Origin of the sequence: Vibrio sp. Vb1166 (assembly GCF_033338695.1) — a bacterium.
GTDB classification, from domain to species: Bacteria; Pseudomonadota; Gammaproteobacteria; order Enterobacterales; family Vibrionaceae; genus Vibrio; species Vibrio alginolyticus.
Genome location: NZ_JAWOTE010000002.1, coordinates 173,015 through 288,357 on the forward strand (window position 1 = coordinate 173,015; position 115,343 = coordinate 288,357).

Annotated in this window: 102 protein-coding genes (2 of these 102 running past the window's edge); 54 read left to right on the forward strand and 48 right to left on the reverse strand. The window is 44.6% G+C overall.

Annotated elements, in window-relative coordinates; translation table 11 throughout:
- Positions 1 to 667: the 3' portion of a SanA/YdcF family protein gene (locus R7E51_RS03220; RefSeq protein WP_005388862.1), read on the forward strand. It extends 68 nt beyond the left edge of the window; the window shows 667 of its 735 coding nt (coding positions 69–735); its start codon lies beyond the left edge, outside the window; it ends in the stop codon at positions 665 to 667.
- A gap of 219 nt (positions 668 to 886) precedes the next feature.
- Positions 887 to 2,257, forward strand: coding sequence for an SLC13 family permease (locus tag R7E51_RS03225; RefSeq protein ID WP_017634863.1), 1,371 nt, complete (start codon positions 887 to 889; stop codon positions 2,255 to 2,257).
- 142 nt (positions 2,258 to 2,399) lie between these two features.
- Here the strand turns inward: R7E51_RS03225 and R7E51_RS03230 are convergent, their stop codons facing one another.
- Positions 2,400 to 3,737, reverse strand: a complete 1,338-nt coding sequence (locus tag R7E51_RS03230; protein ID WP_206957337.1) for a GGDEF domain-containing protein — start codon at positions 3,735 to 3,737, stop codon at positions 2,400 to 2,402.
- Positions 3,738 to 4,071: 334 nt separating this feature from the next.
- Here R7E51_RS03230 and R7E51_RS03235 point away from each other — a divergent pair, with 334 nt between their 5' ends.
- A complete protein-coding gene (locus tag R7E51_RS03235) occupies positions 4,072 to 4,896 on the forward strand; it encodes a DUF2797 domain-containing protein (protein WP_033905129.1) in 825 nt (274 codons plus the stop codon).
- 90 nt (positions 4,897 to 4,986) lie between these two features.
- On the opposite strand, the gene R7E51_RS03240 is transcribed toward R7E51_RS03235, so the two are convergent.
- Together R7E51_RS03240 and R7E51_RS03245 are read right to left on the reverse strand one after the other, a co-directional pair.
- Positions 4,987 to 6,222, reverse strand: coding sequence for a cysteine desulfurase-like protein (locus R7E51_RS03240; RefSeq protein WP_206957339.1), 1,236 nt, complete (start codon positions 6,220 to 6,222; stop codon positions 4,987 to 4,989).
- Positions 6,206 to 6,862: a 2OG-Fe dioxygenase family protein gene (locus R7E51_RS03245; protein ID WP_005377989.1), complete on the reverse strand. Its 657-nt coding sequence runs from the start codon at positions 6,860 to 6,862 to the stop codon at positions 6,206 to 6,208. The genes R7E51_RS03240 and R7E51_RS03245 overlap by 17 nt, the downstream gene beginning before the upstream one ends.
- A gap of 359 nt (positions 6,863 to 7,221) precedes the next feature.
- Here R7E51_RS03245 and trxB point away from each other — a divergent pair, with 359 nt between their 5' ends.
- The 3 genes from trxB to cydC all read left to right on the forward strand — a co-directional run bounded on the left by trxB (position 7,222) and on the right by cydC (position 11,786).
- A complete protein-coding gene (trxB, locus tag R7E51_RS03250) occupies positions 7,222 to 8,181 on the forward strand; it encodes a thioredoxin-disulfide reductase (RefSeq protein ID WP_005377991.1) in 960 nt (319 codons plus the stop codon).
- Positions 8,182 to 8,284: 103 nt separating this feature from the next.
- Entirely contained in the window at positions 8,285 to 10,072 is a 1,788-nt protein-coding gene (cydD, locus tag R7E51_RS03255) for a heme ABC transporter permease/ATP-binding protein CydD (protein WP_017634866.1), read from the forward strand.
- Positions 10,065 to 11,786 (forward strand): heme ABC transporter ATP-binding protein/permease CydC, encoded by a 1,722-nt coding sequence (gene cydC, locus R7E51_RS03260; RefSeq protein WP_158173807.1) that lies wholly within the window; start codon positions 10,065 to 10,067, stop codon positions 11,784 to 11,786. The genes cydD and cydC overlap by 8 nt, the downstream gene beginning before the upstream one ends.
- A 97-nt stretch (positions 11,787 to 11,883) precedes the next feature.
- Here cydC and R7E51_RS03265 read toward each other — a convergent pair whose 3' ends face one another.
- The 3 genes from R7E51_RS03265 to R7E51_RS03275 form a co-directional block, all read right to left on the reverse strand.
- Positions 11,884 to 13,215, reverse strand: coding sequence for a D-serine ammonia-lyase (locus R7E51_RS03265; RefSeq protein ID WP_206957341.1), 1,332 nt, complete (start codon positions 13,213 to 13,215; stop codon positions 11,884 to 11,886).
- A gap of 83 nt (positions 13,216 to 13,298) precedes the next feature.
- Positions 13,299 to 14,393, reverse strand: a complete 1,095-nt coding sequence (gene serC / locus R7E51_RS03270; RefSeq protein ID WP_017820836.1) for a 3-phosphoserine/phosphohydroxythreonine transaminase — start codon at positions 14,391 to 14,393, stop codon at positions 13,299 to 13,301.
- Positions 14,394 to 14,531: 138 nt separating this feature from the next.
- The gene (locus R7E51_RS03275; RefSeq protein ID WP_005389614.1) at positions 14,532 to 15,800 is read right to left on the reverse strand and encodes a DUF945 family protein; all 1,269 of its coding nucleotides are present in this window, start codon (positions 15,798 to 15,800) and stop codon (positions 14,532 to 14,534) included.
- A gap of 186 nt (positions 15,801 to 15,986) precedes the next feature.
- Here R7E51_RS03275 and R7E51_RS03280 point away from each other — a divergent pair, with 186 nt between their 5' ends.
- From R7E51_RS03280 to R7E51_RS03290, 3 genes are all read left to right on the forward strand, one after another.
- Positions 15,987 to 17,927: an ATP-binding protein gene (locus R7E51_RS03280; protein WP_206957344.1), complete on the forward strand. Its 1,941-nt coding sequence runs from the start codon at positions 15,987 to 15,989 to the stop codon at positions 17,925 to 17,927.
- Complete coding sequence (locus R7E51_RS03285; RefSeq protein ID WP_017820839.1) at positions 17,924 to 18,421, forward strand: response regulator; 498 nt, start codon at positions 17,924 to 17,926, stop codon at positions 18,419 to 18,421. The genes R7E51_RS03280 and R7E51_RS03285 overlap by 4 nt, the downstream gene beginning before the upstream one ends.
- A 291-nt stretch (positions 18,422 to 18,712) precedes the next feature.
- Complete coding sequence (locus tag R7E51_RS03290; protein WP_005378006.1) at positions 18,713 to 19,261, forward strand: hypothetical protein; 549 nt, start codon at positions 18,713 to 18,715, stop codon at positions 19,259 to 19,261.
- Between the two features lie 193 nt (positions 19,262 to 19,454).
- Here R7E51_RS03290 and R7E51_RS03295 read toward each other — a convergent pair whose 3' ends face one another.
- On the reverse strand, positions 19,455 to 20,042 hold the full coding sequence (locus R7E51_RS03295; protein WP_005378007.1) for a TfoX/Sxy family DNA transformation protein: 588 nt from the start codon (positions 20,040 to 20,042) through the stop codon (positions 19,455 to 19,457).
- Between the two features lie 369 nt (positions 20,043 to 20,411).
- Here R7E51_RS03295 and R7E51_RS03300 point away from each other — a divergent pair, with 369 nt between their 5' ends.
- The 5 genes from R7E51_RS03300 to R7E51_RS03320 all read left to right on the forward strand — a co-directional run bounded on the left by R7E51_RS03300 (position 20,412) and on the right by R7E51_RS03320 (position 26,129).
- Entirely contained in the window at positions 20,412 to 21,332 is a 921-nt protein-coding gene (locus tag R7E51_RS03300; RefSeq protein ID WP_025766846.1) for an HDOD domain-containing protein, read from the forward strand.
- 146 nt (positions 21,333 to 21,478) lie between these two features.
- Positions 21,479 to 22,384 (forward strand): lysine exporter LysO family protein, encoded by a 906-nt coding sequence (locus R7E51_RS03305; protein ID WP_005378011.1) that lies wholly within the window; start codon positions 21,479 to 21,481, stop codon positions 22,382 to 22,384.
- Between the two features lie 208 nt (positions 22,385 to 22,592).
- Positions 22,593 to 23,105: a hypothetical protein gene (locus R7E51_RS03310; RefSeq protein WP_017634875.1), complete on the forward strand. Its 513-nt coding sequence runs from the start codon at positions 22,593 to 22,595 to the stop codon at positions 23,103 to 23,105.
- Positions 23,106 to 23,316: 211 nt separating this feature from the next.
- Positions 23,317 to 24,963, forward strand: coding sequence for a pyridoxal-dependent aspartate 1-decarboxylase PanP (panP, locus tag R7E51_RS03315; protein ID WP_206957346.1), 1,647 nt, complete (start codon positions 23,317 to 23,319; stop codon positions 24,961 to 24,963).
- 311 nt (positions 24,964 to 25,274) lie between these two features.
- Complete coding sequence (locus R7E51_RS03320; protein ID WP_005378021.1) at positions 25,275 to 26,129, forward strand: MurR/RpiR family transcriptional regulator; 855 nt, start codon at positions 25,275 to 25,277, stop codon at positions 26,127 to 26,129.
- A 76-nt stretch (positions 26,130 to 26,205) separates the two neighbouring features.
- Here the strand turns inward: R7E51_RS03320 and R7E51_RS03325 are convergent, their stop codons facing one another.
- A complete protein-coding gene (locus tag R7E51_RS03325; protein ID WP_017820842.1) occupies positions 26,206 to 27,450 on the reverse strand; it encodes an iron-containing alcohol dehydrogenase in 1,245 nt (414 codons plus the stop codon).
- 377 nt (positions 27,451 to 27,827) lie between these two features.
- Between R7E51_RS03325 and R7E51_RS03330 the strand changes: the two genes are divergently transcribed.
- Both R7E51_RS03330 and R7E51_RS03335 read left to right on the forward strand, forming a co-directional pair.
- Positions 27,828 to 28,094: a GrxA family glutaredoxin gene (locus tag R7E51_RS03330; RefSeq protein ID WP_005378026.1), complete on the forward strand. Its 267-nt coding sequence runs from the start codon at positions 27,828 to 27,830 to the stop codon at positions 28,092 to 28,094.
- Positions 28,095 to 28,269: 175 nt separating this feature from the next.
- The gene (locus tag R7E51_RS03335) at positions 28,270 to 29,952 is read left to right on the forward strand and encodes an aspartate:alanine antiporter (protein WP_005378028.1); all 1,683 of its coding nucleotides are present in this window, start codon (positions 28,270 to 28,272) and stop codon (positions 29,950 to 29,952) included.
- Positions 29,953 to 30,030: 78 nt separating this feature from the next.
- Here the strand turns inward: R7E51_RS03335 and fabV are convergent, their stop codons facing one another.
- The 8 genes from fabV to R7E51_RS03375 all read right to left on the reverse strand — a co-directional run bounded on the left by fabV (position 30,031) and on the right by R7E51_RS03375 (position 42,390).
- Complete coding sequence (gene fabV / locus R7E51_RS03340) at positions 30,031 to 31,233, reverse strand: enoyl-ACP reductase FabV (protein ID WP_005388648.1); 1,203 nt, start codon at positions 31,231 to 31,233, stop codon at positions 30,031 to 30,033.
- 174 nt (positions 31,234 to 31,407) lie between these two features.
- Positions 31,408 to 33,690, reverse strand: coding sequence for an acyl-CoA dehydrogenase (locus R7E51_RS03345; protein ID WP_017634878.1), 2,283 nt, complete (start codon positions 33,688 to 33,690; stop codon positions 31,408 to 31,410).
- Positions 33,691 to 33,761: 71 nt separating this feature from the next.
- Positions 33,762 to 34,397, reverse strand: a complete 636-nt coding sequence (locus R7E51_RS03350) for a TetR/AcrR family transcriptional regulator (protein WP_005378033.1) — start codon at positions 34,395 to 34,397, stop codon at positions 33,762 to 33,764.
- Between the two features lie 717 nt (positions 34,398 to 35,114).
- A complete protein-coding gene (gene nhaA / locus R7E51_RS03355) occupies positions 35,115 to 36,266 on the reverse strand; it encodes a Na+/H+ antiporter NhaA (protein ID WP_005378034.1) in 1,152 nt (383 codons plus the stop codon).
- Between the two features lie 330 nt (positions 36,267 to 36,596).
- Positions 36,597 to 37,721 (reverse strand): lipocalin-like domain-containing protein, encoded by a 1,125-nt coding sequence (locus R7E51_RS03360; protein WP_042521997.1) that lies wholly within the window; start codon positions 37,719 to 37,721, stop codon positions 36,597 to 36,599.
- Positions 37,721 to 40,174: an ABC transporter permease gene (locus tag R7E51_RS03365; protein ID WP_017820845.1), complete on the reverse strand. Its 2,454-nt coding sequence runs from the start codon at positions 40,172 to 40,174 to the stop codon at positions 37,721 to 37,723. The genes R7E51_RS03360 and R7E51_RS03365 overlap by 1 nt, the downstream gene beginning before the upstream one ends.
- The gene (locus tag R7E51_RS03370) at positions 40,155 to 40,826 is read right to left on the reverse strand and encodes an ABC transporter ATP-binding protein (protein ID WP_005378040.1); all 672 of its coding nucleotides are present in this window, start codon (positions 40,824 to 40,826) and stop codon (positions 40,155 to 40,157) included. Before R7E51_RS03370 ends, R7E51_RS03365 begins: the two co-directional genes overlap by 20 nt.
- A 187-nt stretch (positions 40,827 to 41,013) precedes the next feature.
- Positions 41,014 to 42,390 (reverse strand): MATE family efflux transporter, encoded by a 1,377-nt coding sequence (locus tag R7E51_RS03375; protein WP_017820846.1) that lies wholly within the window; start codon positions 42,388 to 42,390, stop codon positions 41,014 to 41,016.
- Positions 42,391 to 42,484: 94 nt separating this feature from the next.
- Between R7E51_RS03375 and R7E51_RS03380 the strand changes: the two genes are divergently transcribed.
- Positions 42,485 to 43,936: a DUF2867 domain-containing protein gene (locus R7E51_RS03380; RefSeq protein ID WP_206957349.1), complete on the forward strand. Its 1,452-nt coding sequence runs from the start codon at positions 42,485 to 42,487 to the stop codon at positions 43,934 to 43,936.
- 30 nt (positions 43,937 to 43,966) lie between these two features.
- Here R7E51_RS03380 and R7E51_RS03385 read toward each other — a convergent pair whose 3' ends face one another.
- The 3 genes from R7E51_RS03385 to rsuA all read right to left on the reverse strand — a co-directional run bounded on the left by R7E51_RS03385 (position 43,967) and on the right by rsuA (position 46,969).
- Positions 43,967 to 44,629, reverse strand: a complete 663-nt coding sequence (locus tag R7E51_RS03385; protein WP_017820847.1) for a DUF2913 family protein — start codon at positions 44,627 to 44,629, stop codon at positions 43,967 to 43,969.
- The gene (locus R7E51_RS03390) at positions 44,629 to 45,831 is read right to left on the reverse strand and encodes a Bcr/CflA family multidrug efflux MFS transporter (protein WP_017820848.1); all 1,203 of its coding nucleotides are present in this window, start codon (positions 45,829 to 45,831) and stop codon (positions 44,629 to 44,631) included. Before R7E51_RS03390 ends, R7E51_RS03385 begins: the two co-directional genes overlap by 1 nt.
- Before the next feature lie 436 nt (positions 45,832 to 46,267).
- The gene (gene rsuA, locus R7E51_RS03395) at positions 46,268 to 46,969 is read right to left on the reverse strand and encodes a 16S rRNA pseudouridine(516) synthase RsuA (protein WP_017820850.1); all 702 of its coding nucleotides are present in this window, start codon (positions 46,967 to 46,969) and stop codon (positions 46,268 to 46,270) included.
- Positions 46,970 to 47,090: 121 nt separating this feature from the next.
- Between rsuA and R7E51_RS03400 the strand changes: the two genes are divergently transcribed.
- The 5 genes from R7E51_RS03400 to rplY all read left to right on the forward strand — a co-directional run bounded on the left by R7E51_RS03400 (position 47,091) and on the right by rplY (position 52,001).
- A complete protein-coding gene (locus tag R7E51_RS03400) occupies positions 47,091 to 48,842 on the forward strand; it encodes a DEAD/DEAH box helicase (RefSeq protein WP_206957351.1) in 1,752 nt (583 codons plus the stop codon).
- Positions 48,843 to 48,997: 155 nt separating this feature from the next.
- The gene (locus R7E51_RS03405) at positions 48,998 to 49,363 is read left to right on the forward strand and encodes a PepSY domain-containing protein (protein ID WP_372008595.1); all 366 of its coding nucleotides are present in this window, start codon (positions 48,998 to 49,000) and stop codon (positions 49,361 to 49,363) included.
- A gap of 76 nt (positions 49,364 to 49,439) precedes the next feature.
- Positions 49,440 to 50,099 carry a response regulator transcription factor gene (locus R7E51_RS03410; RefSeq protein ID WP_005378073.1) on the forward strand — a complete coding sequence of 220 codons (660 nt, stop codon included), beginning with the start codon at positions 49,440 to 49,442 and terminating at the stop codon, positions 50,097 to 50,099.
- The gene (locus R7E51_RS03415) at positions 50,089 to 51,438 is read left to right on the forward strand and encodes an ATP-binding protein (protein ID WP_005378071.1); all 1,350 of its coding nucleotides are present in this window, start codon (positions 50,089 to 50,091) and stop codon (positions 51,436 to 51,438) included. The genes R7E51_RS03410 and R7E51_RS03415 overlap by 11 nt, the downstream gene beginning before the upstream one ends.
- A gap of 284 nt (positions 51,439 to 51,722) precedes the next feature.
- Entirely contained in the window at positions 51,723 to 52,001 is a 279-nt protein-coding gene (gene rplY / locus R7E51_RS03420; RefSeq protein ID WP_005378066.1) for a 50S ribosomal protein L25, read from the forward strand.
- Between the two features lie 147 nt (positions 52,002 to 52,148).
- Here rplY and R7E51_RS03425 read toward each other — a convergent pair whose 3' ends face one another.
- Complete coding sequence (locus tag R7E51_RS03425) at positions 52,149 to 52,664, reverse strand: GNAT family N-acetyltransferase (protein ID WP_206957353.1); 516 nt, start codon at positions 52,662 to 52,664, stop codon at positions 52,149 to 52,151.
- A 750-nt stretch (positions 52,665 to 53,414) separates the two neighbouring features.
- Between R7E51_RS03425 and ushA the strand changes: the two genes are divergently transcribed.
- The gene (gene ushA / locus R7E51_RS03430; RefSeq protein ID WP_005378064.1) at positions 53,415 to 55,103 is read left to right on the forward strand and encodes a bifunctional UDP-sugar hydrolase/5'-nucleotidase UshA; all 1,689 of its coding nucleotides are present in this window, start codon (positions 53,415 to 53,417) and stop codon (positions 55,101 to 55,103) included.
- 415 nt (positions 55,104 to 55,518) lie between these two features.
- On the forward strand, positions 55,519 to 55,740 hold the full coding sequence (locus tag R7E51_RS03435; RefSeq protein ID WP_005386686.1) for a hypothetical protein: 222 nt from the start codon (positions 55,519 to 55,521) through the stop codon (positions 55,738 to 55,740).
- A gap of 135 nt (positions 55,741 to 55,875) precedes the next feature.
- On the opposite strand, the gene R7E51_RS03440 is transcribed toward R7E51_RS03435, so the two are convergent.
- The gene (locus R7E51_RS03440) at positions 55,876 to 56,124 is read right to left on the reverse strand and encodes a DUF1289 domain-containing protein (protein ID WP_005378062.1); all 249 of its coding nucleotides are present in this window, start codon (positions 56,122 to 56,124) and stop codon (positions 55,876 to 55,878) included.
- Positions 56,125 to 56,308: 184 nt separating this feature from the next.
- On the opposite strand from R7E51_RS03440, the gene R7E51_RS03445 reads away from it, so the two are divergent.
- The 9 genes from R7E51_RS03445 to R7E51_RS03485 all read left to right on the forward strand — a co-directional run bounded on the left by R7E51_RS03445 (position 56,309) and on the right by R7E51_RS03485 (position 66,595).
- Entirely contained in the window at positions 56,309 to 56,755 is a 447-nt protein-coding gene (locus R7E51_RS03445; protein ID WP_005378077.1) for an META domain-containing protein, read from the forward strand.
- 435 nt (positions 56,756 to 57,190) lie between these two features.
- Positions 57,191 to 58,351 carry an ABC transporter substrate-binding protein gene (locus R7E51_RS03450; RefSeq protein ID WP_042522009.1) on the forward strand — a complete coding sequence of 387 codons (1,161 nt, stop codon included), beginning with the start codon at positions 57,191 to 57,193 and terminating at the stop codon, positions 58,349 to 58,351.
- Between the two features lie 9 nt (positions 58,352 to 58,360).
- The gene (locus R7E51_RS03455; protein ID WP_064376432.1) at positions 58,361 to 60,070 is read left to right on the forward strand and encodes an ABC transporter permease; all 1,710 of its coding nucleotides are present in this window, start codon (positions 58,361 to 58,363) and stop codon (positions 60,068 to 60,070) included.
- Positions 60,036 to 60,683 (forward strand): ATP-binding cassette domain-containing protein, encoded by a 648-nt coding sequence (locus R7E51_RS03460; RefSeq protein ID WP_042522013.1) that lies wholly within the window; start codon positions 60,036 to 60,038, stop codon positions 60,681 to 60,683. Before R7E51_RS03455 ends, R7E51_RS03460 begins: the two co-directional genes overlap by 35 nt.
- Entirely contained in the window at positions 60,676 to 61,287 is a 612-nt protein-coding gene (locus R7E51_RS03465) for a CDP-alcohol phosphatidyltransferase family protein (protein WP_047100743.1), read from the forward strand. The genes R7E51_RS03460 and R7E51_RS03465 overlap by 8 nt, the downstream gene beginning before the upstream one ends.
- Positions 61,288 to 61,410: 123 nt before the next feature.
- Complete coding sequence (locus R7E51_RS03470) at positions 61,411 to 61,890, forward strand: glycine zipper 2TM domain-containing protein (protein ID WP_005386695.1); 480 nt, start codon at positions 61,411 to 61,413, stop codon at positions 61,888 to 61,890.
- Between the two features lie 202 nt (positions 61,891 to 62,092).
- A complete protein-coding gene (norR, locus tag R7E51_RS03475) occupies positions 62,093 to 63,622 on the forward strand; it encodes a nitric oxide reductase transcriptional regulator NorR (RefSeq protein ID WP_206957355.1) in 1,530 nt (509 codons plus the stop codon).
- A 174-nt stretch (positions 63,623 to 63,796) separates the two neighbouring features.
- Positions 63,797 to 65,458 carry a hydroxylamine reductase gene (hcp, locus tag R7E51_RS03480; protein WP_170890561.1) on the forward strand — a complete coding sequence of 554 codons (1,662 nt, stop codon included), beginning with the start codon at positions 63,797 to 63,799 and terminating at the stop codon, positions 65,456 to 65,458.
- Between the two features lie 81 nt (positions 65,459 to 65,539).
- Positions 65,540 to 66,595 (forward strand): hybrid-cluster NAD(P)-dependent oxidoreductase, encoded by a 1,056-nt coding sequence (locus R7E51_RS03485; protein WP_005386701.1) that lies wholly within the window; start codon positions 65,540 to 65,542, stop codon positions 66,593 to 66,595.
- 93 nt (positions 66,596 to 66,688) lie between these two features.
- On the opposite strand, the gene R7E51_RS03490 is transcribed toward R7E51_RS03485, so the two are convergent.
- The 3 genes from R7E51_RS03490 to R7E51_RS03500 all read right to left on the reverse strand — a co-directional run bounded on the left by R7E51_RS03490 (position 66,689) and on the right by R7E51_RS03500 (position 69,798).
- Positions 66,689 to 67,621: a class I SAM-dependent methyltransferase gene (locus tag R7E51_RS03490; protein WP_206957357.1), complete on the reverse strand. Its 933-nt coding sequence runs from the start codon at positions 67,619 to 67,621 to the stop codon at positions 66,689 to 66,691.
- Between the two features lie 31 nt (positions 67,622 to 67,652).
- A complete protein-coding gene (locus R7E51_RS03495; protein WP_206957359.1) occupies positions 67,653 to 68,345 on the reverse strand; it encodes a TIGR01621 family pseudouridine synthase in 693 nt (230 codons plus the stop codon).
- Positions 68,346 to 68,427: 82 nt separating this feature from the next.
- Complete coding sequence (locus R7E51_RS03500; protein WP_042522154.1) at positions 68,428 to 69,798, reverse strand: sodium-dependent transporter; 1,371 nt, start codon at positions 69,796 to 69,798, stop codon at positions 68,428 to 68,430.
- A 430-nt stretch (positions 69,799 to 70,228) separates the two neighbouring features.
- Between R7E51_RS03500 and cls the strand changes: the two genes are divergently transcribed.
- The 4 genes from cls to R7E51_RS03520 all read left to right on the forward strand — a co-directional run bounded on the left by cls (position 70,229) and on the right by R7E51_RS03520 (position 75,127).
- Positions 70,229 to 71,683, forward strand: coding sequence for a cardiolipin synthase (cls, locus tag R7E51_RS03505; protein ID WP_017820861.1), 1,455 nt, complete (start codon positions 70,229 to 70,231; stop codon positions 71,681 to 71,683).
- 211 nt (positions 71,684 to 71,894) lie between these two features.
- Positions 71,895 to 73,100 carry a cystathionine beta-lyase gene (locus tag R7E51_RS03510; RefSeq protein WP_042522027.1) on the forward strand — a complete coding sequence of 402 codons (1,206 nt, stop codon included), beginning with the start codon at positions 71,895 to 71,897 and terminating at the stop codon, positions 73,098 to 73,100.
- 224 nt (positions 73,101 to 73,324) lie between these two features.
- On the forward strand, positions 73,325 to 74,254 hold the full coding sequence (locus tag R7E51_RS03515) for an esterase/lipase family protein (RefSeq protein WP_086013868.1): 930 nt from the start codon (positions 73,325 to 73,327) through the stop codon (positions 74,252 to 74,254).
- 12 nt (positions 74,255 to 74,266) lie between these two features.
- Positions 74,267 to 75,127 (forward strand): lipase secretion chaperone, encoded by an 861-nt coding sequence (locus R7E51_RS03520; protein ID WP_132936572.1) that lies wholly within the window; start codon positions 74,267 to 74,269, stop codon positions 75,125 to 75,127.
- A 24-nt stretch (positions 75,128 to 75,151) separates the two neighbouring features.
- Here R7E51_RS03520 and R7E51_RS03525 read toward each other — a convergent pair whose 3' ends face one another.
- The 7 genes from R7E51_RS03525 to pspA form a co-directional block, all read right to left on the reverse strand.
- Positions 75,152 to 75,718 (reverse strand): DNA-3-methyladenine glycosylase I, encoded by a 567-nt coding sequence (locus R7E51_RS03525; RefSeq protein ID WP_132936571.1) that lies wholly within the window; start codon positions 75,716 to 75,718, stop codon positions 75,152 to 75,154.
- Positions 75,719 to 75,790: 72 nt separating this feature from the next.
- The gene (vmeI, locus tag R7E51_RS03530; RefSeq protein ID WP_132936570.1) at positions 75,791 to 78,901 is read right to left on the reverse strand and encodes an efflux RND transporter permease subunit VmeI; all 3,111 of its coding nucleotides are present in this window, start codon (positions 78,899 to 78,901) and stop codon (positions 75,791 to 75,793) included.
- Complete coding sequence (locus R7E51_RS03535) at positions 78,898 to 79,995, reverse strand: efflux RND transporter periplasmic adaptor subunit (protein WP_005378112.1); 1,098 nt, start codon at positions 79,993 to 79,995, stop codon at positions 78,898 to 78,900. The genes vmeI and R7E51_RS03535 overlap by 4 nt, the downstream gene beginning before the upstream one ends.
- A 1-nt stretch (position 79,996) precedes the next feature.
- Positions 79,997 to 81,028 (reverse strand): efflux RND transporter periplasmic adaptor subunit, encoded by a 1,032-nt coding sequence (locus tag R7E51_RS03540; protein ID WP_005378114.1) that lies wholly within the window; start codon positions 81,026 to 81,028, stop codon positions 79,997 to 79,999.
- Positions 81,029 to 81,189: 161 nt separating this feature from the next.
- On the reverse strand, positions 81,190 to 81,579 hold the full coding sequence (gene pspC, locus R7E51_RS03545) for an envelope stress response membrane protein PspC (RefSeq protein WP_017634673.1): 390 nt from the start codon (positions 81,577 to 81,579) through the stop codon (positions 81,190 to 81,192).
- Positions 81,572 to 81,805: an envelope stress response membrane protein PspB gene (pspB, locus tag R7E51_RS03550; RefSeq protein WP_005378117.1), complete on the reverse strand. Its 234-nt coding sequence runs from the start codon at positions 81,803 to 81,805 to the stop codon at positions 81,572 to 81,574. Before pspB ends, pspC begins: the two co-directional genes overlap by 8 nt.
- 14 nt (positions 81,806 to 81,819) lie before the next feature.
- Positions 81,820 to 82,491, reverse strand: coding sequence for a phage shock protein PspA (gene pspA / locus R7E51_RS03555; protein ID WP_005378119.1), 672 nt, complete (start codon positions 82,489 to 82,491; stop codon positions 81,820 to 81,822).
- Positions 82,492 to 82,723: 232 nt separating this feature from the next.
- Between pspA and pspF the strand changes: the two genes are divergently transcribed.
- The 6 genes from pspF to R7E51_RS03585 all read left to right on the forward strand — a co-directional run bounded on the left by pspF (position 82,724) and on the right by R7E51_RS03585 (position 89,175).
- Complete coding sequence (pspF, locus tag R7E51_RS03560; protein ID WP_017820869.1) at positions 82,724 to 83,731, forward strand: phage shock protein operon transcriptional activator; 1,008 nt, start codon at positions 82,724 to 82,726, stop codon at positions 83,729 to 83,731.
- A 205-nt stretch (positions 83,732 to 83,936) separates the two neighbouring features.
- Complete coding sequence (sapA, locus tag R7E51_RS03565; protein WP_033905101.1) at positions 83,937 to 85,556, forward strand: ABC transporter substrate-binding protein SapA; 1,620 nt, start codon at positions 83,937 to 83,939, stop codon at positions 85,554 to 85,556.
- Entirely contained in the window at positions 85,556 to 86,518 is a 963-nt protein-coding gene (locus R7E51_RS03570) for an ABC transporter permease (protein ID WP_005378122.1), read from the forward strand. Before sapA ends, R7E51_RS03570 begins: the two co-directional genes overlap by 1 nt.
- Entirely contained in the window at positions 86,505 to 87,392 is an 888-nt protein-coding gene (locus R7E51_RS03575) for an ABC transporter permease subunit (protein ID WP_005378123.1), read from the forward strand. Before R7E51_RS03570 ends, R7E51_RS03575 begins: the two co-directional genes overlap by 14 nt.
- Positions 87,392 to 88,387, forward strand: a complete 996-nt coding sequence (locus R7E51_RS03580; protein WP_005378126.1) for a peptide ABC transporter ATP-binding protein — start codon at positions 87,392 to 87,394, stop codon at positions 88,385 to 88,387. The genes R7E51_RS03575 and R7E51_RS03580 overlap by 1 nt, the downstream gene beginning before the upstream one ends.
- Entirely contained in the window at positions 88,384 to 89,175 is a 792-nt protein-coding gene (locus R7E51_RS03585; RefSeq protein ID WP_005393308.1) for a peptide ABC transporter ATP-binding protein, read from the forward strand. Before R7E51_RS03580 ends, R7E51_RS03585 begins: the two co-directional genes overlap by 4 nt.
- A gap of 79 nt (positions 89,176 to 89,254) precedes the next feature.
- Here R7E51_RS03585 and R7E51_RS03590 read toward each other — a convergent pair whose 3' ends face one another.
- Positions 89,255 to 89,644, reverse strand: coding sequence for a DUF2750 domain-containing protein (locus R7E51_RS03590; RefSeq protein ID WP_005378129.1), 390 nt, complete (start codon positions 89,642 to 89,644; stop codon positions 89,255 to 89,257).
- 68 nt (positions 89,645 to 89,712) lie between these two features.
- Complete coding sequence (locus tag R7E51_RS03595; RefSeq protein ID WP_206957361.1) at positions 89,713 to 90,618, reverse strand: manganese-dependent inorganic pyrophosphatase; 906 nt, start codon at positions 90,616 to 90,618, stop codon at positions 89,713 to 89,715.
- Between the two features lie 186 nt (positions 90,619 to 90,804).
- Between R7E51_RS03595 and R7E51_RS03600 the strand changes: the two genes are divergently transcribed.
- Positions 90,805 to 92,019 (forward strand): putative manganese transporter, encoded by a 1,215-nt coding sequence (locus R7E51_RS03600; RefSeq protein ID WP_132936568.1) that lies wholly within the window; start codon positions 90,805 to 90,807, stop codon positions 92,017 to 92,019.
- A 76-nt stretch (positions 92,020 to 92,095) separates the two neighbouring features.
- Here R7E51_RS03600 and R7E51_RS03605 read toward each other — a convergent pair whose 3' ends face one another.
- From R7E51_RS03605 to torE, 4 genes are all read right to left on the reverse strand, one after another.
- The gene (locus R7E51_RS03605) at positions 92,096 to 93,835 is read right to left on the reverse strand and encodes a glycoside hydrolase family 36 protein (protein ID WP_206957363.1); all 1,740 of its coding nucleotides are present in this window, start codon (positions 93,833 to 93,835) and stop codon (positions 92,096 to 92,098) included.
- Between the two features lie 198 nt (positions 93,836 to 94,033).
- On the reverse strand, positions 94,034 to 96,496 hold the full coding sequence (torA, locus tag R7E51_RS03610; RefSeq protein WP_206957364.1) for a trimethylamine-N-oxide reductase TorA: 2,463 nt from the start codon (positions 96,494 to 96,496) through the stop codon (positions 94,034 to 94,036).
- A gap of 26 nt (positions 96,497 to 96,522) precedes the next feature.
- A complete protein-coding gene (gene torC / locus R7E51_RS03615; RefSeq protein WP_206957366.1) occupies positions 96,523 to 97,707 on the reverse strand; it encodes a pentaheme c-type cytochrome TorC in 1,185 nt (394 codons plus the stop codon).
- Positions 97,708 to 97,757: 50 nt separating this feature from the next.
- Complete coding sequence (gene torE, locus R7E51_RS03620) at positions 97,758 to 97,937, reverse strand: trimethylamine N-oxide reductase system protein TorE (RefSeq protein WP_005378141.1); 180 nt, start codon at positions 97,935 to 97,937, stop codon at positions 97,758 to 97,760.
- A 462-nt stretch (positions 97,938 to 98,399) separates the two neighbouring features.
- On the opposite strand from torE, the gene R7E51_RS03625 reads away from it, so the two are divergent.
- Complete coding sequence (locus R7E51_RS03625) at positions 98,400 to 99,212, forward strand: ABC transporter permease (protein WP_047100766.1); 813 nt, start codon at positions 98,400 to 98,402, stop codon at positions 99,210 to 99,212.
- A 354-nt stretch (positions 99,213 to 99,566) separates the two neighbouring features.
- Entirely contained in the window at positions 99,567 to 99,704 is a 138-nt protein-coding gene (locus R7E51_RS03630; protein ID WP_005378145.1) for a hypothetical protein, read from the forward strand.
- A gap of 85 nt (positions 99,705 to 99,789) precedes the next feature.
- On the opposite strand, the gene focA is transcribed toward R7E51_RS03630, so the two are convergent.
- Positions 99,790 to 100,650, reverse strand: coding sequence for a formate transporter FocA (gene focA, locus R7E51_RS03635; protein ID WP_005378146.1), 861 nt, complete (start codon positions 100,648 to 100,650; stop codon positions 99,790 to 99,792).
- Between the two features lie 299 nt (positions 100,651 to 100,949).
- Here focA and R7E51_RS03640 point away from each other — a divergent pair, with 299 nt between their 5' ends.
- A complete protein-coding gene (locus tag R7E51_RS03640) occupies positions 100,950 to 101,183 on the forward strand; it encodes a TIGR02647 family protein (RefSeq protein ID WP_005387662.1) in 234 nt (77 codons plus the stop codon).
- Positions 101,184 to 101,226: 43 nt separating this feature from the next.
- Here the strand turns inward: R7E51_RS03640 and R7E51_RS03645 are convergent, their stop codons facing one another.
- Positions 101,227 to 101,673, reverse strand: a complete 447-nt coding sequence (locus R7E51_RS03645; RefSeq protein ID WP_042522041.1) for a PACE efflux transporter — start codon at positions 101,671 to 101,673, stop codon at positions 101,227 to 101,229.
- Between the two features lie 89 nt (positions 101,674 to 101,762).
- Here R7E51_RS03645 and R7E51_RS03650 point away from each other — a divergent pair, with 89 nt between their 5' ends.
- The 3 genes from R7E51_RS03650 to R7E51_RS03660 are packed head-to-tail and all read left to right on the forward strand — an operon-like array spanning position 101,763 to position 104,122.
- Positions 101,763 to 102,641, forward strand: coding sequence for a LysR family transcriptional regulator (locus tag R7E51_RS03650; protein WP_005378151.1), 879 nt, complete (start codon positions 101,763 to 101,765; stop codon positions 102,639 to 102,641).
- An 18-nt stretch (positions 102,642 to 102,659) separates the two neighbouring features.
- A complete protein-coding gene (locus R7E51_RS03655) occupies positions 102,660 to 103,487 on the forward strand; it encodes an NAD-dependent epimerase/dehydratase family protein (RefSeq protein WP_064353801.1) in 828 nt (275 codons plus the stop codon).
- Complete coding sequence (locus tag R7E51_RS03660; protein WP_064353800.1) at positions 103,484 to 104,122, forward strand: YdcF family protein; 639 nt, start codon at positions 103,484 to 103,486, stop codon at positions 104,120 to 104,122. Before R7E51_RS03655 ends, R7E51_RS03660 begins: the two co-directional genes overlap by 4 nt.
- Positions 104,123 to 104,182: 60 nt before the next feature.
- Here R7E51_RS03660 and R7E51_RS03665 read toward each other — a convergent pair whose 3' ends face one another.
- Both R7E51_RS03665 and cysS read right to left on the reverse strand, forming a co-directional pair.
- Entirely contained in the window at positions 104,183 to 104,761 is a 579-nt protein-coding gene (locus tag R7E51_RS03665) for a thymidine kinase (protein ID WP_064353799.1), read from the reverse strand.
- Between the two features lie 87 nt (positions 104,762 to 104,848).
- Positions 104,849 to 106,231 (reverse strand): cysteine--tRNA ligase, encoded by a 1,383-nt coding sequence (gene cysS / locus R7E51_RS03670; RefSeq protein WP_005378155.1) that lies wholly within the window; start codon positions 106,229 to 106,231, stop codon positions 104,849 to 104,851.
- 202 nt (positions 106,232 to 106,433) lie between these two features.
- Here cysS and R7E51_RS03675 point away from each other — a divergent pair, with 202 nt between their 5' ends.
- The 4 genes from R7E51_RS03675 (at position 106,434) to R7E51_RS03690 (ending at position 109,642) form a co-directional block, all read left to right on the forward strand.
- Positions 106,434 to 106,928, forward strand: a complete 495-nt coding sequence (locus tag R7E51_RS03675) for a peptidylprolyl isomerase (protein ID WP_005378156.1) — start codon at positions 106,434 to 106,436, stop codon at positions 106,926 to 106,928.
- A gap of 60 nt (positions 106,929 to 106,988) precedes the next feature.
- Positions 106,989 to 107,726, forward strand: coding sequence for a UDP-2,3-diacylglucosamine diphosphatase (gene lpxH, locus R7E51_RS03680; protein WP_005389817.1), 738 nt, complete (start codon positions 106,989 to 106,991; stop codon positions 107,724 to 107,726).
- Positions 107,727 to 107,824: 98 nt separating this feature from the next.
- Entirely contained in the window at positions 107,825 to 109,039 is a 1,215-nt protein-coding gene (locus tag R7E51_RS03685; RefSeq protein WP_005378158.1) for an EAL and HDOD domain-containing protein, read from the forward strand.
- Positions 109,040 to 109,126: 87 nt separating this feature from the next.
- Positions 109,127 to 109,642, forward strand: a complete 516-nt coding sequence (locus tag R7E51_RS03690) for a YchJ family protein (RefSeq protein ID WP_206957368.1) — start codon at positions 109,127 to 109,129, stop codon at positions 109,640 to 109,642.
- Positions 109,643 to 109,917: 275 nt separating this feature from the next.
- Here R7E51_RS03690 and hisIE read toward each other — a convergent pair whose 3' ends face one another.
- From hisIE to hisD, 7 genes are all read right to left on the reverse strand, one after another.
- A complete protein-coding gene (hisIE, locus tag R7E51_RS03695) occupies positions 109,918 to 110,553 on the reverse strand; it encodes a bifunctional phosphoribosyl-AMP cyclohydrolase/phosphoribosyl-ATP diphosphatase HisIE (RefSeq protein ID WP_005378160.1) in 636 nt (211 codons plus the stop codon).
- Positions 110,550 to 111,323 (reverse strand): imidazole glycerol phosphate synthase subunit HisF, encoded by a 774-nt coding sequence (hisF, locus tag R7E51_RS03700; RefSeq protein ID WP_004749837.1) that lies wholly within the window; start codon positions 111,321 to 111,323, stop codon positions 110,550 to 110,552. Before hisF ends, hisIE begins: the two co-directional genes overlap by 4 nt.
- Positions 111,305 to 112,042 carry a 1-(5-phosphoribosyl)-5-[(5-phosphoribosylamino)methylideneamino]imidazole-4-carboxamide isomerase gene (hisA, locus tag R7E51_RS03705; protein WP_005390889.1) on the reverse strand — a complete coding sequence of 246 codons (738 nt, stop codon included), beginning with the start codon at positions 112,040 to 112,042 and terminating at the stop codon, positions 111,305 to 111,307. Before hisA ends, hisF begins: the two co-directional genes overlap by 19 nt.
- 12 nt (positions 112,043 to 112,054) lie before the next feature.
- Complete coding sequence (gene hisH, locus R7E51_RS03710; protein ID WP_017821716.1) at positions 112,055 to 112,669, reverse strand: imidazole glycerol phosphate synthase subunit HisH; 615 nt, start codon at positions 112,667 to 112,669, stop codon at positions 112,055 to 112,057.
- Between the two features lie 26 nt (positions 112,670 to 112,695).
- Positions 112,696 to 113,769 carry a bifunctional histidinol-phosphatase/imidazoleglycerol-phosphate dehydratase HisB gene (gene hisB / locus R7E51_RS03715; protein ID WP_182038184.1) on the reverse strand — a complete coding sequence of 358 codons (1,074 nt, stop codon included), beginning with the start codon at positions 113,767 to 113,769 and terminating at the stop codon, positions 112,696 to 112,698.
- Positions 113,770 to 113,838: 69 nt separating this feature from the next.
- Positions 113,839 to 114,879 carry a histidinol-phosphate transaminase gene (gene hisC / locus R7E51_RS03720; protein ID WP_017634689.1) on the reverse strand — a complete coding sequence of 347 codons (1,041 nt, stop codon included), beginning with the start codon at positions 114,877 to 114,879 and terminating at the stop codon, positions 113,839 to 113,841.
- A gap of 18 nt (positions 114,880 to 114,897) precedes the next feature.
- A protein-coding gene (hisD, locus tag R7E51_RS03725; RefSeq protein ID WP_054577956.1) for a histidinol dehydrogenase crosses the window boundary here: on the reverse strand, positions 114,898 to 115,343 show its final stretch. It continues 847 nt past the right edge of the window; only the last 446 of its 1,293 coding nucleotides appear in the window; the start codon falls outside the window, past its right edge; the stop codon is at positions 114,898 to 114,900.

Below are 115,343 nucleotides of genomic sequence, written 5' to 3' on the forward strand. Positions count from 1 at the left end.
GTCGATCTCTGCACTTAGTCTGCTTGTTTCTGTTATTGCCATCGACCGATGGGTGGTTTTACAAGCCAAAGAGAGCATTTTCACTGAATACGAGCAAATCCCTCAACATGAGGTTGCCGTAGTTCTTGGTACCAGTAAGTACATCGGAAAGATCCTCAACACTTACTACACTCATCGCATTAATGCGGCGATTGAGCTTTACAACCAAGGCAAAGTAAAACAGTTTTTATTGAGTGGCGATAACGCCCACCGTTCATACAACGAACCGTGGACAATGAAACGCGACTTACTTAAAGCAGGCGTGCCTGAAGAAGTGATTCACCTTGATTATGCTGGCTTTCGTACCTTAGATTCGATTGTACGAGCGAAAAAAATTTTTGCTTCGGAGCGATTTCTGATTGTGACTCAGCGCTTTCACTGTGAACGCGCACTGTTCATCGCTGATGCTTACAGCATTGATGCGCAGTGTCTCGCGGTAGCAGGGCCGACGGCCAACAAGCAAAAAACATCGATGCGTGTTCGAGAACTGCTAGCCCGTGTGAAAGCGTTTTTAGACCTGTATATTATCAATACGCAGCCTAAGTTCCTTGGCCCTCAAGAACCTATCGTTGCAGTAAAAGAGCCAAATAAAGCAGCTAACGAGCCTCTTCAAGTCCCCGTCGAATAGAGGAATAACGTGGCTCACAAGCCTAGTAACATTTCTATAAAACAAATGGGTAGTTTTCTACCCATTTCCAATTCTCAACATCACACTTTCTAATTTGCTCTACGATTCAGGCAAAACTCTTTTTCGCATTCAAAGTAACATTTCATCAATAAATAACTACAAGTCAGTTACTTTGCCATAAAAAAACCGACAAAAGGCAATGCAAAAGGAGCACTACCCATGACCGCACTCGCTGTGACATTGAAGAATTGGTTCTTCACTCGCAACAGCATGATTTTGAACGCGAATATCCTATTGTTCATTATCTTGTTTAATACCTTACCCTTTGAACCACAAGTAGTAACCGGCCTGAGCATCTTAGTTTTTGTTGCTATTCTGTGGCTAACCGAAGCGATTCACGTCAGCATTACTGCGCTGCTCATACCACTACTTGCGGTATTTTTGGGTGTGTTCAACACTCAAGCCGCACTGAATAACTTTTCCAACTCCATCATTTTTCTATTTTTGGGTGGTTTTGCACTAGCTGCGGCTCTACATAAACAAAAGTTAGATCAAGCGATTGCAGATAAAGTACTATTGCTGGCAAGAGGAAAAATGTCTGTCGCTGTATTCATGCTATTTGGTGTGAGTGCTGGCCTGTCAATGTGGATTTCAAACACCGCCACCGCCGCGATGATGTTACCGCTTGTGCTGGGTGTGATGACAAAGCTAGACGCCAAGAAAAACCACAACACCTTTTTGTTTGTTCTACTCGGTATCGCTTACAGTGCTTCAATTGGTGGTATTGCAACACTGGTTGGTAGCCCACCAAACGCAATTGCAGCCGCTGAAGTTGGCCTAAGCTTCACTGAATGGATGAAGTTTGGTGTACCTATTTCCCTAGTATTAATGCCAATCGCTATCCTCGTATTGTACACGATGACTAAGCCTGACCTTAGCCACAAGTTTGACCTTGACCATCAACCAGTCGAATGGACAAACGGCAAAATGATTACGTTGGCGATTTTCTTACTGACCGTGACGTTGTGGATATTCAGTAAGCCTATTAACGCTATGCTGGGTGGCTTCGCGAAGTTCGATACTCTTGTAGCTATTGGCGCCATCCTTCTACTTGGTGCTTCTCGCGCCGTCGAGTGGAAAGATATCGAGAAAACAACCGACTGGGGTGTGTTAATCCTATTTGGTGGTGGTATCTGTTTGAGTAACGTCCTAAAAGCAACCGGAACAAGCGTATTTTTGGCTCATAGCTTGTCAGGCTTTCTTGAGCAAGCTGGTATTCTCTTAACGATTCTTGCAGTGGTTGCTTTTGTTGTCTTCTTAACTGAGTTTGCGAGTAACACCGCCAGTGCTGCACTACTTGTCCCTGTATTTGCGACCATTGCAGAAGCCTTAGGCATGTCTCCGGTTATTCTTTCTGCACTGATTGCCGTCGCTGCATCTTGTGCATTTATGTTACCAGTTGCAACACCTCCAAACGCGATTGTGTTCGGTACGGGTCATATCAAGCAAAAAGAAATGATGCGAATTGGTTTCGTATTAAACATTGCCTGTATTGCTGCACTAACGCTTTTCGCTTGGTTGTTCTGGTAAAAATAGCAAGTTCGATTAGCACTACACTGCTGCTCACGGTAATCGTATCGATAACCCAAACTTCCCCCCTAAGTGGTGTTCAGCAGTTTCCCTCTTGGTGGCCAGTTGGCCACCTTTTTTCTTTCCTTTAAGTGAACGGCTATCAGGCTTGCTTCTTTTCGCAAGCAAGTAAACCATAATGAGCTTCCACTCGGTTGCGACCATTGCGCTTCGCCTGATACAACACTTCGTCAGCTCTCGCCATGGTTTCTGAGACGCGTTCATTCTGCATTTGGGCAACGCCAATACTGCAAGTTAATGATTCACCGTGCACCCACAAATGATCCTCCACATTTTTGCGAATCATTTCTGCCTTCTCTAACGCTTGTTCAATATTGGTATCAGGGCAAAATACGACAAACTCTTCGCCGCCCCAACGAACGAGTCGATCGTCTGAGTAAATAGAAGTCGCTACCACCATGACAAATTCGCGCAATATGTCATCCCCCATTTGGTGCCCAAACTTGTCGTTCACCTTTTTAAACTTATCCAAGTCCAAATAGAGAATACTGAAGGTGTTATGCCCCCAGCGAACCTGACGAGATTGTTGTTCCAGCCAGTGTTGCACAGCATATCGGTTCATCGCGCCCGTCAAAGCATCTCGATGCGCTAACTCTGCAAACTCATAGTTTTGAGCTCGCAAAGTATTATTCACCTTTTCCAAATGACGGTGACGCTTTTGCGCTTTTTCATAAGCCACTCTATTTTTTCGTAACTCATGCAGAGAAAAAGCCAGTCCAAGCGCCATCCAAGAGATTAATAATGCATACAACAATGTTTCTTGCGCAAGGTAAGCGCCTTCAAACTCAATTTTATCAATCACAATTCTATGTTTACCAAGTGCCGCACCAGACCCAGTTGCAATATCAATACGTGTGATGTTTGAAAATTCAGGTGCGGAGTGTTCAATCGCGACTCCGTTATCTACTAACCACCAGGTCATCACCTGAAGATTTTTAATCGGAATTTCGACAATATCGCTCGAACCCGATGGAGAAAACTGCATGCCATTATATTTAATGGTGTACTCGTCGTCCGGCTTGGAATACTCAGAATTATAATTGCGAAGATACAAACGTAGGTCGTGGCTAGGGTTAGCCCCTATTCCTGCCTCTTCATATCGCACCTTCAATCGAATCGTATGGTAGTTGGAAAGGTCAATACCCTGTGTTGGCGTTGCTGAATCGGTATAAACCGAGATTCCGCAATAAGGCCAAGCATACGAGCTCTGCTTTAGTTCACAGCTAAGAACTAGGCTTTGCCGATCGTATGTGATATCTGCCTCACTCACACCTCCTTCACTGGCATCTTTAGTTGCATAGATATTGAAATGCTCAGGTGTAATGGTCAGCTTTCGCGTATCGCCAAGCACACTATAAAGGGCAACCAAACTGATAGTGCAAATAGAAAGAGCAAAGATAAAGTTATGGATCCACTTCATGGGCAAGTGACCTGCTGAGATTATACAATACGTGGGGTTCAATAATTTCAAAAAATGAAATCAAGGTAATTTATCAAGAAATAAAATCGCTTTTTCATTCAATTCTTATTTTCGACACATAGTAACGGATTTTGAACCGTTATCACGTTTTAAAATTTCTAAAAAGTGCAGCCCAACTTCTATTTGCGAAGCATTTCACAGCCATAATTTTTAGAAAATAAAACACGATGCATAATAATTTAGTGCAAGACATTTACTTTAAAGCTCCTGTCAACCCTGCATCTCTTCTCCACTTCAGTATATACTGTGCAAAAACACAATAATGAGTAATGTCATGTCATTAATTGCAACTGGCACGCTAAACAAGATGCGTGCTTCTCTGGACGGTGCCGTCAACTACCGTCTTCCTGTCGGTGAGGAAGAGATCGACTTAACTCCGTTTCTGGGTAAAACGCTCACACTGACTCACACTGGCAATATTTTTTGTTGCTCATGTGGAAAGAAAACGAAAAAGAGTTATTCGCAAGGCCACTGTTTTGTATGCATGAAAAAGCTAGCAAGCTGCGACATGTGTATCATGAAGCCAGAGACCTGCCACTACGATCAAGGGACTTGTCGCGAACCACAATGGGGTGAAGAGAATTGCATGGTGGATCACTTTGTCTACCTGTCCAACACATCCAGCTTAAAAGTTGGTATCACTCGTCATACTCAAATCCCGACTCGTTGGATTGACCAAGGCGCGACTCAGGGCTTGCCAATTTTTAAAGTAAAAACTCGCCATATCTCCGGTTTAATTGAAGTTGAACTGGCGAAACATATCGCAGACAAGACCAATTGGCGCACACTGCTTAAAGGTGACGGTGAACCTATGGCATTGCAGGACCGTTTTGCTGAGCTATTGCCTTTAGTCGAAGAGAAAATTGCCGAGATAAAACAGCAATTCGGCGAAGATGCCATTGAAGTATTAAACGAAAGCATTACCGACCTTAGCTACCCGGTACAACAGCACCCAACGAAGATCATTTCGCATAACTTCGATAAAAACCCGGTTGTTACTGGCACTTTGCAAGGCATTAAAGGTCAATACCTCATCTTTGATACTGGCGTTATTAATGTAAGAAAATTCACTTCCTATGAAGTTGAAGTTAGTGAGTAATCGCTTGTAAAACGCGTTGATTCAAATAAAAACGAAAAAAGCTCGAGTTTGACTCGAGCTTTTGTTTTTCTATCAGGAAGAAATCGTTAATTATGCGTCAAGGATGCTTTCTAGCACATCGAATAACATATCGACTTCTTCTATTGTGTTGTAATGCATACAACCAATTCGCACTACACCACCCGATTCTTCTAAACCAAGTTGACGAACTAAGCCCAACGCATAAAAGTGACCATTCCATACACAAATGTTATGTTCACCCAGTGTTTTCGCGATGAACTCTGGAGAATATCGGTCAAACGTTAGCGCAAAAGTTGGCGTGCGGAGTTGGCTATCTTCCTTTGCGATACCGAATAGATTGACACCATCTAATGCATTCAAACGCTGTAAGAAACGCTCACTCAAGCGCTGCTCATGTTGTTCATACAGTTGGTAGCTTTGCTCCAACCGTTGGCGAAGAGGTAAACCGACTTCACCAAATTGAGCCAGATACTCAACCGCAGAAACGACACCAGCAAGACCTTCAAAACTTTGCGTTCCTGTTTCAAATCGACCTGGACCTATATTAGTGGCAGGCTCGACTTTGTAAGGGCGAATACTGTGGAGCCACTGATCGGCTATGTAAGCAATACCAACGTGTGGTCCGAAAAACTTGTAAGCTGAGCAAGCTAAAAAGTCACAACCTAACGCTTGAACATCAACCAAATGATGAGGCGCATAATGGACGGCATCCACATAAACTTGTGCCCCAACATTGTGCGCCATGCTGACTACTTGCTGTACATCCACAATAGAGCCCGTCGTGTTCGATGCATAAGTCACAGCGACAAGGCGCGTTTTATCAGAAAGAAGGCGGCTTAAATGCTCCATATCAAGCGTACAATCTTCTTCGTTGATACGAACTTGATGAACCGTAACGCCTTTATCTTCTGCCGCTTGCTGCCAGCTGGATACATTTGAATAGTGATCCAAAGCGGAGACAATGATCTCATCTCCTGCTTGCCAATCTCGACTAATCGCGCGACTAAGCTGAAAGGTTAGTGAGGTCATATTGGAACCGAAGACAATATTGCCAGATGAAGGGGCATTAAGTAGAGCCTGAGCCGACTCACGCGCATTTTGCATTACGTCAACGGTCACTTGGCTAGAAAAATAATGCCCGCCTAAGTTAGCGTTGAAACGACCTAAATACCCAACCATGCTGTCTAGTACTGATTGAGGCACTTGTGAGCCACCTGGACCATCAAAAAACGTCACGGGCTTGTCGTTGTGGTATTGAGCCAACGCCGGAAATTGCTCTCTGATCTGATTAAGATTGAAGTTCATTACGCTTATCCGTAGCCGTGAGTACAAATACATCCATATGGCCCGCTTCGTCATCAATAACAGAGCGGATTGGGCACGCGTTATGCCACAGCTTGCTATCAGCCAAGATTGCGACCTCTCCGGTTTCTAGCACTTTACGGAAAAATGGGGCTTGGTTATGGCTGCTGTACAGCATGATGTCGCCACCGATGATGTTATGGCGTCCCACACCAACCATTGCAATGTGATCAAAACCGTCTTGGTGCACACCTTCAGGTGCTACTTGGGTTTCTTCTTCCAGTGCCCTGATACGGATTTGGTGAATTTCTATTTCTTGACCGTTTGGCAGATGATTCGCATTGACAAACAATTCACACATTTCTCGAAATCCATCGCTGGTAAGAATATCCTTCTCAATTGGCTCGAATTGTCTTACTACATCACCTTGAAATCGGTTGATATCAGAGGATTGAACAAAGCTATTTTTATTTAAGTCGATGACTTTGCCGTTATCAAAACCAACCACAGAATAACGTCGTAGTCGATACTGACCATCTGCATGTTCGGTACGAGGCAGTTCTTCAAACGATGGGGAAAGCTGCTCAATTGCTGCCATGCTGAGCTGTGTTAAATGTAGAGTATTCTCACGTGAATGTAACATCATTTGCTCCTTTAATGAGGCACATTAATTAACATTTAATTTACACACTAGGTTACGCAAATATTCTGCAATTACCAGCTTTTAACGTTGATAGCTTCAACAAAACGACGAAAACAACATAACAAACCAAATCAAACCACAAAAACAGAGCCATGTTTCAGTTTTACGCTTTGACAATATTTGAAACTAGACTTCTCTACTACGAATAGAATTTTATGCTAGAAGTCAACGTTCTCTATCAATATTTAGTGGGTTCTAATCTATAACCAATTATTCGATCACAATCGTTGTTTATGCTTTTAAAGCACTAAGAATTTCCATACAATCGAGGGAAATGTTACGCCCTTTTTGGAGCCATAATGAGCGACGTAAAACACTGTAAATTATTAATTCTTGGTTCTGGTCCTGCAGGATACACAGCTGCCGTCTACGCAGCGCGTGCAAACTTAAACCCTGTGCTTGTGACGGGAATGCAACAAGGTGGTCAGCTAACCACCACAACTGAAGTTGAAAACTGGCCAGGCGATGCTGAGGGACTGACAGGTCCAGCATTGATGGATCGCATGAAAGAACACGCCGAGCGTTTTGAAACTGAAATCGTATTTGATCACATCAATGAAGTAGAGCTATCACAACGCCCATTTCGTTTAAAAGGCGACTCAGGTGAGTACACTTGTGATGCCTTAATCATATCTACCGGCGCATCAGCAAAATACCTTGGCCTTGAGTCTGAAGAAGCATTTAAAGGTCGCGGCGTTTCTGCTTGTGCAACCTGTGACGGTTTCTTCTACCGTAATCAGAAAGTTGCAGTTGTGGGCGGTGGTAACACGGCTGTTGAAGAAGCGCTATACCTATCTAACATTGCGTCAGAAGTTCACCTGATCCACCGCCGCGATTCATTCCGCGCAGAGAAGATCCTTGTGAAACGTCTGATGGATAAAGTTGAAAGCGGTAATATCGTTCTTCATACCGATCGCACTCTCGATGAAGTACTGGGTGACGATATGGGCGTAACGGGCGTCCGCATTAAAGACGTGAACAGCGGTGCGACAGAAGATATCGATGTAATGGGTGCATTCATCGCAATTGGCCACCAGCCAAACACACAAATCTTTGAAGGCCAAGTAGACATGAAAGATGGCTACATCATCGTTCAATCAGGTCTTGAAGGCAACGCAACACAAACTAGTATCGAAGGTGTATTTGCAGCTGGCGACGTAATGGACCACAACTACCGTCAAGCGATCACCTCTGCAGGTACAGGTTGTATGGCTGCATTAGATGCTGAACGTTTCTTAGACTCACTTGGTGACAAATAACTTTTCACATTTGTGTCATATCCTTAAAGCCCAGCGGTATTCCCGCTGGGTTTTCTTTTGTATACTACCGCCTCATTAAAACAATTATCATTAAGCCTTCACGATGGATAAGAAAAAGCAAAGCAGCTTGAATAAGTGGCTGAAGCAACAAAGTAAGTTAGCCAAGCGCTGGCTTATGATTGCGATAGGCCTAGGCGTACTTTCAAGCGTGTTTTTATTGGCTCAAGCAGCCCTGCTCGCCTCCATTCTGCACCAGTTAATCATTGACCAAGTCGACAAAGCCGACCTCATTTGGCATTTTGTTGGGCTCGGTGGCACGGTTATCGGTCGAGCTGCTTGTACCTGGGGTCGAGAGCTTGCCGGTTACCGTTGCGGGGAGCAAATTCGAGTTTATATTCGCCAACTCATTTTAGATAAAGTTCATAAACTTGGGCCAGCTTACATCAAAGGCAAACCTGCTGGCAGTTGGGCAACGCTCATCTTAGAGCAAGTAGAAGATATGCAAGATTTCTTCTCACGCTACTTGCCTCAAATGTCATTATCGGTACTAGTGCCTTTCATCATTTTGGTTGTCGTATTCCCAGTAAACTGGGCAGCAGGCTTGATCTTCCTGGTCACTGCACCACTAGTGCCTATTTTCATGGCACTGGTTGGGATGAAAGCCGCAGAAGCAAACCGTAAAAACTTTAAAGCGATGCAGCGTTTGTCGGGTCACTTTTATGACCGCTTGCAAGCAATGACAACCATTCGCTTATTCGATAGAACAAAATCTGAAACTGAGACGCTAAAGGGTGCTTCAGAAGTCTTTCGTACTCGTACCATGGACGTTCTGAAAATCGCGTTTCTGTCTTCTGCGGTGTTAGAGTTTTTCACTTCTATTTCTATCGCAATTACCGCTGTCTACTTTGGCTTTAGTTATATCGGGGAGCTCGATTTCGGCTACTACGGCACAGGTGTTACGCTCTTTGCTGGTTTGTTCATTCTGATTCTTGCTCCAGAGTTTTATCAGCCATTACGTGATTTGGGCACGTTCTATCATGCGAAACAGCAAGCGGTTGGCGCAGCAGAAAGCATTGTCGAGTTTCTGGATTTGGAAGTCGATCAAATCAAAGATGGTACCCAAGCGTTAGATAAAAACAGCCCTATCCACATTGAAGCGGACCAGTTAACCATTTTTAGTCCGGAAGGTAAGCAGCTCGCAGGTCCCCTATCCTTCTCTCTTGAAGCCAACAAAAGTACAGCGTTGGTTGGACCAAGTGGCGCAGGCAAAACAAGTTTGGTAAACACAATCCTCGGTTTCATGCCTTATCAAGGTAGCTTAAAAATTAATGGCTGCGAATTGTCGCAACTGGATCTAGCCACATGGCGAGAGGCAGTAAGCTGGATTGGTCAAAACCCGATGCTATTACACGGTAGCATTCGAGATAACATCACACTAGGTAAGCAAAATATTCAGGATGCAGACGTACATTCTGTGTTGAATGACTCTCACGCTGCTGAATTTGTTGAAATGCATGGGTTGGATTATCCGATATCTGATCGTTCTGGTGGTTTATCTGTCGGCCAAGCGCAGCGTTTAGCACTGGCTCGCGCCATGCTACAAAATGGTCGTTTTTGGTTATTAGATGAACCAACCGCAAGCTTAGATGCTCGCAGTGAAAAACTCGTGATGGAAGGCATTAACAAGTATGCGCATGCCACAACAAATTTGATGATTACTCACCAACTTGCGCCTTTACAAAACGTATCGCAAATTCTTGTTATGCAGGACGGCCAGATTGTTCAACGTGGTGATTACGCCACACTGTCGACAGAAGATGGCTTATTTAAAGACATGTTGGAAGCGAACCTCGCACAACGTGAAACAGACAAGGGGAACTTAGATGCGTGATTTACTCCCTTATCTAAAACTCTATAAAAAACACTGGTTTGGTCTTTCGCTAGGTATGCTACTGGCATTTCTGACCTTAGCGGCGTCTATTGGCTTATTAACGCTATCAGGTTGGTTTATTTCAGCCGCAGCGGTGGCAGGCTTGACGGTTGCTCGTGAGACCTTCAACTACATGTTACCAGGTGCCGGGGTACGCGGCGCTGCAATGGCTCGAACCGCAGGTCGATGGGGAGAACGTGTCGTTAGCCACAATGCAACGTTCAAGCTGCTTACCGATCTACGTATCTTCTTCTTTAAGAAACTTGCACCACTGATTCCGGGTCGTGTTTCTACGATGCGTGATGCCGATCTGCTCAACCGCTTAGTAGCGGACGTAGATGCGATGGATCACGTATACCTTCGACTTATCAGCCCTGTCGTGATTGGTGTTTTTGGCATATTGAGTTTAACGGCTGTCCTGGCGTTCTTTGATTGGCATCTCGCCCTACTGCTTGGCTCGATTCTTACCGTCATGTTGTTTGTATGGCCAGTACTGTTCTATAAACTGGGTAAAAACAATGGCGAGAAGCTCACTCATCATAAAGCGCAATTGCGAGTGGCGACACTGGACTGGCTTCAAGGCTACAGCGAACTGAGTATCTTTGGAGCAGAAGAACGTTATCGTAATCTCATTCTAGAGAAGCAGAAGCAGTTGCTGTCTAACCAATTTGTGAACGCGAATTTAACGGGCATGGCTTCAGGCCTGCTTATGCTGGTGAACGGCATTACACTGGTTGTGATGCTTTGGTTTGCTGCAGACGGCGTAGGTGGTCGTGCTCCTGATCCTTGGATTGCGCTGTTCGCGTTTGCAACCATGGCTAGCTTTGAGATTCTGATGCCTATCGCGGGCGCATTCCAGTATCTCGGTCAAACGTTGACTTCTGCTCGTCGTTTAAATGAAGTAATTTTGGCTGAACCTGACGTCGTCTTCCCTGAGCAGTCGAAACATAAAGACACAACGTTAGACATTGAATTCGACAACATAGATTTTACTTACCCTGACGGTCAGCAAAAGGTGCTGAAAGACTTGTCACTCTCACTACCGTTGGGCACTAAAACTGCAATTGTAGGTCAAACAGGTTCAGGTAAATCAACACTGATTCAGCTTCTTTGCCGCTACTGGGATGTTAACCAAGGTGAAGTTCGAATCGGTGGTACAAAACTGCAAGATTGGAGCGAGTCGGACCTGCGAGCAGCAATGACTGTGGTCAGTCAACGCGTAGATGTACTAAACGGGACACTACGTGACAACTTACTCATGGCCGCTCCGGATGCAAGTGATGAGCAACTGTCTACTATTTTACGAAAAGTCGAGCTTGGCGGACTTCTTGAAGAGCCAGGTTTAGACGCTTGGTTAGGCGACGGCGGTCGTCAGTTATCTGGTGGTGAGAAACGCCGAATCGGTATTGCTCGAGCATTGCTACGTGATGCCCCAATCCTACTCTTAGATGAGCCGACTGAAGGCCTCGATAAGCGTACGGAACAAAAAGTGATGGCGCTTTTCAATGAACACTTTGCTAATAAGACAGTAGTATTCATTACACACCGACTGATAGAGTTAGAAAGTATGGATAGCATCTGTTTGATGGAACAAGGTGAGATCATCGAACAAGGCGACCATCCAACGCTACTCGCTCAAAAAGGTCGTTACTACCAGCTATTACAATCTCTATAATTCGATTTTCAGTGACGAGAAGGGCTCATCAAACGATGAGCCCTTTTGTTATTCCTGTATTATTAGTTACCTAATTAAGCACGTATACAGTGCTGATTTACCGACCAGATTTTTTGAGATAAGCCGCCATTTCATCTTCCGGAACCATGCCCCCACCTGTTGCCCAAACAAGATGTGTTGCGTTTTTGAGTTTTTCTTCGTCAAATTTCATTCGAGACTGATAAGCATGGTTATTCGAGACGTGCACTGCCCCAATCATACCGGCTAATGCAGAAGGCTCTAGATTAATACCTTCCAGTTCACTTAACTCACCCAAGTGGTGATACATACGAGCGTCATCAATGGTGTAAAAACCATCAAGTAGCCTTTCCATCGCTCTTCCGACAAATCCCGAGGCACGACCTACTGCCAAACCATCAGCGGCGGTAATGTTATCGATACCCAAATCTTGCACCGAAATATCGTCATGCAAGCCTGTATGTACGCCCAACAGCATGCACGGTGAGTGCGTTGGCTCTGCGAAAATACAGTGGACATGCTCGCCAAATGCTACCTTCAAGCCAAATGCCACCCCACCAGGTCCACCGCCAACACCACAAGGAAGATAAACAAACAATGGATGATGCTCATCAACCACGATTCCCAAGTCATCAAATTGCTGCTTAAGACGCTCACCCGCAACAGAGTAACCTAGAAACAGCGTCCGTGAGTTTTCATCATCGATAAAGAAACAGTTGGGATCTTTTTCTGCCTCTTTACGACCTTGCTCGACAGCAATACCATAATCTTCTTGGTGCTCTACGACATTAACACCATGTGACCGGAGCTTATTTTTCTTCCATTCCCGCGCATCCGCAGACATGTGGACTGAAACTGAAAAACCCAGCTTCGCACTCATGATGCCGATGGACATACCAAGATTGCCGGTTGAGCCAACCGCAATACTGTACTGCTTAAAAAACTGCCGAAACTCATTGCTGAACAATTTGCTGTAATCATCGCTTTCACAGAGCAAGCCGGCATCAAACGCCAACTTTTCTGCATGAGTGAGCACTTCATAAATACCACCTCTCGCTTTGATCGAACCAGAAATTGGCAAATGACTGTCTTTTTTGAGCATTAAATGGCCCAATATTGGCGTGCCGTATTGCTGCTCCAAACGCACTTTCATATTGGGAATATCCACCACTGCGGACTCAATAACGCCACGCGACGTTTCCGTTTCGGGAAACGCTTTCATCAAATAAGGCGCAAATCGTGTTAGCCGTTCACTCGCCGCTTGAATATCTTTTTCATCTAACCCGACATGAGGTAAGCCTTCCTCCAAGGAAGTGATATGGGGGTTAAACCAACAAACCTCTTCAAGATCAATAAGTGCTGCCAAGAGTGGGAACTGCTTAGTCAGCGCTTCAATATTTGCCTTGGTCATTTTACCTTCCTGGAATGATGTGAGTTGAGATAAACAAAAGCGCCGCAATAGCGACGCTTTGGAGAATAACTATCAGTTTGAGCTTACGCGTAGTTTTTCTCAAACTCTTGCATGAAGTCTACTAACGCTTGAACACCTTCTAGCGGCATTGCGTTATAAATGGATGCTCGCATACCACCAACTGCTCGGTGACCTTTTAGCGCTTTCAGCCCTTTAGAGTCTGCTAGCTCAAGGAAGGTTGCATCCAGTTCAGGCTTAGCAAGTTGAAATGGCACGTTCATCAAAGAACGGTTTGCTGAGTGCACGCCATTACGGTAGAAATCAGACTGATCGATGTAATCATACAGTAGCGCGGCTTTAGCGCGGTTCACTTGCTCAATCGATTTTACTCCACCCTGTGCCTTCAGCCATTTGAAAACAAGACCAGACAGGTACCATGCAAAGGTTGGTGGCGTGTTGAACATTGATTCTTTTTCTGCCAAAACAGTGTAATCCAAGATACTTGGTAGTACCTGCTTCGCCATACCTAATAAATCATCGCGCACGATAGCAATAGCAATGCCGGAAGGACCAATATTTTTCTGAGCGCCCGCGTAAATTACACCGTATTTAGACACATCGATTTCACGAGAAAGAATTGTCGAAGACATGTCCGCAACAATCGGTTTATCGGTGATAGGAAGATCGTTAATCTCAATACCATCAATGGTCTCATTTGGACAGAAGTGAACGTAAGCCGCTTCTGGAGCAATTTTCCATTCACTTGCAGGTAGAACCGCGACTTTCCCGTTGATTTCTGTTTTTGCATCAAACACGTCTGGTTCGCAGTATTTTTTCGCTTCAGCTACCGCGCTTTCAGCCCAATAACCACCATCGATGTAAGTTGCCGTATCGGCATCACCAAGTAAGTTTAGAGGAACAGCAGCAAACTGAGCACGAGCACCACCTTGGCAGAACAGTACTTTATAGTTGTCCGGAATATTCAGAAGATCACGTAAATCCTGCTCGGCTTCTTCTGCAACTTTGATGAACTCTTTGCTTCGGTGGCTGATTTCCATGACCGAAGTACCAAGGCCTTGCCAATCGATTAGTTCCTGTTGTGCTTGCTGCATAACTGCTTTAGGCAGACCTGCTGGCCCTGCACTGAAGTTAAATACGTTGTCCGTATTTTGTTCCATGATGCTCATTGCTCCTGCTATAGTAAATATTAAGAAATTAATATCACGTTTTCGCAGTGATAAAAACAAGAAAAGAGGTCTTACGACCTCTTTTTAAAGACTAAGCGTTGAATTGGAACAAATTCGCAACAACACGAATTACTGTTGTTGCATCAAAGCAGGCATAAGTAGAGCCACCAATGGGAACTCATGCCCATTTTCGAACTTCAATTTGCCTTCACCAATTTCTGCTTTTAATTGATAACCGCCCTCTACTTTTTCGATCAACTCCATAATAAGGAGCTCATCAATCCCTTCTTGAATAAATGGGTAATGCGTTACTAATTCATCAGAGAAGTAAGTGCTAAGTTCACCAGTAGTGGCCGTCACCAACTTCATTGGATCTTGAGTAATATGCTCAGTACCTTCAGGGATGGATAGTTGCCACTCGTTGTGGAACTTGCCGTCACCGAACGCGAGTGAAAGCTCGTTCACGGATAAATCAAAACCTTTGCTAAACAGCGTATCGACATGCGGCAATAAATTCGCAATTTCCTGCTCATCTAGCATAGGAGAGCTTTGATAGATAGACATAATTTGATCAAAAGACTGGCTATCCACATCTGCAATTGAGAAATCCAACTTAAAGTTATCGACATCCGTCCCATCAGTTAAACGTAGTTTCTTAGCATCTAGGTTTAATTGACTGTTCAGCTTATCACCAGACTCACTCATCGTAGTGTTACCACGGTAGCTCGCATTTTCAATCAAAAAGACAGGCGTTAAGTTCGCATCAACCACATCTAGCTTCTCTAGAGAGAAAGATTGCTCGCCTAACCAGTAGCCTTTTGCTTGCTTTCCTTTACCTTGCCCTGTCAATGCATTCAGATGAAGCTCTTCACCGTTTTCAAAATCCACTTGAACAGAAGGAACGGAAACTTGGTAATTGAGATCACCCAATACCGTCACATCACCTGTTACTTTTGCAGGGCTTGTAGAAACAGAAACACCTTGCGCTTCGTTACGATAATGCCAACTGTCTAGGTCGAGGATAAATGCTGTATTGCCATTTAGTTGAGTCTGGCTATGCATCGTGAGAGGCAAAAAGTCATTGTCCACCAATTTTGAATCTGCTGTTAGGCTTGTTAGACCGTGGCTAACATCACTGGTTACGTCAAACGTCGTTGGCATACCATCACGCTCTAACTGCGTTTTAAGCTCAGGATCAACAACTGAATAACGAGTCAGCACGACTGAAGACAAATAGCCACGCTGATACTCGACCACTTCGCCTTTAATCATTTCATCATTCATATTGGTAATACCATCTTCAATGATGGACTGACCAATTTGTCCGACAGCCAATGGCCAACACAGTGCTAATGAGATAGCACCACCAATGGCGCCGATTTTTTTAAGATTTTGCATAACGTCACTTATTAGATATTTTCGGTCAGTCTACCCCAAACCACCTGCGGAGAAAACATTGAGACAAATCAGACTATTGATGCTTATTCTAGTCCATTAATCAGGAATCATACTTGGCTCCCACTCATCATGTCCTTTTATTGTTAAAGTTTGCGTGGCGAAGTTTTAACCGGAGCTAAAACATCTGTGAATCGTTATGCTGTGTTGTGTCTCGACAACAACCCAATCAGTGCTGAACAGTTTCGATTGGAGCTGTCTGCCTTCTCAAGTAAGTTTGATATTTTTTCTGTCGAATCGATAGAAGAGGCTCAAAGCGCTTTAGAGTATCTAGAAGAAAGAGAACAGACTGTTGCTTTAGTTATAGCGAGCCATCACGCTCATTTTAACGGCGTGGATTTTCTTATTGGTTTAGACCGGATGCCACATACCGAGCAAGCAAGAAAAATTCTTATTAGCTGCTCGTCTGATATAGAGGCAATTCTCACTGCCGTTAATGAGGGCAGGCTCGACCACTGCCTCACTAAACCTTTGCCAGATCACGTCTTATTTAACACAGTGCAAAAAGAGCTGACCCAATTTATCTTGCGAAATGGCAAAGAAGACCTGTTAAGTTACAGTCAGATATTGGATCATCACAGCTTGTTGCGAGCGCACATCAATAACCAGATGAGCCATTATCAAGCCGGATTCTTACACGACTACCACTCGATGTCTGATGCCGAGTTAGCCGAGCAAGTGATCTCCGCTCTCCAGCAATTTTTCAAAGATAATGACGAAACAAGAGCGTGCCGTACATACTCACCTGAACACTTATTAACCGTGGAAGGCGAGCCAAATTGCTTTTTGTGGTTTATCACCGAAGGTGAAGTGGCTCTGTACAAGCGCGATGAGCAAGGCATGCAGCGAGAGGTTGTACGCCATAACAAAGGGAATATTGTCGGAGGCATGTCGTTTGTTACTGGGGAATGTTCTTTCTCGACAGCTCTAACACTAACCAAAACAGAAGTTATCAAACTCGATCGCAACGTATTCAATAAAGTGATGCAAAGCGACTCAAACTTACTGCCTCTTTTTACAAACTTGCTTTTACGCCACTTCAACCGCCGATTGCAAAGAAGCATCAACACCAAACTGCAACTTCAAAAAACGCTCGAATCTTTAGAATCAGCCCACCAGCAGCTCATTGAAAGAGAAAAAATGGCGATGCTTGGTCAATTGGTTGCGGGAGTGGCCCACGAACTAAACAATCCAGTAGCCGCGATATTAAGGGGCGTAGAGAATTTAACGCATACGCTAGAACGATTACTTAACGATGCGCCCAGTTCCGATATACAAAGCAAAGGCATTGAATTACTGAACAAAGCGCAAACCTCAAAACCCGCTTCAACCGCCGAGCTCAGATCACGCGTAAAAGCGCTTAGCCATACACTTCCAGACCGAGCATTAGCAAAGAAAGTGGTGAGCCTTGGTTTAGAATCCGATCAAGAGCTACTTACCCAACTAACGAGAAAGCAGCAAGCGTCTTATCATGCTCTCAATACACTAGAGCAATACCACAAAGCAGGTTCTACACTTCGCTCAATTAATGTCTGTGCAGCACGAATTGCTGATATGGTAAAAAGCCTGAAAGGATATGCTCGGTCAGATGATGAGACCCTGCACTATGCCGATATTCATGAGGGTATTGAAGACACCTTGGTGATTTTCGAGAACAAATTAAAAATGCACCAAGTTTCAACCGACTATGCAAACTTGCCTTCCATCCTTTGTCAACCGATCGCACTCCAACAGGTGTGGACGAATTTGGTCTCTAACGCCATTGACGCATTTCCAGAAAAAGGGGTGTTAAACATACAAACACGCCTTGTAGAAAAAGAGCACACAAATTATGCCGTTATCTCATTTGAAGATAATGGATGTGGCATTCCTGAGTCGCAAAGAGACGCCATTTTCGAGCTAAACTTCACCACAAAAAAAGAAGGTAACTTTGGCTTAGGCATCGGGCTGTCCATCTGCCAGCAAATCGTAACAGCACACAGAGGGTGGATTGACGTCGAATCAGAGATCGGCCAGTTCACACGAATGACCGTCTGGTTACCAGTCATCGAAGAAGGAGATGAAACATGACCAAGTATCTAATTTTATGTGTCGATGACGAACGAGAAGTCTTGGATAGCGTGCTCCAAGATCTTGCTCCCTTCGAGGAGAACTTTGTCGTCGAAGGAGCGGAATCGGTGACTGAAGCTCGGCAGGTGATTGAGGAGATGGCGGAAGAAGAAGTTCAGCTTGCGCTCATTTTATGTGACCACATTATGCCGGAACAAACTGGGATCAGCTTCTTAATCGAACTCAGTCAAAATGGTGACACAAAAGCAGCGCGCAAAGTTTTACTCACAGGACAAGCTGGTTTGGAAGACACCGTAGAAGCCGTAAATAACGCGAGTCTCGATTATTACATTGCCAAACCTTGGAAAGGTGAAGCATTGAGAAAAGCAATCGTGTCTCAGCTTACCGCGTTTGTTATTGAGAATGATGATAACCTGCTATCCTGGACTCAAATCCTTGATTCTGAGGCAATCCTCAACGCCATGGCAGATAGAAGAGCAAGCTTTGGCGAGTAATAAAGTGTTTGGTTCTAACTTGAACTCAACGATGCTCATTGAACCACCTTACCTCGCATAGTAGAACGAGGTTAGAAAAACATCGTTGCTTGTTCGAGTGAAATTCTCGGACACTACGTATATGGCGTAGTTTTTGCTTAAACCAAGGAACTATTAAGTTAATTGACAAAACATCGACACATTTTTGTTGGTCGTCGACCTTCCTTTTTATTATGATGTCGGACAAATCAGATTACGGTTCAAGTGGTTGCTTGAATCCATGGAAATAATGAACAAGGTTTATCGTTAGTTATGCGTAAAACACTATTAGCCGCTGCCTTACTAGTGGCATCAAGCCATGCCCTAGCTGCAAACGATCGCAATGCGCCAGCAACTATGAGCAACTTTAGCTACGACTATTTCGAAGCACGTATTGGCGCAAGTCCTGTGACATTTGGTGCTGGATTCAGCAAATCAATTCACCCGAACGCGCATGTGATTGCTCGTATTGACTCTGAGTTTGAAAGTGATTTTGACTCAGCTGCAGGCTTTGGCTTCCATTCTCCGCTAAACAACTGGGCAGATCTTACTGGTGAAATGCTAATGCGCGTTGTGCAACCTTCGAATGAGAGCAGCACAGATGTTGGTATGGAGCTTAACTTAGGTGTTCGTCAATGGTTGGGCCCTCAATTAGAAGTAGGCGGCAAAGTCGGCTACGTTTCTATCGATAACGATGACGATTGGACTGGCTCTGCCTACGCTCGATTCCACTCAACAGAGCTTTTCTCTTTGGGTGCTGAAGCACGTATCAACGATTTTTACGGTGATCAGGTAATGTTCACTACGCGTTTTAAGTTTTAAGATTTGTGCTGTAAGAAAAGAGCAAATTAAAAAAACAAAAACCGAGGTCTCTGCCTCGGTTTTTTTGTCTAATTTAATGACTAACTCAATGAAGTGGTAAAAAACTTCAACGTCCTTTTTCCGCTTTTCACACTTGCCTTTACGACCCGCTAACTCCATCGAAACGAGTCAATCATTGTGCGATCAGCTTCGCTTAGTCACACAGTGCCAATAACTGTTTTTTACGCGGCTCTTGGATCAGTTTCCAATGTACGCCATCAGTTGCACCAGCAAATTTCCACAGTAGCTTTACATCAACATCATTACCGTAAGCCGTTTTAACTTTGTTGAAGACTTTTACAGGTCCAAGTTCTAAAAAGGTTTCTACGTCATCAACACCGGCTTTCTTGACCATACGTTCAAGGGTTAGTTGCATGTTGGGTAAGTCTCTTAAGCGTCTACTGGCAGAGGACTTTTGATATTTCCGTTCCTTAATTGAGTATTCAATTGATTTCTGTACCAGTTCATCAAGCCCTACATATCCGGATTCGAATAAATCGGTTACATCATAATAATTTACGGTTGCCGTCGTCTGTTTTTTGACGTGCTTATACTTCTCACAGCTCAGTTGAGTAAACACTTCATCTAGCCCATTACCACCACGTAAGTAGCAGCAATCATTGCTGACAAGCGCAAACATAGCATCATCGGTGAATAAACCAATACCACCGAACATAGAACGTTTTTGGTACTCACTGAAGGTGCGTACATATTTAAAAAAAGCTTGGTCTGTCATGTCCATTGACCTCTTTAATCTGAATAAATTACCCCGATTAGCGATGTCACCAGATAAACAGCAGCTTATAGCGAATTATAAATGTCGATTTGTTGGCGATATTTTTGTGAGTTGTGCTCACCAACTTGCTTAATCATACTTAACGTTGAAAAATAAGTTAGGACATAGGTCACATATAAAAAAGTATAAATTCTGCATACGTGATTAGTTTCACACTTATTGTTCGTGTGGTGATATTTTTTTGACGCATAGCATGCCTAAAACGCGCCATCATTATGATCTCGCTGGCAATTACGGGCACATAATACGCATTTAATTGATAAAGAATACGCTGTAAGGGTACACTGTACGAAAGATCTCAAGTACAGCGTCACAATGGAACATTTATCATTTTTTTGGCTGCCAAATAATAAAGATAAGCTTATAAACGCACTGGAATCCGAGTTTGCTCAGCTGGTAGAACAGTCCATCTCCACGGGTAAGATTTCGTTACCTCCTATTCCTGATGTCGTGCTTAAAATTCAGCAGTTATGTGTCGAAGAACACACCACGATTGCCGATGTTGCTAACTGTTTATTGGAAGATCCCGGATTAGCAGCGGTCGTTTTACGAGTCGCTAACTCTGTGATTTTCAATCGCAGAAATATCACCTGCAACGACTTAACTACAGCGGTATCTCGTCTCGGAATACTTCGTGTACGTGATATTGTTACCGCACAAGCGATCGAGCAACTTAAACACTCAGTTAATCTCACTAAAGAATGCAATGCCATCTTGGTGAAGAGTGCGGCGATATCTCGTGAGCTCGGTGCCGTCATGGTGATGTTGGTTCAATCGTTTCGTAGCCACGAGCCAGGCACTTATGGTCATCTAGAGCAAGAAAAGGCGTTATTGGTCGGTCTATTAGCCGATATAGGGTTATTTTGCCTAATTAATGAGTACCACTTGTACTTAGATAGGGGTAATTACTTAGACCCAGATATTGCATTGCAGATCTTCCAAACACGTTGTTCTGCCACAAGTAAACTGGTACTTGAGCGTTGGGGGTTTGACAACGACTTCAGAGAAGTATCCTCAAATGAAAAATACGAGTTAACGCGACCAGAAGTGAGTTATCTCGACATCGCTAGAATTGCGCATCATTTATTGATGTTCCGCAATCACGATGAACGCATTGACGAACATGAAGTTGAATTCAACTTAACTGGTGCAGAAGTCTTGTATGAACTTAGTAACATGAGTGATACTGACTTCAATGATCAAATCCGTGCTGTACTCAATGCTAGCGGTTTGTAATTTATCGCTTTCTGATAATACCTTATCCGTGATAAAACGATTCGCTCAAGGCTGAGCTGTGTGTGGTGAAATGTCTTTAATTTCAACCGATAGATAATTTGATTTATGCGTGTTGATGTTATCTCAAAAAGGAATCATTGAGCTTTATGTTTTCAGGGATGCTATTTATTTTCGCTCCGCTTGTGGTGGGGTATCTAATTCCTATATCTCGATCTTCGTTATTGGAGAAGATCAATCAGTCAACGTCCTACCTTATTTACGTCATTTTGTCGTTGATGGGTCTTAGCTTAGCGGCGCTCGATAATTTAAGTAGCAACTTACAAAGTATTCTCCTCTATGCGAGTACGTTTTTTTTGTGTCTAAGTGCCTGCAACCTGTTGGCTCTGCCTATTATTGATAAAATTATTCCACTCCAGACCAATCAGAATCAAAAGAAACTACCGTTATCTTCGATGGCTTTAGAGTCTGTTAAGCTTATCGTGGTCGTTGGCGGAGGGTTAGTGGTTGGCCTGCTGTTACCCATTGATTTGAGTTGGGTAGATACAGCAAGCGAATGGATACTCTTTCTACTTCTATTTTTTATTGGTATTCAGCTGCGCAATAGTGGACTTACTCTGCGTCAAATCCTATTAAATAAACAAGGAATGGCCATTGCGGCTGTTGTCATCGCAACATGTATGCTTGGTGGCGTTCTTGCAGCGGTGCTTTTGGATCTTCCTCTTTATCAAGCACTCGCAATGGCTTCAGGTTTTGGCTGGTATTCACTCGCAGGTATTTTAATGGGTGACGCTTTTGGTCCGGTATTTGGTGGCGCGTCGTTCTTGATTGAATTGATGAGAGAGTTAGTCGCACTGGTTGCCATTCCTCTCTTTATTCGTAGCTATCCGTGCACCGCAATTGGTTATGCCGGTGCAACAGCAATGGACTTCACCCTACCCGTTATTCAAACTACCGGTGGTGTGCGTTGTGTTCCTGTTGCTATCGTTAGCGGCTTTATTTTGAGTTTATTGGTACCAGTTATGATGCTTTTCTTTGTATCACTTGCTAGCTAGATCTCAGGTTTTCGCTTTAACATCCATTACAATACGGCAAAAATTTAAATACCCAGTTAACGTCAAAGTGGTCAATATTTTTTGGCAAGACCCCTCTTTCTTTTCGTCATTCAGCCCAACGATTTGTCACGACCAAATAGAAAGAAGGGAGAAACATCAACTGATGTGCATTGCGTTAATAAAGGGATAACAACCAGAAGGAAGAAGAATGAAACGCTTTGTCGTTGCAGCGCTCCTCGCTACAAGCTCAACTTTTACGCTTGCCGCAGATCAACAATGTCTTGCTAGCAAATACGATGGCTACGTCGATGCCTCACTACAGTGGTATCAAGATCTTGTTGATTTGACGGTTACCCAATATCCAGATCTGAAAGAAGTTAGTCAATGGTTCTTGGATGGACGTAAACATCACTTTGAATTAAACCGCGAAGCGGTTCACTACTTTCTAGAGAACGACCCTAGCCGCGTTGCGACGGAACAGCCAATCGAAGCATGGTTAAAACTAGAGCAACATGACGTTAAGCAGTTAGCGACCCGAAGCGATAAGTTAGGTGAAGTTGCAAAACAGACATTTAGCGACCGTCAATCAACTAACCACCCAAAAAACTACGAGCTTCGTTCAGCATTCGCTGATCTGCTTAGTCATCCCCAACAAATTGATACCGCACTTAATAAGTACAATCAGTCAATAGAAAAGATTGAAAAGCAGAAATGTGACTAAGATTGCTCGCATTAGTCGTTGATTAGCATTCGAAAACACTAGAATGTTTTAACGTACTCAATCTAGAATTTTTTAATGTGAATATCGTAACCTTCACCTAAAATTTTCATTTCTACAACTTGGGTTTCAACAATTAAAACGGGACTTTGCGCCCGTTTTAGTTTAGATTGTGCCGCTCGCATTACCAAAATAACTACAAAGATTCTTTGCTATGGTTAAGGAACAAAAAACCGCTGATGTTAGCTTTGAGAGCTTGCTAAAGATCTTCACTGTCCCAGAAGGTCCGGACTCAACGTTAACTAAAATTGACGAGAGCCTCTCGCGAAATCTAAATCAATTTCTTCGTGAACACATCGTGGCAGAAGAAAAGCCTTTACGCGAAATCGAAAAAGACTTTTCTTCTGCTCAGATTCCTGAGCAGCCAGAGTTCGTGTCAGATCATACAGAGCACTTACTCGACACTTTGGTGTCGCACTCAGTTCACACATCTTCACCAAGCTTCATTGGTCATATGACATCGGCACTGCCTTATTTCTTGATGCCACTGTCAAAGATCATGATCGCCTTAAACCAAAACCTGGTAAAAATAGAGACTTCCAAAGCCTTTACGCCACTTGAGCGTCAAGTTTTGGGTATGCTGCATCGCTTGATATATGGTCAGAATGATACGTTTTACAATCAGTGGATGCACAGTGCAAACCACTCATTAGGCGCATTTTGTTCCGGCGGCACCATTGCCAATATCACTGCGCTTTGGGTAGCACGTAACAAAGCGTTAAGAGCCAATGGCTCATTTAAAGGCGTGGAAAAGGAAGGCCTTTTTAAAGCCATGAAGCACTATGGCTATGATGGCTTAGCGGTGCTAGTGTCTGAGCGTGGTCACTACTCCCTTAAGAAAGCAGCCGATGTATTAGGGCTAGGCCAAGAGGGTTTGGTTGCGGTTAAAACCGATACCAACAACCGTATTGTTATCGACGACCTGAAAGCGAAAATTGTTGAGCTCGAAAAACAAAACATCAAGCCTATTGCTGTTATTGGTGTGGCTGGCACAACAGAGACAGGTAATATTGATCCATTGCCTGAAATCGCTGAAGTCTGCCAAGCTCACGGCTGTCACTTCCATGTGGATGCCGCATGGGGTGGCGCAACACTGATGTCTAACCATCACCGTCATCTTCTTAAAGGTGTGGAAATGGCAGACTCAGTAACTATTGATGCACACAAGCAGCTCTATATCCCGATGGGCGCTGGTATGGTTCTGTTCAAAGACCCTGACGCAATGAAATCCATAGAGCATCACGCTCAATATATATTGCGCAAAGGTTCAAAAGACCTAGGCAGCCATACACTAGAAGGCTCACGTTCGGGCATGGCGATGTTGGTCTACGCCGCAATGCACATCATAAGTCGCCCAGGTTACGAGCTTCTGATTGACCAAAGCATTGAAAAGGCTCGATACTTTGCGGATTTAATCAAACAGCAAGATGATTTCGAGTTAGTTTCTGAACCAGAGCTTTGTCTGCTCACATACCGTTATTTGCCGCCATTCATCCGTGAAGCATTAGCACAAGCAGAAGGCTCACAAAAAGAACAACTGAATGAGCTGATCAATGAGTTAACACAGTTTATTCAAAAGCGTCAGCGCGAAACGGGCAAATCGTTCGTTTCACGTACAAGACTGAACCCAGACCAATGGCAACGCATGAACACGATAGTGTTTCGAGTGGTTTTGGCAAATCCACTGACCACAAAAGAAATTTTGAGCTCAGTGCTTGATGAACAACGCGAAATCGCCAAGCAAGCACCGAATTTGATGAAAAGAATTCAACAGCTGGTTGTTGATATTCAATCGTCTTAACAGCCAGATCGAGTTACATCAATTTGAAATTTTTTTTCGTTTTGATGTAACTCAAACATCATTATCGTGCGACTAGCGCAACAAAACTTCGTTTACACATCCAATTCTGTAGTTTTTACAACATTTTGTTTGAGGCCTGTCAAATTCTCACTAAATAGTACCCGTTATTGGTTTAGACTGATTGAAGATCAGGTTTATACTGATTCTATGGCGCTGGTTGTTTTCGTTAACGCCCCACTCTACTCCGGAATCTTCGTGTTTCCTTTCGTTAGCAGAGCCAGCGAGTTGTTCTCTATACCCTCGTGAACACTATGAATACATTAGAAAAAATTCAAAAAAACCTGGAGAATTTCAGTAAGTCAGAGCGCAAAGTTGCGGAAGTAATTATGGCGTCTCCACAAACTGCAATTCATTCAAGCATTGCAACGCTGGCTAAAATGGCCGACGTTAGTGAGCCCACTGTAAACCGCTTCTGTCGTCGTCTGGACACCAAGGGCTTTCCAGATTTTAAGCTTCACTTGGCACAGAGCCTAGCCAACGGCACCCCTTACGTTAACCGTAATGTGGAAGAAGACGATGGCCCAGACGCGTACACCCATAAGATTTTCGAATCGACGATGGCGTGTTTAGATGTCGCGAAAAATAGCCTAGATCCAATGCAAGTGAACCGTGCGGTCGATTTGCTAACGCAAGCGAAGCGCATTTCATTCTTTGGCCTTGGTGCATCATCTTCTGTTGCCCGAGACGCACAAAACAAGTTTATTCGCTTTAATATTCCAATTACTTGTTTTGAAGATATTGTTATGCAGCGCATGAGTTGTATCAACTGCAGTGATAATGATGTTGTGGTTCTTATTTCTCATACCGGTCGAACAAAGAGTCAGGTAGAAATAGCGAACCTTGCTCGTGAAAATGGCGCAACGGTTATTGCGATTACAGCGAAGGATTCTCCTCTAGAAAAGGCAAGCTCGCTGGCCATCACGCTCGATATTCCAGAAGATACCGACGTTTACATGCCAATGGCAAGCCGAGTTGTACAAATGACAGTGATTGATGTGCTAGCAACTGGCTTCACTCTTCGCCGTGGTACAGGTTTCCGTGAGAACCTAAAACGCGTAAAAGATGCGTTGAAAGACAGTCGCTATGACAAATTAAGCCAGTACTAAGCACTAAAGCTTAGTCAATACTTTATCTAGGGGAGCTCAAGGCTCCCCTTTTGTTTTAATGCTGCTAAGGGAGCAATCACCCTAAGTCGTTGACACTCGATAAGTCCGTTCTTGATTCCAGTACTTCAACAGAACTGACATGTTGTGCACTCTCAGCTGCGCACTCTCCGCTACAATCACAGACTTGCTGCAATATGTGTATCAAACGTTCCTGATTAAGAGGTAAAGGATTCCCTTTGATTGCCATTGATTTAAGCGCATCATTCGCCACTTGCTCAAAAGAGGTTTGGCATACTCCAAATTGAGCCAGTAGCGGTAACGCTAACTTATCTAGCACCATATTTACCCAAAGAATTCCATCGTGTTCGTTAGCATTTACTCGCTCAGTGACTAATTGGGCCAGCTTGCGATAACGACTTATCACATCATTCCTACCCGCGAGTTTAGCGGCGTTAATGTTCTCCTGCATCACGTGCGGAGCTAGGCGAGCCGTAATAACGCTATGGGGGGCGTCTAACTTGCCTCCTAACGCCGATGCTAACCCATGAGCGGCACCTAATTTGGCATTAGTAATCGCCATACCACCAAGCAATGCAGCGAACGATAAATCAGAGCGCGCCTTATGATTATCTTGCTTACAAGCGGCAATCACAGAACGGCTTAAACGGCGTAGCCCCTCTTCGCAGACCATATCAGTAAGAGGGTTTGGCTCACCACACACATACGCTTCCATTAAATGAGTGAACGCATCCATTGCGCCACGTCCAGATGTGTATTGGTCGGTCCCGTAAGTAAGTGTCGGGTCTACAATGGCAACGTCTGCGAGCATATCAGGGCTTCGAAGACTCACTTTCACTTTATCTTGTCCAGATTTCAGCACAGCATTTCTGGTCACTTCTGAACCGGTGCTTGCTGTCGTAGGAATTGCAATAAAATGAAGAGGCTTTGCTTTTAAAGGGACGCTTCTTCCTACCACTTCTACGTAATCGTAAACATTGCCTTGATTGGGAATAATGGCAGCTAAGGCTTTGCCCATATCGATGACGCTGCCACCACCTATCGCAACCACCATATCAGGTTGGAATTTTCTACCGAGCACTGCGGTCTCTTCTACCATCGTGATGTATGGTTCACCAACGATAGCTACGTGCTGGTAACGCATATTTTGAGCTTTAAGATATTGGATAATGGGGGCGGCTCGTTGGGTATCCTGCCCAGTAACCAGCAAAACACTGTAGCCAAATTGGTTAATAACGGATAATGAAGATTGAAGTGCACCTTCACCAAATATAATCCTTGTTGCAGTCATAAACTGAAACATACACACCCTCCCAAAAGAATATACCCAAATAACCTCTCGCCCTCTGATTTAACACTTATGTAAGAGTTGAAGTTATTTGCGTATAGCCAAAATAGATTGCTATTTTTTTAAACAAAAAAAATTGACCAATTCCACCTTGCCATCATTAACCCTTTAGAATGTATGTTTTTTATGCGTCACTTCACATACTTCAGAGTCGTAAAATAAGCACGTGCGTTTAGTTTTTATTCGATAGATTTCACCTATAGAACCAAGAGGTAATTGCCGCTTTATTTCCGTATCTGGATCGGGCATAGTTACTCCAACAAAAGAAAGCGCACTCAGCCGCTATGTTTTGTACGCTTTCAAAAAAGAATAGATTTAGGAGAAATAAGATTATGTTCGTTGTTATCTTTGGTCGCCCTGCATGTCCTTTCTGTGTTCGTGCAAAAGAGCACGCAGAAACGCTAAAAGCAAAACGTGATGACTTCAACTACCGTTACGTTGATATTCACGCTGAAGGTATTTCTAAAGCAGATCTTGAGAAAACAGTTGGTAAACCAGTTGAAACCGTTCCTCAGATCTTTATCGACCAAGAGCACATCGGTGGCTGCGACGAGTTCGAAGCATACGCGAAAGAGCACCTAGGTCTATTTGACGAGTAATAAAGACTGTTTTCAAAAAAGCCGCTTCATGCGGCTTTTTTATTATTTTTCAGCTGGTTATTACGTTAAGTCAACTAATGGTAAAACCTAAAAAAATTCACTTATCTTTTTGCTATATTTAGTTACAATTCACAGTTCTTAATCTTTTTTGGCACACACTCTACCGAGCCACACAGTGAACATAGACGTCGTATACCTTCTCGAGCAAAACCCTATCCTTCTAATCTTCGTCGTATTAGCCATTGGCCTTGCCATCGGAAAAATTCGATTTGGCAAATTACAATTAGGCAACTCTATTGGCGTTCTTATTACCTCTTTGGTAATGGGCCACCTTGGTTTCTCATTTAATGCAGAAGCTTTAACCATTGGCTTTATGCTGTTTATCTACTGCGTTGGCATTGAAGCTGGACCAAACTTTTTTGGTATATTCTTCAGAGATGGTAAGCATTATTTTATTTTAAGCATGACTGTTCTCGTGTCTGCGGTCAGCTTAACGTATGGTTTGAGTCACTATTTCGGCCTCGATTTTGGCTTATCCGCCGGTATGATGGCAGGCGCATTGACCGCAACGCCAGTACTGGTTGGTGCACAAGATGCTCTTAACTCTGGCCTTGCGACTATACCGCGGAATATGGAATTTTCTCTGGTATTAGAAAATCTATCCGTAGGCTACGCGATGGCTTATCTGGTCGGCTTAATTAGCATGATCATGTTTGCTAAATTGTTGCCAAAACTGCAAAAACAAAACCTTTCTGATTCCGCGCAGCAAATCGCACAAGAGCGTGGCCTTGGAAATTCAAGCCAGAGAAAAGTGTATTTACCCATTATTCGAGCTTACCGAGTGGGCCCAGAGCTAATTGACTGGACTGATGGTAAAAACTTGCGAGAACTGGGTATTTATCGTCAAACTGGCTGTTACATTGAACGAATCCGTCGCAATGGTATTCTCGCCCACCCAGATGGTGATGCTATCTTGCAAGAGGGAGATGAAATTGCACTGGTTGGCTTCCCTGACAGCCATGCTCGCTTAGACCCTAGCTTCCGTAATGGTAAAGAAGTATTCGACCGTAACTTGCTTGATTTACGCATCGTTGAAGAAGAAATCGTCGTAAAAAGTGACGCAATCGCTGGTAAGCGTTTATCGGATTTGAATTTGTCTGAGTTTGGCTGTTTCTTAAACCGCGTAGTTCGCGCTCAGATTGAAATGCCTATGGACTTAGACATTGTGCTCGCTAAAGGGGACGTCCTTCAAGTGAGCGGCGAGAAAAGCCGAGTACATGGACTGGCGGAAAAAATCGGTTTCATCTCGATCCACAGTCAAATGGCCGATTTGCTCGCTTTTTGTAGCTTCTTTATTTTGGGTATTCTGTTTGGCCTCATCACAATGACGTTCGGTCAGGTGTCTTTCAGTTTGGGTAATGCGGTGGGTCTTCTGTTGTCCGGTATTACGCTTGGTTTCTTACGAGCAAATCACCCTACTTTCGGTTATGTCCCACAAGGGGCGCTGAATATGGTCAAAGATCTAGGGTTAATGTTCTTTATGGTCGGAATTGGTCTAAGTGCAGGTGGAAAGATGTTCGAGCACCTGACGCAAGTAGGACCAAAAGTCATTGGTTTGGCATTTATTGTCAGTGTTGTGCCTGTAGTTCTGGCTTACTTAGTTGGCGCACACGTACTCAAGATGAACCGTGCCCTGCTCTTCGGTGCCATTATTGGCGCCCGTACTTGCGCTCCGGCTATGGATGTCGTTAACGACTACGCTAAGTCCACCATCCCTGCCCTTGGTTATGCGGGTACCTATGCGATTGCGAATATTTTAATGACGCTAGCTGGTACGATTCTGATAATACTAAGTTAATACTCACTTTGACTATGAAATACAAAAAGGCGCTCAATGAGCGCCTTTTGTTTATTGGTTATCTAGTCTGTGATTCGATTAGATTTGAATGAAGTCTGCTTCAACTGCTGGATTCACATCCGCTTCGTAATCTACGCCTTCAACGCCGAAACCAAATAGTTTCAAGAACTCTTCTTTGTACTCAACGTAGTCAGTCAGCTCTTTTAGGTTCTCAGTCGTAATTTGAGGCCATAGCTCACGACAGTGCTGCTGAATGTCGTCACGAAGTTCCCAGTCATCCAGACGTAGGCGGTTCATCTCATCAACTTCTGCCGCGCTACCGTCTTCTTTGTATAGACGTTGGCTGAACATACGGTAGATTTGTTCCATACAGCCTTCGTGTACACCTTCTTCGCGCATTTTCTTGAATACCATTGCGATGTACAGTGGCATAACAGGAATTGCAGAACTCGCCTGAGTTACAACAGATTTAAGTACCGCAACATTGGCACTGCCGCCTGTTGCTGCTAACTTGTCGTTTAGCGCTTTCGCTGCACGGTCTAGGTCCATTTTTGCTTTACCTAGTGCACCATCCCAATAAATTGGCCAAGTTAGCTCAGTACCAATGTAGCTGTACGCGACGGTCTTACAACCTTCAGCAAGAACACCAGCATCAGACAACGCATTGATCCAAAGTTCCCAATCTTCACCGCCCATTACCGTGACAGTGTCTTTGATTTCTTCTTCTGTTGCAGGCTCAACGCTAGCTTCGATGATCACATCTTTGTTGGTATCAACAGCCGTTGATGTGTAAGTTTCACCGATAGGTTTAAGAGATGAACGAACTAATTCACCAGTTTCTGGCATTTTACGTACTGGAGATGCCAGTGAGTAAACCACCATATCGATTTGACCTAAGTCTTCTTTGATCAGCTCGATAGTTTTCTGTTTCGCTTCATTTGAGAAAGCGTCGCCGTTTAAGCTTTTTGCGTACAGACCTTCTTCACGCGCTAGCTTTTCAAAAGCAGCGGCATTGTAAAAACCTGCTGTACCTGGCTTCTTCTCAGTACCTTCTTTTTCGAAGAAAACACCGATAGTTGATGCACCGCCACCAAATGCCGCAGCGATACGAGAAGATAGACCGTAGCCACTTGATGCACCAACAACAAGAACACGCTTAGGTGCGTTTTTGATTGGACCTTGCGCTTTGGTGTACGCAATTTGTTCTTTTACGTTAGCTTCACAACCAACAGGGTGCGTTGTAGTACAGATAAATCCACGAATTCTAGGTTTGATGATCATATTCAACTTCCTTTAAAAAACCTTGTTAGGATAAAAGTTTCGTTGGGATTTCGCATCTAATTTCTGTAAAAATGCTCTTAAAAGGCAAGTGGTTGGAGCACTATCCCACCATCCACTCCCCAAGAATACAAAAAAGCACCTCATTGAGGTGCTTTTCTTAACATTAGTTGTCTATTATGCCGCCGGATTCAACTGCGACTTTTTTGGGCTATGAGTTCGCACTTCAGAAAAGTCATGACTAAAGTGGTCAACTTGAATCGCCTTGTAGCGCAATTTATCTGCAGCCATGATTTGATCAATTTCTTGTTCAGTTAACACGCCTGCTTCAAATGCTTGCTGCAAACGATCATGTAGCAGACCTTTACGAGCCACTTTACCATCCTTCGCAGCCTTCATAAGTTTACGCTCCAAAGGTTTAATGTCGTACATTGCAAGGAATGCATTCTCCATTAAGCCTACGCTGTCATCCTCTGATTTTCCGATGTAGCACAGATGCGTGAGGCGATCACGTTGCGCGCCTGGCGTCATCATCGCTTCAGCCAAATTCACACACAGCTCATCACTTGGCTTATTGAAATGATTACCAAGCGGGAACAATAGCCCCTTAAGCACACCGCCAACGTATTTCACAGGGAAGTTGGTGTAAGCCTCATTTAATGACTTAGAAGCGTTATACAAACAGTGTTGAACAGCGTAATGAACGAAGTCTAGATCGCCTTGTTGACGGCCTTCATCTTCATACTTTTTCAAGGCAGCAGATGCCATGTATAGATAGCTTAATCCATCACCCAAACGTGCGGAGATCATTTCTTTACGCTTCAAGTCTCCACCTAAGGTTAACATCGCAAAGTCTGCACTTACTGCAAGTGCACGACTGAGACGAGTAATGTCTTTGTAGTATTGCTGCGTTGGGCCACTCATGTGCGCGTTAACAAATCGAGAACCAGTTAGTGCTGCACCAAATGCACCGAATGTATTACCGAGCGCGTGCTTGATGTGTTTAAAGAGTAAGTTGTCAAATTCTTTCGCACCTTGTTCAGAATCTGGATTCGCCGCGGCTTCCATTTCTTTTAGAACATATGGGTGGCATCGAGTCGCACCTTGACCAAAAATCATCAGGTTACGAGTCAGAATATTCGCGCCTTCAACGGTGATAGCAACCGGGATACCAAGGTAATGTTTAGCAAGATAGTTCATTGGACCATCTTGAATCGCACGACCCGCGTGGATATCAAACGAATCATTTAGAATGGTACGCGCGATTTCCGTCATGTGGTACTTGGCAATCGCGGTTACAATCCCAGGTTTTTCTTTCATATCGAGAGAAGTCGTCGTTAGCGTACGCGTCGCTTCTAGTAGGTAAGTAAGACCACCAATGCGCCCCATCGCTTCTGCGACGCCTTCAAACTTACCGATCGACATTCCAAACTGTTTACGCACGTAAGCATAAGCACCTGTTGTACGTGTAGTAAGGTGACCAATCGCTGTGCCAAGCGCTGGGAGAGAGATACCACGCCCCGCAGAAAGACACTCAACCAGCATACGCCAACCTTTACCTGCGTAATCAGCGCCACCGATCAACCAGTCCATAGGGATGAAGACATCTTCACCACGAGTAGGACCATTCATGAACGCAGACCCCAGAGGATCATGGCGCTCGCCTATCTCGACACCTTCATGGTCAGCGGGAATCAACGCACATGTAATGCCAACCTCTTTCTTGTCACCAAGTAGCCCTTCAGGATCCTGCAGTTTAAATGCTAACCCGAGCACTGTCGCAACTGGCGCAAGCGTGATGTAGCGTTTATTCCAACTAACTCGCACGCCAAGCACTTCTTTGCCTTCATGGGTGCCGTAACAAACCACGCCTTGATCAGGTATGCCACCTGCATCAGAACCCGCTTCAGGGCCAGTTAGGGCGAAACAAGGGATGTCTGTACCATCAGCTAAACGAGGCAACCAGTAATCTTTTTGCTCTTGCGTACCATAGTGCGATAGCAGCTCACCAGGACCAAGAGAGTTTGGTACCATTACCGATACCGCGGTACTGATACTTCGAGTCGCAATACGAGAAACAATGGTTGAGTTCGCCAAAGCGGAAAATTCACGACCACCATATGCTTTCGAGATGATCAAAGAGAAAAATCGCTCTTTACGTAGGTACTCCCATACTTCAGGCGGTAAATCCCTGTCTTCTTTGACAATCTTCTGGTCATCAAGCATTTCTAGCAGGGTTTCAAGCTCATTATCCATAAATGACTGCTCTTCTGCCGTCAGTGTAGGCGTTGGATAATGATGCAATGTTGTGAAGTTTGGCTTGCCTGAGAATAGTTCGGCATCCCACCATACACTACCCGCTTCCATCGCCTCTTTCTCGGTGCTAGACAGAGGTGGCAATACTTTTTTGAACACTTTAAAAGCCGGGTCACTAATCCATTTTCTTCGTAGAGAGCTCATAGTTCAGATCCTTTTGTTCACGTAACCGCTCGGGGTATAATCTTATTATTGGTTTAACTTTCTTATTTGTCTTATGCCAACTGCTTTGCTGACATTCCTGCTGACAAATATGGAATCAGTAAATCGACGACAGATTTCACATCGACTTCCTTTTCAAACTTACTTTCTGCCAGCTCCGAAAGAGCTTGGCTTGAAGCCATCGTAAATACACAGGTTCCTAACGTGAAGTGCAGTCGCCAAAACAACTGTTCTTCACATAGTTCCGGGTTCGCCTTCATTATCGAGAAAGTGAAAAGGTTCAGTACCTCTTCGTATCTGGTGGTAATGAACCAGCGTAGATGACCTTGAACGTCTGTATAACCGCGGCCAATTAACAACATAAATAGCGCAGTACCATTTGGGCGTACATCATTTAATGTACGTAAAGGTAATCGCAATGACTCAAAGACATCGTCCATGTTGTAGCTATCGCGCGTGTTTAGCTCAATTAATGAAGTCTTAATGCTCGGCATTAGTGCTTCTAAATACCTATCTAAAACCGCTCTAACCAGCGTTTTTTTATCGCCAAAGTGATAGTTTACCGATGCTAAGTTAACGTTAGCTTTACCTGTTATCGTTCTTAGCGAAGTATCATTAAAGCCATGTTCAGCAAAGAGTCCTTCTGCGACATCGAGTATTTTTTCTTTTGTTGATGTTCTCGGGGCCATTTTAATCACTCGTATTAAACAACTGTTTGAAAATATACTCCCGAAACTTAAGATTAACAAATGATTAACATCACACTTTAACCAATTGGTCTGACCAGACAGTAAAAGGTGTGATCTAATCTTTTGAAATTCAATCGAATACTCCAGTGAAGCTTGTCAGAAGAAAACGATCAAGTTTCTCAGACCAGCGCAATTGAAACGCTAACAATAGCGTTGGCGGCTCGGAGTGAGCGAAGAGAGTATGAAATACATCTTCGGTTCTAGGGGAGATAAAATGAGAAACACAGAAGTTAGTAACTTCGCCAAGTTGGTAATCCATCTCGATTTTTCTATTACTTTCGGATGTGTAAGAAGCTAGAAAGCATTAAGTAGAAATTTTTTGAAAAAAAATGGAACTGTTTGGAAAAGGCTCGGTCTGAATATACGTAACAGTTAGGGCATTTGAAGTTTCACTGGCCGTCAAACTTGTTTCCATCTAATTGTTACGTTGCTGCTTTTTTCTTATTAACTCCTATGTTTGTATCCGCCCAGTCAAATTTTCGGCTGGGCTTTTTTTCGCCTATAGATTTACCAAGCGCCTCTTTCGATGATTTGCCCCAACTCCATAAGCTAGACCTTAGTTGGTCACAAAAGTAACCACCCTGAAGTGGTTGATGTGCCGATCTGCAGACATAAAAAAGCCTCCCGAATGGGAGGCTTTACTAAACAGTGTGTATCTTACGCTTGCGCTTTCTTAGGCAAAGAAAAGTGCAGTAACGCGTAGCCAAGTAACGCGGCTGTCGTCGAGCCCATTAAGATGCCTAGTCGAGCATAGGTATCAAACTCAGGGCTTACATTTCCAAACGCTAAAGAGGAAATGAATATAGACATTGTAAAACCGATACCACACAACACAGAGACCGCAAAGATATGCTTGAAGTTAATGCCTTCCGGTAACTTAGCTACACCCATTTTCACAGCTGCCCAACTAAAGGTGAAGATACCTAGAGGCTTACCAACCAGTAGCCCCAAAGCAATACCTAATGGCAGCATTGAAGTTAGGCCTGACATCGATACGCCTTCTAGCGAAATCCCCGCATTTGCAAATGCGAATAGAGGTAAGATACCAAATGCCACGTATGGATGAAGTGCGTGCTCCATGTGCTTAAGTGGGGAATGTTCGCCCTGTTTACCCTTAAGAGGAATAGCAAAGCCGATCACTACGCCTGCAAGTGTTGCGTGAACACCAGATTTAAGTACCGCAAACCATAAGATCGCGCCGACTATCATGTATGGCGTCAGTTTCGTTACTTCCTTCGCATTCAACATGAACAGGACACCAGTCATGATGAAGCCAACAAGCAGCGCCATGCTAGAAAGATCACCTGTGTAAAACAGTGCAATAATAACAACCACGCCTAAATCGTCGATGATAGCGAGAGCTAACAAAAACACTTTAAGGCTTACTGGTACGCGCTTACCTAGTAGCGCCATGATACCTAGAGCAAATGCAATATCCGTCGCAGCTGGAATGGCCCAGCCAGAAACCGCCTCTGGGTCGTTAGCATTAAACGCAACGTAAATAAGAGCAGGGGCTAACATACCACCAACCGCTGCAATCGCAGGGAAAATTGCGGTTTCTTTTGATTTTAGCGCTCCTTCAAGTAGCTCTCGCTTCACTTCAAGGCCAATAAGTAAGAAGAAAACAGCCATTAGGCCGTCATTAATCCAGTGAGAAACTGACATACCGAATACATAAGTATGCAGTACAGATTGATAAGTTTCGCCCAGCGGTGAGTTAGCAATGGTCATCGCAATTGCCGCTGCAATTACGAGAAGAATACCACCTGCTGATTCCATTTTGAAAAAGTCACGAATGACATCGTTCATGGTTTCGTCCTTATATTTATTATCTTAATAAACGATTAACAAAGAGTGATAAGAGTGTATAGCTGTCGAAAACTTTAGAATAATCGCTTCTTCAGAGTATAAACTTCGGTTTTTTCGATGTTAAGTTTACTATACATCGTATTTTCCAACATGACACTCAATTTTGATCGGAGATCGTATTTGTTTTTGTCGCACCAAATATTTATCAAGATGATGAGAAAATCAGCATAACACGGCTTGTACCATCATGATAACCCCGTACTTTTGAGAAAAAGCTAGGAAGCTTCGCGCACTAAAAAACCACCCGTAGGGGGTGGTTTTCTTCACAACTCAATAGCCTGTCAGCTGCATAAAGCCCCAAGCCTCATTGGAGCCGGAGGCTAAAGTAGGCCCTTCCCAGTAAGGTATTACAAAGGGTAGCCACATATCTGACTTGATAATGCGGGTAGTCAAATTAATTTGATGCTTCGGAATATTGATAATCCACTGCAAAGGTAACCTTCTTCCATTGGATAAACTGGTCACTTGCATTGGTTTAATACTGATATCATCGTCTGAGAGGTTGATGACTTTACCTGAGCGTGTCGACAACGTGCCAAACACGTGCGGTGTTTGCCCATGGTGACGATAACGGCTAACAGTTAATGCTCGACCATCATCTAAATTGAAAACAAACCAATCCCAGCCTTGTTGCCCCTCACCAATTAAGCCGCTGCCCCACTCTTTTTGCGCCCAAGCAGAACCCGTCACTGAGAATCGCTTACCATTTAAGCTTAAGCTGCCTTTTACTTTTAAAAATGGAGCACTGAAGCTGAAAGAAGCAACAGATTGCAACGCATGTTTAACTTGGAAGCCTTTGTCTCCATTCACCACAAAGGGGCCGCTTGTCATGGTATTGAGCTCAAGTCCAAACGTATCAGTATTCACATTCAAGTTGCCCGGGAAAGGCGTCGCACCGAGTGATCGCCAAGTCCAATTATCAATCCATAACCTGAAAGGACGATTGATCATACCAGCTTGGCCTATCCCGCCTCTAGCTACCCGTTGCTCTTTCCATACATGCGAACCATGACTGACGACAACATGTGAAATGTACAATTGAGGGTTCTGCCAACCGCTGGTTTCTCGCTCGTCCGTCGCAACCCTAAAATAGCTCCATTGAACATTGTAGATCTTGCCTTGCTCATCTTTTAGTTTCGCAAAGTAGTGCCACCATTCATGCTGATACTCGGGATGAAAGCGAAAGTCTGAGGGTAAAGAGACATGCTCATTAGGTAGTACAGGCTCGAAAATCGTTTGATTTTCACGCGTTAAGATAGAATCAAGTTCGCTTTCTCGTGTTGCTGTCGCCTCTAACCAAAAAGTTGAGTAAAAAGCAGCCCCAGTCAGAAAAGCGAACGTAACAACAATGAGCGTTGAAACCAACAAGCGTTTTTTAGAGCCCATTTTTTTCATTACAACGCGTCCCTTAATGACTTCATCGGTGTACTTTTGATCATTCTAATAACTGGCAATGCGCCAGCAACCATGATGGCAAGCATCGCCCAAGCAATGGTTTGAGCATACTCCCATGGAATCGTTTGAAGCTCTAGAGACCAGCCAAATGATTGCTTAATGATAATATCAACGATCAAATGTGCGAGCGCCAAGCCGAGCGGCACTGCAATAATCGCAGAAATGGCTCCGAAGACGAATAGCTGCAAACCACCTAATACGACAAGTTCTTTTCCGGACACACCCATGCACCTTAATAAGGAAAAATGCCGCTGCCGTGAAAGTTCTCCTGCCAACGTCGCAAAGAATAAACCAAACACGGCAATAATCAGCGTGATATTGCCCAAGGTTCCTGCTATCGCAAAGGTATGATCAAACACTCTCATTGCTTGGCTATAAATATTACCGTTATCAAACACACGATCTTGCGGGAGACGGAATACATTCTCTAAGCGATTTTTCAGCCCTTCTCCATTGACGTTATCTTTTAATACTACGCCAAGACCAACATTACCCGTACCTGCAAATGCATACAGCCAATTCCGGTGCGACATCATCACCTGGTTATATGGGTTTCCATAATCGTAGTAAACGCCTACGACTTGCCAATCACCACCAAGCGGTTCTTGCAAGTTAATGAAATCGCCAGGGCGGATATCCAACTTCAAGGCCATCGACTCACTGACCATTAAGCTCTTGGTAGCGTGCAGTTGATACCAGTAATTTGGGACACCTAACTTGACGGTAAGTGAGTCTAACTCACCTTCAGAAGAGCCCGTACTCACAACTTGCAGAGCACCATGCTCGGTCGGCATATCTTTTTCCCAGCGCCACCAAACCGAGTTCACCTCTGGCTGATTCTGGAGCCATGCGCTCATCCTAGCGGCTGAATTGTTGGTCGGATAGATGTACACATCAGCCGCTAATCGCTGATTTAGCCACTTATCGGTTGTATCTCGAAAGCTTCCGACCATTGTTTCTACACCAATGTTTGCCGCCAGCGCTAACATAAACGCCATCGTAGCCACACCGCGATAGCTCATGCTCGCTGCTGCATCAGCAAAAAACCAACGGACACGAACCCATCGCATGGTATAAGAAAAACTTTGGAACATATGCCACATAATAAATGGCATAAACAACGCCACACTAACCAACATCAGAGCAATAATAGCAAAGCCGGTTTCTTGTGTTTTCGGGGCCTGATATACCGCTATTGCAGCGACACAAAACGCACACGCCGCAAGCGCCTGCCAAGAGAACTCTCTTCCAGCAAATCGCATTAGCGACAGTCGAGAAGAAAGGCGGATTGGTTGTGACTTCAGCAAACGGATTAATGGCCACAGACACGATATCAACGCACCCATCGCTGCCATGATTAGGCTATATAAGCTAGATTGCCATGACCATCCTATGGTTAAACCTACGTTGGCATCATACAAATCACTCAGGCTCGAAGACACTGCTGGGATAAGTTCATTCGCTAAGATCAAGCCAAAAAAGTTACCACACGCCCACGCAATAAAGACGAGCAAAGACAACTCTAGCAATAAGGCTTGCGCTAACTGTGTTCCGTTAACACCAGTCTGTCTCAAAATACCGACCAAACGTTGTCGCTGAATGAAAGACAGAGACATCGCTTGATAAAAAATAAACAACCCAACCAAAAACGACAGCATTCCCATCGCGGTGAGATTCATATGGAATGCGTTAGTTAGCGACTCAAGCTCAGTACGCGTATTCCTAACAAGCGTCATTCCATTTGGCAGCATGTTTTTCAGTGCTATTAGCTTTTCCTCTGGCATTTCACCACAAGAAATCGCAGACAAACCTGAGCTCCGCTTGAGCATACGCAACAACGATATATCAGTAACCAGCCGAGTACCCGAAAGCATCTTGTCCTTATCTACTTGAATAGGCCCAAGACGGCTTCCGTCATTCATCTCAATGAAGTCCCCATCTTGCCAACCCATGTAAGCGGCCAAATCTTGACTAACGAGAATAGGATAAGGAGGCTTCATTAGTGATAAAACCGGCATCTCACCTAGCGATTTTCCTTGTTGTAGTGGGATCATCGCGACAGGATCTATCCCCACCAACATCAGGCTCATATCGGTCTTGGCATCTAGATGAAGCACGTCAAACGGTGCACATTGGTTAAACCCAGCTCGACGTAACTGAATATAGAAACCTTGAGGAATTTTATTGGCAGAGTGCTTCGTTCGGATTCGGTATGGCAAAGGATTAGAGAAAAGCTTTTCCCCAGTGGCATAACTTTGTTTTGCATGCTGGTTGATAGAAGTAACACCAACAAGGAGGGACACGCCTAAAGTTAATCCCAGCCAGACAAGAATAATTTGTAGAGGGTAACGACGGTAATGACCGAGTAGTGCCTTAACTACGGGCCATAACATGTAGCTGCCCTCCTTGAAGTCGAATCTTTCCTTCCATATGGGCGGCCACTTTTTCACTGTGCGTCACTAACAGCAAAGTACACTCCAGTTGGCGAGCGAGACTCGTTAGTAAGCGCATTACTGCTTCTGCGTTTCGCTCATCTAGGCTACCAGTTGGCTCATCAGCAAGCAGGATTTTGGGTTCCATATAGAGTGCACGAGCAATCGCCGCACGTTGTTGCTGACCACCAGACGCCTCTTCCGGATAACGTCCTAGCAATGGCATTAAGTCCAAAGCAGAAAGAATTTGACGCCACAACTCTTTATCTTCCGGCAGACCTTTTAACTGACGACAAAAACGAATATTGTCGGCAATATTAAGTGTAGGAAGCAGGTTGAATTGTTGGAAGATATTACCAATATTGTTGCGGCGATAAAGGGTTCTTAAATGCTCCGGTGCTTCATGCATAGCAAAATTTGGAAACTGCACTTCACCAGAGTCAGCAGTATCTAATCCGGCGATTAAATTCAGCAGAGTACTTTTACCCGAACCACTTTCCCCCATCAGAGCAACTTGGTCGCCTTGCTGCAATGTTAATTCTGCCCCTTGTAATACAGGGTGAAACTCTCCCCCGTCTACATAGCCTTTACATAGGTCTGACAGTTTTAACATTGATTATGCCGCTCGGATGGTGTTTAAAAATTGGGATCAGAATCTACACTAAAATCCTGTTAGTAGAAAGTATTTTGAATGCTTGATCACACTATGGAAGTACAAATGCAACTCGATTCACTTTCTGTTGCTAATTTTGTTGACGTTTTGAGCAGATTTTTGCAGCCAAAATAAACTCTGTTCCTCCTTACTGGCCAATCAGGTTTTTCATCCATTTTCGGCTAACCATTCTTGGCAAGCAAATCGCCCACTTCACAACTTCTTCCGTCAAAAAGAGTAAGTAAACCCATTGTGGGTCCCAATTGAGATAAATCGCTGCAAATGCTGCGAGTGGAATCCCGATCACCCACTGCGCCAAGATGTCTTGATACAAACAAAACTTAACATCACCGCCCGCACGTAATACACCAACAATCGCCATCATCGGCACCGAGCGTAGCACGACACCCAACGCAAGAATCACCATAAACTGTTCAGCTAGCTCGCGAGTGTCTGTTGTCAGTGCACTAAACGCATTAAGGATCCATTGATTTGACACTATCAACAAGACGGCGACCACAAATGCGATAAGCACATTCAAAATGACCGTAGCCCATGCTTGATAATAAACGGGTTCAAAATTACGAGCGCCGAGCTGGTTCCCGACTAGAACTGCAGCCGCATTCGATAAACCAATCATCATCGCCAATGCGATCGACTCAACAGGTGTCATTACGGAAAGTGCCGCCAAACCTTGTACACCTGCTTGCCCCATGATGGCGTGATAAGCAAACAGCCCACCAGCCCACGCCAAGAAGTTAAATGTGGTTGGCAAAGAGAGGCTCAAGAAACGCGTAATTTTATCTAAGACCAATCCTGCGCGTATATCATCCCAACCAAATGCGATTATGTGTTTTTTCAACCATAGATAACCAAACAAGCAACCTACTTCGATCGCGCCACTGATTACCGTTGCGATCGCTGCTCCCGTAATACCCAGAGCAGGAAAGCCTAATTGACCAAAAATTAAAACCCAGTTAAGAAACACATTAGATAAAATGCCTATACCACTAAAAAAAGTGCTTAGGCCTGGTTGGTGCATCGCCCTTAGGCCCACCGACATACTGGCCACACATGCAACAGCAAACATGCTAACCGACGAAATAATGAGATAGCTGGCCCCTAATTCAATCACTTCTTGTGAATCGGTAGTCAAGCTCATGATGAGTTGTGGAAAAACAACAAACAAAGCAACAGCAATCGCAGCAAACATCATTGCGATCATCCATGTCAAAGCGGTACTGCGACGCACCCCAACTTTATCGCCAGCCCCCCAATATTGAGCGGTTAACAACGCACCGCCCGTTGTCACCCCAACTAACATGATGGTGGTGACGAAAGTCGCGCGCGCAGCAACTCCAACAGCGGCAATTTCTGCTTCACCAAGCTGACCAAGCATAAGAACATCGACGAGGCTTCGGCTAGAAAACATCATGCTTTGCAGTGTAATTGGTAACGCGATTGCAAATAAACGACGTAAGAATGCTTTATCTGCGTGTATTGAGAGTTGAGAAAGAAAAGTCACAAGCGCTCCAACGACAACTTATTGATAGAATGGGGAAAGTGTCTCATGATTATACTCTGTGGTGTTTATTCCACCAACGATAAAAGGACAGATAATGAAAAAGGTGTTGGTGCTAGGCGCCTCGGGTTACATTGGCTCTCAACTTCTTCCGTTACTTTTAGATAAAGGTTACGCCGTCACAGCAGCGGCGCGACATATTGATTATTTAGAGTCAAGAACTCAGCCTCACCCTAATTTAACGTTAAGGTATCTCGACTTGGCTGACGCAGAGACCACGAAGGCTGTAGTGAACGATTTTGATTTAGTCTTTTTTCTCGTGCACGGGATGGCTCAAGGTGATGACTTTGTTGAGTACGAACTAAACCTTGCTTTGAACTTCAAATATGCGTTGGAACAAAGCTCCGTCGAGCATGTTGTATATTTGAGTGCCATTCAACCTCAAACCGGAAACTCTCGCCATTTAGCCGCTCGTAAAGCCACGGGAAAAATAATTCGACAGTCTGGTGTTCCAGTAACTGAATTGCGTGCTGGCGTTATCATCGGCCCCGGCTCTGCCGCTTTCGAAATCATGCGTGACTTTGTCTACAACTTACCTATTTTGATCGCGCCTAAATGGGTCGACTCAAAAGCGAACCCTATTGCCTTGCCCAATCTCAACCACTATTTGTTGAAGTTAGCAGAAGCTCCCTCTCCAGAAGAAAGTCAAATTTATGAAGTTGGTGGGCCAGATACACTTAGCTACCGCGAACAGTTCAAAGTCATTTGCCGAATCACGAACAAGCCGTATCGACTGTGGTCGACCCCGCTACTTACTCCGAAAATGGCATCGTACTGGCTAGGTTTAGTTACCTCAGTGCCAACTAGTACCGGTAAAGCATTACTTGCTGGCTTAGAGCACGACTACATTGCAAACTCCAAAGCGATTGAAGAACGATTTCCTCAAACGCTGATCAGCTACGAGCAAGCGGTAACTGATACCATTCAAGATGAAGGCACATTTGTACGCAGTAATGTCTGGGGGTTTGAACCCGCAGCGCTTCGTCGATGGCAACCAGGATATGGTTATTACCCAAAACAAGCTGGAGCGAGCATTAAAACTCATGCCTCCGCTGCGGCATTATGGAAAGTGGCGCAAAAGATCGGGAGTCGCGAAAAAGGCTATTACTTTGCCAACATCTTGTGGCGTACACGTGAATGGCTCGATATCTTTTTTGGTGGCGGAAAACCGATTCGCGTTTCTCCTCCTGGACCAGAGCTTAAAGTCGGTGATTTTATTGACTCTTGGAAAGTGATTCGCTGCGATAATAATCAGTTTCTTTCACTGTTTTTTGGTATGAAAGGCCCAGGCCTTGGGCGTTTAGAAATTACCATCAAAGATCTCGGTGACGAACGAGAGCTGGATATTACCGCCTGGTGGCACCCGCAAGGGTTTCTTGGGCTGCTTTATTGGTTTGCAATGATGCCAGCCCATCTTTTCATATTTAAAGGCATGGTCAAAGCCATCGCGAAAGAAGCAAACCGTTTAGAAAACAAAAAGCCCCAATAACAGGGGCTTCTAAACACTCAAAATGTCACTTTAGTCAGCTTTGAACGAGAGTGGAATTTCGGCTAACTGGTTGCCTTCGTTTGCTGGAAAAATAAGGTACTCGCCATGGTATTTCACCATCGATTTGTAGTCTGTTACCTTATGAACCATAAAGCCCGCTTGCGCTGCTTTCTCAACAAACTCAGCATGATTGCCACGCACAAACCAACTCATTGGCTTTACGAGCAACTCGCCATCAAAACAGCTTTCGCATTGGTCTGCACATAACGCTAAAGAGTTTTGACCTTCAGTGAAGATTTGTACTTTGCCGCACCCAATCAGTTGCTCAGATGTTGAGACTTCCCAGCCTGCTTGCTCCATCAAATCAAGAAAAGACTCAATATCTGAATCTTTGAACACTTTGGAGTCTTCACCTTCAGGGAAGAATTGCGCATAAAAAGAAGAAATACGTTTAAAGATAAACAACAAACCAGCATCGTTCCCCTTTGAGCGACCTGCTTTTTGCCAACGCGTTAAGTCATCGCCTACCGTACGTCCGAAACGTTGTGATTTTAGCGCCTTTGTTACCCAACGCACTAAATAATGGTTATTCGCAACAGGGGCATTGGCTAACTTACCTGAGCGATGCTCTTGATCTAACTCTTCAAGTGCTGAGTTAACCAAGTTTTGAATTTCTTTGGTGTAATTCGACATTACGCCTTTCTTCCTAAAGTCCAATAAAACAGTGCTGAAAGCACAGAACAAGCAAACATCACGATGATCATCGGCCAAGCAACATTCCCGGGCAGTGATGCCACCAGCGCACCAACCAATGAACCGATACCGAATCTTAATGTCCCCGCTAGAGACGACGCCGTACCCGCCATTGATGGGTAACCACTTAAAAGCAGCGCCATCGCGTTACTACCTATCGTCGACAATGTACCGATAAACAGCACAACAAAAGGCACAATGCCCCATAATCCGAAGTCCATTAACCAACTTACGAATAAACCAATCCCCGCCAAAAGTTGCACGAACAACCCAAAACGAAGCATGGCATGGGAACCCACTTTCTTCACCAAGCGACCATTAATACTGGTCATGATGATCATCGCCACAATGTTCAAACCAAATAGGTAACCAAAGTGGTCTGGTCGAACACCATATAAATCAATATAAACAAACGAACCCGCCGTCAAAAATGCAAACATTCCGGAAAATGAAAACGCACCTGAGAGCATCAAACCGATCGCTTCAGGATTGGAGCATAATCTGGCGTAGTTTCTCAGCGTCGTGCGGAAACGAAGAGGCTGACGATTTTCAGGCTGTAACGTTTCAGGGATTTTCCAAAGTACGAGAAAAATCACAACTACAGCGAAAATAGCTAGTACCCAAAAAATGGAACGCCAACCAAACCAAATCGCGAGATGGCCACCGATCATCGGTGCCACCAACGGCGCAATAGTAATGACCAGAGTAACGAAGGACATTGCGCGTGCAAAGTCTTCACGGTCAAACATGTCACGCACGACGGCTTGGATAATGACCGCCGCTGCCGCGCCAGCAAAACCTTGTGCCGTACGTACATAGGTCAGCGCATCAATGCCATTTGTTGTCGCACTCACAACAGCAGCCAAGCCGAAGAAAAGTACGCCTAAAATCAACACAGGTCTGCGACCAAAGCTATCGGCAAGCGGCCCGTGAATTAACTGGCCGATCGCAAAACCCGCGGTATAAGCCGTCAACGTAATCTGAACCGCGCCAGGCGCGACCCCCAAATCTTTCGCTATTGTCGGCATCGCAGGCAAATACATATCGATCGCCAAAGGCGTCAAAGCACCAATCGCTCCTAGTACCAGAAACAATAGAAAACTGATTTGGGATTGCGGAGCACTTTGAGCTTTTTCTGTCATTCTTTTACCTCTTGTTGGAGCCCTACCGTCAATACTTGCAGAACAAAGTGAAAATAACGGAAGTTCTCATATCGCTGAATGTAGAAGCCAAAAACCTGTTCTATCCAACGTTCGAGAATCATAAGGGCAAATATGTACCAAGGTGTGACCTTGACGAACTCGACATAGAAAAGCATGTGAAAGCGAAATGTGTTTATGGGAAACAAACACAATGCAGTAAAAATGATGGCGTTGACACCATCATTCCATTCACCGTAGCCGAAGGCTTTGCAATAAGAGTATGCATGCATCAGCTAAATGCAAAGGCATATCACTGAGATGAGTAAGCACACCGGAATTGTCTAGGCACTAATTTTGGTAGGAAAATTTATTTTGAGCCAATTCCTACCAAAAGGCTAGTTCCTATTAGGAACTAAAGAATTTCCCATGCCGACAATTAATTCCAAATAGAATCAATTTCTTCTTGCGTGAGGTAGCGATAATCACCTGGTTCTAGTGCCTCATCAAGTTCGATAGAACCAATACGCTCACGATGTAAGTACTCAACTTTATTTCCTAACGCCGCGAACATACGTTTCACTTGGTGATACTTACCTTCCACGATAGTTAACAATACTTCATTCTCAGCCTCGTTCACGATTTCCAAACGAGCAGGCAATGTTGCTTCTGATTCATTGCGCAAAATGATGCCTTGTTCGAGCTTTTCCTCGTAATCTGGCTGAATAGCATCGACGAGCCAAACACGGTACGTTTTCTCACACTTATGCTTAGGTGAGGTAATACGATGAGACCACTTACCATCATCCGTAATCAATACTAAACCAGTTGTGTCGACATCTAATCGGCCCGCAAAGTGAAGGTTTTCAATTTTAGGCTCATCAAGCAATGCGAATGCAGTTTGGTTGTAGCCATCTTCATGTGAACAAACAAAGTCAGCAGGCTTATACAACATAATGTAACGAGGACCAGGAGCACCAATAACACGGTCTTCCCACATCACTTCCGCACCTTTAGGTACTTTAAATGCACCACTTTTTTGAACCTCACCGTCAACGGTGATGTCTCCACTTTTGATGATCTTTGTTGCCTGTTTGCGTGTTGCACCCAGAGCGTCACACAAATATTTATCTAAACGCATGAATACCTCATTGAATTATACCCAAGTGATCTCTAAATCTTGGTTTAAAGGTCACTTGGGTATAAAAGTCAGGTATTATAGCGTTCCTCGTTCGAATAGTTGAGCAATTTCACATATTTTCATGTACACACTTCGTCCTTATCAAGCCGACTCGGTTAAAGCCGTTATTCATTACTTTCGTAAACACTCGACACCAGCAGTGATCGTGCTGCCAACCGGTGCAGGAAAAAGCTTGGTGATCGCAGAACTTGCTCGCCTTGCGAAAGGACGAGTGTTAGTCCTCGCCCACGTAAAAGAACTGGTCGAGCAAAACCACGCGAAGTATGAAGGTTATGGTTTAAAAGGTTCTATCTTCTCAGCAGGATTGGGACGAAAAGAAACTGACCAGCAAGTCGTGTTTGCTTCGGTTCAATCGGTCGTACGTAACTTAGATTCGTTCAAAAACCAGTTTTCTCTGCTCGTTATTGATGAGTGCCATCGTGTGCCAGATGACAAAAACAGCAGCTACCAAAAAGTTATTACTCACTTACGAGAACTGAACCCTGGCATTAAGGTGCTGGGATTAACTGCAACGCCCTATCGTTTAGGAATGGGCTGGATTTATCAGTATCATACCCGAGGTCAAGTGCGAACCGAAGAGCCTCGATTCTTCCGCGATTGTATTTTCGAACTGCCGATCCGTTACTTGCTCAACGAAAACTTCCTCACTCCAGCCCGCATGATGGATGCGCCCGTTTTGTCTTACGACTTCTCTCAGCTGAAGCCCGCTAACACCGGACGCTACAAAGAAGCAGAAATGGACATGGTGATCGATAAAGCCAAACGTGCGACTCCACAAATTGTTGAGCAAATCATGCAATATGCGAAAGAGCGCCAAGGGGTCATGATCTTCGCTGCAACTGTTCGACACGCACAGGAGATCCACAGTCTATTGCCAGAAGGCGAAACTGAAATCGTCATTGGTGATACACCTACGCCGGAGCGCGATGCGATCATCCAAGCGTTCAAGAATCGTCAAATAAAATACTTAGTCAATGTTTCGGTACTGACAACCGGGTTTGATGCGCCGCATGTCGATTTAATCGCGATTTTGCGACCAACAGAGTCAGTCAGTCTGTACCAACAGATAGTAGGACGAGGATTACGCTTATCAGACGGAAAATCAGAATGTTTAGTGCTTGATTACGCAGGCAACAGCTACGATTTATACCAACCAGAAGTCGGTGATCCCAAACCAGACTCTGACAGTGAAATTATCACGATTCCTTGCCCGGCTTGCGGATTCAATAACAACTTCTGGGGTAAGTTGGATAGTAACGGTTTCTTGGTTGAACACTTTGGCAGACGTTGCCAAGGTTACTTTGAAGATGAAGACACAGGCGAACGTGAACACTGTGGCTACCGTTTTCGTGCCAAATACTGTGGTGAATGTGGTGCGGACAACGATATTGCTGCACGAATTTGTCATGAGTGTGACGCGACGCTCGTTGACCCAGATAAAAAGCTAAAAGAAGCCCTTAATCTCAAAGATGCATTAATCTTTGAATGCACAGAAATGGACCTATCTGTATTTAAGTCCAGTGATGGTAAATCTCAGCTAAAGGTGACGTATTCTGGTGAACCATACCAAGGCGAAGGCAATGCGTTAGTTCATGAGTTTTGGTCATTGAGTACCAAAAAACAAAAACAAACGTTTAAAGATCAGTTCGTACGCCCCCACTTAGCAGACAAGCATCGCCCTTTTGAAGAGGCTTCACCGACACGCGTTGTAGCTAATCAACATCGTTTCCGTTTGCCTCAGTTTGTTATTGCTAGAAAATCTGGTCGCTTTTGGAAGCTGCGGGATAAGATTTTTGAAGATGAGTTGAAATAACATCGACAACACATGGCAAAACTCAATTAGCTGATTCACTCTCTGTTCATCTATATCCGATATACTGCGGCTAACGCTCCAGAAAAGGTTTGACTATGTATAAAGCAACGACTTCTCTACATTCTGCGTTACTTTTCGGCCTTATCACGACATTCATGTGTGCACCAAGTTTTGCCAAGCATGGCAACGAGTACACATCACAAAATGGCCACGCCATCGTGCAAGATGTCGAAAAGCCAGGAACACGCATCGAATTCGATGAAGATCAAGATGAGGTCTATCGCGCGGTTCAACAAGGATATATACGACCATTTTCGGAACTTTACGCCGCAGTAGAAAACGACCTATACGGCCGCATCATCAAGGTCGAGCTTGAAGAAGATGATGATGCTTGGGTGTATGAATTGAAAATTCTGTACAACAATAGCGTCCTGAAAGTTGAGTACGACGCCGCCACGCTGGAAATGCTTGAGATCAAAGGTCGCAGCTTTAACAAAGCGTTAAAGCCGCAAAACAACTAAACTTGTCTAATGCGTAATCCAGACGCGATGCGTAGCTTACTTCGATAAAAATCCAAACATAATAAGAATCATCAATATGAAAATACTTGTTGTTGAAGATGATCCTCGTTTAGGCGAGCAAATCATCGAAACATTAGAAAGTACCGGCTGGGTACCAGAACTGTCCCAAGATGGCATAGACGCTCTGTATCGCGCGACTTCGGAAGAATGGGACGCCATTGTTCTTGACCTCGGCTTGCCAAAACTGGATGGTCTTACCGTCCTAAAAGGCATCCGAGATGAAAACATTAATACTCCTGTCGTGATTCTAAGCGCTCGCGACACCCTAACGCAGCGAGTTGAAGGCTTAAACGCAGGTGCAGACGATTACCTAACTAAACCATTTGAAATGGTTGAGCTTATCGCTCGTATTCGTGCACAGCTACGAAGAGCCTCTGGTAATGCCTCTCCTGTGATGCAAATTGGCGACTTGAGCTTGGATACACGCACTTCTAAAGTCATGTGGCAAGGGCAAGCGGTAAGCTTGACGGCGCTAGAGTATAAAGTGGTCGCTTACTTTATGCATAACCCGGAAAAAGTGATTTCTCGAACCGAACTCGTCGAGCACATTTACAAACAAGACTTTGATCGTGACTCCAACACAATCGAAGTTTTTATCGGCCGAATTCGCAAAAAAATCGCACCAAAGATCATCAAAACTGTCCGAGGGTTGGGATACCAATTAAATGCCGAATAGAAACAGGCTACCGTTGAACGCAATAAAACGACTGAGTATCAAAAGTCGCCTCGTTTTAGCGGCGATCGTTTGGTTAACGGCAATGATCCTCGCCGCTGGTGTGACGATACCGACGCAGGTCTATAACTATATGGTTGATGACACTCGCTCACAGCTCAGCATTTTTATGGATGAAGTCGCCGCACAGTTAGAAGTCGATAACACCGGGCATCTTTCACTCGCAGCTCAGCTATCAGACCCTCGATTTAACCGACCTTACAGTGGTTTGTATTGGAGCGCCTCTACAGAGGCAAGCCTCGAACGTTCTCGTTCGTTGTGGGACAAAAAAATCGAATACAAAGGTTTGGATAAAGATGCGTATGGAGCAAGAGGCGAAAAACTAATTACGCTAGAAAAAGCGCTGTATCTTCCTGATTACGATGGTCCTATTCACATTATTATTGGTATTGACGAAGAGCCCATTAAAAATACCCTTCAAACGTTAATCGGCCAACTTTGGCTTATTTTGGGTTTATTATTCGCGGGCGTACTTACCGTCATTTTACTGCAAATTGCTTGGTCATTGAGTCCGCTTACAAAGCTACAAAAAGAATTAGCCGAGCTGAAGTCTGGTAATAAAAAGAGTCTAGAAGAAACCTACCCAAAAGAGATTTCTCCTCTAATCTTCGACCTCAACGCTCTGCTGTTCCATTACCAAGAATTACTAGAGAGAGCTCGCAATCATGCAGGTAACCTATCTCATGCACTTAAAACGCCACTTTCTGTTCTAAAAAATGAAGTTCAGACGTTAGAACCTGAGGCACAATCCCGTCTCCGAGCTCCAATCAATCAAATACAAGACCATATCGATTACCATTTGGGTCGTGCCCGTATGGCCGGATCGATGAACATATTATCAGTGAAGTCGAACCCAGCAGATCGTGTGGATGCTATCTCAATGGCGTTTGATAAAGTGTATGCGAGCCGAAGCATTACCTTAATTAATGAACTTGATTCAGAGCTGAATGTAGCAGTAGAGCAGACCGATCTCGATGAAATGCTAGGTAACTTGCTAGAAAATGGCTATAAGTGGGCCAACAGCATGATTCGTGTGCACTCCTCTCAGGATAAGGAAAATATACACATCATTATTGAAGATGATGGGCCAGGCATCCCTAAAGAGAAACTGAGTCAAGTAATCAAGAGAGGAGTTAGATTGGATGAAACAACCCCTGGCTCAGGTCTTGGTCTAAACATAGTCAGTGAAATGGCACACAGTTACCGAGGTCAATTAACATTGGATACAAGCGCTTTAGGTGGATTAAAAGCATCTTTAGTCTTACATCTCAGCCGAACATAAAGCATATAACACATAAACTTTGTTTTTCGGACCATGATCAGTAAACCGATGAAAATGAAGTCGATGTGAACAAAATCCAAGCAAAGCGTTAAAAGGGATAGCCTTCCACCCCGCTAAATCATACCTTTTTGTTGATTTGGATACGATTTGGGTTGCCCATTTATAAGTGGAATGATAGTATCCGCGCTCGCTTGAACAGTTCCTGTTTCAAGCTTTACCACGAACAACAAGGTCGCATTGTTGATTGTGAACATTTGATTTTTACTAATTTGAGAGTAAATACTATGAAATTCGAAGCAGTAGTACGTACTGAACTAGGTAAAGGTGCGAGCCGCCGCCTACGTCACGCTGGCAAATTCCCTGCAGTTGTATACGGCGGTGAAGAAGCAGCAGTAGCTATCGTTCTTAACCACGACGACATCGTAAACCAAATGGACAAGCCTGAATTCTACGAAGGCATCGTTCTAGTTATCGATGGCAAAGAAGTTAAAGTTAAGCCACAAGACGTTCAACGTCACGCGTTCAAGCCAAAAGTTGAACACATGGACTTCATCCGTATCTAATTCCCTACCAAGGAATTAATCGGATTAAATCCAAACCTTTTGCATAAAAGATAATCGGATTTACCAACCGAGACATCTACAAAATTTCAAAACCCCGGAGTCTTACCACCTCCGGGGTTTTACTATGTTTGGCATATAGCATTTGATTTATGAACGGGCAATATACTTCACTAAAGTGAGATCGGTCAGCCTCATACTCTCAATCACTTCCGACTCTTCCTCTCCAGTACGCACAAAACCACACTTCTTGTAAAAGTTAAGCCCCTGTTGATTAGTATCCAGTGCTTTCAAACTGATCTGCATAACTGACGTAGAGAGCAAACGTGTCTCTAACTCATCTAACAGTGCACTTCCTGCTCCTTGCCCATAATGTAGCGGCGTAACGTAGCAACATGTCACTAATGCCGTTTTATCTTCGCTGGTGTGGTTAGGTAACTCGTAACTTAAAAAGCCAACAATTTCTCCTTGCCTCTCAACTACGATCAATTGGGCCAGTTGCTCCGTCATCACTCGTGCCCACATCCTTTCTCGACGCTCAATCGTAAACTGCTCTATGTAGCTCTTTGGCATTAATCCTTTATACGCCACCTGCCAAGAGTCAACGTGTATCTTGGCGATTTGGGCTGCTTCCTTTTTGAGTGCGTCCCTTACTGTGTATCTCATAAGCATCCTTTATTAGCGTTCACCACTTACAAATTCTTTTAACCCTACCCTTTAAACCAAAGCTCAAAGATAACAGCTACAGTCGCAACGCTTTACATTAATCCATTTCATTTTCATTAATTAAATGATAGTTCACATCATAATATTCGAAGAAGAACGATCCATTATTTACTTTTCATTTTGACTCATTAGGTTGAATCTATTTGTTTAAACACTCGAGTGTCAAATGCGGAATAAGCACGATAAGGTATCGATGAGGATAAATAAACGATGCCTAAAGCATAAGGTTTCTAAACGATCGCAATTATAGTAAAGAGATAAATACAATTTTTGATAGAGTTAGGCAGAATAAAGCCATGATCAAATGAGTTTAAGTTCTGTGCTGTTCATTATGCATACAAACCGAACCCCTCATCATTAGAGCGAAAATTTATAACGATTTGTGTCATACCTATTAGGGAAAACATAAACTTGGCAAAATTATCACCAAAATCAGCGTAATACTTCGCAAAAATGCGCATTGATTCACACAAACAACACACATTCAATTAACTACCTCACAAAAAATAGAGCTAGCTATATAAAATAAATACTAAATACCAATTCTGTTTATTTATAGACGTAGTTTGCAGGCTTATTAATTCATTTCTCCGATAGAAGTATAAATAAGAGATAGATCACTAAAGTTTCACATTAATTCCGTATATTTCACGCCGTAACAATAACAAAATCACAAAGAAAGGATCCCTTATGAAGTTTTCCAAATCTCTTTTGGTAGTGGCAGTGGGCGCTGCGCTAGCAGGATGCGGCTCAGACAGCGACAATTCTCCAGTAACCTGCGAGACTGCAGATTCTTGTACTAAGTTCACCGTTCTCCACACTAACGATAACCATGGTCGCTTTTGGCATAACAGCGACGGCGAATACGGCATGGCTGCGCGTCACACTTTAATCGAATCTATCCGCGCAGAAGTCGAAGCAAAAGGCGGTGAAACCATTCTGCTATCTGGCGGTGATATTAATACCGGTGTACCAGAATCAGACATGCAAGATGCGGTTCCAGACTTCGTAGGGATGAACCTACTTGGTTACGATGCAATGGCTGTCGGTAACCACGAATTTGATAACTCACTAGATATTCTCGATATGCAAGCCGAGCTAGCTGACTTCCCTATGCTGGCTGCGAATATCTATAAAAAAGATACAAACGAGCGTTACTTCGACCCTTACAAAGTATTTACTATCAACGGCCTTAAGATCGCTGTTATTGGTCTAACAACGCAAGACACTGCGAAGCTAGTCAATCCAGACAACGTATCAAACATCCACTTCGAAGACCCTCAAGTAGAAATCAAAAAGGTACTGAAGGAAATCGAAGAGAACGAAAAGGTAGACCTAGTATTTGCAACAACGCACATGGGTCACTACGAAGATGGCAAAAACGGTAGTGAAGCACCAGGTGACGTTAAACTCGCTCGCTCTCTTGAAGAAGGACAGCTAAACGCTATCATCGGTGGTCACTCACAAAACCCTGTATGTATGGAACCAGGTACCAATGAGTATGCTGATTTCAAACCTGGGGATGATTGTGCCCCAGACCAACAAAAAGGCACTTGGATTATGCAAGCGCATGAGTGGGGTAAATATGTGGGTCGTGCTGACTTCGAATACTACGACGGCAAGCTTCATTTAGCGAATTACGCACTGATTCCTGTAAACCTTCTAGACGAAAACGATGAAGTTATCGGTGAACGAATTCAACAAGATGCAACGGTAAAAGCGTTACTACTGCCATACCAACAACAAGGTCAAGAGTTATTAGATGAGAAGATTTCTAATACGACGGGTAAGTTAGAAGGTGATCGTAACGTAGTTCGCTCTCAACAAACTAACCTAGGTCACCTACTCGGCGAGGCATACCGTACTTACAAAACGGTAAATGCTGACTTTGGTGTGATGAACTCTGGCGGCGTGCGTGATTCAATCCAAGATGGTGATATCACTTACCGTGACGTACTAACGGTTCAGCCATTTGGTAACTTCGTGACTAAAGCAACTATGACAGGTAAAGAAGTTAAAGAATACCTAGACGTGGTTGCGACGAAATCTGCAGGCTCTGGTGCTTACGCTCAACTAGATAACATCACTTTAGATGTAAATTGTGATGCTGGCTCAGTAACCATTACCGATATTAACAATAAAGGCTTCGATCTAGACGCAACGTACACATTCTCTGTAATCAGCTTCAGTGCTGCTGGTGGCGATAACTATCCAATCATCGATGTTCAATCTACACAGCTAACCGATGCATACGTTTTGCGCGAGTTCTTCGTAAACAACCCACAAATCTCTGCGGATAACTACAACAAGAACTTAGAGAACATCAAGTACTTCAGTAATGGCCAACCAGTAAAAGGTTGTCCTGCAACTGGTAGCTAATACTCAACACCTTACCCCTGGCGCTAAGAGCTTTTACAAGCAATTTCGTCAGGGCTTTCCTCAAAACCGAAGCTTTGTGCTTCGGTTTTTTATTTTCGATAAATTACTGAAAACTCTCCACCTTCACAATATGTTCAAAAATTGTTCATTTGTGTTATTGACGCCCCTGTATTGGGCTTCTATGTTTGATAAGGTCTTTTAAATATGCAGGTTCATCGGCTAAATTTCGCGAAACATTTTTAATCGCATAGTCAATGATTCTGAGAAAGATGTGAATGGCGTTACAAACACTGCTCTCAAACAATTTGTCTTTGGACTTCAAACGATGGTGATGTGCCTCCACGCGCACACTAATGAGCAGCGATCTGGACGTCAATGTATTCAAACTGCTGCCATCGAGTTCTGGAGGTCAAAAATGAAACGAGCCAGCAATAGCTACAGACTCCAAATGATCAAAGAAGTAGTTACCCGTAGAGAGCGTGAAGCTTGTACGGATCCTATGGCGAGATATATTCATCAACTGATGGATGAACGCCCAACAAGTAAATTAGATGTTGAATTCAATCATCGATTTTCAGGAAATCACTTCGACGAACAAGCGGGAGGCTGGGTTAGCGACCGTTGGTCGATGAAATAACGCCAATTACCGCTCTATAGGGAAAATGGATAGGAGATTCCCGGTTCTTAAAGGACACCTTGCCGGACCGGGAATATGTAAAAGCCTAATCAGAACCGAAAGCGAAGGCGTAACCCCACAGACTGAACAAGAATTCTAGAATAAGTCTTGTTGAGGCGATGACTCATCTTGAAGCTGTTCTGGCTTCGTCTTCCCTGCCAACATCTTTCTTCTGTACCTTTGACGACACAACTTAATAACGTGCAACTGCTGAGCGGGGGTTAAGTTAAGCCAATTAAACCTTTCCTCTCTCTTTCTCATACACCCCTTGCAATACCCTTTTTCATCGGAGGTACATACTCCAACACAAGGGCTTGGGACAGTAAAAAACTCCAGTTGCTCCATACTAAAACCGCTCTTTCCATATTAGGGCGTATTGGCCTAGTTTAAATAATGAGAAGATTAGTCAGCAACAAAACTTGCTATATACTTCGTTATGTCAAAAACATACGAAACCATAACCTTATGCTGACAAAAACAGTGTTTTATTACTTATACTTACCGCGTTTATAAAAACGGAGTCTATAAAATGAAGCTTAGCCTAAAAACGTTAGTTACAGCAATCTCTCTCCCTGTTCTTATGACTGCTTGTGCTAGCAACGGTGATGATGTGAAAGAAATAACGGCTCAAGATTTGCAGCACCACAACTGGGAACTTGTTCAAGTTGATGGCAAAAATATCGTTCTAGACGAACACCAAAAAGCGGCTCGCCTAGAAATCGGTGAAAATCTAACCGCAAACGGCAACGCAGGTTGTAACAACTTCTTCGGTCAAGCCGAGCTGAAAAACAACCAACTACGCATCGAAAAAATGGGCATGACCATGAAGATGTGTATGGAAGATCAAATGAAGATCGAAAACGCAATGACGCAAACACTATCTAACTGGAGCGATATCACGCTAACTAAAGATGGTCTTGTTCTGAAAAGTGCCGATCACGAATTGACGTTTACACTACGTGACTGGGTAAACTAATCCCAACTAAGTAAACCAGATAGTATCTTAAAGCAGCCAAACGGCTGCTTTTTTTATATCGATGAATCGTTAGTCATGCATGCCAAAGTCATTTAAATGGCCAACTTTCTTTCTCTTTTCGCCCTCAATTCCATGCTTTAAACATCAATTTTGCTCTGTAAAACAACCTATTCATATCTCTGCGGACAATAATTTTCAATTACTTGAAAGAATATCCTCAAACAAACGGTCCGCTCCTAAAATGACACCAAATTTGTCCCTTCTTCGTTTTGCTTCACATTGAGAGTAATTCTTTGAATCAATGAGTGATTCCGTTTGGGATTGGCATTGATAATAGAGAGAGATGAATTACTATCCTTGTAACAGAGCGGAACGACTTGCGAAAACATCAATAGAAACGAAAGCAAGCACCAAAAGACATAACACGGAATAGATATGAAAAAGCTACTCAGCAGCATTGGCATTTTAGCCACGACTTTTGCGACACCTTCTTTTGCCGATTCATCAGTGAATAGCGAATGGCAAAAAATCGAACAACAAGCCGACGGGCAATCCGTCTACTTTCATGCTTGGGGCGGAAGCCAAGAAATTAATCGCTACATACAGTGGGCGAGTAGAGAGCTAAAATCACGTTATAACGTGACGCTAAACCACGTTAAAGTAACTGATATTTCTGAGACCACTACTCGACTTATCGCAGAAAAAGCGGCAGGCAAAAACAGCGGTGGCAGTGTTGATATGGTTTGGATCAATGGCGAAAACTTCAAATCAATGAAGGATAACCAATTGCTATTTGGTCCTTTTGTCGAAGGTTTGCCAAGCTGGCAATATGTGGATAAATCTCTACCAATTGATGTGGACTTCTCCGAGCCAACAGAAGGCCTAGAAGCACCTTGGGGAGTAGGACAATTAGTGTTTATCCATGACGAGCAAACCCTCCATAACCCTCCAAAATCATTCGCAGAAATGCTGAGCTATGCAAAAGCGTTCCCGAATCGCCTGACTTACCCTCGACCACCAGAGTTTCATGGCACAAGCTTTATCAAAGCATTACTCATTGAACTGTCTAACAACGCCCCTGAGCTGCAACAACCAGTTACCGATGACACGTTTGAACAAGTCACTCAACCGCTGTGGTCTTATCTAGATGAGTTCCATAAAGTCGCTTGGCGCGGTGGTAAGCAGTTTCCAGGCGGTACAGCAGAAACCCTTCAGCTACTAGATGATGGTCAGACTGACCTGGCGATTACCTTTAACCCTAACGCGGTTTTCTCTGCGCAGTCGAGCGGTAATCTTGCAGAGAGCACCAAAGCGTACGCAATGGATGCAGGAGCACTCTCAAATATCCACTTTTTAGCGATTCCTTGGAACGCAAATGCCAGTGCTGGTGCACAAGTTGCGATAAACTTTTTATTGAGCCCTGAAGCACAGTCTCGCAAAGGTAACCTAAACATCTGGGGCGACCCTTCGGTGCTAAGCAACCAATACCTAACTGGTTCGGCCAAAAACACTCAACAATTCAAATCTATCGCTGAGCCACATCCAAGTTGGCAAGCGGCGTTAGAAAAAGAATGGTTGAAACGCTACGGGAATTAGTAAGAATCCATGTTAAGAGCGCTGTATTTAGTCATTATCGCAGTTTGTATTTTGCCTACCATTCCGGGACTACTTGGAGTGGTGGTCTCTGCGCTCGGTTATGTGCCTCCTATCGGCTTGCACCACTTTTCTTTAGATGGCTTTAACGCTGTTTTTGATTGGGAGGGTGTTTGGACATCCATCGGGCTTACTTTCTACTCTGCCATTTTCAGTAGCTACTTGGCTTGCTTGATCACATTTGCGATTTTGCAAGCCTCTTGGGGTAGCAAGTTTTGGCGAAAAATTGAAGTAAGCCTCTCGCCACTTCTTGCCATGCCGCACGTAGCATTTGCGATTGGCTTTGCGTTCTTGTTTGCCCCAACTGGTATGGGCGTTAGGGTTCTCAACCAACTGTTTGGTTACGACCCGAATGCACAAACGGTGAATGACTTAGCATTGCTGATTAAGGACCCACATGCACTCGGTTTGATCATCATGCTTGCGATTAAAGAAGTGCCGTTTTTATTGTTGATGAGTATTCCGATCCTTCAGCAATTGAAAGTCGATAAGGTTGAAAAAGTCAGTCACTCGATGGGCTACAGTTCCGCGCAAGCGTGGTGGAAATGCGTATTTCCGCAATGGTTAGCAAAACTTCGTTTCCCAATGCTGGCGGTATTGGCTTACAGTTTGTCCGTTGTCGATGTCGCCCTGATTATTGGCCCTACCAACCCACCCACGTTTGCGGTTTTGGTATGGCAATGGTTTAACGATCCAGATTTATCGCTCCTACCAAGAGCTGCCGCTGGCGCAGTAATACTGTTTGCGATCGCTAGCCTTTTGATTGGATTTGCACGCTTAATGGAATGGTGTATTACCAAAGGCTTCAAACGCTGGCAGTACTCTGGTCGAAACGGTTTTCGTTTACCCGGTAAAACCCTATTTTCACTGATTACCCTACTCGCACTTCTAATGATTCCACTCATGGTGGTGTGGAGCTTTGCTCAACGTTGGCGCTTTCCAGATTTGCTCCCAAGCCGTTACAGCCTGCGTTTTTGGGAATACGAATGGCACAGTATTCTTGGCACGCTGGAACAGAGCATGCTGATTGCCGTTATCAGCGCGACTGTCGCTCTAGCCCTTGCCTTGATCGCACATGAGTATCGCCTTCGTTATCGCTGGCAGGTGCCCGGTTACATCATCGCCATCCCAATGCTGATTCCTCAATTATCGGTGCTATTCGGTATGCAAGTAGTGACGCTGTACTTAAACAGTAACGCGTATTTCTTTTGGGTATGCTGGGCGCATGTGTTCTTCGCATTCCCATTTATTTACCTCTCGCTAGACGGGCCGTGGCGCAGCTTCGATAACAGCTTAACTCGCGTCGCACTCAGCTTGGGTAAAACACCGATGCAAGCTTGGTTAAAAGTGAAACTGCCAATCCTCCTGCCTGCGATTGCATTCGCGTGGGCTGTCGGTATTAGTGTCAGCCTAGCGCAATACCTACCTACATTAGTTCTAGGGGCTGGGCGCATTAGCACCATCACAACCGAAGCCGTTGCACTATCCAGTGGTTTTGACCGACGTGTCACCGCTATTTACGCCATTTGGCAAGCTCTGCTGCCATTCATGTTCTTCTCTTTTGCGATACTGCTTAGCCACTTGCACAGGAAGTATCGCCGCTTGTCTATAAAAGGTTTACTACTGAATGAGTCTTTGTCTCGAAAACCTCGCCATCCGTAAAACCAATGGCGACGCGCTTTTCTCGGCGTTCAATATGACCGTAGAAAAAGGTGAAATCGTTACCCTGATGGGGCCTAGCGGTTGTGGTAAATCCACTTTGTTGGATGCCATTGCCGGGCACCTATCCGCCGAGTTCAACTACTCTGGATCCATTACGCTTGATAACGAAAAGTTGGATGCCCTCCCTGCCCATAAGCGTCAGGTCGGTATTCTGTTCCAAGAAGATTTGCTCTTCCCTCATTTAACGGTGTGGGAGAACCTTGCCTTCGCGCTACCAAACTCAATCAAAGGTGAAGAGCGTAAAGCTCACGCCATGCAAGCACTGAAGAACATTTCATTGACCAAACTAGCAGAGTCCTTTCCTGACCAAATTTCGGGAGGGCAACGCGCCCGTATCTCATTGACTCGTATGCTGCTAGCAAAGCCGAAAGTTGCGCTACTTGATGAGCCCTATAGCAAGTTGGATAAAGACCTGCGTGTACAATTTCGCAATTGGGTGGTCGAACAATTGCAGCAAGCGAACATCCCTACTTTGATGGTAACGCACGATGAAGATGATATTCCTGATGGCAGCCGCTGCCTAAACTGGCCGTGGGAGACAAATCATGCTTGATAGCCTGAGTATAAAGCTCATCCGCAAACCGCTGGCACTCAGTGCGACATATATCGATAAATGTGGCATCACCGCAAATCAGACGACAGTATTTGGTTTTGTGCTTGGCTGTTTTGCCCTGCCGGCTTTGATCACCGAACAGTACTTGTTGGCGTTGCTGTTTATTTTGCTGAACAGAATCTGTGATGGGTTAGACGGTGCACTGGCAAGGATTCAAGGCATTACCGATGCGGGTGGTTTTCTTGATATCAGCTTAGATTTTTTGTTCTATTCGTTGATTCCTTTTGGCTTTGTGCTTGCCAACCCAGAGCACAATGCCGTTGCAGGCGCATTTTTGATTTTTTCCTTCATCGGCACTGGTAGTAGCTTTTTAGCTTTTGCCATCATGGCAGGAAAACAAGGCATCGATAATCCGGTATATAAAAACAAATCGCTTTACTACATGAGCGGCTTAACCGAAGGTACAGAAACCATTGGCTGTTTGGTTTTATTTTGTTTGCTACCGCAACACTTTGCCGTCATCGCGTATATCTTTGGCGCGGCATGCTGGTTTACCACTTTTACACGTATTTATTCAGGGTTTCATACGCTTAACGATCATTAATACTGCTTAGACAATCGCGTTTCCTTAAGGGACAGGCCGTTAAGCCACTGTTTTATAAAGCACCAAAACGCAGGTTAAATTGGGGTATATACTCTTTGAATGAAGAAACCATTCGGAGGCTATATGAAAAAACAGATCAATTTAGGCATGTTGCTCACCATTACTTGTGCGCTCGTGCTTGGCGGCTGTAGCTCACCTAACCCGTACGGAGATGCATACGGCTCATCCGACACTCGCAAAGTTCAGCAGGTTTACTACGGCACAGTAGAAAAAGTAGAACCCGTAACCATTGATGCCTCTACCCAATCCAATGCCATTGGCACCATCGCTGGTGCTGCCGTGGGCGGGATCTTAGGCTCAAAAGTTGGGGGCGGTTCTGGCTCGGATATCGCTGCCATTGGTGGTGGTCTATTGGGTGGCTATGCAGGCAGCAAAGCGGCTGAAGCAACCGCGAAAAGAAATGGCGTGAATCTGACCATTCGTTTAGAGGACGGAAAGATTATCTCTATTGTTCAAGAAGCAAATCCAAACATGATTTTCCAACCAGGCCAAGCGGTCCAAATCAATGTTTCTGGTAATGACGCCAGAGTCGTTCCTCGTTAATTCGGACGAACCAAACCTTTGGCCTGCTTTAATTCAAACACCTAACCCGCGCAAGCTTACATCACTGGCTTGTTAACTTGCGCGTTTCTTTTCGTATCAAACTTGATCGTCGTCAATGGAACATAAATCTCCCACACCTTTCGATGTTCAAATGACATCAAGTTGCTAGCATGAGCCCATTCCAGATAACTTTGGGCTTGTTATGACTCCGACTGTTGACCACGTACTCCTTAATATCGCGCTAAACCTCAGCTCAAATCGCTCTCACGAGCAGCAATATCAAAATCTCATTGATGGGGTCGCGCAAGTATTCCCATGTGATGCGAGCTGCCTGTTTATCTTCGATGAGGATGGTTTTCTAACTCCTGTCGCGGTAAAAGGCTTATCCAGCTCGGTCTTAGGTCGTCGCTATTTCCCCAAGGCGCACCCTCGCTTAGATGCCATTATTCATAGCGGTGAACCGGTGCGTTTCGATGTCGATTGTTCACTGCCGGATCCTTTCGACGGCACACTATTAACTGAAGACCAATGCATTGATGTTCACGATTGCATGGGCTTTAGCTTGTATGTCGAAGGCCAACTTGTTGGCGCACTAACGATGGATGCACTAACGGTGGGCGCGTTTGATGGCATCGATCCTGTCGCTATCGAAACCTTTGCGGCTTTGACCGCTGCGACATTGCGTAACATTGCTCAGTTAAAAGCGCTCAAAGCGCAAAACCAGAAGCAAAAAAGCGTCACTCAAACCCTTATCCAGCAAGCCCGTTCTCAACATGGCGAAATGGTGGGTTTGAGTCCACAGATCAACCAGTTACGAAACAACATTGCGACTGTTGCTCAATCAGATTACGCAGTACTTATCACAGGAGAGACCGGTACTGGTAAAGAACTGGTCGCGCACTCGGTACACGCGCAATCTCATCGTAGCGATAAGCCGATGATTTACGTCAACTGTGCGGCCCTGCCTGAAGGTCTGGCTGAGAGTGAACTGTTTGGCCATGTCAAAGGCGCATTTACAGGTGCTAATAGCCACCGTGCCGGTAAGTTTGAACTGGCAGACGGTGGAACGATTTTCCTTGATGAAGTGGGCGAACTGCCTATGATTTTGCAAGCAAAATTGCTGCGCGTAATTCAGCAAGGCGAGCTGCAACGTGTGGGTAGCGATCAGCATTTGATGGTCAATGTGCGCATCATCGCCGCGACCAATCGACAATTAGAAAAAGAGGTCGAAGCTGGCACGTTTCGAGCAGACCTTTTCCACCGTTTAAACGTATTCCCAATCCAAGTTCCCCCACTTCGTGCCCGTGACGGTGATATTCCCGTTTTAGCCGGATATCTGTTAGAAAAGGTACGCCAACAATTTAATGCGCCCAATCTTCACGTTCACCCTAAAGTGTTGACTCAACTGGAGTCTTTACCTTGGTACGGAAACGTACGCGAGCTCGAACACACTTTAACTCGCGCGGCTTTACACGCTATTCAACAAGGTGCAAGCACGATCATGCTTAACCATTTTGACACCTCACTGGCTCTCGATGATGTAAAAAACACATCGCATTATCTGCCTAAAGAAAGCCAACCAATGCGAGAGCTAATAGAAAGCTATCAACGTGATTTAATTGAACATGCTTTGAGCCAAACTGGTGGCGTTTGGGCAAAAGCAGCGGAGTTTTTACAAATGGATCGCGGGAACTTATATCGGATGGGTAAAAAGCTCGGGATCAATAAATAACCGACCACAAGAAGTCGATGTGATTAAGACATCAACCCCGTTGTCTTAATTACATCAACCACTCTCCTAAATCTGATAAAATTCAATATAAATCAACAAGATAATAATTGGCACACATTCTGCTCTCTAGTGGTCAACATCACGACTATTAAAACAATCACTGGAGAACCCAATATGTTCTGTATTCAATGTGAACAGACAATTCAAACCCCTGCTGTTAAAGGTTGTTCTTTTGCACAAGGTATGTGTGGTAAAACTTCTGAAGTATCTGACCTTCAAGACGTGTTGGTTTACACACTGCAAGGGGTTTCTTTTTGGGCATCAAAAGCACTTGAATTCAACATCATTAACGATGAAATCAACCAATGGGCACCAAAGGCATTTTTCTCTACATTGACGAACGTAAACTTTGACCCTGAACGTGTCCTAGAGCTAACTTCTCAAGCGGCAACGTACAAAGCATTGCTAAAAGAGCAAGTAATGTCTGCTGCAACTTTGTCAAACACCAACCTTACTGACATTCCTGCCGTTGCCAACTTCGAGCTACCAAACAGCGCAGAAGCGATCTTAGCTTTTGCTCCTCAAGTCGCGGTTAACCGTGGTAAAGACCAAGTACATGAAGATGTTATTGGCCTACGCCTACTTTGCCTATACGGACTTAAAGGTGCAGCCGCGTACATGGAGCACGCACGTGTTCTTGAGCAAACCAACAACGATATCTATGCCGAATACCATGAAATCATGGCGTGGTTGGGCACAGACCCTGAAGATCTTGGCGAACTACTTGATTGCTCAATGCGCATTGGCCTGATGAACTACAAAGTGATGGAAATGCTCGACCAAGGTGAAACAACGACCTTCGGCCATCCAGAACCAACCACGGTGAACGTCAAGCCAGTAAAAGGTAAATGTATTCTTGTTTCTGGCCATGATTTGCATGACCTAGAAAAAATCCTGCAACAGACCGAAGGCAAAGGCATTAACGTTTACACCAATGGTGAAATGCTGCCTGCACACGGCTACCCTGAGCTGAAGAAATACTCTCATCTTGTCGGTAACTACGGCAGCGCATGGCAAAACCAGCAGAAAGAATTCGCAAACTTCCCTGGCGCAATCGTAATGACGTCAAACTGTTTGTTGAATCCAAATGTGGGTCAATACGCAGACCGTCTATTCACCCGCAGTATTGTTGGCTGGCCTGGAGTGGCTCACATCGAAGGCGATGATTTTAGCCAAGTGATTGAATGTGCTCTAGCGCAAGACGGTTTCCAACACGATGAAATCGAACACCACATCACGGTTGGTTTTGGTCGCAATGCACTGATGAACGCCGCCCCTGCGGTTATCGACCAAGTGAAGCAAGGCAACATCAAACACTTCTTCCTAGTCGGCGGTTGTGATGGTGATAAAGCGGAACGCAGCTACTACACCGATTTTACGGCTGAAGCGCCAGAAGACACACTAATCCTGACGTTGGCGTGTGGTAAGTTCCGCTTCAACAAGAATACGTTCGGCGATATCAACGGCATCCCTCGCCTATTGGATGTGGGCCAATGTAACGATGCTTACTCTGCAATCCAGCTTGCACTTGCACTGGCGAAAGAGTTTGACTGTGACATCAATGAACTGCCACTCACGCTTGTACTTTCTTGGTTCGAGCAAAAAGCGATCGTTATCTTGCTAACGCTATTTGCATTGGGTGTGAAAGGCATTTACACAGGCCCTACTGCACCAGCATTCCTAACGCCAAACCTAATCGCCATCATCCAAGAGAAGTTCGATATGCGCAGTATTGGCAATGTTCAGGATGATCTAAAAGCCATCCTAGCAGCTTAATAAACTTGCTTGTTACGCGCCTCCTTACGCGGAGGCGCTATCTATTTCGAACCAAAAATAGCCACAACCAAAGAGATTGTTATGTTTTTTGAATGGCAAGGTAACCAACCCGTCACACTCCGTTGCATCGACAAATACTTCGAAACACACGACACCGTCAGCATCAAATTGGCCGAACTAACCGAATCACTTCTGTTTCAGTTTAAGCCTGGCCAGTTTATTAACTTGGGCGTCGAAATTGATGGAAAAATGGAGTTTCGTGCCTATTCAATCAGCTCGATCAATGAAGACGATCACCTTCAACTCACAATCAAACGAGTATCTGGCGGTAAAGTATCGAACTACATCGTTGACTCGCTGCTGCTCGGTGATACTGTTCAAGCATTACCACCAGCAGGCGAATTTAACTGCATCGACCATCCACCCGTGTTACGTGATGGCGAAACAAAAGCCTTGCTTATCAGTGCAGGTTGCGGCGTCACGCCCGTATTTTCGATGGCAAAGCACTGGCTGAGTAATCAAGATGAAAACGACAACGATGTGGACATCGCATTTCTTCATATTGCACGCAGCCCAGAAGAGACGATTTACTACGATCAGCTAGAAACGTTAGACGCCGTATATCCCAACTTCAATTTAAAGTTGTTGCTGAAAAACCGCGAAGGAACATCGCATCCACAAGGTCGTTTGAATGCCGACTGGCTTAAAGAGCTTGTTCCTGATTTCAAACAGCGCACCGTTTACCTGTGTGGTCCAAGCCAGTTTATGCAAGATGTTCACGGCTATTTGAATGACCTTGGTTTTGACATGACGAACTTCTACCAAGAGAGTTTTACGCCAGCGACTGGCGCAGAAACATCGGTCTCCGATGAAGTTGTTCGTGTTTCTGTTCCTGACTTTGCTCAAACCATCGATGCGCAAAAAGGTCAGGTACTGGCCGATGTGCTTGAAGGCGCAGGTTTACCATTAATCGTCGCTTGTCGTAGCGGCATTTGTGGCTCGTGCAAATGCAAGGTTCGTCAAGGCAGCATCTCTTCCACCAGCCTAGAAACATTAACGCCAGAAGAAATTGAACAAGGCTATGTGCTCGCCTGCTCATCAACCATCGAAGCGGATCTTGAAGTGCAGATTGGTTAGTTTTCCAAATACAAAAAAGCGCCGCGATACGTCTGTTTAGATGTTTCGCGGCGCTTTTTGTTTAATTTTTCTTCTATTGCGACAGAGAGTTTTTTAGCTGAATAGCAACACTTTCAATGCTGCTTCGCTGTCTACGTCCATAAACTCTGGCGGGTTATCCAGACGCTCACGGAATGTCAACTCTGGCGCTTCTTCTTTCATGCTTTCAATCAAGAAGTCGCTTGTCACAGATGGTGAGTTCACACATGCCATCACTTGACCGCCTTCTGCCAACAAATCCGGCAATCGACGTAGAATCTTTTTGTAGTCTTTAGTCAGCGCAAAGCTGCCTTTCTGGAATGAAGGCGGATCGATAATGATCAAATCATACTGACCAGATTTCTTAATCTTACCCCAAGATTTAAAGATATCGTGCCCCATAAAGCTTACCTGGTTGATGTTATGACCATTTAGCTTGTGGTTCTCACGACCTTTAGACAGCGACGCTTTCGCCATGTCGACGTTAACCACTTTATCTGCGCCACCCGCAATGGCAGCGACAGAAAAGCCACACGTGTAAGCAAACAAGTTAAGCACGTTTTTATACTTCGCATTTTCGCGTACCCAATCACGACCGTAGCGCATGTCCAAAAACAGACCGAAGTTTTGGTTGCGGCCAATATCCAATTGGTATTTCAAACCACTTTCTTCAACGACAGGGCGAGCGTCTAATTCACCGACAAGCACTTCTGAAGGCGCACCATCGGCATAACGGTGCTGAAGAACCATAGTACGACCTTGCTTGTCTGCCCACAGTGGTGATAGTGCCAACGCATTGAGGCCGCTTTTCAGCTCAGCGAGAAACGCGTCGTCGACTTCTTTAAACAAGTTGATGATCAACTGACCTTGTAACCAATCACAGGTAATTTGCTCTAAGCCCTCAAAACGACGGCCACGACCATGAAACAGTCGACGAATTTCGTTCGGAGCTTGCGCGAGCTCGGTTTCTAGATGCTGAAAAAACAGCGGAAGTTGTGATGCTTGCATCGAGTTCTCTTATTAGTTTTCTTTGTGACGGTTATTTGATCGTAGGCCAGTTCAGTTCCCAAGGGGAAAGCCAAGTATCCAAACCCTGAGAGACGATTTCACTGTGCCATTTGTTACCCAGCACTTGGTATTCTCGTGGGTCGCAAACAAAGCGATATTGCTCATCTCGGTATTGGAAGCAAAGTGAAAATGCATGCAGATAACCGCGATCAGCCTCATTGCCTGCATTGTAAATCGGGTCGCCAACAATACCTGAGCCAACCGATTTTAATGCCACGCGGATTTGATGCGTTTTACCAGTGTACGGCTTACATAAAAATAAACGCTCTCCGGGCTCTGCCGCAAGAGAGAAAAACTGGGTGACGGCTGGGTTATTTTTGCTGTTGACCAGCTTCCATGATGAACGGCGCGAACGCTCCATATCACCAACGACCAAACCTTGTTTCTTTTTCGGCTTTTTAGAGCCAATCGCCAGATAGAACTTTTCCACTTGGCGGTCAGCAAAAGCTTGCGATAACGTACTGGCCGCTTTGGCGTTGCGTCCGAGGAGCAGAATACCCGATGTCATTTTATCCAAGCGATGGATAAGATAGAGCTGCTGATCACCACTCTGCTTAGCAACTTCTTGCAGCAGCATTGTGTCGCCATCGTCTTTATGAACAGAGACGTTGGGATGCTTATTGATGATCAGAAAATCGGGATGGGTATGTAGAATATCGAACATAAAAAACTGGCTCCACGTTTGGAGCCAGCAGTATACATAAGTTATCGGACAAAGCTATCGAGGCTTGCCCCCAAGGTATTTGCTAAAGCTTCTTCGAGAAAATGCCAGCAAGACCAATGATTGCGATACCCAGCAGCATGATTTCACCTTTGCCACTATCAAAGCCAGACTTAATCCCCATGAAGGCAACAATAGCAATCGCAACAGGAATCAGGTATTTAACTAGGTTGTACCACAATCCAAATAGCGGGAAGGATACTTCGCCGTCATTAGTGATCTCTTTTTCTAGCTCAGCACGGCTTAGGCGCCATCCAGCAAAGATACAAACCAACATACCACCAACCGCTAGGAAGATTTTGTCCGTTAGCAAGTCGAAAATATCAAAGGCACCGGTACCAAACAGCGTTGGTCCCATTCCACCTAACGATAGTGACGCAAAAATACATAATGCCGCCATAACTGCGCTTGCAGACAGAACTGCGTTAGAGCGCTTCATGCCTTTCTCGTCAATTAGGTAAGACACGACAACTTCCAATAGTGATACTGAAGAAGTTAATGCCGCCACCGTCAAACCGATGAAAAATAGCAACGCGAATAGCAACCCAATCACACCGCCCATTTCAGCAAATAGCTGAGGAACGACAACGAATACAAGACCAGGGCCTGCTGCAGGCTCCATGCCAAAGGCAAACATTGCTGGGAACATAGCAACACCAGCAAGAATCGCGACACCTGTATCCATCGCAGTAACCATACCGGTTGTTTGAACTAGGTTCTCTTTCTTCTTCAGGTAAGAACCGTACGTCATCATACAACCCATACCTAAGCTAAGTGAGAAGAACGCCTGCCCTAGTGCAGCAAGAACTACGTTGCTGTCGACTTTAGAAAAGTCCGGCATGAATAAGAACTCAAGGCCAGCCATTGCACCTGGCAGCATCAAGCCTTTAACAGAAACAACGATTAGGATTAAGAACAGAAGCGGCATCAGAACCTTACCGGCTTTCTCAATACCACCCGAAATCCCTTTCATCACGATCATGACATTAAGGAACAGGTAAACACCCATCCACATCAAAGGTTGAATCGGATCTGAGATGAAACCGCCAAAGCTGTCGCCAATTGCTTCTGGCGCGCTGAGTAGACCACCGCCCACTTTAAAGATGTAGGCCAATGCCCAACCACCAACCACTGGGTAGAAGCCCATGATCAAAAGACCACTGAAGACTCCCATAACGCCAGTAAACGTCCAGCGTCGGTCAGTTGTTTTGAATGCACCTACGGCAGAAAGACCTGTCTTACGACCAATAGCGAACTCTGTCAGCATCACGCTAAAGCCGATAAAAATTACAAAGATAAGATAGATAGCAACGAATGCACCGCCGCCACTCTCACCTGCTGTGTAAGGGAATTTCCATATATTGCCTAAACCGACAGCGGAACCCGCTGCTGCCATTACGAAGCCTAGTTTAGACCCCCACGTATCACGTGGTGCTGCTGTATTAGTTGTAGCCACGCTTTTTCTCCAAAATTAGTTTGTTGTGTATGCATAGAGATAGGCGTCTAAAAAGTTTATGTAAAAATTATTGTACACTTATAAAATAAGCGTTCGACGCACTATATCTAGAAAGTAAAGCAGCTCCCCTTTAAAATTGGAACCCCAAAAAAGTACATTTATCGCACAAGTGTCGAGTTACGCAGGTTAAATGCTGCTTTTTTGTTCAAAAGTTAAAGAATGACCTTATTTTTCACATTAAAATAACAGAATCAGCTGTTATGAAATTCGTTCCTCATATAAGGTCAATCCCACGTCTAAATGGGAAATCTATTCCCCCAACCCACTTTTATGCTTAATATCCTAGAAGGGCATATTACTCTGAGCGTATATGGACAAGTTTTATCACTTTCTTACTTTAGCTGGCATCGGGCTATATTGGTTACTGGTCGCAGGTGTGACCATTCGTGTCGTTTTAAAGCGCCGTGCAGTGAGCGTGTCTTTAGCTTGGCTAATGATCATTTATATCCTTCCCGTTCTGGGTGTCGCATGTTATTTCCTCTTCGGTGAACTGAACTTAGGCAGAAAGCGAGCCGAACGTGCGAAAGAGATGTTTACACCATTCGAGAAGTGGTTCAGTCAGCTTAACGACTGTAACGCGCACAACCCAGAAACGATGGGAAGGCACATCTACCGAATTGATGAACTTTGTAACAACCGCCTTGGTCTTCCCGCATTGAGCGGTAATACATTGTCGCTGCAACAGTCACCTAATGAGATTTTGCATTCCATTATTGAAGACATCGAAAACGCGCAGAGCAGTATTCGAATGGTATTCTACATTTGGCATCCGGGTGGTTTGGCTGACTCTGTCGCTTCTGCGCTTATTCAAGCGGCTAAACGCGGCGTAGATGTCAAACTATTGCTCGATTCAGCAGGTAGTCCACGTTTTTTCAGAAGTCCTTGGTATCGAATGATGCAGGATGCTGGAATTGAAGTTATTCAAGCGTTAGAAGTGAAGATGTGGCGTATTTTCTTACGTCGTCTTGATCTTCGCCAACATCGCAAGATCATCGTAATTGATGATGAAATTGCTTATACAGGTTCAATGAACTTGGTTGACCCGGCTTACTTCAAGCAAAATAGTGGCGTTGGGCATTGGGTGGATATCATGGTTCGCATTACAGGACCAACGGTAAACGTATTGAGTGCCATCCACTGTTGGGATTGGGAAGTCGAAACTGGCGAACGTCATTTACCAAGACTACCTGAATGCAAGATCGATGAGAGTGAATTCCAACACCCTATTCAGGTTGTGCCTTCTGGCCCAGGTATGCCGGAATATCTGATCTATCAAGTATTAACATTGGCAATAAACCAAGCCAATCGCTCGGTACGAATCACAACACCATATTTCGTGCCCAATGCTGATTTACTCGAAACGTTAAAGATGACAGCACAACGAGGCATTAACGTTGAACTCATTATTCCCCATAAAAATGACTCTATGATGGTGCAATGGGCTTCACGCGCTTTTTATAGTGAGCTCTTGAGTGCAGGGGTCAAGATTTATGAGTTTTATGGTGGTTTGCTGCATACAAAATCTGTCGTAATTGACGACCAATTCTGTTTAGTTGGCACCGTAAACATGGATATGCGCAGCTTGTGGCTGAACTTCGAAGTGACCCTCGCCGTTGATGACGAAGAGTTCACCAAGCAAATGTCTTGGTTACAAGATAGCTATATTAAGCAATCTCACACTGTTGTATTGGAAGAATGGGAGAAAAGGAGCCTATTTTCTCGGTTCTTAGAGCGAGTGTTCTATCTCTTCAATCCACTCCTCTAATACCTCAAATACACAGGCTAAAAAACCTCCAGCGCTACATGCATCCTGCTGGAGGTTTGTTCTTTTAGCTCCCTATCTACACGATACCTCTCGACATCATTACCTGTTCATCTTGGCTGTTATTGGCTGATAGTTGACTTTTCCCTTGCATAACCTACGTCGTCCATGTTTTAAATATTCAAAACCGCAATATTTAAGACAGGGAACTTTTATGTCAGAGGGAAAAAAAACCAAACTCATTACCGCTGGCCGCGATAAAAAGTGGACAAATGGTGTTGTAAACCCACCCGTTCAACGCGCTTCAACCGTGGTATTCAATACCGTTGCAGAAAAGAACCAAGCCACCATTAATCGTGCAAACAAAACATTGTTTTATGGTCGCCGAGGCACCAACACGCACTTTGCTTTCCAAGACGCAATGGTTGAGATTGAAGGTGGAGCTGGTTGCGCGCTTTACCCTTGTGGAACGGCAGCAATTTCAAACGCCATCCTCTCTTTCGTTGAAACTGGCGATCACATTCTAATGGTGGACACTTGTTACGAACCAACTCGTGACTTTTGTAACACCATAATGAAGAAAATGGGCATCGAAACCACCTATTATGACCCAATGATCGGTGAAGGTATCCGAGACTTGATTCAGCCGAATACCAAAGTCCTTTTCTTGGAGTCTCCTGGTTCAATAACCATGGAAGTCCAAGATGTACCTACATTAGCGCGCATTGCCCACGAGCAAGATATCATCGTGATGCTTGACAACACATGGGGAGCAGGCGTGAACTTCTCTCCTTTCGAGCATGGCGTAGACATTTCCATTCAAGCGGCAACTAAGTATATTGTTGGACATTCAGATGTCATGCTAGGTACTGCTGTGGCTTCTGAAAAGTATTGGGATCAGCTTCGTGAACAAAGCTACCTGATGGGTCAGTGCGTTTCTCCTGACGACGCATACCTAGGTCTTCGAGGTATTCGCACGTTGGATGTTCGCCTAAGACAGCACGCAGAAAGCAGTTTAAAAGTCGCTCAGTGGCTCGCTTCTCGCCCAGAAGTTGATCATGTCCGCCATCCAGCTTTAGAAACAAGCCCTGGCCATGAGTTTTTCAAACGAGACTTCACAGGTGGAAACGGCTTGTTTTCATTTGTTCTCAAAACGTCTTATCCAAAAGCGACGACGGCTCTGCTTGATGGTATGAAACACTTCAGTATGGGTTACTCTTGGGGCGGTTATGAAAGCCTCATTCTAGCTAACGAACCTAAGAGCTTTAACAGCCTGAGAACCGTAGCTCACCCACACTTTGAAGGTACTTTGGTTCGTATTCATATTGGCTTAGAAGACGTAAATGACTTGATCGCTGATTTAGAGGCTGGTTTTGCGCGTTATAATGCCTTAATGCTTGAAAAAGAAGCCTCCCTATAACAATGATTGAATCGCCCTGCATTGCGGGGCGTTTTTATAACCCTCTGACTTAATTAGAATTAACTAACATTCGCCCGAACCATTAATTAATGTTAATCATTTGTGTTGTTTTTCAATTGAGCAGTCACAGAATGAAATAATGTGCCATAAATAGGCTTTTCAAATTTAGAGTTTCTCTCCTACTTTTTATCATTCATAAGAGGTCATACCACAAGGAGATAGTTTTGAAACTCAAATTTATAGCGCTAATGCTTTTTACCTTAGTTACCGTCCCAATAACCTCCGTATACGCTGCAACAGGTTATACCCAAACCAAGTATCCGATTGTCTTGGTTCACGGTTTGTTTGGTTTTGATACCCTGGCAGGCGTTGATTACTTTTTCGGAATACCACATTCCTTAACAAAAGATGGTGCTAAAGTTTATGTTGCACAGGTATCCGCGACCAATAGCAGCGAAGTTCGAGGGGAGCAACTGCTTGCTCAAGTAGAAACCTTACTTGCAGCTACAGGCGCAGAGAAAGTCAATCTCATTGGTCACAGTCATGGTGGTCCAACAACGCGCTATGTTGCCTCTGTCCGTCCTGACCTAGTCGCATCAGTTACGAGTATAGGAGGCGTTAATAAAGGGTCTAAAGTAGCCGATTTAGTTCGTGGCACCGTATCTGAGGGTTCGGGGAGTGAGCAGCTCGCGGTAAAACTGGCGCAAGGTTTAACCACTCTTATTAATCTTCTATCAGGTGGTTCTGATCTCGACCAAGACCCTTTAGCCTCATTAGCAGCCTTGACCACGGAAGGATCATTGGCGTTTAACCAGCACTACCCAGAGGGAGTCCCTACCAGTGAATGTGGTAATGGCGACTTGCTAGCTTCAAATGGCGTTTATTACTACTCATGGACCGGATCATCCACTTTTACAAACGTTTTCGATCCGACTGACGCTGCCATGATGGTACTTGGCTTAGCCTTTGATGGGCCGAATGATGGCTTAGTTGGTGCGTGCAGCACACATTTAGGCAAAGTCATACGTGATGATTATCAAATGAACCATTTGGATGAAATTAACGGTCTACTCGGTATTCATCATCTTTTTGAAACCGATCCAGTCACGCTTTATCGCCAACATGCAAATCGTCTCAAACTTCAAGGTTTATAAGAGGTCATCACAATGAAGAAAGTCGCTCTCACCACTTTTATCCTGCTCTCGATATTTGGCGTGGGAGCGCTTTCTCTGTTGCAAAGCGACAAACAACAAGAGATAACCTCTAACCATTCGCCATCTCAGCAAGATATAGCCGCCGATGTCTCTTCCCCAAAAGATTTCTTCGAATATTCTCTTAGCCGGCTGGGCGAAGAAGATCTCGATACGATCAAAGCGGAAGTCAATGATGACACTTTAGCAAAGCAAACTCTGAATATTGATGCCAAACTTTTTCAAACCTACCTTTCCTACAAGCAAGCACTCTCTGCATTAGAGCCTTTTGAGCACAATCACCTAACGCTTGAACAGTTAACCATGCTGAATGAAGCAATACTGAACTTACAGCTTCAATACTTTAGCGAGGCGCAGATAACCCAATTGTTTGACGAAGAAAACCGACTTCGCCAACTTGCTTTAGAAAAGCTGACGATTAAAACACAGGCATCGGATATCGAGAGTCAAGAACACCTTCTCAATCAAGCGTTATCAGAACAACCGGATTACATACGAGAAAGTGAACGCAATAACGCATTAGCAAAGCAGCTCGAGCAAGCTTCTCAGCTTGATTCACAAGACAAGTACATCGCCCGTGTTGCTCTGGTAGGAGATGCCGGAGCGCAGAGGCTGCAAAAGCTTGATGAGCAAAGAGCATCATTTGAGACTCAACTCGCCACTTACTTAAAGCAGCGTCAAAATATTCTGAATAGGGATTTTCTAGGGCAAGACGAAAAACAGGCAGAAATCATTTCTTTAAGAAAACAAAGCTTCGATGCCACTCAATGGCGTCGAATCGAAGCTTTGGAACGTATTCATGATAGCCAGAACTAACAACATTAGCTTAATCGCCAAACGTTACTTATTCTGCTTTTTAGGACATCTAACGATATGGTCATCCACCATGCCGACGGCTTGCATGAAAGCATAACAGATGGTTTCACCGACAAACTTGAAGCCTTTCTTTTTTAGGAATTTACTCATGGCTTTGGATTGCTCTGTCGAAGCTGGTACGTCACTCATATGTTGCCATTGATTAATGATTGGTTCGCCGTCCACGAACTGCCACAACGCGTCTGATAAACTCCCGTATTCAGCAATTAACGCTTTAGCCGCTTTGGCATTACTGAATACCGAGTTAATCTTTCCGCGATGTCTCACAACATCGAAGTTTTCCACGATGTATTCAGCGCGTTCTTCATTTCTTTGTTCCAACGCATCTAGATCGTAATTCTCGAACGCTTCTCTGTAACCTTCGCGTTTTTTAAGGATGGTGATCCAGCTAAGTCCAGCTTGCGCACCTTCCAAAGTAATAAATTCAAACAGGACTTGGTCGTCATATACTGGCACGCCCCATTCGGAATCATGATATTCGCGCTCTAATGGGTGATTCATCGCCCACGCACACGTTTTTTGTTCTGTCATTATTCTTCCTTAAAAAGCGCCTCTAACTGATGAGCTAGAGGCGCAATACTTTTCATCGTTATATCAGTAGCACTAAGCCTGTTTCGGTACTGCCACTTTATGGAACAAACGATACAACACTGGCACGACAATCAGTGTCAGGACTGTCGCAAAACCCAAACCAAACATAATCGTAACCGCCATTGGTTTGAAGAAAATATCTGGCAACAGTGGGATCATACCAAGGATCGTCGTGATAGCAGCCATACAAACGGGACGGACGCGACTTACCGCAGCATCAACGACCGCGTCATAAGCCTCTTTACCGGACTTCATTTCAATTTCAATTTGGTCCAGTAATACGATGCCATTTTTGAGCACCATTCCCGATAAGCTTAAGAAGCCGAGCAATGCCATAAAACCAAACGGCGTGTTGAGCGCCAACAAACCGGTAGTGACACCAATTAACGCCAGCGGCACGGTAAGCCAAACAATGAGTGGCTCTTTGATAGAGTTAAATAGGAATACAGTGATCAAGAACATGAACAAGTACCCCATTGGCATGGTAGTAAACAGCGACTCTTGAGCATCACCAGAAGATTCGTATTCACCACCCCACTCTAGTGAATAGCCAGGAGGCATTTGAATCGCTTCGATTTGGGGCTGTAAACGTTTTTGCAACGTCGATGCGGTTTCTTCACCTAGAATATCAGGGTCTGCCATCACAGTGAGCATACGCTTACGGTTCTTACGTACGATGATAGGATCCTCCCAACGCATGTCGTAACCCATTGTGACTTGTTGAAGTGGGATAAACTCACTCTGTGCTGGACTCCATATTTTCATGCCTTCGATGTTACGAATATCAATGCGCTCATCTTCTGGTAAACGAGCCACTATAGGCATGAGCGTCGTGCCGTCTCGGTATAAGCCTATCGTCATTCCAGAGAATGACATGGACAAGAAATCATCGACGTCCGATTTGGTAATGCCATAGCGACGTGCCTGACTCTCGTTAAACTGAGGTTCAAGAACTTGGGTTCGTTCACGCCAATCATGCCTGATATTTGTTGCCTGAGGGTCGGCGTACATGATGTCCTTGACCTGAGCGGCTATCGTACGAAGGACGGTTGGATCTGAGCCAATAATGCGAGCTTCAATTTTTGCACCACCACCAGGGCCTAACTCAATCTGTTTGAGCTTGTAATTGATTTCTGGGTAGTTGGCTTTTAAATACTCTCGAAACTTCGCCATTAATGGTTTCAACGCTTCGTAATTTTCCATACGAGTGGTTATCTCACCATAAGCCGCATAACTTTTCTCTGGCGCGTACGTTAACATGAAGCGCTGTAAGCCTTTACCCGCGGTCGTCGTGATATGGTCAACATGCTCTTGCTTAGCTAACCAACTTTCTAACTCTTTAAGCGTTGTGTTGGTTGCTCGAATATCAGTTCCTTCTGGCATCCATACATCTAACTGAAAAATCGGCGTTGTCGAAGATGGGAAAAACGCTTGCTTCACAAAGGTGAACCCGTAAACACTTGCCGCTAATCCCGCAATCAGCACCACAACGGTAAACCAAGCACGACGCATACAAAACTGAAGAAACTTTTTATAAATAACGAAAATAACCCCGTTATATGGATCATTTTCTTCCCCTTCACCTTGTTTAATCTTCTGGCCTTTAAAGAAGATGTCAGCAAAGAATGGTGTCAACGAGATAGCGGTAAACCAGCTCAACATTAAAGAGATCAGCAGAACCGTAAATAAAGTGCCACAGTATTCGCCCGTCGAGTCTTCAGACAGTCCAATTGGCGCAAATGCAGTTACCGCAATCACAGTTGCCCCAAGTAATGGCCACTTTGTTTGGGTAACAATGTCGGTCGCTGCTTGGAGTCGAGTTCGCCCTTTTTGCGTACCAATCAAAATCCCCTCAACCACGACGATTGCATTGTCCACCAGCATACCTAACGCGATAACCAAGGCACCTAATGAAATCCGCTGCAAATCTATCGCGAGATACTTCATGAAAATGAACGTACCCAGCACCGTCAGCAGCAAGATTAAACCGATTAGTAGCCCAGAACGTAGCCCCATAAAGAACAGAAGTACGATAATGACGATACCGACAGCTTGAGCCAAGCTGACAACAAAACCGCTAACCGATTTATCCACCTCTTTAGGCTGACTGTAAATTTCCGAGATTTCGATACCGACAGGTTGTTGGTACTTTAGCTCGGCAAGGCGATGATCAAACGCTTTTCCGACTTCAACCACATTGACGCCTTCAGCAAAAGAAACACCCACGTTCAGTGCAAGGCTGCCGTTAAAATTAATAACATTACTCGGTACTTCTACATACCCGCGTTTTATTTCCGCCACATCTTTCAAGAAAATGAGCCCCTGAGCGCCCGACTCAGTAATCAACAAATCACCCAGCTCCTCCACACTCTGGAACTCGCCAGTCGGCTGAATTCTGATGTACTCGTCACCAATTCTGATCGCCCCTGCGTCAGAAACCACGTTTTGCGTCGAAAGAAGATTAAACACGGTATCCGGAGCAAGACCTATACTGCTCAGCTTTTTCATCGATACTTCGATGAAAACTTGCTCTTGCTGTTGCCCGGATACCGAAACTTTACTCACGCCATCAACCAGTTCGAGCTCTCGGCGTAAGTAATCGACGTAATCCAGTAGCTCTTTATAGCTATAACCGTCGCCAGTCACCGCTAACAAAATCCCGTAAACATCACCAAAATCATCGATCACTTGAGGTTCATTCACACCTGGAGGCAACGTCCCTTTAAGGTCGTTCACTTTACGGCGCAACTCATCCCAAATTTGTGGTAGATCATCAGGGCCATAATTGTTCTTCATCGTGACCGTGATTTGAGATAATCCCCGGCTAGAAATCGAATTTACTTCATCAACATAAGTAAGCTGCTGAATCGCTTTTTCGATTGGGTACGTCACTTCTTCTTCGACTTGTTGCGGTGTCGCACCAGGGTAAGAGGTCACTACCATCGCATCTTTAATAGTAAAAGCAGGGTCCTCAAGACGCCCTAAACCAAAGAATGCGGCGATACCACCAATCAAAAATATCAGTGCGACCATCCAACTGATGACGCGATTTCGGATGAAGTACGCAGCAATACCGGTCACATCATCATCACTTTGAGGCACTGATTTATTAAGATCGCTCATAGACCGGCCTCCTGCGTAGCCATTTCCTGTATCACTTCCACTTTCATGCCATCCCTTAATCGAGAAACACCGGCAATCACGACTTTGTCTTTGAGCATGAGACCATCAAGGATTTGAATGGACGTTTTAGATGCCTTACCTGCTCGCACCTGTTTGCGCGATACCGTATTGTCGTCATTCAGTACCCAAACAAATTTGTTTTCGCGCCCCAGCTCGTCACCATCCGCATTAAAAATGGCTTCGATAGGAACATTAATTCCTAGGTTGAGATCAAGCCCAACATTCTCGTCTTTAGAAGTTACCTCAACAGCCATACCATCTAGGATGTACTCTTCTTCCGGCATAGGAAGCGACAGTGTGACAGTAAACGTACCTGTTGTTGGGTCGGGTTCGGTTGTAAATTCTTTTACCGTCGCGTTATATTCGTTACCACTGGGCACGCGCACTAATGCTTTGATCGCGGTAAGCCTTTCTTCCGTTGGCGGTTGGTTCACATAGAGGCGGTCAGGAAGCTGAATCAACACTTCGACTCGCTCCAAGCTGTGAATATTAACGATATGCTGTCCGACTTGAACATTTTCGAATTGGTCGATATTAACTCGCGAAATAATCCCATCCACGGGCGCTTTTAAGGCAGTAAATGATAGACGAAGTTTGGCTAACTGAAGCTCAGCTAAGGCGATTTGTCGTTGTGCTGCAATTTCATCAAACTGAGACTTAGCTAATAGGCCTTTATCAACCAAAGGGCGTGAGCGGCGATACTGACTGTCGACAACAGAAAAACGCGCACTCGCATTATCTACATCCAACTCATAGTCAGTGGGATCTAGCGTTGCAATAACATCACCCTTCGTGACTTTGTCGCCCTCTTTTACCATGATGCGGCTGACTTCTCCTGCCACTCTGAAGCTCAAATGAGAGCGATCCGCTGCATTCGCAACCGCAGGGAAGTACAAGTTGTCATCCACCTTGTTTCCCGCTAATGACGTAACTCTAACTCGTGGCGTTTCGAGCTCTTTTTCTGGCGCCTTATCCCCACAGCCAACGAGAAAAAGCGTTGAAAGTAAAGTCGCTAGAGAGATGATTCCTTTCATATTACAACCCTCTTTCCTTAATCCACGCTCTTACCTTAATTCCGGGTTCAATTACACTGACACCCGAGATAATGATTTGGTCGCCATCGTTAAGCCCGGCTAACACTTGATTTTTGTCATTCATCTCAATTGCGGCTTTGGATACAATGCCTTGCTCATCGACACGCCAAACGTATGTTTTGCCGTTTTCTTCTAGCAACGCGGAGTTAGGAATCTTTGTCGCTCCTGCACTTTTGGACAGGAGGTAAGCATTGCCAGACATTCCCGGCAAAAGGCCAATTTCTGCTGGCCGCTCCATGACCATCGTGACTTTGTAACTGCCCGTTTTAGGGTCGGCTTCTGTATCGATTTCCTGAAAGGTTAAGTCAAAGGCTCGCTCGGGGAACGCATCAAATATCATTCTGGCAGAGACATCGCTCCCCTGCGTGTAACGATTTAGAAGATAGTCTGGGATTTGGAATATCACTTTGAGGAGTTGGTTGGACTGAATATTCATCACCCCTTCTTTCGCGGCAACATATTCATGGTTTTCTGCTGGAATGTACGAAATAGTTCCATCATATGGCGCGACAAGTTTGGTATACCTTAAGTTTGCCTTTGCTTGATTCCATTGAGCTTTTGCCGAGTTGTGGTTCGCTTTTGCCTCATCAAAATCTTGCTCAGATACTACTTGGTCTTTACGTAGCTTTTGGTATCGCTTGTATTGCACATCTGCGAGCAAAAAATTTGCCCGAGCTTGCTGTTCGAGCAGAGAATATTCATCTGGGTTTAATGACGCCAAAACATCACCTTTACTGACGACTTGACCTTCATTCACTTCTATCGTTTGAAGAAGCCCAGGAACTCGAAATGTCAGTACTGCTCTATCGCCAGCTTCCGTCGTGGCAGGAAAATGTCGCTCAAACTGGGCATTGCCAACAGATACTGTAAATAGCTTCGCAGGGCGCGATTCAGGTTCAGGAACAGGAGGAAGTTCTTTACCGCACCCCGACAAGACAGCCGAGATGGCAATAGGAATGAGCAATTTTCTCATTACATTCATCCATAAAAATTGGGGGATTATTTTTAAAGTAGATGAATTTTGAACGAACTTCCAGAGCAGAAAAGATTAATAGTGCTTTAAAATTAGTAATTTGTGATAAAAAAGCAGGCTTTATGCCTGCTTCAGTTAAATCTTCTTTGGATACAAAATGCCTAAAGCTTACTGAATTCTCTGTTCACCCTATATGTATCAGACGTAACATAAGCTTCCATGTTACGAATTTTGCCATCAAGACGGTCAAAATCCCTTTCCAACACACTGAGCAGTTGATCAGGGCTTTGCCCTTTCTGCCAAGGCTTACTTTTGAGCGTATGCTCTTGCTGCGCTCTGATATTTTCAGAATACGTTACTGGTTGCTTTTCTAACATAAACGCCATCGCGACGTACGCTAACAATACCAAAAACGTACCACCTAACAGCGCTGCAGAAATCACTACAATACGAATCAACCAAACTTCTGCACCAAAGTAGTTGGCAATACCGGCGCAAACACCGGAGATTTTGCCATTTACTGGATCACGATACAGTTCTCGATTATTCATACTTGCGTCTCCATGTTGGTGACTCAGCATCCAAGATGCGCTCCAATGTATCAACTCGGGACTGCATCGCTTCTGCTTTTTCAGATAGTACCTGAAGGCGCTCTAAATCCTGGCTCGACAGTGCACTATCTGTTTTGCGTTTGCTGCGATAGTGTAAGAAGAGCCATAGTGGAGCGACAAAGATTAAAAAGACAATCACTGGTCCTGCTATAAAAAATGCCGACATAAATGGCTCCTTTCTTATTTATCTTTCGATGACATCTGTTCTTTCAGTTTTGCCAACTCTTTTTCAATTTCGTCTTGTGCCTGCAACTCTGCAAACTCTTGTTCTAGCGATTTAGCATTACCGGTTTGAGCATACAGGTCTGCTTCCGCTTCCATTTCATCCACTTTACGTGAGTATTGCTCGAATTTCGCCATCGCTTCATTAGTACGGCTAGTGTGCAGGTGTTTTTGCACATCACGACGGTTAGATGCAGTTTGGTTACGAATTGCTAGTGCTTGCTGTTTTGCGCGCGTTTCAGCAATTTTGCTTTCCAACTTACCAATCTCGCCAGTAAGCTTATCGATCGTTTCTTCCACTAAGGTTTGCTCAGTGTGGAGGCCTTTAATCACTTGCTCTAGCTTTTGCTTTTCAATTAACGCTGCACGAGCTAGATCTTCACGCTCTTTAACTAATGCTAAGCTCGCTTTTTGGCCCCATTCGCCAATTTGCTCTTCTAACGTTTCAACCTTACGAGCCAACTCTTTCTTGTCTGCAATCGCTTTAGCCGAGTTAGTACGCACTTCAACAAGTGTGTCTTCCATTTCTTGAATGATAAGACGGATCATTTTTTCAGGATCTTCCGCCTTGTCCAGTAATGCACTGATGTTTGAGTTAACGATATCTGCAAATCGAGAAAAAATACCCATAACGGAACTCCTCTTTTTTCCTATTAAAACTCGACAAGGTGGTGATTAACCTTGTGTCTCCCTGAATATATAACAAGTAACGTGCCAACTTATAATTTTCTTTTAAATCAGAGTGTTATTCATTTTGTTGTCGTTACACACTATTGTGCTATGATGTTTTTCACCAACTGTTGGTGAAATTTACCAACTCTATCTCTAAATCATGGCTCGGCTGTTAAATAAGAAGGACTTTATGAAGCAAAACCTGATTGGTGAATCACCTGCTTTTCTCGCTGTACTAGATAAAGTATCACAACTTGCACCCATTGAGCGCCCTGTCCTCATCATTGGTGAACGAGGTACGGGTAAAGAACTCATCGCTCAGCGTTTGCATTATTTATCAAGACGTTGGGATAAACCACTACTATCACTCAACTGTGCGACATTAAGCGAAGGGCTAATAGATTCCGAATTGTTTGGACATGAATCCGGCTCCTTCACAGGCTCTAAAGGTAAGCATAAAGGGCGTTTCGAGCGTGCCGAGGGCGGTACTTTGTTTCTTGACGAGCTGGCGACCGCACCACTTTTAGTTCAAGAAAAGCTATTACGCGTCATCGAATATGGTGAATATGAGCGAGTTGGCGGTCATACCGCTCTCAATGCGGATGTTCGACTTGTTTGTGCAACCAATGCCGACCTACCAAAATTGGCAGAGCAAGGTGATTTTCGTGCAGATCTGCTCGACAGGCTAGCCTTCGATGTCATTATGTTACCGCCTCTTCGCGAGCGCAAAGAAGACATTCTCTCTTTAGCAGAGCACTACGCGATGAAAATGTGTCGTGAACTGCAACTGGAATACTTTGTCGGTTTTACCCCAAAAGCGCAGCAGTCGCTTATTGAATATGAATGGCCCGGTAACGTCCGCGAACTAAAAAACGTGATTGAACGTGCGATTTACCAACATGGTCTGAATGCTCACCCAATTGATGAACTGGTTTTCAATCCTTTTGAAACGGTTTGGCACAGCGCGCTTGGCCATAGTGCAAAACAAGCAGAACAACAAGAAGAGGAAGCATCAAGCAACACCATCCAATTCCCTCTAGACTATAAACAATGGCAAGAGGAACAAGATATCCATTTACTCAATCGTGCATTGGAAGAAGCCAAGTTTAATCAACGACAAGCAGCCGAGCTACTTGGCTTGAGCTATCACCAATTACGAGGGATGGTTAGAAAATATGGTTTGGTCGGACAAAGCTAACTTGACCGAGAGTACTCAATCAATACACGAGCTCGTGACTGCGCTCTAATTCGCATGCATTTATGGCATAACACCTTACAGTGTATGGATTTTATGTTTGGAGCGAGTTCACAAAGGTGATAAATTAGCGAGATCATTTTCGCTTGTTAGCTTTGAAAGAGTAAGATCAAACGAAACGAGCAAGATCCAATGAACATTTCATATTATGAATGCTTTTATAAGATTATCGCTGAGCCTTATTGGGATTAGCCTACTGACCGCTTGTGGCGATGAAATTGACCACAATGATATTCGCAAAGCTGGCTTTGTGTTTTGCGGACAAGGTAAGCCGACCACGTTTAACCCTCAGCTTATTGATAGCGGTATTACCGCAGAGGCTCTGAGCCCGCAGCTGTACGATACGCTGCTCACGCTCGATCCTAAATCACATCAGCCCGTGGCAAGCATCGCCGAGAGTTGGTCAGTAAATGAATCAGGGACGGAATACACGTTTAAGCTTAAACGTGGTGTTAAATTCCAAACCACACCTTGGTTCACACCCACTCGCCCATTGAATGCAAAAGATGTGGTATTTAGCTTCAAGCGAATCATCGATGTAGACCATCCTTTTCACCAAGTAGGTGGTGGTTTTTATCCATGGTTTGCAGGGTTAGATTTTCAAAACCTACTCCAAGACGTGGTTGCAATAGATGAGTATACGGTAAGGTTTACGTTATCTCAGCCAAACTTTTCTTTCTTGGCCAATATTGCCACCAGCCATGCGGTTATCTTGTCTGCGGAGTATGGACAGCAATTGGCAGCAAAAGATCATAAAGAAGAAATCGACCAACTTCCTATCGGTACCGGCCCTTATCAATTAAAAGAGTACCAAGTGAACGACTTGATTCGATTAGAGCGTCATTCAAATTACTGGAAGTCACCAGCAAAAATGGAACAAGTGGTGTTCGATATCTCTCACAGAGGGACGGGTACATTAGCTAAACTTTTAAGAAACGAGTGTGACGTACTCTCTTCACCTATTTCGAGCCAAATACCTGTCATTCAAGAAAATGACAACCTTGAGCTGACGGCTACACCAGCTAACAACGTTTCCTTTATTGCGATAAACACAGAAACCACCGCGCTGAGTGATGCTCGAGTTCGCCAAGCTCTTAACTTAGCGATCAACCGTCAAAATATTTTAGATTCGGTTTACTACGGAACTGGCTCCCAAGCTTATACCTTGCTACCACCAAATTCATGGGCTTATCAAAAAGACAGCGTAAAAATTCGTTATGACCGGAATTATGCATTGGCACTACTTCGAGATGCAGGCTACGAAGACGGCCTAGAATTGACCATGTGGGTACCACTTGAACCACGTGCTTTTAACCCAAGCCCTCGCAAGACTGCGGAGTTAATCCAAGCGAATTTTGCCGATATTGGGGTTAAATTAACGCTACTGACCGATGATAGGTTTGAACGTGTGGATTTGGAGAACATCAACGATATCGATTTACTTTTAACAGGTTGGATTGGTGATACCGGGGATCCTGACAACTTTTTCCGCCCTTTATTATCTTGCGAGTCTGACCGCGTTGGCCTTAACGTGTCCATGTGGTGTAACGATGACTTCGATTTCTTGCTCGATTTGGCGTTAGAAACTCAAGAACCGCGTTACCGTTTGAACCTATATCGCCAAGCACAGAACATTTTGAATCAAGAGTTCCCGGTTATTCCTCTGGCGCATGGCGTGCAGTTCCGTGTGCACGACAAATCGCTGACAGGCTTCAAATCAAGCCCTTTCAATGCCCAACCGTTTGATAGAGTTGAGAGAATTCACTGATGTTTTGGTATACCGTTCGACGCTTTAACCTATTTATCATCACTTTGATGATCCTTACATTAGTGGGTTTTTCTCTGCTTCGCCTTGACCCTCTCTCGCACTGGGCAAACGTTGATTTTTGGTCTGGTTGGCAAACTTACTTAATCAACCTTTCTCAGCTTGATTTTGGCATAAGTAAAAACGGCAACGCGATTTATGACGAGCTCGCCGTCGTATTCCCTGCCACTTTGGAACTGTGCTTTTTTGCCTTTTTGGTGTCCCTTTTGATCGGTATTCCACTTGGAACCGTGGCTGGGATGAAGCAAGGTAAATGGCTCGACACCAGCATTTCATTCATGTCGATGTCTGGTTATTCCGCCCCAATTTTTTGGGTGGCTCTGTTACTTATCATGGTTTTTTCATTAGAGTACCAACTCTTTCCCGTGGCAGGACGATATGACCTGCTTTACGAAATTGATCATGTAACCGGATTTGCCATTATCGACGCATTCATGGCGAAAGGTGAATACCGCGCTCACGCACTGCAAAGCGTCATTGAGCATATGGTGCTGCCATGTTTGGTGCTTGCTTTGGCTCCAACCACCCAGGTTGTCGGACTAATGCGCTCCTCGGTAGCGGAAGTGATGAGCCAAAACTACATCCGTGCAGCGAGAATCAAAGGTCTTTCTAACCGCGAAATCGTAACTCAACATGTATTGCGGAATGCGATACCGCCTATCATTCCCAAGGTTGGTGTTCAACTTTCGAGTATGATTACCTTAGCTATCATCACGGAGTCTATTTTTAACTGGCCAGGTATTGGTCGTTGGCTTTTAGATGCGCTAGCAAGCCAAGACTATGCATCTATCCAAGCTGGCGTGATGGTACTTGCGACTTTGGTTCTTACCGCTAACATACTCTCGGATTTGATTGGCGCGATGATTAACCCTTTAGTTCGAAAGGAATGGTATGCTAACAAATAACGTTTATCAGGAAGAGCGCATTCCAACACAGTTTGAGCGTTTTTGGCGAAGCTACCGCGCCAACGGACTAGCCATGTTTGGCTTGTGGTGCTTGGTGTTTATCGTCCTTATTACCATTTTTGCCCCCCTACTTGCACCATTTGACGCCCAAGCACAGTCAGGTGAGTTGCTTGTGCCGCCATCATGGGCTCCAGCAGGAACGGTTGATTACTTTTTGGGGACCGATGACTTAGGTAGAGATATTCTTTCGCGCCTGATTATGGGCTCTCAGCTGACATTTGGCGCTGCTGTCGCCATCACCGCAATTGCTGCCGTTGTAGGCTGTTTAATTGGCGTATTGGCAGGTATGACGAAAGGCTTACTGTCGAGTACTCTCAACCACTTGCTCGATACCGTCATGTCGATCCCGTCGCTCTTATTAGCAATCATTTTTGTGGCATTTCTAGGCTTTGGTGGGTTCAATATTTTACTCGCAATCTGCTTGGCTTTGATTCCGCGTTTTATTCGCTCCGTTTATATCGCAGTCCACACCGAAGTTGAAAAAGACTACATAATGGCAGCACGCCTTGATGGCGCTAATGATTTCTACTTACTGTGGAGTTCAATTCTTCCTAACATTCTGACGGTCATTGCCGCTGAAATCACACTCGCGCTCTCTGCTGCGATTTTAGATATTACGGCACTGGGTTTTCTTGGCCTAGGCGCACAGGCACCAAGCACCGAGTGGGGAGCAATATTAGGTGACTCTGTCGAGCTTATTTATATTGCACCTTGGACAGTGACCCTACCCGGCCTGACCATCATGTTTACTGTTATTACCCTAAACTTAGTAGGTGAAGGTGTACGTCAAGCGCTTAATGCGGGGATCGAATAATGCCGTTGTTAGATATTCGACATTTGACCATTGAGATCGAAACACCTCAAGGGTTGGTCAAAGCCGTTGACCGAATGAGCCTAACTTTGAACGAAGGCGAAATTCGTGGTCTTGTAGGTGAGTCTGGCTCTGGAAAAAGCTTAGTTGCAAAAGCGATTGTCGGTGTGAGTAAAGATAACTGGCGCATCACCGCTGACCGTATGCGCCTTGGCAATATTGACTTGCTTCAGCTTACGCCAAAAGAGCGTCGGCGCGTCATTGCTCGTGATATTGCGATGATTTTCCAAGAGCCTTCAACTTGTCTTGACCCTTCAGAGGAAGTCGGGCGTCAATTGATTGAATCCATTCCATCTCGCGCATTTGAAGGGAAATGGTGGGAGCGATTTAAATGGCGTAAAAAACAGGCCATCGCGCTTTTGCATAAAGTGGGTATTAAAGATCACAAGCGTTTAATGGGTAGCTACCCTTATGAACTGACTGATGGTGAGTGTCAAAAGGTCATGATTGCCATGGCGATTGCGACCAAACCTAAATTGCTGATAGCAGATGAGCCAACCAACGACTTAGACCCGATTACTCAATCGCAAATTTTGCGTCTGTTGAGCCGCATGAACCAACTTAATAACACAACCATTTTGCTTATCGGCCACGACTTAGCGACCATAACACAGTGGGCAGGACGTATTACGGTAATGTATTGTGGTCAGTCAGTGGAGTCTGCCGATACCAGTAAAATCATTGCGGCACCCAAGCACCCGTACACCGATGCCTTGCTTAAAGCGATGCCTGACTTTAATGATTGGGTACCACACAAGCAAAAACTCCAATCCCTACCGGGCTCGATTCCACCATTGCAGCATCTGCCTATCGGTTGTCGCCTCGGACCACGTTGCCCATATGCGCAGAAACAATGTGTTGAAATTCCACACACCAGACGAATTAAGAATCATAAATTTAACTGCCACTTTCCATTGAACACGGAGAAAAAGTCATGAGTGCGCTACTTGAAGTCGATAATTTATCGAAGCAATTTGTTACGCGCTCCCGTCTGTTCAAACGTCAGGTTAATGAGGCAGTAAAACCGGTAAGCTTTACTTTAGAGCCAGGGCAAACTATTGGTTTTATTGGTCAAAACGGGTCAGGAAAATCCACACTAGCTCGCATGCTTGCTGGCGTTGTTGAACCAAGCTCCGGAGAGATCCGTGTGAATGGCGAACGATTGGAGCACAAAGATTACGCGACACGCTGTAAGCTCATCCGCATGATTTTCCAAGATCCAAACACATCGTTAAACCCACGAATCCAGATTGGTCGTATTTTAGAAGGTCCGCTAAAGCGAAATACCAACATGCCGCCAGATGCGCGCATGCAGCGTGTAAAGAACACCCTACTCCGCGTAGGATTGCTGCCTGAGCACGCCTATTTTTATCCACAAATGCTAGCTGCCGGTCAAAAACAGCGCGTGTGTTTGGCTCGTGCACTTATTCTTCAACCTTCCATCATTGTCGCTGATGAGGCGTTAAACGGTTTGGATATGGCAATGCGCTCGCAGATCATTAACTTATTCCTCGAGTTGCAAGAAGAGATGGGATTGTCATTTGTGTACGTGTCTCAACACATTGGCATTGTTAAGCATATTACTGATAAAGTGATGGTGATGCATGAAGGTGAAGTGGTCGAGTTTGGCGAGACCAACCAAGTACTGACTCATCCCGAGCATCCTATTACTCAACGACTAGTCGAAAGCCACTTTTATAAAGCGCCAAGCCATCAAACAAAATAGCTTATCAAAGATGTACCCATGCAATAAAGAAGCCTGCTTTAACGCAGGCTTCTTTATTGCATGGGTACTAATCAAAAAACTAACGGCGGCTCGCTTGTTTGCGCAGTTCAAAATCAAACTCGTCAGGAAACAATACGACCCCTTCTTCATTTTGATTTGGGAATACAACAATCGATAGCTCGTCATCCTCTAGACCAGAGGTCCAACGGCTGTGCCACTTGTTTAAAGAGATCGCCTCTGGCTCGCAATCTTCCCAATCACCATTCGCCCATTGCAAAGCGAACTCTTCGTTTGGCCATACTGGTACACAATCATCATCTTCTGTATTTAACATGACACAGCCATGTTCGTCTTTCAGAATCCAAACCTTACGATTCGCCACAATCTCTTTTACGCAGTACTTTAAACGTTGCTCTTCGTTGTAGCGATTAATGGTATCCATCTGCTCTTGGGTCAGTTGCTCAGACATATTCGTCTCCTATTTCCCATAGAAAAATGCCCGCAGCTAGGCGGGCATTTAAAGTATATGCTAGAAAATTAAGCTAGCTCAGTTTGAAGCCAAGGCCAACCTTGCTTCTTACGGCTTAGCGTGTTTTCCATCATTAGCATGCCGTCTTTTTCGTGCTTAACAAGCTTCTCAGCCCACTCACCTTTGTATAGAAGACGAGTTTGAGCAGTCGTGATGTCTGTTAGCATTACAGCAGCGAACGCTAGGTTATCTTTCTCACAACGAGATTCTAGGTCTGCTTCTAGTGCTTCGATCATACCGTCAACTTGCTCAAGAGTTGCAAGTTCAACCTGACCAACCACTACGTCACGACCGTTGAATGGGTAACCTTTAAGGTCTTTCTCAACAAGCTCAGCCGCTGATAGACCTTCGATGTTTGTTTTAGCAATTAGAAGATCTTTAGTGAACGCGTCAACATCTTGTACGTCTGCGATTGTCGCTAGTTCAGCAACGGCATCTTTGTCTTTTTGTGTACAAGTTGGAGAAGCAAAACCTACTGTGTCAGATAGAATTGCTGACATCATTAGCTTAGCAATTTGTGGAGTAATCGCGTGACCTTCAATCTTGAACATGTTGAATAGAACAGTGTTGGTACAACCAACAGGCCAGATCCATGCTTCCATTGGGTTTACTGTCATCACGTCACCTAGACGGTGGTGGTCAACAATACCCGCAATTTCAGCTTCTGCGATATCGTCTGGTGCTTGTGCTAGATCTGAGTAATCTACTAGCCAAACGGTCTCACCCGCAACTGATGTGCGAAGCTCAGGAACTTCAGCGCCAGCAACTTCTAGGATGTGCTGAGTTTCACGGTTGATTTCGCCTTGGCGAATTGGCATAGCTTCAACGCCACGCGCTTTTAGAAGTTCAGTTGCAACGAGTGCACTACAAATACTGTCACTGTCTGGGTTCTTATGACCTACAACTAGAATCATGTTTCTTCCTATTCAAGTCAATTTTATACGCCGCCTAATACAGTTAATTAGGGCGTGTTTGCTCACAAAGGCCGATACTTTACCTGATTTCAGAGAGTTTGACACGAAGAAAAGTTCACAATGCTATTGCGAATAAATCTCATTTACATATAATGATAATTATTCCTATTTGCATTTGAGTAAACGATGAACGCGACCCAATTTTTACACTCTGCACAACAGTTGTTTCAGCCTACTCAGTTTCGTTTAGCTTATAAGCGATTGCTGATCCCTATCGTCATGCTCATTTTGCTAGGCAATGAAAATACACGTGACGTTGCCGTACAGACGCTATCCGACTCATTCTGGGCAGTGTCATGCTATGTTGCTGCCACATTGGCTATTTATCATTATCTTTCAAACTTTATGTCGAAAACCAATCGAATTACCGAGCTATATCATCGCTCGCGTAATCATCAGGTTTTCTTTGCTTCTTTGTTGGGTGCTTTGCCTGGCTGTGGTGGCGCTATTGTTGTGACAACGCAATTTATTAGTGGCCGAGTGGGATTTGGTGCGATTGTCGCGGTACTTACTTCAACAATGGGTGACGCTGCCTTTTTACTTCTTGCCGCCAAGCCAAGTGTAGGATTAGGCGTGGTTGGATTAGGCATTATCGTGGGTACTCTTTCAGGGTTAGTCGTTAATGCTTTTCATGCTGATAACTTTCTGCGACCAGAACCAAAAGAAGCACCTCAGACACATGCTTGTTGCCAACACCAGACAGACCGACACACGCCTCTTGAACAACGTGCAATCAATCTACAAGGCGCATTTTGGAAATGGCTTATTGTGCCTGCTAGTGTCGTTGCTGTGTTAATGTCTTTCCAAATAGATATTAATCAGTTGCTATCTTTGCAGACCAATACCATTGAATGGCTAGGCGCTATCTTCGCGGTGATCACAATGTCGTTGTGGGCTATGACAAAAGAGCTTGGCGATTATCAGTCAACGGTCTCTGAAGATGAAAAAATTGTGGACTCGCATCCAATTCAAAAAGCGGCTCAAGACACAAACTTCGTCAGTGCTTGGGTGATCGTGGCGTTTCTGGCGTTTGAACTGACGACCTATTTTTCTGGACTCGACCTTGTAGAAACCTTTTCTCATTGGGGGATATGGATGCCATTAGCTGGCTTAGCCATTGGTATGCTACCTGGTTGTGGTCCGCAAATTTTAGTCACTAGCCTGTACATTTCTGGTGCAGCGCCACTTTCTGCGCAACTGGCCAATGCGATTTCTAACGATGGTGACGCCCTATTCCCCGCCATTGCAATGGCACCGAAAGCTGCTTTGGTCGCGACTATTTACTCGTCCATTCCTGCGTTTATTGTTGGATACGGGTATTACTTTTTATTCGAGTTCTAACGCTCAGAGCATCAAACGAGAAAGGAGCCGCAATAGGCTCCTTTCTTGATCTTGGTATTGGGCGATTTACTTCACGTTATGCTGTAACGATCGCTTTCGCATTGAGCCCTTTATCCACGCTCACCATTAACAACTGGCAAGGTTCTTGGTTTAGCTTTTCGCCTGTCCAGTAATCATACCAGTCCACCGGTTGATCAGACGTCAGCGTAAATTCCATCGCTCCGTAACTCGCATAATTAAACAAACAATGGAGGTCATTCTTCGTCGTTAGTTTTAAAAACGCGTGATTTAAACTCAAAGCGGTAAACTTTGCAGATTGTTGGTTACGTTGTTGACGTAACATGAGCTTAGACAGTGTCTTCTTAGCAAACGGTGTAATCTCAGGGAGCGGGTCACCAGACAGCAGCAAACCACCACTCGCTAATAACACCGTGCGATGAAATTCATACTCTTCTCTGGATGCAGATTGATTAGCTAATGAAGTGAACGTGGCGCAATCCGGGTCAATTTGCCACAATTTTCGATGCTGCCAACTACGGTAAAAGGTTTCTTTGGCTATCTGTTCGAATCGACGACTATGACGCTCTACATCGTCAGAAACACGCATTGCATCCACAAGCCCCAGAGATGGCCACATTGGCGCGTTGCAACCTAAAAGCCACGCATCACCAGCGCCTTTGGCAATCGCTTCCATTCCTAAGCGATACGCCTCAACGCCTGTAATACCAGATTGTTTACGAACACCTTTTAAGGTGCCCCAATAGTTCGCGTCTAGCTTGAACAACTCAACGCCCCACTCTTGTCTCATGACAGAGACTACATGCGTCAGATGGTCTTGCACTTCTGGGTTTGAGGTATCGAGTATGTACCAAGGCGTGCATCGCCAACCACCGTATGTGACATCTTCTGCTTTAAGTAAGCCACCACCCTTGTGGCGAACAAACCAATCTGGATGCTGTTTGAAGATCTCCGACTCAGGCTGTGCAATGAAAGGCGCCATCCAAATTGCCGGCTTTTTTCCTTTTGCACGGATGTTATGAATGAGCTCTTTTACGCCACCAGAAAACTTATCTGATGGGGTTAACCAATCGCCCATAAAGGCTTGATAGCCATCATCCAGAAGTACCCACTCTAGGTCTTCGAGCTTATCTTGCATACAATCTACGTTCTGCATGATGTTTTGTTCTGTCACGTCTGCGTAGTACGCGTACCACGAACACCAACCAACAGGCGCATCTTGTGTCACACCTTGGCGAACAGGATGATGCTCTGCAATCATCTCGCCATAGGTTTGATAAAGCTCGGACAGTGATTGACCGCAGAGTACCGCCACGGACTCAAGTTGATTACTTTCCCAATCCGCCACTTGAGTCAACTCACCATCAATTGCGGCTGATAAAACCCAATGCCCATCACGCAGTACAACATCAAAATAGCCTGCAAAGCGATGACATGATGTGAAGCCAAATAATGTGTAGCCAGCCGAGCCTTCCACCACTAAATAGTTGTAATAACGCTTAGGGGCATCTTTAGGATAGATTCGATAAGAAGGATTATTGTCTGGGCAGCGACCAATATCAACGGGGTGATTGATCGTTCCCGCCGTTTGCGCCAACATTTGAAAACCATCCCCAATTACGTTGGCCTCGTGCTCGTACAAAAACGGCATTTCGAATAACACTTCACGGTCGGTAAAGGTTTTATTGTGAAGACCGGCAAAAGAAAAATGTAATTGATTACCCTTGACTTCAACTTGGAAGTCATTGTTATTCACAGTGATCTCAGTGTGATTTGCCAATTGAATGCTCTGAGCCATAATGGGTCTACTCACTTAATTATTATTGTTTAGCTTGGCGCATTATCTCCTGCTTGTCTCACCCAATTCGTTACCATCATCACGAATACCAGTCTCGTTTAACGTTATGAAGTTACTATTGAGACAACGCTCACTGAAATTTTGATAAAAAAATACCAGCCCTGAGGCTGGTATTTCGATTTATGCAAACTGCACTAATTAAGCAACTTCGATCGGACCACCAAATGAAGTGACTGGTGGCACTTTACCTGTGAACTTCTCGAAGTCTACGATACATGTGTTCGCAGAAGTCGCCTGTGCAAGCTCAGAAGAACCGATGTCTTGCGTCAGCGTGTTAGGATCACCGTAGGTACAGATTGCGCCCTCTTTCTCGTTTAGAGGACCGTACCATGCACCTTCTTCGATACGAATAACGCCACGTGGGTAGCTGTCAGTCAAAACAGCACCAGCTAACAGCTGACCACGACCGTTGAATACACGTACCAAATCACCATCTTTGATGCCTTTTGCTTTGGCATCCGCTGGGTTGATGTAAACCGGCTCACGACCTTGTACCGCGTAAGTCGCGCGGAACTCTTCAGACTCACACATTTGAGAGTGAAGACGCTTATCTGGGTGGCAAGACTGCAACCAGAATGGGTATTTATCTGAACCAGGACCACCGTGTGAACGCTCTGATTTTTCGAACCACATTGGGTGCTCTTGACAGTGTTCGTAACCGTAACGGCCGATCTTACGAGACGTGATCTCGATGAAGCCAGACGGCGTACCTAGTGGGTTAAGCTCAGGGTCTTTACGGAAGTCCGCATGACGAACCCAAGGTTTACCTTTACCGAAGTCTAGTACGCTCTTCTCCCAGAACTCGTTGAATTCTGGCATTTCAAACTTACCTTCGTTCGCTTTTTTACAATCGTTGTAAAGGCTTTCGATCCATTCCATCTCGCTCATACCACGAGTGTATTCTTCGCGGCGACCAAAACGCTGAGTGAGTTCACTCATGATTTGGAAGTCAGGCTTAGATTGGAACAATGGATCAACTAGGCGATGCATCGCAATCAGACCTTTGTTCGAGTATGAACCGTATACGTCGATGTCGTTACGTTCCCATTGCGTACACGCCGGTAGAACGATATCTGAGAAACGACATGTCGCAGTCCAAGCAAACTCGATCGTTACAACCGTTTGAAGTTTGCGGAACGCTTTCTTCATGCGGTTACGATCTTGATGGTGGTGCCATGGGTTACAACCCGAGATAACCATCATCTTGAAGTCTGGCAGTTTCACTTTACCGCCGTTGTAGTTGATCTCTTTGCCAGGTTCTAGCAGACAGTCGATCCAACGTGCAACTGGGATAGTACGACTGTAGCCGTTAAAGTCGTTGTTATCCCACTTCGGTTTCATACCTTGGTCAAGGTTACGAGGGAAACCACCAGGGCCCGCGAAACCAGTAGAAGGCACACCGATACTTGAGTAATGGTGACCGTAAGAGATACCACCGCCAGGTAGACCGATTTGACCAACCATTGCAGCAACCACAGCCGCTGCCCAGTATGGCTGCTCACCGTGCTCTTGACGCTGGATACACCAACCCATCAGGATCTGTGTACGACCGCTGACTAGCATGCGTGCGAATTCACGGATCTTGTCCGCTTTCACACCACAAATCGCTGCTGCCCATTCAGGCGTCTTCTCTACTTTGTCTTTTGTCTTACCTTGAACGTATTGAATGAACTCTTCAAAGCCGAGACAGTAAGTATCAATGAACTTCTTATCGTACAGGTTTTCGTTGTACAACACGTGTGCCACAGCGAGCATGAACGCTACGTCTGTCAGCGGGTTGATGTACAAGTGATCGTTCTCTAAGTAGCGCTGAGTTTTGTTCTTCACTGGGTCTACAGATAGAACGTTGATCTCACCTTTCGCCACTTTTTCTTTTAGTTGTGCAAGGTACTTAAACGACTCATGCGTTTCACAGTTCCAACCTACTTGAAGGTTTTTCACTGGGTCGTTAGCCCAAAGAACGATGTTGTCAGAGTTTTCTAGGATCTCAGACCAAGACGTACCTTGTGCGTACACTTCGGTTGAACCTAGCACGTACGGCATAATGGTTTGACCTGCACCCGTCGAGTAGTCACCTACTTTAGTGATGAAGTTGCCGTGCATACCTACTGCACGTTGCATGTGCGCTGTACAGTTGTTAAATGAACCCGTTTGGTTCCAACCTGTTTGACCTGCATGCAGCGCCCATGGGCCGTAGTCTTTTTGAATACGTTCTAGTTCGCGATAAAACAAATCTAGCGCTTCATCCCAAGTTACTCGGATGAAACGGTTGTTACCACGAGTATCCGCGCTGTATTTGTGTTTCTTCAACCAATCTAGACGAACCATTGGGTAACGCACACGTGAAGGGCTGTAGATAATACCCTTGATGCCGTTCAACATTTCTGTTGGGTTTTTGTCTAGCTCTAGCGGCTTGATCTCTTGAACTTTACCCGCGTAGATGTGGGCGCGGAACGCGCCCCAGTGAGAACCGGTTACTTTCCAAGTACCTGTCGTCTCAACGGCATTTGCAGAGGCGGACGCCAATAAGCTAGGACCAATTACTGACGCTGCACTTGTGGTTGCTACACCTTTAAGAAAACTTCTTCGTGTAATAGCCATTTAAAATTACTCCAATCCGACGCTTATTAGTGGTGACCTTCAGCATAATCTGAAGAGTGTTTCTGTAGATACTTCAAGATCAGTGCTTCACTGTCTGTATCTAGGTTAACGAACGCCAACATACCGTCGAACATACCTGGCCAGGTGTTCGCGTCGAAGTGCGCTTCCGCAGGTTGAGTGTGACATACAGAACAATTGGTCTTGTAGGCTTCACGAGATTTTTCCCAAACAGGATTGATGTCGTTCAGCATAGACTCTTTCTTAATCCATACTTTCGCCGCTACTTTTTCCCAAGGAAGGCCTGTTAACTCATCCACTTTTTTCTCACCAGTCGTCACAATGTTGCTGTCTGTTGCTGCTTCTTTCATCAGAGACGCAGTCGCAATGTTCTTACCGAAGTCTTCTTGAATTACACGACCAAAACCTTTTGCTTTGCGCCAACCGTCAATTTCGATCTCAACAAACTCGCCTTTGTCTTCAAGAACTTTAACGGTCGATGCAGGATTAAGAAGACCAGCTTCTTTACTGCCTTGCGCATCAAAGTAAATTGGTAGGTGACGAACGCTCACGAGTTGCTGACCAACGCCGTAATCAGTGTTAGAAGTCATACCCTCTAGATCACCCACGATACCGCCAATGTTTTCCATGCCTGCTGGTAGGTTGTGCGCAATACCCTTGTGACAGTCAACACAGCTTTGATCTTTCTCAGCGGCTTGCTTCATTTGGATACGAGCCGTAGGAGACATTTGCTCGAAATCCATCGATTCGTAGTTGTGACAGTTTTTACACTCCAGAGATTTGTTTGCCGAGAAACGATCCCATTCGTGTTTAGCAAGTTCGATACGACGCTCTTCGAACACACCCGGTTCGTCGTAGTTGCCAAATACTTGTGCAAATACTTCTTTAGAAGCTTGCATCTTACGAGCGATCTTATCTGTCCAGTTATGTGGAACGTGACAATCAGGGCAGGTAGCACGAACACCAGAGTGGTTTTTCCAGTGCACCGTTTCTTGTAGCTCAACGTACACGTTGTCACGCATTGTGTGACAACTAATACAGAATTCTTCTGTGTTGGTTGCTTCTAGAGCGGTGTTAAAGCCACCCCAAAAGATAACACCAGCAATAAAGCCGCCCATAGTCAGCACACCTAGGCTGATATGTACAGCTGGGCGCGTCATGGTACGCCACAGTTTAATGATTAATGATTTCATTATTTGCTCTCTTAAAATCTTTTCAAAAGTGTGGTTATGAGCTCACTGGCTTACATGCCGTGCGCGCCTGGAGGTCCAAAGAAGAAGACTTGCAACATCCAAACGATGAACCCGTAGCCGCCAACAAAGGCCACACTCAGAATTGGGAAGAGAACAACTGCAATGAAGAGGAACGACTTCCACTCCAGGGAGCGTTTTTCACCACTCTCAATTTTATTAACATCACTCATACATTTGCCTATTTTGTATCTAGTGTTATTGAAAAGCCCGCGTAACCAAGCTTAAGTTTTTTACAATCTCTAATGGAAAATGTTAGACCATACTAATAGTAGGGTTCAATCAAATAAGCGACCTCAGACCTTGTAATTCAACACTTTTTTGAGCTCATCCAGAGATATGATGGATTGATGTTATTTATTAAAAAACATGAACAGATGTGACAAAATAAGTCTTTTAAGGAGTTGTTAAATAACCAACATTTAAGAAACATCGATCACATTTAAATCGTAATTACCATGCCATAAATCGACTTAAAAACTCCGAAAAAGATAACCGTTTGTAAACAAAATGCTGCGTATTAATGTCGAAAATAGCACTCAAGATTTACTTTAAGAACAGCAAAAAGTGCACGTAGTGGTTCATATAAAGGGGAGGCTTAGATACAATTATTCGCGTATTTTCAAGGAGCGATTATGGACAACGTGGTGGATATAAGCTGGGTCAAACTGGCACTGTTTGGTTTGATTTTATTGGTCCCCTTCTTTATCAATGCCCGCTACAAATTAGGGATAGCAAAAGACACCATAATCAGTGTTATCCGAATGACACTTCAGCTCATATTGATTGGCGTGTATTTAGAATATCTTTTTCAATTAAACAGCTTACTTGTCAATATACTTTGGCTTGCCATCATGCTACTGATTGGTGCCAGCTCAATTGCGGGAAAAGCTCGCTTACCTAAAAAGCCACTTATGCTTCCGCTACTAACGGGCCTTACCTGTGGTCTAATACCACTTCTGATAGCAATTACAGCAGGCTTAGTGCAACCATCCCCTATTTACAATGCGCAGTACATGATCCCACTTGCTGGTATGTTATTGGGTAACAGCTTGAGTAGTAATATCATCGCTCTTCAGAATTTGTTTACGGCTTTTGAGCAGAGACAAGCAGAATATGAGGCTGCAATCTCACTTGGAGCCTCTCCTCGCTACGCATCCTTCCCCTTCATTCAGGAGGCTCTTAGAAAGTCCCTTGCCCCGACTTTAGCTTCTATGGCCACTACAGGGCTGGTTACCTTACCGGGTATGATGACCGGTCAAATTCTAGGTGGCGCGAGCCCGATGGTTGCGATTAAATACCAGTTAGTAATTATGCTGGCTATTTTCGTCATGTTGAGTGCCTCCGTAACCATAACGTTAGAAATGACATTGCGCTGGGTACAAACCAAAGAAGGCCGAATAAAGATAAAAATCGAGCAACCCGAATCGACCAAAACTCATGGTTAGCTGGCGCTTGTGGGTAAAGACCGTTAAACAACTTATATTGCCAAGTCGAACATACTTATAACTGAATAACTCAACTATTCTTCGAGCACTCATCAAGACGCTTTCAGATGAAAAGTCAGGCAGAATTCTTTTTGATATAAGCCTCTAATTTTATGAAATTTTCTTTGCAAGTTTAGATACGCACGACCTTTGATACAGGTTATCCACAGAAAATGTGGATAAGCCCCCAAAACCCATACGCAACCAGAAACATAGCAACATAAGTGATCAATCGAATCGTCATGCATTGATCACGTGACTGACATGTTCTAATTTTAAAGTAAAGGCAGTGACCACAAACTTGGAGAGACGTACATGGATGTCTTAATGATCAAAGAAAATTACGATGAACTCCTGTCCGATGCACCTCTGGATTGGCTCGTTCAAGAACCAAAGGAAGTAACTTCTCATTGGCTCCCAACCGATTTTGGCATCAACGAAGAGTTGATTTAACATGACTCGACTTATTTGACATTTGCAGAGACAAATAAAAAGAAAGGCGAACCATCTGGTTCGCCTTTCTTGTGATCTTCTAAACTTATCGCAAATGGTTATCTTCATCGCGTAGATAAATCATCCAATACCACATGCCAACAAATACGCCACCACCAATAATGTTTCCTATCGTAACAGGAATTAGGTTGTTTACGATGAACCCCATCATGTTTAAGTCCGCGTAGTTTGCAATATCTGCCCCTGTCATTTGCCAAAACGCTTCTGGCGCAAAGTACTTAATACCAATCGCCATAGGTACTTGGAACATGTTCGCAATACAGTGCTCAAAACCTGCCGACACGAACATAGCCACAGGCAAAATCATGACCGCTATTTTATCTGTCAATGTTCGCCCACTAAACGTCATCCAAACTGCAATACAAACTAATACGTTACACATAATGCCAAGCGCAACAGCAGCAAAGAAACCATGATGTAATTTGTGTTGGGAGATCGCCATCGCGTTAAGACCAACTTGGCCATGATCAAACATATATTGCTTGGTAACTAGCATACAGGCCACGAGCAAAATGGCCCCAACCATATTGCCAAAGTAAACCACCAACCAGTTTTTGATAAGTGCTTGCCAAGAGATTTTTCCACTCGCACGCGCAACTAGTGTCAGCACAGAGCTAGTGAAAAGCTCGCCGCCAGTAACCACCACCAAAATCAAACCAAGGCTAAATGCCAGACCACCAATGAGTCGTGTAATGCCCCAAGGCAGCTCGCCTGCGCCTGTCGTTACCGTGGTATAGAAGATGAAAGCAATACCAATATGAAGCCCCGCAGAAATGGCGAGCAGAAAAGATTTGATTGGAGCTTTCGTTGCTTTGCCTACCCCCACTTCAGCCGCGCGTTCCGCAGCTTGTGGCGGTAATAGTGAGTCAAACTGATTAAAGTTCATTCTGGTGTAACATTTAGAAACATTTAAAGAGGCGCGGATAATCGCTCTATTTCCCTATTTTTTCAAGTGCTATTTGGCGTGTTTACTAAAATCGTTGTTATTGGGAGATCAAGCAATAAATAGCGCCTATCATTCGCTACCGTAAGTATCATTGATACTTAACAAGTATTCGGCCTTTCGAACAAAGATCCTGCGTTATATCAGCCTGATAGCGCCATACTTAACACTTCTTGTCGTTGAATGTTGCCCAACGCTACTTTTCAGACTAGCTTGGTAAAAAAAGCGCAAAGGAATCATTTATGAAATATTCAGCTGAACATATCGCCGAATTGAATCTACTTCTTCAGTTCGACCTAAGTAGTGCTGCAACTGGTATTAAAGTTCATACAGACGCGTCAGAAGAAATGCAGGCAGCCGTTGCTCGTCTATATAAGAAGCAACTTTGTACACAGCCTGACGGTGGTTATCTAACAGACGAAGGCATTGAAGTTGCAGAACATGCAGATAAGATTTTGAGAGTTCTGTCTGTGTAATTTGAACAAAAAACGCCACCGAACTCGGTGGCGTTTTTTAGTCCTATATTTTTCCTGTCGATGCCTGTGGCAATAATCGCTTTTTCATTTTGCTAAATGGTTGAACCTTGTCATACAACCAGTTAAAACCAGTGGCATAAAATAGGAAGAAAACGAGGAAGCCGGCTTCCAGCATCAGAGCTTGAAGAAGCGTAATTTCTAAGAACCAGGCAATCACAGGTAGAGAGATAAAGATCAATCCTCCCTCGAAACCAATAGTGTGTCCAAGCCGCATCGCTAAACTTCGCTCAGCTCGATTATCACCAAACCACTTATCAAAATACAAGTTGTAGATGTAGTTCCATATCACGGTATACATGCTCAACCCGACCCCAACCAACGCGAGATCACTAGAACCCTTTCCAGTGATCAATGAAGCCGCTGGTACAATAATCGCGAGTGCGATTAACTCAAAAAGTACTGCATGAAAAATTCGTTCGTTACGAGTCATATTTCTCTGTCCAAATAGTTCTACTCAATGCTTAGAATTTTATCTATCATTTAGATAACCAAAAGTTAGATACCATCGGTTTAAGCGATATGTTTACCATCGAACAACTGCAAGCTTTCATTGCTACATCAGAAGCAGGATCATTTTCAGGAGCAGCTAGAAAACTGGGGCGAGCTCAATCTGTAGTGAGCCAGCACATCATGAATATGGAGATCGACTGTGGTGTTGAGCTTTTCGATCGATCAGGCAGGTACCCTAAATTAACTGAGAATGGCCTCGCGCTCGTACCTTATGCACAAGCAACAATCAGCCAACTCGACCGCCTAAACAATAGGGCATCGCAGCTCTTTTCCACGCCAACGAACAAATTAGTCTTAGCTATTGATGAAGGGATTCCTCTGACTCGCTTGCCGGATGTGCTAAAGAAGTTAGAGCAACGCTTTCCACACTTACAAGTTGAATGCTTAACGGCTTCAAGCCCTGATATCATTGAATTGGTTAAGTCGGAACGCGCCACGACTGGGATTATTTTGAGTGATTTACAAATGCCAAGACACATCGATTTCACCAATCTTGGCAATATTGCATTTGATGTCTATGTCTCTTCAACACATCCTTTAGCAAAGCAGCAAATCACTCACATTGATCAACTAAAACAACATCGTCAATTGGTCATACGATCCAAAAGTGCAGAGCCATGTGGTCTCAATCAAGCATTTAGCCCAGATATCTGGTACGCTGATAACTACTATATTTTGTTGGAATTGGCGAATAAAGGGTTTGGTTGGTGCTTTCTACCACAGCATTTAGTCGCGTATTCACCTAATACATTAAAAAAGGTTGGGGATGATTTCACAAAACTGGCTTGGCAAGTCAATGTTGACCTTATTCAGCACCAGAAATGGCATTCAGATCCCCTCCATCAACAAGCCAAAGCAGAACTGCTCAACCTATTCGGGCAGACATAAGTAAGTAGGAAGACCCAAATGGCAAATACATTGATCGTAGGTGCAGGCTGGCTCGGAACTCCGCTAGCAGAAACATTGATGAAAGATGGACACTATGTTGTCGTCACTCGTCGTAGCCAAACTCGATTAAAAGAGTTACCCACCTCATTAACTCACTCCGCATTGTTCGATTTCAATCAATTGAACGCCACAGCACGGCTAGATGAGTTGCTCAAACAGCATCAAATTACGCACGTTATCGGTGCTTTTCCTCCAGGGTTTCGTAAAGGACGCGGTCAAGAATATGCCCAGCAATGGCAAATACTTGCCAACGCAGCTAAGCAAAACAACGTTGAAAAACTTCTCATGATCAGCTCTACCACGGTTTACCCTAACCTTGCTTCCGATATGGAAGAAGCTGACGCGTCACTCTCTTTAGCAGCCGAAAGCCCTTATTTCTCTGATAATGCACGTATTATGCTTCAAGCAGAGCAGCATGTTATCGACTCGAATATTAGCTTTGTTATTCTACGTTGTAGCGGATTAATCGGGCCAGATAGACACCCATCTCGCTTTGCAGCAAGGCTTCAACAAGTTAGTCGTAAAGCACCAGCTAATATGCTTCATCAAGATGATGCTGTCTCGGCTGCGAAATTTGCCTTAGGCAATTTAAGCAACCAAGTCATTAATGTGACGACACCTCATACTGTCAGCAAGGCTGAGTTCTACCAAGCTGCCATAAACAAAATCGGAAGTGAGATACCTCTTCCACCCGTCACAGAGCAAGCTGACAAGCGTATTCTTGCTGACAAACTACTCTCACTTGGTTATCGATTTCACTTCAATTCAACTTTGGATGCGCTATGAGACTCTATAGACATATAGAAACGCTTTGGGATTACATGCAACTCAAACATAAACTGAAGCCTGCGGACTGTTTGTTTGTGATGTGCAGTAATGATGTGCGTGTAGCGGAGCACGCTGCCAAGCTCTACCACCAAAAGTTGGCACCTTTGATTGTATTTTCAGGGGGTGAAGGTCGCTTCACAGATGGACTGTTTGAAAAAAGCGAAGCAGAAACCTTTGCCGAGATTGCAAAGATGTCGGGCGTTCCAAGTGAAGCAATTTTGCTCGAAACTGAATCCACAAACAGTGGAGAAAATGTTCGCTTTACTGAGCAACGATTAAAAGAGGAAGGAAAACAGTGTTTCTCGTTTATTCTGGTACAAAAACCGTTTATGGAGCGTAGAGCAATCGCGACATTTGAAAAACAGTGGCAGTCACCCTACACTCAGCTCCAAGTAAGCTCTGCGGCTCTTCCATTTTTTGAATACATTAATGAAGACATGCCATTAATGATGGTGCTAGAAGCACTAATGGAAGATTTCTCTCGCGTAAAAAGCTATCCAGAGAAAGGATTTCAAACCAAGCAGAACATCCCTCATCAAGTTGAATCTTCTTACCAGGTTTTACTCGAGCGGTTTGGTTTTGACTTAGGCTAGCTTTTTCTAACCGACAACAAAAAGCCACCAAGTACGGTGGCTTTTCTGTATCAATACGGCTTATTTACCGAGCGCTTCTTTGTAATGTTGGCGGCATACGGAGACATACTTATCGTTACCGCCGATCGCAACTTGATCGCCTTCTTTAATTGCCACGCCGTGTTCATCGGTACGAATAACCATATTCGCTTTGCGGCCACAATGGCAGATTGTTTTGAGCTCAACCAGCTTGTCTGCCCAAGATAATAGATACTTACTGCCTTCAAAAAGTTCGCCTAGAAAATCGGTGCGAAGGCCGTAACACAATACTGGAATATGCAACTTATCAACGACTTCAGTAAGTTGATAAACTTGTTCTTTCGACAAGAACTGACACTCATCAACAAGAATACAGTGACGTTTTTCAACCTCATTCAGACCTGCGATCTCTTGATACAAATTGGTATCCTGACGAAATAAATGTGCGTCAGATTGAAGACCAATACGAGAGCTCACTTTACCGACACCAAAACGATCATCTAGCGCAGCCGTAAAAATAACTGGCGTCATGCCGCGTTCTTGATAGTTGAAAGAGGATTGAAGAAGCGTTGTTGATTTACCCGCATTCATTGCTGAGTAATAGAAATACATCTGAGCCACAGAGCATTACCTAAAGTTAAAGTTTTAATTTATGGAAATGGAAAATAAAAGGGCTGAATTATCAGCCCTTTAAAAATGAAAATTCAATTACTTACGACGCCACGTTGTGCCTTCTGGACCATCTTCCAGAACAATGCCCATTTCGGTCAGCTTGTCACGAGCCATATCTGCATTCGCCCAATCTTTCGCAGCGCGAGAGTCATTACGTAGCTTGATCAGAGCTTCGATTTCAGCCACTTCATCATCGTTACCCGCATCACCTTTTAGGAAGGCTTCAGGATCTTGGTGAAGAATACCGATCACGTCAGCTAGTTCACGCATTAGCGCACCGAGTTCGCTCGCTTTCTCTAGGTTTTCTGTCTTCAGACGGTTAACTTCTCGCGCCATGTCGAACAGTACTGAGTAAGCTTCTGGTGTGTTGAAGTCATCGTTCATCGCTGCAGTGAAGCGAGATACGTATTCTTCACCACCAGCAGGCGCAGCGTTTAGGTCTAAACCACGTAGAGATGTGTACAGGCGCTCAAGCGAAGCACGTGCTTGGTTTAGGTTATCTTCGCTGTAGTTTAACTGGCTACGGTAGTGACCAGACATTAGGAAGTAACGCACTGTTTCAGCATCGTAGTGACCAAGAACGTCACGGATAGTAAAGAAGTTACCTAGAGATTTAGACATCTTCTCACGGTCTACCATTACCATGCCGCTGTGCATCCATGTGTTCACGTATTGTGTATCGTGTGCACAGCATGATTGTGCGATTTCATTTTCATGGTGTGGGAACTGAAGGTCAGAACCACCGCCGTGAATGTCGAAGTGGTTACCTAGGATTGAAGAGTTCATTGCTGAACACTCAATGTGCCAACCTGGACGACCAGGACCCCATGGTGACTCCCACGTTGGTTCACCCGGCTTTGACATCTTCCAAAGTACAAAGTCTAGAGGGCTGCGTTTTGCTGTTTCGATATCAACGCGCGCGCCAGCTTGAAGCTGATCAAGGTCTTGCTTAGAAAGCTTGCCGTATTCGTTGAATTTACCTACTTCAAACATTACGTCACCGTTATCTGCAACGTATGCAAAACCGCGCTCGATTAGCTTCTCAACCAATTCGATGATTTCAGCAATAAACTGTGTCGCACGAGGTTCAACGTCCGGACGTTTCATGTTCAGCGCATCAAAATCAGCGTGCATTTCACCAATCAAACGCTCAGTCAATGAATCGCAAGACTCACCATTTTCTGCGGCACGTTTGATGATCTTATCGTCGATATCTGTGATGTTACGTACAAACGTCAGATCGTAGCCCAAGTAGCGAAGGTAACGTGATACAACGTCAAAAGAGACGAAAGTACGACCGTGACCAATGTGACAGAGATCGTAGATGGTAACTCCACAGACATACATACCGACTTTGCCAGCTGTAATTGGTTTGAATTCCTCTTTCTGTCTTGTGAGTGTGTTATATATCTTTAACATGATCTCTATCTATGATTGTGAATGAATAAAAGAAGATGAGTATATCAACTCCAACCTAGTTAGGTAATAGCAATTAACCGATAAAACGATAATCGGCTAAACTTCAAGCACAAAACGAAGAATTTCCTCTTCCTGAGTTTTTAAAGCACTAGAACTTAGGCTAGAATCTCGGGCTCAACACAACACAGTAAAGGAAAGTAGCATGATCACCCTTCACACTAATTTTGGTGACATCAAGATTCAACTAAACGAAGAGAAAGCGCCAGAGACAAGCGCAAACTTCCTTCAGTACTGCCGCGACGGTTTCTACGACAACACGCTTTTCCACCGTGTTATTGACGGCTTCATGATCCAAGGTGGTGGTATGGAGTCTGGTCTACGTGAAAAAGCGACTCGTGCACCTATCAAGAACGAAGCAAACAACGGCCTAAGCAACAAAGTGGGTACACTTGCTATGGCACGTACTATGGAGCCGCATTCAGCAAGCTCTCAGTTCTTCATCAACGTAAACAACAACACATTCCTAGACTTCCGTAGCGAAAGCCTAGATGGTTGGGGTTACTGTGTGTTCGGTGAAGTAATCGAAGGCATGGACATCGTAAATAAGATCAAAGGCGTTAGCACTGGTTCTTACGGCATGCACCAAGACGTACCTCTAGAAGACGTAGTAATCACTGGTACAACAATTGAAGAGTAATTCTTAGGAATTATTTTTAAAAGATAAGTTAATGGGGAGGCATAGCTTCCCCTTATTTCTATGACGACATTATTTATTTCCGATCTTCACCTTACCCCATCACGTCCTGATATCACGGAATGTTTTGTGACGTTCATGCGAACAGAAGCAACAAAAGCTGATGCACTTTATGTACTCGGCGATCTGTTTGAGTTCTGGATTGGTGACGATGACAACACCCCTTTTGCAGACCAAATCCGCGCAGAATTTAAAGCACTGACGGATGCGGGTGTGCCAACTTTTTTCATCCAAGGCAATCGAGATTTTTTACTCGGCAAACGCTTTTGCAAAGAAACCGGTATGACATTACTCGACGATGTCTGCACGATTGATCTTTATGGTCAAAAAGCCGTAATCCTACATGGCGATACGCTCTGCATTGACGATGTGAAATACCAAGAGTTTAGAAAAACCGTTCACAAGCCATGGCTACAATGGTTGTTTAACCGTATTCCTTGGTTCATTAAGAAGAAAATTGTCTCAAAAGTTCAATCCGATATTCGTGATGATAAAATGAGCAAGTCATTAGATATCATGGACGTCAACCAAAATGAGGTCGAGAAAGTAATGTCTCAGAACTGCGTCAACTTAATGATTCATGGTCACACACATCGCCCGAACACACATTTTTTTGACGTTGATGGCGTTAAAAAGACCCGAATTGTTTTAGGGGATTGGTATACGCAAGGCTCAGTTTTAAAAGTAAATTCTGATAGTTTTGACCTACAAACGAGACCGTTCATACAGAATTTGCGTTAAGCATGTAGAGCGTGTAGAAGATTCACGCTCAAGTCGTAGATATTTTGTAAAAAATCGCTATTATCATAATACTAAGTTAAACAGAACGAAGTACCTAATTGAAGTATTCTTACGTAGCTCGCCAACCGATTCTGGATAGAGAAAAACGAACCATAGGTTACGAACTCCTCTTTCGAGACGGCCCTAAAAATACCTTCCCTGAAGTAGAACCAGAGCTGGCTACTAGTCGACTGCTATCCGATCATTTTTTATCGACGCATTACAACACATTAGGAAACAAACTTGGCTTTGTTAACTTTCCGCATCAAAGCTTGGTGAACTTGGTCCCAACTTTGTTTCCTAAAGAATCTCTCGTCATTGAAGTCCTTGAAGACTGCGAACCGACAGAAGAACTGTTAGAAGCCATCAAGCACCTTCATGAGTGCGGATACAAAATTGCTCTGGATGATTTTGTTCCGACGAAAGCTTGGAAGCGCTTTCTTCCATACGTTTCCATGATCAAGTTTGATATTAGACTTGTGCCGATCAAGAAAGCTGCCATTTTTATTCAGGCGTTGAGCCCATTTAAAATCGACTTTCTTGCGGAAAAGGTAGAGACCTATGAAGAGTTTGAGCAAGCTCTAGAAGCCGGTTTTAACTATTTTCAAGGGTATTTTTTTAGCAAACCTGAGATGATCCAGAAAAAACGGTTGAACCCCGCGTTTCTTACCGTCATCCAACTTTGTAAAGAGATTGCAGATAAGCCCATCGACTTCAATGAGGTTGAACGTCTGTTTTCGATTGATGTGACGCTGTCATACAAGCTGCTTACTTACGTAAATTCAGGATATACATTAACGACTAAGATCAAATCGTTCAGACAGGCGCTTATTTATCTGGGTGAAGAGCGACTACGACGCTTTATTTCCTTAGTTGCAATTGCCTCCGTTCAAGAAGATAAACCTGACTCTCTTTACTCTTTAGCGATTCAGCGTGCACGAATGTGTGAACTGCTACTTAGTCAAATGAACACTAGGTATGACCCTGGGCAGGCTTTTTTGACAGGCATGTTTTCTTTGCTCGGATCTTTGCTCGATCAACCGCTCTCGGATGTCATTGAAGATATCCCCGTTGACGAAGATATAAAACTCGCATTAACCAGTCGAAAAGGCGTACTTGGTCACTTACTTTCGATGACGATCGCCTACGAACAAGCGGACTGGGAGTTAGCCGAGCGATATTGCACCGTTCTTAAATTAACCGAACCTCAATTAGCAGACGCTTTTAATCAATCGACGGAATGGGCTCAAGAACTGCTGTCTCAAACGCCCTAAACGGCTATAATGCCCCAAAGAATACCTGCGACCTCACTTATGTGGGGTTGTTTGTTTTTACCGCTTAATTAATCGAGATTTCATTTTATGGCTTCTTCTTGTCCTTGCGGCTCTAACCGCACCTACCAACAGTGTTGTGAAATTGCCCACAATAACCACGCTGACGTCACCACTCCGGAGCAGCTAATGCGCTCTCGTTACAGCGCGCATGTGTCAGGTCTAGTGGATTACGTGGTGAACACATACCACCCAAGCTGTAATGCAGAAGAGCAACGTGAAGGCATTGCCCAATCTATCGACAGCGATTGGTGCAAGCTTGAGGTAGTGAAAGCTGAAGCGGGTTGTAACGAGAATGAAGGTTTTGTTGAATTCAACGCTTACTTTGACGAAGACGGCAAACGCTACTGCATGACAGAGCGTTCTCGCTTTGTAAAAGAAAATGGGCTTTGGTACTACATTGACGGCACGTTTCCAGAAGAAGAGCTAGAAGAAGAACCAGAACAAGATCCTCGCCTAAACCAACCAGTGAGTAGCCTAAAAGTAGGTCGTAACGACCCGTGTATCTGTGGAAGCGGTAAGAAATTTAAGAAGTGTTGTGGGTAAGATCATCCACTCCTAGCTTATTGAGCTCGATTTAATTGGATTCTTGACTTCGCCTAGGTTCGTTGGAGTGACGTGAATATATGTACCTATTTGAAGTAAATAACTCTACTGCAAGTACCATTAGAAAATATACCGTCATTCTGAACAGCGAGGGACGAGCGTGATTCAGAATCTAATCGCCACCAGCACTGTTGCCGGTTTTTGCCCCGAATCAAGAACACTAAAGTAAAAAGCCCCTAGGCTCGAGAGCATAGGGGCTTTCACTTATCGCAAGCTTACTTATGACGCTCTTTCAGTTTATTCACTACGTCATTCATCGATAAGCCTTGGTCTTGAAGCAATACCATTAAGTGATAAATCAAATCTGCAGATTCACACACTAACTCCGCCTTATCGCCCGACGTCGCCGCAAGCGCGACTTCAACGCCTTCTTCGCCCACTTTTTGCGAAATACGCTTGGTGCCACGGGCATAAAGACTGGCAGTATAAGAGGAATCTGGGTCGGCACTCTTGCGGGCAGCCAATAGCTGCTCAAGTTGATGAAGCCACACCATTTGTGACTCCTCTTGAGGGTCCACATCCCAGCAAGTTGTGTTACCCAAGTGACACGTAGGACCAATGGGATTCACTTTCACCAGTAGCGTATCGTTGTCGCAATCGAGCTGCATGTTCACTAGTTGCAATACGTTGCCGGAGGTCTCACCTTTCGTCCAAAGACGCTGCTTGGTACGAGAGAAAAACGTCACTTGACCTGTTTCGCCCGTTTTTGCCAACGCATCTTGGTTCATATAACCCATCATCAGCACTTGGCTTGATTGGAAATCTTGTACGATAGCAGGTACCAGACCATCCACCTTTTCCCAGTTGATTCGCTCAACTAGCGAACTTACTTCGGCGGCTTTCACACTCATAGTCGTACCTCAATGCCTTGTTGTTTCAAATACTGCTTTAGTTCACCAATATTGATGACTTGTTTGTGGAATACCGATGCGGCAAGCGCGCCATCCACATTTGCTTTTTGGTAGGCTTCTGCGAAATGCTCCATAGCACCTGCCCCACCCGATGCAATCAATGGCACGTTACACACTTCACGCACCATGTTAAGTTGTTCAATATCGTAACCGTTACGTACGCCGTCTTGGTTCATCATGTTCAGTACGATTTCACCAGCGCCACGCTTTTGTACTTCTTGCACCCAATCACGCGTTTCCCATTGGGTCGCTTTGGTGCGTTCTTCATCACCAGTAAACTGGTAAACCTGATACTTGCCCGTCTCTTTGTCGTAGTATGAATCGATACCAACGACGATACATTGCACACCAAACTTATCAGCAAGGTCAGTAATCAACTGAGGGTTCGCCAAGGCAGGAGAGTTAATAGATACCTTATCTGCACCAAACTCAAGAATGCGCGCCGCGTCCTCTGCTGATTTAATGCCACCAGCCACACAGAACGGAATATCAATCACTTCTGCAACGCGAGCCACCCAACTTTTATCAACGACACGCCCATCACTTGAAGCGGTAATATCGTAGAACACAAGCTCGTCAGCGCCTTCTTCAGCATAACGCTGTGCCAGAGGAACGATGTCGCCAATGATTTCGTGGTTGCGGAACTGGACGCCCTTCACCACTTGTCCATCACGAACATCAAGACATGGAATTATTCGCTTTGCCAGCATGCAAATGCCTCCTCTGCTGTGAATTTACCATCTAACAGCGCACGACCAACAATCACACCAGCCACACCGCTGCCTTTTAGCGCTTCGATATCTGCTAATGAGCCAATGCCACCTGAAGATTGAAACTGCACTTGTGGGTACTGTTTACATAGGTCGACATAAAGCTCTACGTTTGAGCCTTCTAGCGTACCGTCACGAGAAATGTCCGTACAAAGCACGTGCTGCAAACCTACCGTCAGGTAATCGTTGATCAGAGCTTCGATAGTCACGCCTGAATCTTCTTGCCAACCAGAAATCGCTACTTTACGTGTGCCGTCTTGATCGATGTTGATGTCTAGCGCGAGAACGATTTTCTCTGCACCGTATTTTTCCATCCAACCTTTCACAAGCTCTGGCTGTTTTACTGCTGTTGAGCCAACGACAACACGCTGAGCCCCCGCTTCTAGCAGATCAATCACGTCTTGCTCTGTGCGCACTCCGCCACCGATTTGGATGTTCGCTGGCGTGCTTGCTAGTAGCTTTGCAATTAAATCAAGTTGACGTGCTGTCGTGTCTTTCGCGCCAGTTAAATCCACCAAGTGCAGCCAGTTAGCACCAGCTTGGTGGTACAAGTTGAACTGCTCTGCTGGGTCGACTTTGTACTCAGTTACTTGGCCGTAATCACCTTGATAAAGGCGAACCACCTGTCCTTCAATTAAATCAAGAGCTGGAATAATCACACTAAATCCCTTTTATAATTCTAAGAAGTTTTGAATAAGCTTCGCGCCCGCTTTTGAAGAACGCTCAGGGTGGAATTGCACGCCGTAATAGTTACCGCTTTGTACTGCTGCTGTGAACGGGTTGCCGTATTCACATTCCGCAATCGTGTAATCCCCAACAGGCATCGCAAAGCTGTGCACGAAGTAGAAATACTCTCCTTCTTCAATATCTTTGAAAAGTGGATTACCTGCTTTTGCAGAGACCGTGTTCCACCCCATATGCGGCAACGGCAAATCGCCAGTTTGTAGTAGCTTCACTTCGCCATCACAAAGTCCAAGACACTCAACTAACTCGTCGGCTTTCTGCCCTTTCTCTTGAGACACTTTGCCCAACAGTTGCATGCCTAAACAGATACCTAGTAATGGCTTTTCTACCTGTTTTACCAAGCTGATCAGATCGCGCTCTTCTAGGTTTTTCATCGCTTCGCTGGCGGTTCCCACCCCCGGTAGGAATAGCTTATCTGCCGACAATACGACTTGCGGATCTTTTGAAATAGTTACGTCATAGCCTAGGCGTTCAATAGCAAACTTCACCGAAGATACGTTGGCACAGCCAGTATCGATAATGACAACTTTCTGTTCTGTCACTGTTTTTCTCCTTGCTAAGGTTAACCTTAAAGCACGCCTTTACTACTTGGTAGCTCAGTGCCTTCTACTTTGATTGCTTGGCGCAAAGTACGACCAAACGCTTTAAACAAGCTTTCAATGATGTGGTGATCATTGTTGCCCGCAGAAGACAGGTGCAGCGTACACGCTAGGGTGTCAGTCAGAGAGCGGAAGAAGTGAACTACCATCTCTGTTGAAAGATCACCCACTTGCTCACGGCTGAATTGCGCGTCGAACTTAAGGTAAGGACGACCAGATAGGTCTAGTGCGCATTGTGCCAAACACTCATCCATTGGAAGGCTAAAGCCAAAGCGACCAATACCACGCTTGTCACCCAGTGCTTCTTTCAACGCTTGACCCAACGCAAGAGCGGTATCTTCTACCGTGTGGTGATCATCAATGTGCAGGTCACCTTCCACTTTGCACACCATTTGGAATCCACCGTGCGTCGCGATTTGATCCAGCATGTGGTCGAAGAAACCAAGACCAGTTGAGATGTCATTGCCGCCATGCTCATCAAGGTTAACTAATACTTTGATGTCTGTTTCTTTTGTGGTGCGGACCACTTCAGCCACGCGCGCTTTCACCGTCAGATCTTTCAAGATCTGTTTCCAACCCATGGTTTCTGGGTTGTATTGAATGCCACGAATTGCCATGTTTTCTGCAAGTTGAAGATCGGTTTTACGATCGCCAATCACAACAGAGTTTTGGAAATCAACTTTGCCGTCTTGAAGGTACTCTTTTACTAAGCCCAATTTAGGCTTACGGCAAGAGCAGTTGTCTTCATCAAAGTGAGGACAAATCAGCACATCATCGAACTTCACACCTTGAGATTCAAAGATCTCCATCATCATGTTGTGTGGCGCATCAAAGTCTGCTTGTGGGTAGCTGTCGGTACCTAAACCATCTTGGTTCGTTACCATCACTAGGCGGTATCCTGCATCCTGCAACGACAACAGGCTTGGGATAACAAATGGTTCCAGTTTTAGTTTATCTAAACGGTCTACTTGAAAATCAATCGGCGGCTCGACAATTAAGGTGCCATCACGATCAATAAAAAGGATTTTTTGTTGTTTGCTCACTCGAACTTCCTTATTGCTATTCTTTTGGCGCTCCCGCTATTGAGCGAGAGCGATAAATTCTGTCTCTATTTATGCGTAGTAGTTTCTGATAAATCCAAGCGTTTTTTCGCACTCGTCACGGTTACCCACACTGATACGCACACAGTTTTCAATTGGCGAGTTACGCAAAATAATGCCCGTATCCCAAGCCGCTTTGAAAAGGTCATCGCCATCTGGGAATTTCACCAATAGGTAGTTCCCCCACCCTTCAAACACTTCCAAACCCGGAATCATTGAAAGGCCAACTTGCAAGTAAGCACGGTTTGCATTCAAATCGAGAACTTGAAACTTCGCTCGCGCTAAACCAGCTTCCGAAAGCGCCTGAGTCGCAATTTCTGCCACTGGAACTGGGACTGGGTAAGGTGCGATAACTTTAAGAAGTACATTAATCAGCTCTTCGTTCGCAAGCGTAAATCCACAACGTAGACCTGCAAGCGCAAAAGCTTTCGACAGAGTACGCAGAATTGCAAGGTTCGGGTATTGCGCCAGTAGGTCTACCGTTGACGCTTCTGGACAAAAATCGATGTACGCTTCATCCATCACCACGATTGCACGGTCTTTTGTCATCTCAAGCAGAGACACAATGTCCTCACGCTTAACCAAGTTACCTGTTGGGTTGTTTGGCGAACATACAAAAACCAGTTTCACGTTATCCAGATTAGCTTCGATGCCTGCAAGGTCTAGTTGCCAATCTGACGTTAGCGGCACGGTTTTGCGCTCTACACCGATGGTTTCTGCACTGATGGCGTACATACCGTAAGTCGGTGGGCAGTAAAGAATCGCATCTTCACCCGGCTCACAGAATGCACGAATTAACAACTCAATACCTTCATCCGCACCACGAGATGTTAATGTTTGCTCTGGTTTCACACCCGCATAGGCTGCGTAAGCAGAAATCAGTTCTTTAGGCTGACATTCGCTGTAACGATTAAGACGAGCAAAGTCTGTTTTGTATTCATTGTTAAATGGTGATTCGTTGGCATTTAGCCATACGTCACCCGTACCACCGATTCGGCGAGCCGACATATAAGGGGTAAGCTGTTGGACTTGTTTACGCGCTAGCTTTTCCATCTCATTACTCTCTTATTCTTACTTACTTGCTAATTTTTCTACGCGGATAGTAACAGCACGTTTGTGAGCGTCCAGACCTTCTGCTTCAGCCATCGTGACTACCGTTGGTGCAAGGTTCTTTAAACCATCAGCAGAAAGCTCCTGAACCGTCATTCGTTTAGAGAAATCCGCCAAACCTAAGCTTGAATAAGTACGTGTGTAACCGTAAGTAGGAAGGACGTGGTTAGTCCCCGATGCGTAATCTCCCGCAGATTCAGGAGACCAATCCCCAAGGAAGATAGAACCTGCGTTATCTAATAGAGGTAGAAGCTCACGAGGGTTCTTAGTCTGAACAATCAAGTGCTCAGGACCGTAGTAATTGGAAATAGAAACTGACTGCGTCATCGACTCGGAAATAATGATCAAGCTTGATGCCAGAGCCTTTTCTGCGATGTCTGCACGAGATAGCTCCTTAAGCTGACGTT

Coding starts and splice junctions, on each gene's coding strand:
- R7E51_RS03365 (WP_017820845.1), bottom strand. CDS start 40,174: ATGTTATGGCCCGTAGTTAAGGCACTACTCGGTCATTACCGTCGTTAC.
- R7E51_RS03595 (WP_206957361.1), bottom strand. CDS start 90,618: ATGATTCTAGTTGTAGGTCATAAGAACCCAGACAGTGACAGTATTTGT.
- R7E51_RS03350 (WP_005378033.1), bottom strand. CDS start 34,397: ATGGCCCCGAGAACATCAACAAAAGAAAAAATACTCGATGTCGCAGAA.
- R7E51_RS03580 (WP_005378126.1), top strand. CDS start 87,392: ATGCCGTTGTTAGATATTCGACATTTGACCATTGAGATCGAAACACCT.
- focA (WP_005378146.1), bottom strand. CDS start 100,650: ATGAACTTTAATCAGTTTGACTCACTATTACCGCCACAAGCTGCGGAA.
- R7E51_RS03570 (WP_005378122.1), top strand. CDS start 85,556: ATGTTTTGGTATACCGTTCGACGCTTTAACCTATTTATCATCACTTTG.
- torE (WP_005378141.1), bottom strand. CDS start 97,937: ATGAGTGATGTTAATAAAATTGAGAGTGGTGAAAAACGCTCCCTGGAG.
- R7E51_RS03265 (WP_206957341.1), bottom strand. CDS start 13,215: ATGACCAAGGCAAATATTGAAGCGCTGACTAAGCAGTTCCCACTCTTG.
- cysS (WP_005378155.1), bottom strand. CDS start 106,231: ATGTTAAAGATATATAACACACTCACAAGACAGAAAGAGGAATTCAAA.
- R7E51_RS03330 (WP_005378026.1), top strand. CDS start 27,828: ATGTTCGTTGTTATCTTTGGTCGCCCTGCATGTCCTTTCTGTGTTCGT.
- R7E51_RS03290 (WP_005378006.1), top strand. CDS start 18,713: ATGCGTAAAACACTATTAGCCGCTGCCTTACTAGTGGCATCAAGCCAT.
- rplY (WP_005378066.1), top strand. CDS start 51,723: ATGAAATTCGAAGCAGTAGTACGTACTGAACTAGGTAAAGGTGCGAGC.
- R7E51_RS03455 (WP_064376432.1), top strand. CDS start 58,361: ATGTTAAGAGCGCTGTATTTAGTCATTATCGCAGTTTGTATTTTGCCT.
- R7E51_RS03310 (WP_017634875.1), top strand. CDS start 22,593: ATGAAACGCTTTGTCGTTGCAGCGCTCCTCGCTACAAGCTCAACTTTT.
- R7E51_RS03360 (WP_042521997.1), bottom strand. CDS start 37,721: ATGAAAAAAATGGGCTCTAAAAAACGCTTGTTGGTTTCAACGCTCATT.
- R7E51_RS03285 (WP_017820839.1), top strand. CDS start 17,924: ATGACCAAGTATCTAATTTTATGTGTCGATGACGAACGAGAAGTCTTG.
- norR (WP_206957355.1), top strand. CDS start 62,093: ATGACTCCGACTGTTGACCACGTACTCCTTAATATCGCGCTAAACCTC.
- R7E51_RS03410 (WP_005378073.1), top strand. CDS start 49,440: ATGAAAATACTTGTTGTTGAAGATGATCCTCGTTTAGGCGAGCAAATC.
- R7E51_RS03575 (WP_005378123.1), top strand. CDS start 86,505: ATGCTAACAAATAACGTTTATCAGGAAGAGCGCATTCCAACACAGTTT.
- pspC (WP_017634673.1), bottom strand. CDS start 81,579: ATGAATAATCGAGAACTGTATCGTGATCCAGTAAATGGCAAAATCTCC.
- R7E51_RS03345 (WP_017634878.1), bottom strand. CDS start 33,690: ATGAGCTCTCTACGAAGAAAATGGATTAGTGACCCGGCTTTTAAAGTG.
- R7E51_RS03390 (WP_017820848.1), bottom strand. CDS start 45,831: ATGACAGAAAAAGCTCAAAGTGCTCCGCAATCCCAAATCAGTTTTCTA.
- pspB (WP_005378117.1), bottom strand. CDS start 81,805: ATGTCGGCATTTTTTATAGCAGGACCAGTGATTGTCTTTTTAATCTTT.
- R7E51_RS03445 (WP_005378077.1), top strand. CDS start 56,309: ATGAAGCTTAGCCTAAAAACGTTAGTTACAGCAATCTCTCTCCCTGTT.
- R7E51_RS03500 (WP_042522154.1), bottom strand. CDS start 69,798: ATGGCAGCAGCGGGTTCCGCTGTCGGTTTAGGCAATATATGGAAATTC.
- R7E51_RS03225 (WP_017634863.1), top strand. CDS start 887: ATGACCGCACTCGCTGTGACATTGAAGAATTGGTTCTTCACTCGCAAC.
- R7E51_RS03415 (WP_005378071.1), top strand. CDS start 50,089: ATGCCGAATAGAAACAGGCTACCGTTGAACGCAATAAAACGACTGAGT.
- R7E51_RS03585 (WP_005393308.1), top strand. CDS start 88,384: ATGAGTGCGCTACTTGAAGTCGATAATTTATCGAAGCAATTTGTTACG.
- sapA (WP_033905101.1), top strand. CDS start 83,937: ATGAATGCTTTTATAAGATTATCGCTGAGCCTTATTGGGATTAGCCTA.
- R7E51_RS03245 (WP_005377989.1), bottom strand. CDS start 6,862: ATGTTACATTCACGTGAGAATACTCTACATTTAACACAGCTCAGCATG.
- hcp (WP_170890561.1), top strand. CDS start 63,797: ATGTTCTGTATTCAATGTGAACAGACAATTCAAACCCCTGCTGTTAAA.
- R7E51_RS03605 (WP_206957363.1), bottom strand. CDS start 93,835: ATGGCTCAGAGCATTCAATTGGCAAATCACACTGAGATCACTGTGAAT.
- hisC (WP_017634689.1), bottom strand. CDS start 114,879: ATGGAAAAGCTAGCGCGTAAACAAGTCCAACAGCTTACCCCTTATATG.
- R7E51_RS03405 (WP_372008595.1), top strand. CDS start 48,998: ATGTGTGCACCAAGTTTTGCCAAGCATGGCAACGAGTACACATCACAA.
- R7E51_RS03660 (WP_064353800.1), top strand. CDS start 103,484: ATGAGACTCTATAGACATATAGAAACGCTTTGGGATTACATGCAACTC.
- R7E51_RS03600 (WP_132936568.1), top strand. CDS start 90,805: ATGAACGCGACCCAATTTTTACACTCTGCACAACAGTTGTTTCAGCCT.
- ushA (WP_005378064.1), top strand. CDS start 53,415: ATGAAGTTTTCCAAATCTCTTTTGGTAGTGGCAGTGGGCGCTGCGCTA.
- R7E51_RS03320 (WP_005378021.1), top strand. CDS start 25,275: ATGAATACATTAGAAAAAATTCAAAAAAACCTGGAGAATTTCAGTAAG.
- R7E51_RS03300 (WP_025766846.1), top strand. CDS start 20,412: ATGGAACATTTATCATTTTTTTGGCTGCCAAATAATAAAGATAAGCTT.
- lpxH (WP_005389817.1), top strand. CDS start 106,989: ATGACGACATTATTTATTTCCGATCTTCACCTTACCCCATCACGTCCT.
- R7E51_RS03465 (WP_047100743.1), top strand. CDS start 60,676: ATGCTTGATAGCCTGAGTATAAAGCTCATCCGCAAACCGCTGGCACTC.
- R7E51_RS03645 (WP_042522041.1), bottom strand. CDS start 101,673: ATGACTCGTAACGAACGAATTTTTCATGCAGTACTTTTTGAGTTAATC.
- R7E51_RS03495 (WP_206957359.1), bottom strand. CDS start 68,345: ATGTTCGATATTCTACATACCCATCCCGATTTTCTGATCATCAATAAG.
- R7E51_RS03400 (WP_206957351.1), top strand. CDS start 47,091: ATGTACACACTTCGTCCTTATCAAGCCGACTCGGTTAAAGCCGTTATT.
- R7E51_RS03540 (WP_005378114.1), bottom strand. CDS start 81,028: ATGAGAAAATTGCTCATTCCTATTGCCATCTCGGCTGTCTTGTCGGGG.
- R7E51_RS03230 (WP_206957337.1), bottom strand. CDS start 3,737: ATGAAGTGGATCCATAACTTTATCTTTGCTCTTTCTATTTGCACTATC.
- R7E51_RS03690 (WP_206957368.1), top strand. CDS start 109,127: ATGGCTTCTTCTTGTCCTTGCGGCTCTAACCGCACCTACCAACAGTGT.
- fabV (WP_005388648.1), bottom strand. CDS start 31,233: ATGATCATCAAACCTAGAATTCGTGGATTTATCTGTACTACAACGCAC.
- R7E51_RS03240 (WP_206957339.1), bottom strand. CDS start 6,222: ATGAACTTCAATCTTAATCAGATCAGAGAGCAATTTCCGGCGTTGGCT.
- R7E51_RS03275 (WP_005389614.1), bottom strand. CDS start 15,800: ATGCAAAATCTTAAAAAAATCGGCGCCATTGGTGGTGCTATCTCATTA.
- cydC (WP_158173807.1), top strand. CDS start 10,065: ATGCGTGATTTACTCCCTTATCTAAAACTCTATAAAAAACACTGGTTT.
- vmeI (WP_132936570.1), bottom strand. CDS start 78,901: ATGAGCGATCTTAATAAATCAGTGCCTCAAAGTGATGATGATGTGACC.
- R7E51_RS03370 (WP_005378040.1), bottom strand. CDS start 40,826: ATGTTAAAACTGTCAGACCTATGTAAAGGCTATGTAGACGGGGGAGAG.
- R7E51_RS03425 (WP_206957353.1), bottom strand. CDS start 52,664: ATGAGATACACAGTAAGGGACGCACTCAAAAAGGAAGCAGCCCAAATC.
- R7E51_RS03295 (WP_005378007.1), bottom strand. CDS start 20,042: ATGGACATGACAGACCAAGCTTTTTTTAAATATGTACGCACCTTCAGT.
- pspF (WP_017820869.1), top strand. CDS start 82,724: ATGAAGCAAAACCTGATTGGTGAATCACCTGCTTTTCTCGCTGTACTA.
- R7E51_RS03655 (WP_064353801.1), top strand. CDS start 102,660: ATGGCAAATACATTGATCGTAGGTGCAGGCTGGCTCGGAACTCCGCTA.
- R7E51_RS03235 (WP_033905129.1), top strand. CDS start 4,072: ATGTCATTAATTGCAACTGGCACGCTAAACAAGATGCGTGCTTCTCTG.
- R7E51_RS03385 (WP_017820847.1), bottom strand. CDS start 44,629: ATGTCGAATTACACCAAAGAAATTCAAAACTTGGTTAACTCAGCACTT.
- R7E51_RS03630 (WP_005378145.1), top strand. CDS start 99,567: ATGGATGTCTTAATGATCAAAGAAAATTACGATGAACTCCTGTCCGAT.
- R7E51_RS03490 (WP_206957357.1), bottom strand. CDS start 67,621: ATGCAAGCATCACAACTTCCGCTGTTTTTTCAGCATCTAGAAACCGAG.
- R7E51_RS03380 (WP_206957349.1), top strand. CDS start 42,485: ATGAAAAAGGTGTTGGTGCTAGGCGCCTCGGGTTACATTGGCTCTCAA.
- cls (WP_017820861.1), top strand. CDS start 70,229: ATGGACAAGTTTTATCACTTTCTTACTTTAGCTGGCATCGGGCTATAT.
- torA (WP_206957364.1), bottom strand. CDS start 96,496: ATGGCTATTACACGAAGAAGTTTTCTTAAAGGTGTAGCAACCACAAGT.
- R7E51_RS03525 (WP_132936571.1), bottom strand. CDS start 75,718: ATGACAGAACAAAAAACGTGTGCGTGGGCGATGAATCACCCATTAGAG.
- R7E51_RS03675 (WP_005378156.1), top strand. CDS start 106,434: ATGATCACCCTTCACACTAATTTTGGTGACATCAAGATTCAACTAAAC.
- R7E51_RS03510 (WP_042522027.1), top strand. CDS start 71,895: ATGTCAGAGGGAAAAAAAACCAAACTCATTACCGCTGGCCGCGATAAA.
- R7E51_RS03640 (WP_005387662.1), top strand. CDS start 100,950: ATGAAATATTCAGCTGAACATATCGCCGAATTGAATCTACTTCTTCAG.
- cydD (WP_017634866.1), top strand. CDS start 8,285: ATGGATAAGAAAAAGCAAAGCAGCTTGAATAAGTGGCTGAAGCAACAA.
- panP (WP_206957346.1), top strand. CDS start 23,317: ATGGTTAAGGAACAAAAAACCGCTGATGTTAGCTTTGAGAGCTTGCTA.
- R7E51_RS03450 (WP_042522009.1), top strand. CDS start 57,191: ATGAAAAAGCTACTCAGCAGCATTGGCATTTTAGCCACGACTTTTGCG.
- R7E51_RS03590 (WP_005378129.1), bottom strand. CDS start 89,644: ATGTCTGAGCAACTGACCCAAGAGCAGATGGATACCATTAATCGCTAC.
- nhaA (WP_005378034.1), bottom strand. CDS start 36,266: ATGAACGATGTCATTCGTGACTTTTTCAAAATGGAATCAGCAGGTGGT.
- rsuA (WP_017820850.1), bottom strand. CDS start 46,969: ATGCGTTTAGATAAATATTTGTGTGACGCTCTGGGTGCAACACGCAAA.
- R7E51_RS03520 (WP_132936572.1), top strand. CDS start 74,267: ATGAAGAAAGTCGCTCTCACCACTTTTATCCTGCTCTCGATATTTGGC.
- R7E51_RS03305 (WP_005378011.1), top strand. CDS start 21,479: ATGTTTTCAGGGATGCTATTTATTTTCGCTCCGCTTGTGGTGGGGTAT.
- pspA (WP_005378119.1), bottom strand. CDS start 82,491: ATGGGTATTTTTTCTCGATTTGCAGATATCGTTAACTCAAACATCAGT.
- R7E51_RS03470 (WP_005386695.1), top strand. CDS start 61,411: ATGAAAAAACAGATCAATTTAGGCATGTTGCTCACCATTACTTGTGCG.
- R7E51_RS03325 (WP_017820842.1), bottom strand. CDS start 27,450: ATGTTTCAGTTTATGACTGCAACAAGGATTATATTTGGTGAAGGTGCA.
- R7E51_RS03535 (WP_005378112.1), bottom strand. CDS start 79,995: ATGAAAGGAATCATCTCTCTAGCGACTTTACTTTCAACGCTTTTTCTC.
- hisF (WP_004749837.1), bottom strand. CDS start 111,323: ATGCTGGCAAAGCGAATAATTCCATGTCTTGATGTTCGTGATGGACAA.
- serC (WP_017820836.1), bottom strand. CDS start 14,393: ATGGAACAAAATACGGACAACGTATTTAACTTCAGTGCAGGGCCAGCA.
- R7E51_RS03485 (WP_005386701.1), top strand. CDS start 65,540: ATGTTTTTTGAATGGCAAGGTAACCAACCCGTCACACTCCGTTGCATC.
- R7E51_RS03625 (WP_047100766.1), top strand. CDS start 98,400: ATGGACAACGTGGTGGATATAAGCTGGGTCAAACTGGCACTGTTTGGT.
- hisIE (WP_005378160.1), bottom strand. CDS start 110,553: ATGAGTGTGAAAGCCGCCGAAGTAAGTTCGCTAGTTGAGCGAATCAAC.
- trxB (WP_005377991.1), top strand. CDS start 7,222: ATGAGCGACGTAAAACACTGTAAATTATTAATTCTTGGTTCTGGTCCT.
- R7E51_RS03650 (WP_005378151.1), top strand. CDS start 101,763: ATGTTTACCATCGAACAACTGCAAGCTTTCATTGCTACATCAGAAGCA.
- R7E51_RS03435 (WP_005386686.1), top strand. CDS start 55,519: ATGAAACGAGCCAGCAATAGCTACAGACTCCAAATGATCAAAGAAGTA.
- R7E51_RS03440 (WP_005378062.1), bottom strand. CDS start 56,124: ATGGAGCAACTGGAGTTTTTTACTGTCCCAAGCCCTTGTGTTGGAGTA.
- torC (WP_206957366.1), bottom strand. CDS start 97,707: ATGAAATCATTAATCATTAAACTGTGGCGTACCATGACGCGCCCAGCT.
- R7E51_RS03460 (WP_042522013.1), top strand. CDS start 60,036: ATGAGTCTTTGTCTCGAAAACCTCGCCATCCGTAAAACCAATGGCGAC.